The 113,612-nt window shown below is 64.6% G+C and carries 110 protein-coding genes (2 of these 110 only partly in view); 63 read left to right on the top strand and 47 right to left on the bottom strand.

Annotated elements, in window-relative coordinates; translation table 11 throughout:
- From OWC48_RS25290 to OWC48_RS25275, 4 genes are all read left to right on the top strand, one after another.
- On the top strand, positions 1-254 hold the end of the coding sequence (locus tag OWC48_RS25290) for a L,D-transpeptidase (RefSeq protein ID WP_282522386.1). 1,348 nt of this gene lie to the left of the window's left edge; the window shows 254 of its 1,602 coding nt (coding positions 1,349-1,602); the start codon falls outside the window, past its left edge; its stop codon occupies positions 252-254.
- A 110-nt stretch (positions 255-364) separates the two neighbouring features.
- On the top strand, positions 365-931 hold the full coding sequence (locus OWC48_RS25285) for a glutathione peroxidase (RefSeq protein WP_282522385.1): 567 nt from the start codon (positions 365-367) through the stop codon (positions 929-931).
- 165 nt (positions 932-1,096) lie between these two features.
- The gene (locus OWC48_RS25280; RefSeq protein WP_282522384.1) at positions 1,097-2,110 is read left to right on the top strand and encodes a polysaccharide deacetylase family protein; all 1,014 of its coding nucleotides are present in this window, start codon (positions 1,097-1,099) and stop codon (positions 2,108-2,110) included.
- Between the two features lie 3 nt (positions 2,111-2,113).
- Positions 2,114-2,665: a dihydrofolate reductase gene (locus tag OWC48_RS25275; RefSeq protein ID WP_282522383.1), complete on the top strand. Its 552-nt coding sequence runs from the start codon at positions 2,114-2,116 to the stop codon at positions 2,663-2,665.
- Between the two features lie 25 nt (positions 2,666-2,690).
- Here OWC48_RS25275 and OWC48_RS25270 read toward each other — a convergent pair whose 3' ends face one another.
- Complete coding sequence (locus OWC48_RS25270) at positions 2,691-3,143, bottom strand: DoxX family protein (RefSeq protein ID WP_282522382.1); 453 nt, start codon at positions 3,141-3,143, stop codon at positions 2,691-2,693.
- A 303-nt stretch (positions 3,144-3,446) separates the two neighbouring features.
- A complete protein-coding gene (locus OWC48_RS25265; RefSeq protein WP_282522381.1) occupies positions 3,447-5,756 on the bottom strand; it encodes an NADP-dependent malic enzyme in 2,310 nt (769 codons plus the stop codon).
- A 247-nt stretch (positions 5,757-6,003) separates the two neighbouring features.
- Here OWC48_RS25265 and OWC48_RS25260 point away from each other — a divergent pair, with 247 nt between their 5' ends.
- Positions 6,004-7,977: a hypothetical protein gene (locus tag OWC48_RS25260; protein WP_282522380.1), complete on the top strand. Its 1,974-nt coding sequence runs from the start codon at positions 6,004-6,006 to the stop codon at positions 7,975-7,977.
- Positions 7,978-8,087: 110 nt separating this feature from the next.
- Here OWC48_RS25260 and aspS read toward each other — a convergent pair whose 3' ends face one another.
- Positions 8,088-9,860 (bottom strand): aspartate--tRNA ligase, encoded by a 1,773-nt coding sequence (aspS, locus tag OWC48_RS25255; RefSeq protein WP_282522379.1) that lies wholly within the window; start codon positions 9,858-9,860, stop codon positions 8,088-8,090.
- 196 nt (positions 9,861-10,056) lie between these two features.
- On the opposite strand from aspS, the gene OWC48_RS25250 reads away from it, so the two are divergent.
- Complete coding sequence (locus tag OWC48_RS25250) at positions 10,057-11,535, top strand: YdiU family protein (protein WP_282522378.1); 1,479 nt, start codon at positions 10,057-10,059, stop codon at positions 11,533-11,535.
- A 194-nt stretch (positions 11,536-11,729) separates the two neighbouring features.
- Here OWC48_RS25250 and OWC48_RS25245 read toward each other — a convergent pair whose 3' ends face one another.
- Entirely contained in the window at positions 11,730-12,722 is a 993-nt protein-coding gene (locus OWC48_RS25245) for a class I SAM-dependent methyltransferase (protein WP_282522377.1), read from the bottom strand.
- Positions 12,723-12,755: 33 nt separating this feature from the next.
- Complete coding sequence (locus OWC48_RS25240) at positions 12,756-13,766, bottom strand: M23 family metallopeptidase (protein WP_282522376.1); 1,011 nt, start codon at positions 13,764-13,766, stop codon at positions 12,756-12,758.
- A 260-nt stretch (positions 13,767-14,026) separates the two neighbouring features.
- On the opposite strand from OWC48_RS25240, the gene OWC48_RS25235 reads away from it, so the two are divergent.
- Genes OWC48_RS25235 through OWC48_RS25220 form a run of 4 tightly spaced genes read left to right on the top strand, consistent with a single transcriptional unit; the run spans position 14,027 to position 18,039 of the window.
- Complete coding sequence (locus OWC48_RS25235; protein ID WP_282522375.1) at positions 14,027-14,878, top strand: phosphodiesterase; 852 nt, start codon at positions 14,027-14,029, stop codon at positions 14,876-14,878.
- Between the two features lies 1 nt (position 14,879).
- Positions 14,880-15,830: a carbohydrate ABC transporter permease gene (locus OWC48_RS25230; protein WP_282522374.1), complete on the top strand. Its 951-nt coding sequence runs from the start codon at positions 14,880-14,882 to the stop codon at positions 15,828-15,830.
- Entirely contained in the window at positions 15,827-16,696 is an 870-nt protein-coding gene (locus OWC48_RS25225; RefSeq protein WP_282522373.1) for a carbohydrate ABC transporter permease, read from the top strand. The genes OWC48_RS25230 and OWC48_RS25225 overlap by 4 nt, the downstream gene beginning before the upstream one ends.
- 11 nt (positions 16,697-16,707) lie before the next feature.
- The gene (locus OWC48_RS25220; RefSeq protein WP_282522372.1) at positions 16,708-18,039 is read left to right on the top strand and encodes an ABC transporter substrate-binding protein; all 1,332 of its coding nucleotides are present in this window, start codon (positions 16,708-16,710) and stop codon (positions 18,037-18,039) included.
- Positions 18,040-18,117: 78 nt separating this feature from the next.
- On the opposite strand, the gene OWC48_RS25215 is transcribed toward OWC48_RS25220, so the two are convergent.
- From OWC48_RS25215 to OWC48_RS25200, 4 genes are all read right to left on the bottom strand, one after another.
- Entirely contained in the window at positions 18,118-18,939 is an 822-nt protein-coding gene (locus OWC48_RS25215) for an ABC transporter permease (RefSeq protein WP_282522371.1), read from the bottom strand.
- Between the two features lie 8 nt (positions 18,940-18,947).
- The gene (locus OWC48_RS25210) at positions 18,948-19,832 is read right to left on the bottom strand and encodes a carbohydrate ABC transporter permease (protein WP_282522370.1); all 885 of its coding nucleotides are present in this window, start codon (positions 19,830-19,832) and stop codon (positions 18,948-18,950) included.
- A gap of 11 nt (positions 19,833-19,843) precedes the next feature.
- The gene (locus OWC48_RS25205; protein ID WP_282522369.1) at positions 19,844-20,908 is read right to left on the bottom strand and encodes an ABC transporter ATP-binding protein; all 1,065 of its coding nucleotides are present in this window, start codon (positions 20,906-20,908) and stop codon (positions 19,844-19,846) included.
- 66 nt (positions 20,909-20,974) lie between these two features.
- On the bottom strand, positions 20,975-22,114 hold the full coding sequence (locus tag OWC48_RS25200; RefSeq protein WP_282522368.1) for an ABC transporter substrate-binding protein: 1,140 nt from the start codon (positions 22,112-22,114) through the stop codon (positions 20,975-20,977).
- Positions 22,115-22,308: 194 nt separating this feature from the next.
- On the opposite strand from OWC48_RS25200, the gene OWC48_RS25195 reads away from it, so the two are divergent.
- Positions 22,309-23,043, top strand: coding sequence for a FadR/GntR family transcriptional regulator (locus OWC48_RS25195; RefSeq protein WP_282522367.1), 735 nt, complete (start codon positions 22,309-22,311; stop codon positions 23,041-23,043).
- A 32-nt stretch (positions 23,044-23,075) separates the two neighbouring features.
- Here the strand turns inward: OWC48_RS25195 and OWC48_RS25190 are convergent, their stop codons facing one another.
- The gene (locus OWC48_RS25190) at positions 23,076-24,065 is read right to left on the bottom strand and encodes a zinc-dependent alcohol dehydrogenase family protein (protein ID WP_282522366.1); all 990 of its coding nucleotides are present in this window, start codon (positions 24,063-24,065) and stop codon (positions 23,076-23,078) included.
- A gap of 104 nt (positions 24,066-24,169) precedes the next feature.
- On the opposite strand from OWC48_RS25190, the gene OWC48_RS25185 reads away from it, so the two are divergent.
- The gene (locus OWC48_RS25185; RefSeq protein WP_282522365.1) at positions 24,170-25,069 is read left to right on the top strand and encodes a LysR family transcriptional regulator; all 900 of its coding nucleotides are present in this window, start codon (positions 24,170-24,172) and stop codon (positions 25,067-25,069) included.
- Positions 25,070-25,421: 352 nt separating this feature from the next.
- Positions 25,422-26,570: a ribonuclease D gene (gene rnd / locus OWC48_RS25180; protein ID WP_282522364.1), complete on the top strand. Its 1,149-nt coding sequence runs from the start codon at positions 25,422-25,424 to the stop codon at positions 26,568-26,570.
- A 165-nt stretch (positions 26,571-26,735) separates the two neighbouring features.
- Here the strand turns inward: rnd and OWC48_RS25175 are convergent, their stop codons facing one another.
- Both OWC48_RS25175 and OWC48_RS25170 read right to left on the bottom strand, forming a co-directional pair.
- A complete protein-coding gene (locus tag OWC48_RS25175; RefSeq protein ID WP_282522363.1) occupies positions 26,736-28,118 on the bottom strand; it encodes an aspartate aminotransferase family protein in 1,383 nt (460 codons plus the stop codon).
- Between the two features lie 195 nt (positions 28,119-28,313).
- On the bottom strand, positions 28,314-29,645 hold the full coding sequence (locus OWC48_RS25170) for an MFS transporter (protein WP_282522362.1): 1,332 nt from the start codon (positions 29,643-29,645) through the stop codon (positions 28,314-28,316).
- Between the two features lie 155 nt (positions 29,646-29,800).
- Between OWC48_RS25170 and OWC48_RS25165 the strand changes: the two genes are divergently transcribed.
- Both OWC48_RS25165 and OWC48_RS25160 read left to right on the top strand, forming a co-directional pair.
- Positions 29,801-30,544: an IclR family transcriptional regulator gene (locus OWC48_RS25165; protein ID WP_282522361.1), complete on the top strand. Its 744-nt coding sequence runs from the start codon at positions 29,801-29,803 to the stop codon at positions 30,542-30,544.
- Positions 30,545-30,642: 98 nt separating this feature from the next.
- On the top strand, positions 30,643-32,235 hold the full coding sequence (locus OWC48_RS25160) for an FAD-dependent monooxygenase (RefSeq protein WP_282522360.1): 1,593 nt from the start codon (positions 30,643-30,645) through the stop codon (positions 32,233-32,235).
- Between the two features lie 30 nt (positions 32,236-32,265).
- On the opposite strand, the gene OWC48_RS25155 is transcribed toward OWC48_RS25160, so the two are convergent.
- The 4 genes from OWC48_RS25155 to OWC48_RS25140 are packed head-to-tail and all read right to left on the bottom strand — an operon-like array spanning position 32,266 to position 34,284.
- The gene (locus OWC48_RS25155) at positions 32,266-32,436 is read right to left on the bottom strand and encodes a hypothetical protein (protein ID WP_282522359.1); all 171 of its coding nucleotides are present in this window, start codon (positions 32,434-32,436) and stop codon (positions 32,266-32,268) included.
- A 34-nt stretch (positions 32,437-32,470) separates the two neighbouring features.
- Complete coding sequence (locus OWC48_RS25150; RefSeq protein WP_282522358.1) at positions 32,471-33,034, bottom strand: isochorismatase family protein; 564 nt, start codon at positions 33,032-33,034, stop codon at positions 32,471-32,473.
- A gap of 25 nt (positions 33,035-33,059) precedes the next feature.
- The gene (locus OWC48_RS25145; protein ID WP_014495756.1) at positions 33,060-33,680 is read right to left on the bottom strand and encodes a GNAT family N-acetyltransferase; all 621 of its coding nucleotides are present in this window, start codon (positions 33,678-33,680) and stop codon (positions 33,060-33,062) included.
- Positions 33,667-34,284 (bottom strand): hypothetical protein, encoded by a 618-nt coding sequence (locus OWC48_RS25140; protein ID WP_282522357.1) that lies wholly within the window; start codon positions 34,282-34,284, stop codon positions 33,667-33,669. Before OWC48_RS25140 ends, OWC48_RS25145 begins: the two co-directional genes overlap by 14 nt.
- 71 nt (positions 34,285-34,355) lie before the next feature.
- On the opposite strand from OWC48_RS25140, the gene OWC48_RS25135 reads away from it, so the two are divergent.
- Complete coding sequence (locus OWC48_RS25135) at positions 34,356-35,396, top strand: LysR family transcriptional regulator (RefSeq protein WP_282522356.1); 1,041 nt, start codon at positions 34,356-34,358, stop codon at positions 35,394-35,396.
- A gap of 19 nt (positions 35,397-35,415) precedes the next feature.
- Here the strand turns inward: OWC48_RS25135 and OWC48_RS25130 are convergent, their stop codons facing one another.
- Positions 35,416-36,570, bottom strand: a complete 1,155-nt coding sequence (locus OWC48_RS25130) for an autotransporter outer membrane beta-barrel domain-containing protein (RefSeq protein WP_282522355.1) — start codon at positions 36,568-36,570, stop codon at positions 35,416-35,418.
- Between the two features lie 373 nt (positions 36,571-36,943).
- Here OWC48_RS25130 and OWC48_RS25125 point away from each other — a divergent pair, with 373 nt between their 5' ends.
- Positions 36,944-37,150, top strand: a complete 207-nt coding sequence (locus OWC48_RS25125; protein WP_007591938.1) for a cold-shock protein — start codon at positions 36,944-36,946, stop codon at positions 37,148-37,150.
- Between the two features lie 94 nt (positions 37,151-37,244).
- Here the strand turns inward: OWC48_RS25125 and purN are convergent, their stop codons facing one another.
- Together purN and purM are read right to left on the bottom strand one after the other, a co-directional pair.
- Positions 37,245-37,898 (bottom strand): phosphoribosylglycinamide formyltransferase, encoded by a 654-nt coding sequence (gene purN, locus OWC48_RS25120; RefSeq protein WP_282522425.1) that lies wholly within the window; start codon positions 37,896-37,898, stop codon positions 37,245-37,247.
- A 14-nt stretch (positions 37,899-37,912) separates the two neighbouring features.
- On the bottom strand, positions 37,913-38,986 hold the full coding sequence (purM, locus tag OWC48_RS25115; RefSeq protein WP_282522354.1) for a phosphoribosylformylglycinamidine cyclo-ligase: 1,074 nt from the start codon (positions 38,984-38,986) through the stop codon (positions 37,913-37,915).
- A 154-nt stretch (positions 38,987-39,140) separates the two neighbouring features.
- Here purM and OWC48_RS25110 point away from each other — a divergent pair, with 154 nt between their 5' ends.
- From OWC48_RS25110 to ppx, 4 genes are all read left to right on the top strand, one after another.
- Positions 39,141-39,683: a CDP-alcohol phosphatidyltransferase family protein gene (locus tag OWC48_RS25110; protein WP_282522353.1), complete on the top strand. Its 543-nt coding sequence runs from the start codon at positions 39,141-39,143 to the stop codon at positions 39,681-39,683.
- Between the two features lie 93 nt (positions 39,684-39,776).
- Positions 39,777-40,454: a DnaA ATPase domain-containing protein gene (locus tag OWC48_RS25105; RefSeq protein WP_282522352.1), complete on the top strand. Its 678-nt coding sequence runs from the start codon at positions 39,777-39,779 to the stop codon at positions 40,452-40,454.
- Between the two features lie 144 nt (positions 40,455-40,598).
- Positions 40,599-42,791, top strand: coding sequence for an RNA degradosome polyphosphate kinase (locus OWC48_RS25100; protein ID WP_282522424.1), 2,193 nt, complete (start codon positions 40,599-40,601; stop codon positions 42,789-42,791).
- Positions 42,792-42,806: 15 nt separating this feature from the next.
- Positions 42,807-44,309 carry an exopolyphosphatase gene (ppx, locus tag OWC48_RS25095; protein WP_282522351.1) on the top strand — a complete coding sequence of 501 codons (1,503 nt, stop codon included), beginning with the start codon at positions 42,807-42,809 and terminating at the stop codon, positions 44,307-44,309.
- Positions 44,310-44,415: 106 nt separating this feature from the next.
- Here the strand turns inward: ppx and OWC48_RS25090 are convergent, their stop codons facing one another.
- The 4 genes from OWC48_RS25090 to ndk form a co-directional block, all read right to left on the bottom strand.
- Positions 44,416-45,561, bottom strand: a complete 1,146-nt coding sequence (locus tag OWC48_RS25090; protein WP_282522350.1) for a PepSY domain-containing protein — start codon at positions 45,559-45,561, stop codon at positions 44,416-44,418.
- Positions 45,562-45,585: 24 nt separating this feature from the next.
- A complete protein-coding gene (locus tag OWC48_RS25085) occupies positions 45,586-47,631 on the bottom strand; it encodes a TonB-dependent siderophore receptor (RefSeq protein ID WP_282522349.1) in 2,046 nt (681 codons plus the stop codon).
- Positions 47,632-48,265: 634 nt separating this feature from the next.
- On the bottom strand, positions 48,266-49,126 hold the full coding sequence (locus OWC48_RS25080; protein WP_282522348.1) for a TerC family protein: 861 nt from the start codon (positions 49,124-49,126) through the stop codon (positions 48,266-48,268).
- Positions 49,127-49,167: 41 nt separating this feature from the next.
- Complete coding sequence (ndk, locus tag OWC48_RS25075; protein WP_027535388.1) at positions 49,168-49,590, bottom strand: nucleoside-diphosphate kinase; 423 nt, start codon at positions 49,588-49,590, stop codon at positions 49,168-49,170.
- 518 nt (positions 49,591-50,108) lie between these two features.
- Here ndk and OWC48_RS25070 point away from each other — a divergent pair.
- From OWC48_RS25070 to OWC48_RS25050, 5 genes are all read left to right on the top strand, one after another.
- Positions 50,109-50,750: a DUF5343 domain-containing protein gene (locus OWC48_RS25070; protein WP_282522347.1), complete on the top strand. Its 642-nt coding sequence runs from the start codon at positions 50,109-50,111 to the stop codon at positions 50,748-50,750.
- Between the two features lies 1 nt (position 50,751).
- On the top strand, positions 50,752-51,270 hold the full coding sequence (locus tag OWC48_RS25065) for a DUF4145 domain-containing protein (protein WP_282522346.1): 519 nt from the start codon (positions 50,752-50,754) through the stop codon (positions 51,268-51,270).
- A gap of 252 nt (positions 51,271-51,522) precedes the next feature.
- Entirely contained in the window at positions 51,523-51,777 is a 255-nt protein-coding gene (locus OWC48_RS25060) for a sulfur globule protein precursor (RefSeq protein WP_282522345.1), read from the top strand.
- Positions 51,778-51,992: 215 nt separating this feature from the next.
- The gene (locus OWC48_RS25055) at positions 51,993-52,166 is read left to right on the top strand and encodes a hypothetical protein (RefSeq protein ID WP_282522344.1); all 174 of its coding nucleotides are present in this window, start codon (positions 51,993-51,995) and stop codon (positions 52,164-52,166) included.
- A 57-nt stretch (positions 52,167-52,223) separates the two neighbouring features.
- On the top strand, positions 52,224-54,086 hold the full coding sequence (locus tag OWC48_RS25050) for an ABC-F family ATP-binding cassette domain-containing protein (protein ID WP_282522343.1): 1,863 nt from the start codon (positions 52,224-52,226) through the stop codon (positions 54,084-54,086).
- Positions 54,087-54,192: 106 nt separating this feature from the next.
- Here the strand turns inward: OWC48_RS25050 and OWC48_RS25045 are convergent, their stop codons facing one another.
- The 3 genes from OWC48_RS25045 to OWC48_RS25035 are packed head-to-tail and all read right to left on the bottom strand — an operon-like array spanning position 54,193 to position 60,637.
- On the bottom strand, positions 54,193-55,641 hold the full coding sequence (locus tag OWC48_RS25045; RefSeq protein ID WP_282522342.1) for an HlyD family type I secretion periplasmic adaptor subunit: 1,449 nt from the start codon (positions 55,639-55,641) through the stop codon (positions 54,193-54,195).
- On the bottom strand, positions 55,628-57,760 hold the full coding sequence (locus OWC48_RS25040; protein ID WP_282522341.1) for a type I secretion system permease/ATPase: 2,133 nt from the start codon (positions 57,758-57,760) through the stop codon (positions 55,628-55,630). The genes OWC48_RS25045 and OWC48_RS25040 overlap by 14 nt, the downstream gene beginning before the upstream one ends.
- Positions 57,761-57,787: 27 nt before the next feature.
- Positions 57,788-60,637, bottom strand: coding sequence for a calcium-binding protein (locus tag OWC48_RS25035; RefSeq protein ID WP_282522340.1), 2,850 nt, complete (start codon positions 60,635-60,637; stop codon positions 57,788-57,790).
- A 433-nt stretch (positions 60,638-61,070) separates the two neighbouring features.
- On the opposite strand from OWC48_RS25035, the gene OWC48_RS25030 reads away from it, so the two are divergent.
- Positions 61,071-61,586, top strand: a complete 516-nt coding sequence (locus OWC48_RS25030) for a GNAT family N-acetyltransferase (protein WP_282522339.1) — start codon at positions 61,071-61,073, stop codon at positions 61,584-61,586.
- A gap of 262 nt (positions 61,587-61,848) precedes the next feature.
- Here the strand turns inward: OWC48_RS25030 and OWC48_RS25025 are convergent, their stop codons facing one another.
- From OWC48_RS25025 to OWC48_RS25015, 3 genes are all read right to left on the bottom strand, one after another.
- Positions 61,849-62,337 carry a hypothetical protein gene (locus OWC48_RS25025; RefSeq protein ID WP_282522338.1) on the bottom strand — a complete coding sequence of 163 codons (489 nt, stop codon included), beginning with the start codon at positions 62,335-62,337 and terminating at the stop codon, positions 61,849-61,851.
- 166 nt (positions 62,338-62,503) lie between these two features.
- Positions 62,504-62,956 (bottom strand): DNA polymerase III subunit chi, encoded by a 453-nt coding sequence (locus OWC48_RS25020; protein WP_282522337.1) that lies wholly within the window; start codon positions 62,954-62,956, stop codon positions 62,504-62,506.
- 6 nt (positions 62,957-62,962) lie between these two features.
- Entirely contained in the window at positions 62,963-64,462 is a 1,500-nt protein-coding gene (locus OWC48_RS25015; protein WP_282522336.1) for a leucyl aminopeptidase, read from the bottom strand.
- Between the two features lie 341 nt (positions 64,463-64,803).
- Here OWC48_RS25015 and lptF point away from each other — a divergent pair, with 341 nt between their 5' ends.
- The 17 genes from lptF to OWC48_RS24930 all read left to right on the top strand — a co-directional run bounded on the left by lptF (position 64,804) and on the right by OWC48_RS24930 (position 79,759).
- Complete coding sequence (lptF, locus tag OWC48_RS25010) at positions 64,804-65,973, top strand: LPS export ABC transporter permease LptF (protein ID WP_282522335.1); 1,170 nt, start codon at positions 64,804-64,806, stop codon at positions 65,971-65,973.
- Positions 65,970-67,067: an LPS export ABC transporter permease LptG gene (gene lptG, locus OWC48_RS25005; protein WP_282522334.1), complete on the top strand. Its 1,098-nt coding sequence runs from the start codon at positions 65,970-65,972 to the stop codon at positions 67,065-67,067. Before lptF ends, lptG begins: the two co-directional genes overlap by 4 nt.
- The gene (locus tag OWC48_RS25000) at positions 67,067-69,553 is read left to right on the top strand and encodes an LPS-assembly protein LptD (protein WP_282522333.1); all 2,487 of its coding nucleotides are present in this window, start codon (positions 67,067-67,069) and stop codon (positions 69,551-69,553) included. Before lptG ends, OWC48_RS25000 begins: the two co-directional genes overlap by 1 nt.
- Before the next feature lie 68 nt (positions 69,554-69,621).
- Positions 69,622-70,557, top strand: a complete 936-nt coding sequence (locus OWC48_RS24995) for a SurA N-terminal domain-containing protein (protein WP_282522332.1) — start codon at positions 69,622-69,624, stop codon at positions 70,555-70,557.
- A complete protein-coding gene (gene pdxA, locus OWC48_RS24990) occupies positions 70,557-71,591 on the top strand; it encodes a 4-hydroxythreonine-4-phosphate dehydrogenase PdxA (protein WP_282522331.1) in 1,035 nt (344 codons plus the stop codon). Before OWC48_RS24995 ends, pdxA begins: the two co-directional genes overlap by 1 nt.
- Positions 71,591-72,448 (top strand): 16S rRNA (adenine(1518)-N(6)/adenine(1519)-N(6))-dimethyltransferase RsmA, encoded by an 858-nt coding sequence (rsmA, locus tag OWC48_RS24985; protein ID WP_282522330.1) that lies wholly within the window; start codon positions 71,591-71,593, stop codon positions 72,446-72,448. Before pdxA ends, rsmA begins: the two co-directional genes overlap by 1 nt.
- A gap of 22 nt (positions 72,449-72,470) precedes the next feature.
- Positions 72,471-73,529: an alcohol dehydrogenase gene (locus OWC48_RS24980; RefSeq protein ID WP_282522329.1), complete on the top strand. Its 1,059-nt coding sequence runs from the start codon at positions 72,471-72,473 to the stop codon at positions 73,527-73,529.
- Positions 73,530-73,689: 160 nt separating this feature from the next.
- On the top strand, positions 73,690-73,857 hold the full coding sequence (locus OWC48_RS24975; protein ID WP_282522328.1) for a Flp family type IVb pilin: 168 nt from the start codon (positions 73,690-73,692) through the stop codon (positions 73,855-73,857).
- 74 nt (positions 73,858-73,931) lie between these two features.
- Positions 73,932-74,165 carry a hypothetical protein gene (locus tag OWC48_RS24970; RefSeq protein ID WP_282522327.1) on the top strand — a complete coding sequence of 78 codons (234 nt, stop codon included), beginning with the start codon at positions 73,932-73,934 and terminating at the stop codon, positions 74,163-74,165.
- A gap of 242 nt (positions 74,166-74,407) precedes the next feature.
- Positions 74,408-75,118, top strand: coding sequence for a Crp/Fnr family transcriptional regulator (locus tag OWC48_RS24965; protein ID WP_282522326.1), 711 nt, complete (start codon positions 74,408-74,410; stop codon positions 75,116-75,118).
- 48 nt (positions 75,119-75,166) lie between these two features.
- The gene (locus OWC48_RS24960) at positions 75,167-75,382 is read left to right on the top strand and encodes a DUF6894 family protein (protein ID WP_282522423.1); all 216 of its coding nucleotides are present in this window, start codon (positions 75,167-75,169) and stop codon (positions 75,380-75,382) included.
- Positions 75,383-75,488: 106 nt separating this feature from the next.
- On the top strand, positions 75,489-75,680 hold the full coding sequence (locus OWC48_RS24955; protein ID WP_282522325.1) for a hypothetical protein: 192 nt from the start codon (positions 75,489-75,491) through the stop codon (positions 75,678-75,680).
- A gap of 36 nt (positions 75,681-75,716) precedes the next feature.
- Positions 75,717-75,893, top strand: a complete 177-nt coding sequence (locus OWC48_RS24950; RefSeq protein ID WP_282522324.1) for a hypothetical protein — start codon at positions 75,717-75,719, stop codon at positions 75,891-75,893.
- A 61-nt stretch (positions 75,894-75,954) separates the two neighbouring features.
- Positions 75,955-76,176 carry a hypothetical protein gene (locus OWC48_RS24945; protein ID WP_282522323.1) on the top strand — a complete coding sequence of 74 codons (222 nt, stop codon included), beginning with the start codon at positions 75,955-75,957 and terminating at the stop codon, positions 76,174-76,176.
- A 266-nt stretch (positions 76,177-76,442) separates the two neighbouring features.
- Positions 76,443-77,786: a caspase family protein gene (locus tag OWC48_RS24940; RefSeq protein ID WP_282522322.1), complete on the top strand. Its 1,344-nt coding sequence runs from the start codon at positions 76,443-76,445 to the stop codon at positions 77,784-77,786.
- A gap of 28 nt (positions 77,787-77,814) precedes the next feature.
- Complete coding sequence (locus OWC48_RS24935) at positions 77,815-78,327, top strand: hypothetical protein (protein WP_282522321.1); 513 nt, start codon at positions 77,815-77,817, stop codon at positions 78,325-78,327.
- Between the two features lie 151 nt (positions 78,328-78,478).
- Positions 78,479-79,759: a hypothetical protein gene (locus OWC48_RS24930; RefSeq protein WP_282522320.1), complete on the top strand. Its 1,281-nt coding sequence runs from the start codon at positions 78,479-78,481 to the stop codon at positions 79,757-79,759.
- Here OWC48_RS24930 and gmk read toward each other — a convergent pair.
- From gmk to OWC48_RS24885, 9 genes are all read right to left on the bottom strand, one after another.
- Positions 79,692-80,351, bottom strand: coding sequence for a guanylate kinase (gene gmk / locus OWC48_RS24925; protein ID WP_028147733.1), 660 nt, complete (start codon positions 80,349-80,351; stop codon positions 79,692-79,694). The two genes, OWC48_RS24930 and gmk, sit on opposite strands and share 68 nt — an antisense overlap.
- A gap of 3 nt (positions 80,352-80,354) precedes the next feature.
- Entirely contained in the window at positions 80,355-81,242 is an 888-nt protein-coding gene (locus tag OWC48_RS24920; RefSeq protein ID WP_282522422.1) for a YicC/YloC family endoribonuclease, read from the bottom strand.
- A 116-nt stretch (positions 81,243-81,358) separates the two neighbouring features.
- Positions 81,359-82,636 carry an endolytic transglycosylase MltG gene (gene mltG / locus OWC48_RS24915; protein WP_282522319.1) on the bottom strand — a complete coding sequence of 426 codons (1,278 nt, stop codon included), beginning with the start codon at positions 82,634-82,636 and terminating at the stop codon, positions 81,359-81,361.
- A gap of 125 nt (positions 82,637-82,761) precedes the next feature.
- Complete coding sequence (gene fabF / locus OWC48_RS24910) at positions 82,762-84,027, bottom strand: beta-ketoacyl-ACP synthase II (protein ID WP_282522318.1); 1,266 nt, start codon at positions 84,025-84,027, stop codon at positions 82,762-82,764.
- Positions 84,028-84,135: 108 nt separating this feature from the next.
- Positions 84,136-84,375 carry an acyl carrier protein gene (locus tag OWC48_RS24905; RefSeq protein ID WP_008130699.1) on the bottom strand — a complete coding sequence of 80 codons (240 nt, stop codon included), beginning with the start codon at positions 84,373-84,375 and terminating at the stop codon, positions 84,136-84,138.
- Between the two features lie 307 nt (positions 84,376-84,682).
- Positions 84,683-85,420, bottom strand: coding sequence for a 3-oxoacyl-[acyl-carrier-protein] reductase (gene fabG, locus OWC48_RS24900; RefSeq protein WP_028147729.1), 738 nt, complete (start codon positions 85,418-85,420; stop codon positions 84,683-84,685).
- 13 nt (positions 85,421-85,433) lie between these two features.
- A complete protein-coding gene (gene fabD, locus OWC48_RS24895) occupies positions 85,434-86,393 on the bottom strand; it encodes an ACP S-malonyltransferase (RefSeq protein WP_282522317.1) in 960 nt (319 codons plus the stop codon).
- A 172-nt stretch (positions 86,394-86,565) separates the two neighbouring features.
- Positions 86,566-87,591, bottom strand: coding sequence for a fatty acid desaturase family protein (locus tag OWC48_RS24890; protein WP_282522316.1), 1,026 nt, complete (start codon positions 87,589-87,591; stop codon positions 86,566-86,568).
- Positions 87,592-87,594: 3 nt separating this feature from the next.
- Positions 87,595-88,299: a TetR/AcrR family transcriptional regulator C-terminal domain-containing protein gene (locus OWC48_RS24885; protein WP_282522315.1), complete on the bottom strand. Its 705-nt coding sequence runs from the start codon at positions 88,297-88,299 to the stop codon at positions 87,595-87,597.
- 347 nt (positions 88,300-88,646) lie between these two features.
- Here OWC48_RS24885 and rpsF point away from each other — a divergent pair, with 347 nt between their 5' ends.
- The 4 genes from rpsF (at position 88,647) to rplI (ending at position 91,155) form a co-directional block, all read left to right on the top strand.
- The gene (gene rpsF / locus OWC48_RS24880; RefSeq protein WP_014495806.1) at positions 88,647-89,153 is read left to right on the top strand and encodes a 30S ribosomal protein S6; all 507 of its coding nucleotides are present in this window, start codon (positions 88,647-88,649) and stop codon (positions 89,151-89,153) included.
- Between the two features lie 5 nt (positions 89,154-89,158).
- A complete protein-coding gene (gene rpsR, locus OWC48_RS24875) occupies positions 89,159-89,398 on the top strand; it encodes a 30S ribosomal protein S18 (protein WP_007592020.1) in 240 nt (79 codons plus the stop codon).
- Between the two features lie 128 nt (positions 89,399-89,526).
- Positions 89,527-90,504, top strand: a complete 978-nt coding sequence (locus OWC48_RS24870) for a hypothetical protein (protein WP_282522314.1) — start codon at positions 89,527-89,529, stop codon at positions 90,502-90,504.
- Positions 90,505-90,552: 48 nt separating this feature from the next.
- Positions 90,553-91,155 (top strand): 50S ribosomal protein L9, encoded by a 603-nt coding sequence (rplI, locus tag OWC48_RS24865; protein WP_282522313.1) that lies wholly within the window; start codon positions 90,553-90,555, stop codon positions 91,153-91,155.
- A gap of 36 nt (positions 91,156-91,191) precedes the next feature.
- Here rplI and OWC48_RS24860 read toward each other — a convergent pair whose 3' ends face one another.
- From OWC48_RS24860 to OWC48_RS24850, 3 genes are all read right to left on the bottom strand, one after another.
- Positions 91,192-91,659 (bottom strand): PaaI family thioesterase, encoded by a 468-nt coding sequence (locus OWC48_RS24860; RefSeq protein ID WP_282522312.1) that lies wholly within the window; start codon positions 91,657-91,659, stop codon positions 91,192-91,194.
- An 11-nt stretch (positions 91,660-91,670) separates the two neighbouring features.
- Positions 91,671-92,267, bottom strand: a complete 597-nt coding sequence (locus OWC48_RS24855; protein WP_028157568.1) for a TetR/AcrR family transcriptional regulator — start codon at positions 92,265-92,267, stop codon at positions 91,671-91,673.
- Positions 92,268-92,374: 107 nt separating this feature from the next.
- The gene (locus tag OWC48_RS24850) at positions 92,375-93,364 is read right to left on the bottom strand and encodes a hypothetical protein (RefSeq protein ID WP_282522311.1); all 990 of its coding nucleotides are present in this window, start codon (positions 93,362-93,364) and stop codon (positions 92,375-92,377) included.
- 1,052 nt (positions 93,365-94,416) lie between these two features.
- Here OWC48_RS24850 and OWC48_RS24845 point away from each other — a divergent pair.
- Both OWC48_RS24845 and alr read left to right on the top strand, forming a co-directional pair.
- Positions 94,417-95,928 carry a replicative DNA helicase gene (locus OWC48_RS24845; protein WP_282522310.1) on the top strand — a complete coding sequence of 504 codons (1,512 nt, stop codon included), beginning with the start codon at positions 94,417-94,419 and terminating at the stop codon, positions 95,926-95,928.
- Positions 95,929-95,974: 46 nt separating this feature from the next.
- A complete protein-coding gene (gene alr, locus OWC48_RS24840; RefSeq protein WP_282522421.1) occupies positions 95,975-97,252 on the top strand; it encodes an alanine racemase in 1,278 nt (425 codons plus the stop codon).
- A gap of 12 nt (positions 97,253-97,264) precedes the next feature.
- On the opposite strand, the gene OWC48_RS24835 is transcribed toward alr, so the two are convergent.
- A complete protein-coding gene (locus OWC48_RS24835) occupies positions 97,265-97,483 on the bottom strand; it encodes a cysteine rich repeat-containing protein (protein ID WP_014495816.1) in 219 nt (72 codons plus the stop codon).
- Between the two features lie 40 nt (positions 97,484-97,523).
- Here OWC48_RS24835 and OWC48_RS24830 point away from each other — a divergent pair, with 40 nt between their 5' ends.
- The gene (locus OWC48_RS24830) at positions 97,524-98,294 is read left to right on the top strand and encodes an exodeoxyribonuclease III (RefSeq protein ID WP_282522309.1); all 771 of its coding nucleotides are present in this window, start codon (positions 97,524-97,526) and stop codon (positions 98,292-98,294) included.
- A 121-nt stretch (positions 98,295-98,415) separates the two neighbouring features.
- On the opposite strand, the gene OWC48_RS24825 is transcribed toward OWC48_RS24830, so the two are convergent.
- The 3 genes from OWC48_RS24825 to OWC48_RS24815 form a co-directional block, all read right to left on the bottom strand.
- The gene (locus tag OWC48_RS24825; protein WP_282522308.1) at positions 98,416-99,228 is read right to left on the bottom strand and encodes a DUF4886 domain-containing protein; all 813 of its coding nucleotides are present in this window, start codon (positions 99,226-99,228) and stop codon (positions 98,416-98,418) included.
- Positions 99,229-99,329: 101 nt separating this feature from the next.
- Positions 99,330-99,698: a GFA family protein gene (locus OWC48_RS24820; RefSeq protein WP_248883013.1), complete on the bottom strand. Its 369-nt coding sequence runs from the start codon at positions 99,696-99,698 to the stop codon at positions 99,330-99,332.
- Positions 99,699-99,775: 77 nt separating this feature from the next.
- The gene (locus OWC48_RS24815; RefSeq protein ID WP_282522307.1) at positions 99,776-100,093 is read right to left on the bottom strand and encodes a hypothetical protein; all 318 of its coding nucleotides are present in this window, start codon (positions 100,091-100,093) and stop codon (positions 99,776-99,778) included.
- Between the two features lie 180 nt (positions 100,094-100,273).
- On the opposite strand from OWC48_RS24815, the gene OWC48_RS24810 reads away from it, so the two are divergent.
- The 8 genes from OWC48_RS24810 (at position 100,274) to OWC48_RS24775 (ending at position 106,255) form a co-directional block, all read left to right on the top strand.
- Positions 100,274-101,014 (top strand): FadR/GntR family transcriptional regulator, encoded by a 741-nt coding sequence (locus OWC48_RS24810; protein WP_282522306.1) that lies wholly within the window; start codon positions 100,274-100,276, stop codon positions 101,012-101,014.
- A 52-nt stretch (positions 101,015-101,066) separates the two neighbouring features.
- Positions 101,067-101,966, top strand: a complete 900-nt coding sequence (locus OWC48_RS24805; protein ID WP_282522305.1) for an NAD(P)-dependent oxidoreductase — start codon at positions 101,067-101,069, stop codon at positions 101,964-101,966.
- 10 nt (positions 101,967-101,976) lie between these two features.
- The gene (locus OWC48_RS24800; RefSeq protein WP_282522304.1) at positions 101,977-102,660 is read left to right on the top strand and encodes an amino acid ABC transporter permease; all 684 of its coding nucleotides are present in this window, start codon (positions 101,977-101,979) and stop codon (positions 102,658-102,660) included.
- A 7-nt stretch (positions 102,661-102,667) separates the two neighbouring features.
- A complete protein-coding gene (locus OWC48_RS24795; RefSeq protein WP_282522303.1) occupies positions 102,668-103,336 on the top strand; it encodes an amino acid ABC transporter permease in 669 nt (222 codons plus the stop codon).
- A gap of 1 nt (position 103,337) precedes the next feature.
- Positions 103,338-104,096, top strand: coding sequence for an amino acid ABC transporter ATP-binding protein (locus OWC48_RS24790; RefSeq protein WP_282522420.1), 759 nt, complete (start codon positions 103,338-103,340; stop codon positions 104,094-104,096).
- 19 nt (positions 104,097-104,115) lie between these two features.
- Positions 104,116-104,910, top strand: coding sequence for a transporter substrate-binding domain-containing protein (locus OWC48_RS24785; protein WP_063983715.1), 795 nt, complete (start codon positions 104,116-104,118; stop codon positions 104,908-104,910).
- A gap of 68 nt (positions 104,911-104,978) precedes the next feature.
- Positions 104,979-105,425, top strand: coding sequence for a ribose 5-phosphate isomerase B (rpiB, locus tag OWC48_RS24780; RefSeq protein WP_071914697.1), 447 nt, complete (start codon positions 104,979-104,981; stop codon positions 105,423-105,425).
- Positions 105,426-105,529: 104 nt separating this feature from the next.
- Entirely contained in the window at positions 105,530-106,255 is a 726-nt protein-coding gene (locus OWC48_RS24775) for a sulfite exporter TauE/SafE family protein (protein ID WP_282522302.1), read from the top strand.
- A 6-nt stretch (positions 106,256-106,261) separates the two neighbouring features.
- Here the strand turns inward: OWC48_RS24775 and OWC48_RS24770 are convergent, their stop codons facing one another.
- Both OWC48_RS24770 and OWC48_RS24765 read right to left on the bottom strand, forming a co-directional pair.
- Entirely contained in the window at positions 106,262-108,340 is a 2,079-nt protein-coding gene (locus OWC48_RS24770; RefSeq protein WP_282522301.1) for a bifunctional diguanylate cyclase/phosphodiesterase, read from the bottom strand.
- The gene (locus OWC48_RS24765; protein WP_282522300.1) at positions 108,340-109,497 is read right to left on the bottom strand and encodes an ABC transporter substrate-binding protein; all 1,158 of its coding nucleotides are present in this window, start codon (positions 109,495-109,497) and stop codon (positions 108,340-108,342) included. Before OWC48_RS24765 ends, OWC48_RS24770 begins: the two co-directional genes overlap by 1 nt.
- A 202-nt stretch (positions 109,498-109,699) precedes the next feature.
- On the opposite strand from OWC48_RS24765, the gene radA reads away from it, so the two are divergent.
- The 4 genes from radA to OWC48_RS24745 form a co-directional block, all read left to right on the top strand.
- On the top strand, positions 109,700-111,148 hold the full coding sequence (gene radA, locus OWC48_RS24760; protein ID WP_282522299.1) for a DNA repair protein RadA: 1,449 nt from the start codon (positions 109,700-109,702) through the stop codon (positions 111,146-111,148).
- A gap of 165 nt (positions 111,149-111,313) precedes the next feature.
- A complete protein-coding gene (locus tag OWC48_RS24755; RefSeq protein WP_011086837.1) occupies positions 111,314-111,943 on the top strand; it encodes a CvpA family protein in 630 nt (209 codons plus the stop codon).
- Between the two features lie 28 nt (positions 111,944-111,971).
- A complete protein-coding gene (gene purF, locus OWC48_RS24750) occupies positions 111,972-113,477 on the top strand; it encodes an amidophosphoribosyltransferase (RefSeq protein ID WP_014495832.1) in 1,506 nt (501 codons plus the stop codon).
- 15 nt (positions 113,478-113,492) lie between these two features.
- On the top strand, positions 113,493-113,612 hold the 5' portion of the coding sequence (locus OWC48_RS24745) for a hypothetical protein (protein WP_282522298.1). 24 nt of this gene lie beyond the right edge of the window; the window shows 120 of its 144 coding nt (coding positions 1-120); it begins with the start codon at positions 113,493-113,495; its stop codon lies off the right edge, out of view.

The raw sequence follows: 113,612 nt of genomic DNA, 5'->3' as shown, positions 1-113,612 counted from the left end.
AAGATGACAGCCGCGTGACACTCCGCCAGCGCGGCGCCGCCGTGATCCCCGTCGCCGCCAAGCCCGTTACAGCCAAGCCCGTGGTCATGCCGGACACCCCGGCCGAGGCACTCGACCGTATCTCGATCCCGGCGGACACCATGGCGAAGATTAACGAGATGCTGACATCGGGCGGCTCGATCATCGTCTCCGACCAGGGCATCAACCAGGGCGAGACCGGCGAAGGCACTGACTTCATCGTCCGCCTGTACTAGAGCGCTTTCGAGCGAAGTGGCGCCTTGCCGCGTCCGATAACGCGGTGTTGACCAGGCGCGTCGCGCCGACGCAGTAAAGTGCGTCCCGGATCACGTCGGGGGACGTTGCCATGCTGAACCGCAGGACCATGCTCGCCGCGCTTGTCGCGACGACCGCCTCTGCTGGACGCAGCCGCGCCGATGGCGGCATGAGCCGGATTTCGGCCTATGCCTTCTCCTTCCCTGCATTATCCGGCGACGACATCCGCCTTGCCGCGTTCACGGGCAAGCCACTGCTGGTGGTCAACACCGCGTCGCTCTGCGGCTACACTCCGCAATATGCCGGCCTGCAGGAGATCTGGAGCGAGTTTCGCGAGCGCGGGCTCACCGTGATCGGCGTGCCCTCCAACGATTTCGGCGGCCAGGAGCCCGGCGGCACCAGCGAGATCACGGAGACCGCGCACCACCAATACGGCGTTACCTTCCCGATCGCGGCCAAGGCCGTGGTGGTCGGCGCCAAGGCGCATCCGTTCTACAAATGGGCGGCCGAGGCGCGCCCCCGCGACGTTCCGCGCTGGAACTTCCACAAATACTTGATCGGGCGCGACGGCTACATTGCCGAGGTGTTTCCGTCTGCGGTCGATCCGACGGACACGCGGGTCAAGACGGCAATTGCGAAGGCGCTGGCCGACAGCTGACACCCGCAGCCCGCATCCGGTTGGGCACAATTGTGGCGGGGTGCCAAACAGCCGTTGCAATGACGAGGGCCCACCATCTAGGCTAGGACTATCAAGGGGCAGGATGGTTTTGCCAGAGGCGAAAAGCTGCGGCGGAACAACGGGATCAATCTCGAGGACAACACCATGCGTGTGGCGGCAGGACTGATTTTGGCAAGCGCGATGTCGGTTGCGATGGCGGGCGCAGCGTGGTCGCAGACCCCGGCCGCAAAGCCCGCAGCCGCCACCCAAGCGGCACCGGCTGCAGCCCCCGCCGCAGCACCGGCGCCCGCTCCCGCGGCGGCAGCCGCTGCGCCGACGCAAGCGGCTTTCCCGCCCCCGCCGAAACAGGCGCCCCAGCCCGCTCGCGCGGCCTGCAACACGCCCGGCGCGCTCGGGGTCGCCCGCACCGTCGAGATCGACACCACGGGTGGTCCGGGCTTCGGCTTCGAGCATTTCAAGGAGCTCGACTTCCTGCGCGACAAGGAGGTCGTGCTGACCTTCGACGACGGCCCCTGGCCAAAGAACACGCCCGCGGTGTTGAAGGCGCTCGCCGACGAATGCACCACCGGCATCTTCTTCTCGATCGGCAAGCACGCGACCTATGAGCCGGAGATCCTGAAGCAGGTCTATGCGGCCGGCCACACCGTCGGCGCCCACACCTGGTCGCACGCCAACCTCAACAACAAGAAGCTCACGGAAGCGCAGCGCAAGGAAGAGATCGAGAAGGGATTCTCGGCGGTGAAATGGGCGCTCGGCGGCATCTCGCCCTCGCCGTTCTTCCGCTTCCCGGCGCTCCAGCATCCGCCGGAGATGGTCACCTATCTCGGCAACCGCAACGTCGCGATCTTCTCCTGCGATATCGATTCCTTCGACTTCAAGGCCTCGAAGCCCGAGAAGGTGATCGAGACCGTCATGAAGAAGCTCGACGCCAAAGGCAAGGGCATCATCCTGATGCACGATTTCCAGAAGCACACGGCGGAAGCCCTGCCCGAGCTGCTCAAGCGCCTGAAGGCCGGCGGCTACAAGGTGGTGGCGATGCGCGCCAAATTCCCGGCCTCGACGCTGCCCGAATACGACCAGGAGCTGCTCAAGGACGTCAAGCTGCCGACGGTGAGCAACCGGCCCGTCAACAGCGTCGTGACGACCGTTTCAGAATAGACATTGTCTTTCCGGTTCGAAGGCTACGTCATCGTCTCAGCGGACGGCATGCTTGCCGACGCGAGTCATGTCATGCCTGACAGCCTGAAGTTCGAAGGCGACAAGCTGTTCTTCGAGCAGGCGCTCGATCGGGCCGCGCTGATCGTGCACGGCCGGCGCTCGCACGAGCAGCAGCCGAACTCGCCCAAGCGCAAGCGCCTGATCCTGACCCGCAAGATCAAGGCGCTCACCGTCGATCCCGAAATGCCGAACGCGACGCTGTGGAATCCGGATCACGCGAGCGTCGAAGAGGCCTGCGCCTTCGCCGACGTCGCCTCCGGCACCGTTGCGATCATCGGCGGCCCGGTCGTGTTCGACATGTTCATGGAACGCTATGACACCTTCTGGCTCTCGGAAGCCCCGCACCTGCGGCTGCCCGGCGGCGAAGGCTGCTTTGTCGGCGTGCCGGAGCGGACGCCGCATGAGGTGCTGGCGTCACACGGGATGAAACCGGGCGCGCCATACATGCTCGACGCAGCGCATGACGTCACGGTTACGCCGTGGCGTAGAACGTAGGGCGGGCTGGGATCAGCGCGAAGCCCTACACGTCCCCGTAGGCCGTCTCGGCCGAGCGCGTAGCGCGGCCATAGCCCATGATCATGAACAGCGCGCCGATGATCGAGAGATTCTTCAGCGCGTCGACCACCATCTTGGCGTTGTCGGGCGCGGCCTGATTCCAGAAATCGGAGAACAGGACGGTCGAGACCGCGATGTAGACGATCATGAGCAATGCGAAAAAGCGCGCGCCGAAATTCAATGCGATCATCAGGCCTGCAATGATCTCGAGCCCGCCGACCGCGATTGCCAGAAGCTGCGGCGTAGTCATGGCGGTCGCCGTCTCGATCTGCTTGGCATAGGGCTCGATCATGTCAGGCACCACCACCTTGGTGGCGATGAAATCGGCCGTCGCCTGGATGGCAAAGAGCTTGGTCGCGCCCGTGTAGATGAACAGCACGGCGAACAGGATTCGCCCGAAAGTCACGAACGCTGGCATGGTCGGCCTCTTGGCTCAGGCTTTTTGAAATCGGCGTCTTGACGAGGGTACCGGGCGATTATGAAGAGTCGTGCGCCGGTTTACAAACGGGGAAATGGCGAACTGCGAGCAATTCAAAGTTGGCGACGCGGGCGGTGCAGTGGCGCTCCCTGGCGAAATCGAACCGGCCGGAACGAATTCGACCACCAGTCTCTCGGCGTCATGGCCGGGCTCGACCCGGCCATCCACGATTTGCTCCGCGGTATGAAGATCGTGGATGCGCGGGACAAGCCCGGGCATGACGAGTTCGCGGAACGTCGATCCCTACGTAAACAACGTCGGCTGCTGCCGCGAAGCGCGCTCCTGCGCTTCCACGACCGCAACTGCCGTCATGTTGAGGATGCCGCGCGCCGTCACCGACGGCGTGAGGATATGCGCCGGGCGCGCCGGGCCGATCAGGATCGGGCCGACGGGGAGCGCATCCGCCAGCGACTTGATCATCTGATAGGCGACGTTGGCGGTGTCGAGGCTCGGCATGATCATGATGTTGGCCTCGCCCTCGAGCTTGGAGTGCGGCAGCACCATCTTTCGCGCAGCGGCGGAGAGCGCGGTGTCGCCCTGCATCTCACCGTCGGCCTCGATCTCCGGATGCTTCTCCTTCAACAGCTGGGTCGCCCGGCGCATCTTGCGCGAGGACTCGGTATCGTAGCTGCCGAAATCCGAGTGCGAGACGAAGGCGATCTTCGGCTTGATGTTGAAGCGCTGGACGTGGACCGCCGCCAGCGAGGCAATCTCGGCGAGCTCCTCGGCGCTCGGATTGGGCCGAACTTGCGTATCGGCGATGAAGAAGGCGCCCTTGCTGGTGATCAGCAGCGCCAGTGCCGCATAGTCGATGATCCCCGCGGAGAAGCCGATGATCTCGCGGACATGGCGCAAATGGTGCATGTAGCGGCCTTCGACGCCGCAAAGCATGGCATCCGCCTCGCCGCGCGTGACCGCGAGCGCAGCGATCACCGTGTTGTTGGTGCGCACCACCGTGCGCGCCGCATCCGGCGTCACGCCGCGGCGGCCGGCGACCTCGACATAGGACTGCACATAAGAACGATAGCGCGGATCGTCCTCGGGATTGACGAGGTCGAAATCCTTGCCTGCCTTGATCGACAAGCCGAAGCGCTTGATGCGCGCCTCGACGACCGACGGACGCCCGACCAGGATCGGCGTCGCCAGCTTCTCCTCCAGCACCACTTGCGTGGCGCGCAGCACGCGCTCGTCCTCGCCTTCGGCGTAGATCACGCGCACCGGCTGGGTCTTGGCCTTGGCGAACATCGGCTTCATGACGAGGCCGGAGCGGAAGGCAAAGCGCTCGAGCAGCGCGGTGTATTCGTCGAAGTTGGTGATGGGGCGCGTTGCGACGCCCGACTCCATCGCCGCCTTGGCGACGGCGGGCGCGATGCGCAGAATCAACCTGGGATCAAAGGGGCTCGGGATCAGCGAGCCCGGGCCGAAGCCCTGCGTTTCGCCGGTGTCAAAGCCTTGCGCGACCGCATCCGACGGCGCCTCGCGCGCGAGCTGGGCGATGGCCTCGACGGCGGCGTGCTTCATCTCCTCGTTGATGGCGCTGGCGCCGACGTCGAGCGCGCCGCGGAAGATGAAGGGGAAGCAGAGGACGTTGTTGACCTGGTTCGGATAGTCGGAGCGGCCGGTGCAGATCATGGCGTCGGGGCGCACCTTCCGCGCCTCCTCCGGCATGATCTCCGGAGTCGGATTGGCGAGCGCCATGATCAGGGGCTTGTCGCCCATCGCCTTGGCCATCTCCGGCTTGAGCACGCCGGGTGCCGACAGCCCGATGAAGATGTCGGCGCCGCCGATGACGTCGCCCAGCGTGCGCTTGTCGGTCTTCTGGGCGTAGACTGCCTTCCAGCGGTCCATCGTGGTGTTGCGGCCTTCATGCACGAGGCCGTCGATGTCGCAGACCCAGATGTTCTTGCGCTGCGCGCCCATCGACACCAGCAGGTTCAGCGTCGCGATCGCGGCGGCCCCTGCCCCCGACGCCACGATCTTGACGTCGGACAGCTTCTTGCCGTTCAGCCTGAGACCATTGGTGATGGCGGCGGCGACGATGATCGCGGTGCCGTGCTGGTCGTCATGGAAGACCGGGATCTTCATGCGCTCCTTCAGCTGCGCCTCGATCTCGAAGCATTCCGGTCCGCGGATGTCCTCGAGATTGATGCCGCCGAAGGTCGGCTCGAGCGCCGCCACGGTCTCGACCACGCGCTCAATGGTGTCGGCGGCGATCTCGATGTCGAACACGTCGATACCGGCGAACTTCTTGAACAGGACGGCCTTGCCTTCCATCACCGGCTTGGAGGCCAGCGGGCCGATATTGCCGAGGCCGAGCACCGCGGTGCCGTTCGAGACCACCGCGACCAGATTGGCGCGGGTGGTGAGCGTTGCGGCCTCCGCCGGGTTCTTGGCGATCTCGGTACAGGCGGCGGCAACGCCCGGAGAATAGGCAAGCGCGAGGTCGCGCTGGTTGGCGAGCGGCTTGCTCGCCTGGATCTCGAGCTTTCCGGGGCGCGGCAGACGGTGATAGGCCAGCGCCGCCTGGTGGAGATCATCAGAATAGGATGACATGCGGTCTCTTGCCTCGCGTTACCGGCCTCAAAATGCCTCATCCGGAGCCGCCGTCCAAGCCGACGGTTATTTCCGGGTCGTGGAAACGGGATGAAGCACGGCGGGCGCCCCGGTGGCAACATCCGATTGCGGCCCCATCAACAGGGCGCATGGTCAAATATCTGATAGCGCTAGCTTTCCCTGGACCGCGCGGCATTTCCCGAATATGGCAGGTTGCGCAGTGCAAAACGAGCAACTGGAGCTGGGAATGAAGCGAGTCCTGATCGGCCTGATCGTGGCAGCCATGCTTGCCGCGGGCGGATGGTTCGGCTTCAACCTCTACGCCCAGCACCGCGCCATTGCCGAAGTCGAGGCGGCGTTCGAGCGGATGCGCGCCGATGGCGGCAAGGCGAGCCACGGCAAGGTCGTATTCGACCTGATGAGCAGGACGCTGACCATCGAGGACATCGCGGTCACGCCCGGCAGCCAACCGCAAGCGCAGGTCAGGATCGCCGGCATCAAGGGGACCGGCGTTCGCCAGATCGACGACAGCAGGTTTACGGCCGACAGCATCGACATCACCGGCATTGACGTCGCGTTGGACCAGGTCGGTCAGGCCAAGGTGAAGGCGTCCTACAAGATCCCGCAACTGAGGATGCGCGACTATGCCGGCCCCCTTCACACCGGGACGGCGCCGGCGAACGGCTCCCTGATCGAACTCTACCGCTACGTGCTCGGTCAATACGCGAGCGTCACGGCAACCTCGCTCACGGCGCCGACGCTGACGATGAGCTTCGATTCCGGCAGCGGTCCCGGCGGCAGCGGCGAGATCACCTATTCCGGCTTGGCGATCCAGAATCTGAAACGCGGCAAGATCGACGCGATGAAGGCGGACCGCGCCGCCATCTCGGTCGATGTGAAGCAGCCAGGCAAGCCGGACAAGCTGACCGGCGAGCTGTCGAACGTCATCGTCAACGATTTCGATGCGACCGCGATCATCGCCGCGCTCGATCCAAAGACCAGCAGTGACGAGACCTATCATCGCGTCTACCGGCAAGTCTCGGCCGGCCCCTATGCGCTCAAATCTGCCCAGGGGATGCGTGTCGATATCGACGGCTTCGTGATGGAGGACATCGACGTGCAGCCGTCGAAATTCCGGCTGGCCGAGCTGTTTGACGCGCTGCCGCAGGATCAATCGGCTGTTCCGACGCCGGCACAGTCGCGCGAGATGCTGGAGAAGATCGCCGGAGTCTATGAGGGTCTTCGCATCGGCAGGGCCGAGGTCAGCAAGATTGCGATCGGCACACAGCAAGGGACCGGCAAGGTCAGCGCGATCCGATACCGCGCGGGCGAGTTCGCGATCGAGGGCGTCGATACGCCGGCCCCGCAGGGGCAGTTCAAGATGGAGCGCTTCGCGCTGAAGTCGTTCAGCGCGGCGAACCTGATGCGCTGGGCCGCGGGCCTCAGCAATCCCGGGCGGGCGCCCTCGCCCGATCAGATGCTGGGCCTGTTCCGGGTGCTCGAAGGTGCCGAGATCAAGGGCGTGGTCTCTCCCTTCAAGAACACGCGGCAGCTCGTCACCATCGATACGATCAGCCTGAATTGGGGCCAGCTGGTCGGATCGATCCCGAGCAAGGCCAATCTGGTCGTGAAGATGGTCACGCCGACCGATCCCTCCAATCCGGCGCAGCGGCCGCTGATCATGGCGGGCGTGGACAAGCTCGCGATCGACCTCGATCTCGGCGCCGCCTGGACGGAGTCCTCGGGCGCCTTCGCGCTTGCACCAGCCACGATCGATCTCGGCAACCTCGCCAAGGCACAGGCCCGCTTCGCGCTCGCCAATGTGCCGCGCGGCCTGTTCACCACGACCGACCCGATGGAGGCTATGAGTGAGATGGCGCAGGTCGAGACCGGCACGCTCGAACTCTCCCTGCGTGACAGCGGCGTCGTCGATCTCGTCGTGGCGCAGTTCTCGCGCATGCAGAATGTCAGCCGCGACGCCGCCCGCAGGGCCATCGCCGAGATGATCCGGGCGCAGGGCGAGAAGGTCACCGCCGCCAATCTCGATGCCAGAGCAGCGGTCGATGCACTCGCCGGCTTCGTCGAGACCTCAGGTCAAACGCTCACCATCAAGCTCACACCGCTCGGCAAGGTGCCGGTGCTTCAGCTCATGGACGCGCTGAACAGCGAGCCGATCGTCGCGCTGGCGCAGTTCAGGATCGAGGCGTCGACGGGGCTTTGAGGGGCGATCCCTGCCCACCACCTCACAGCACGCGTTAAAGCCAGACGGTGGGCACGGCGCTACGCGCCTTTGCCCACCTAGCGGGATTGCGTTGCTTCCAAGGCACGGGCCTATTTCTGCGGCAGGTTCACCCGCACATGCAGCTCGCGGAGCTGCTTGGTGCTGGGTTCGGACGGTGCACCCATCAGCAGATCCATGGCCTGCTGATTCATCGGGAACAGCGAGATCTCGCGCAGATTGTTGGTGCCGCACAGAAGCATCACGATGCGGTCGACGCCCGCGGCCATGCCGCCATGCGGCGGCGCGCCGTACTGGAAGGCGCGGTACATGCCGCCGAAGCGGTCGACCACTTCCTGCTCGCCGTAACCTGCGATCTCGAACGCCTTCACCATCGCTTCCGGCACGTGGTTGCGGATGCCGCCGGAGGCGATCTCGTAGCCGTTGCAGGTGATGTCGTACTGGAACGCCTTGATGGTCAGCGGGTCCTGGCCCTTCAGCGCGTCGAGACCGCCCTGCGGCATCGAGAACGGGTTGTGCGAGAAGTCGACCTTCTTGTCGTCCTCGTTGTACTCGTACATCGGGAAGTCGACGATCCAGGCGAGCTCGAACCGCTCCTTGTCGGTGAGGTTCAGCTCCTCGCCGACCTTGTTGCGGGCGAGACCTGAGAATTTCCAGAACTTGTCGGGGTCGCCGGCCACGAAGAAGGCGGCATCGCCTTCCTTGGTACCGATCTGCGCGCGGATCGCAGCGGTGCGCTCCGGCCCGATGTTGTTTGCGAGCGGACCCGCACCTTCGCCGCCCTCGCGCCACATGATGTAGCCGAGACCGGGTTGGCCTTCGCCCTGCGCCCACGAATTCATGCGGTCGCAGAAGGCGCGGCTGCCGCCGCCCGGCGCCGGGATCGCCCAGACCTGGCTCTTGGGGTCTTCGAGCATGCGTGCGAAGACCTTGAAGCCCGAGCCGCGGAAATGCTCGGAGACATCCTGCATCTCGATGGGGTTGCGCAAATCGGGCTTGTCGCTGCCGTATTTGCGCAGCGCTTCGGCGAACGGGATGCGGCGCCAGTTCTTGTTCACCGGCTTGCCCTTGGCGAACTCCTCGAACACGCCGGTGATGACCGGCTCCATCGCCGCGAACACGTCCTCTTGCGTGACAAAGCTCATCTCGACGTCGAGCTGGTAGAACTCGCCCGGCAGACGGTCGGCGCGCGGGTCCTCGTCGCGGAAGCAGGGCGCGATCTGGAAGTAGCGGTCGAAGCCCGACATCATCAGCAGCTGCTTGTATTGCTGTGGCGCCTGCGGCAGCGCGTAGAACTTGCCGGGATGGATGCGCGAGGGCACCAGGAAGTCGCGCGCGCCTTCCGGCGAGGACGCGGTCAGGATCGGGGTGTTGAACTCGAAGAAGCCCTGCCCCTCCATGCGCCGACGCATCGACTTGATGATCTCGACGCGCGTCATGATGTTCTGGTGCAGTTTTTCGCGACGCAGGTCGAGGAAGCGATACTTCAGGCGGATGTCTTCAGGATATTCCTGGTCGCCGAACACCGGCAGCGGCAGGTCGCCGGCCGGTCCCAGCACCTCGATCTCGCTGACATAGATCTCGATCTTGCCGGTCGGCAGATCGTCATTGTCGGTCCCCTCGGGGCGGCGGCGGACCTTGCCGTCCATCTTGACCACGAATTCCGAGCGGAGCTTTTCGGCCAGCGCGAACGCCGGCGAGTCCGGATCGACCACGCACTGGGTCAGGCCGTAATGGTCGCGCAGGTCGATGAACAGCACGCCGCCGTGGTCGCGAACGCGATGGACCCAGCCCGAGAGGCGGATCGTCTCGCCGATGTTGCTCTCGCGGAGATCGCCGCATTTATGTGACCGGTAGCGATGCATGGTCGTCCCAAATTCGATGTCGGAGGAAGCGAATCGGACGGCCTGAAACGACCGGTCCGAAGTTGCGGCAGGGTTTACCCGACGAGACCGGGGGCGGCAACCAAGGGAACGGCCTGTTTTGGGCCAGAAGCGCCCATTTTTGGCCAATCTGGGCCCGAGCCTTTGCCATCAGACGTTCGAGGCCTATCTTGAGGCCATGACAGTTCATTTCCCCTTCCAAAACTCCTATTCGGCACTGCCGGACAGCTTCTTTGCCCGGGTCGCGCCGACCCCTGTGGCCGCCCCCCGGCTGATCAAGCTGAACCGGCCCTTGGCGGTCCAGCTCGGGCTCGATCCTGATATGCTGGAGACCCCTGAGGGTGCCGAAATCCTGGCCGGCAAGACGGTTCCACCAGGCGCCGATCCCATCGCCATGGCCTATGCCGGCCACCAGTTCGGGCAATTCGTGCCCCAGCTCGGCGACGGCCGCGCGATCCTGCTCGGCGAGGTCATCGACAGGGACGGCGTCCGCCGCGACATCCAGCTCAAGGGCTCGGGCCCGACCCCGTTCTCCCGCCGCGGCGACGGCCGCGCCGCGCTCGGACCGGTGCTGCGCGAATACATCGTCAGCGAAGCCATGTTCGCGCTGGGCATCCCGACCACGCGCTCGCTCGCCGCGGTCGTCACCGGTGAGCACGTCATCCGCGAGACCGCGCTGCCCGGCGCCGTGCTGACGCGCGTCGCCGCGAGCCACATCCGCGTCGGCACCTTCCAGTTCTTCGCCGTCCGCCGCGACACCGGCGCGATCCGCCGGCTCGCCGACCACGTCATCGCCCGCCACTATCCAGATCTGCTCCATGCAGAGCGCCCCTATCACGCGCTGCTCGCCGGCGTCGTCGCGCGCCAGGCAGATCTCGTCGCGCGCTGGCTGCTGGTCGGCTTCATCCACGGCGTGATGAACACCGACAACAGCTCGATCTCCGGCGAGACCATCGATTACGGGCCCTGCGCCTTCATGGACGCCTACAACCCCGCGCAGGTCTTCTCGTCGATCGACGAGATGGGTCGCTACGCCTATGCCAACCAGCCGCGCATCGCGCTGTGGAATCTGACCCGGCTCGCCGAATGCCTGCTGCCGCTGTTCTCCGACGACCAGGAGAAGGCAGTCGCCGAAGCCCAGGACATTCTCGGCGCCTTCGCCGAGACGTTCAGCACGGCCTATCAGGCGGGCCTGCGCAAGAAGGTCGGCCTGCTCACGGCGCGTGACGGCGACGAGACGCTGATCCAGGACCTGTTAGATGCCATGGCCAAGAACCAGGCCGACTTCACCCTCACCTTCCGCAAGCTCGGTGACGCCGCGGCCAACGAGGCCGGTATCTCCGACGTCCGCGCACAGTTCATGGATCCCTCAGCCTTCGACGACTGGGCCAAACGCTGGCGCGAGCGCACGGCGCTGGAGCCGCAGACCGCCGCCGAGCGGCAAGCCGCGATGCATGCCGTCAACCCGATCTTCATCCCGCGCAACCACCGCGTCGAGGCCGTGATCCAGGCCGCGGTCAATAACGACGACTACGCGCCGTTCGAGGAATTGGTGAAGGTGCTGGCCAAGCCGTTCGAGGAGCAGCCGGACTACGCGGCCTACGCCGATCCGCCGCTGCCGGACCAGCGGGTGTTGCAGACGTTCTGCGGGACGTGAACCTGATCCGGAGTGCGGCGCCGTGACGCAAGTCAGCATAGCGATGCCGTGTCCTGGCTATGCTGTTGATGACGTCCTCACCACCCCGAACACCAACATTGGCAACACCCGCTCCGGATTCACGTGGAACGTTGCAACGATCAATCCTCGGGCGGATCGAACGTCAGCAGCGACATCCTTCTTCAAAAGGAACTTCAATTCCTGATCGCAAACACGTTGTGACCGAAGATCGACAGGCCAAGCGTTTCGGAAAATGCGCGCGGGAAGAAGCGATAATCCTTTAGGCTGAGTGGGAAGAACCGGAAGCGTTGCGGTTGCGGCAGGTTGGCTGCTGTGAAAATGAAATCGATATCCCGCGCCGAGAAGTAATTGATGTGATCGGGCGGGATCCACAGATGCCGTTTTCGAAACTGCGGGAAGACCGCCCGCACGTCATGCACATTTGGGGTGATGACGATCATGAGGCCGCCGGGCCGCAATGACCTCGCCGCCACTTCAATCATCTGTCGCGGCTCGGCGACGTGCTCGATGACGTTGTCAATCACGATCGCATCGGCCATATCGCCGCCGCGGAAAATTTCTTGAACTATCGGTACGCCGGCACGGATACCAAAGTCGGAAAGCCCGCGTGCCGGCTCGTAGCCCTGATAGACGACGGGATCGTCGCGCAACAGGTAACCGACCTCGCCACGCCCGCAGCCGATCTCGAGTACCCGTTGACCGGACTTGAGGTGCGCGAGGATGAGCCGCCTGATCTGGTGATGTCGTGGCCGGAACGCCCAGTCGATCTTCTCGATCTCGACGTGGTTGGCTGTGTCCGCCGGCGGATCGGCAACGAAGACATGCCCGCAGCCGCCGCACTGGACGATAGAGAAGTCATCACCCTTGCGGCTGATCGTCAGTTTTGGATGAAATTCAGTGTTGCCGCAAAGGGCACAGCAATCTCTAGGCGAGCGTTCCATTTTCTTGGCTCCAGGGGCAGCTCTATACCCCCTGCAACCCATCCGCGTAAAGACCCGATGCTGCACTGCAACTGGCCAGAGCGAGAGCAGCACGAGGGAGCCAAACACGACGCCGAACTGGAGCGGCGGGACGATCGCAATCACCGCGGCATGAATAACAATCAGCGGGACCAGGAAGCGAAACACATGGTCGAAGCGGCCGACGCGTCCCCTGAATGACAACAAGAAACGTAAGATTTCTACGACAGCCGCCTCGCCCTACTTCGTCGCCTTGCGCACCCCGCCGAACGACGCCGCGTCGAACTTTTGCGGATCGACGGGATCGTAGCGTGACCACTCCATGTCGGGCACGTTGGCGTAGCGCTCGGTCCAGGCCTTGTCCGTCGTCGTTGTGCCAGGCGCGACGGGGCGGATCTCGAAATGCAGCACCTTGTTCGGGCCGATCTCGCCGATTGCGTCCTTTGCCTTGACGCTTGCGCCCACCGCAAGCGCCTCTCCCTTCGGCCCGACAATGCGACCGAGCTGAACGTAGCGCGTGTAGACGACGCCGCCGTTGGGATAGGTGTGCTTGAGCACGACGTAGCGGCCGCAACCGCCGATCACGGGCAGGTCGGCCGGCGCCTGCTCGCTGGCCTCGATTTTGACGACAACGCCGTCCGCCATCGCCGCCACCGGGCCGCCTGCCTTGTCCATGGTGAAGTCGACGCCGGGATGCTCGTCCTGGGTCCAGCATCCACAGGAGGTCATCGTCTTGTCTGCAGGCTTGTCGGCGCGCGGAAAGCTGCGCGGGGTCAGGAATTCATTGACCAGCAGTCCCGGCCCCTCCGGCGACGTGAAGGCATGGATCGTATAGAGCGACAGCTTATCCCCGACCGCCACCTCGTTCGGGAGAAAACCGTACACCACATCCTGGATGAAGACCTTGAGCTCGCGCCCCTTGGCGGAGCGGACCATGATGCAGTTGGTCGCCTGCAAGCCGTCGGCGTCGGTCTTGGGCATGCCGCTCATGATCAGCGATCGTTTGAGCGCACCGCTTGTGCACGGCTCCCCGTGGGAGGCCAGCGTGACGTCGAGCTTCAGCGGCGACATCGGGTAGACGTCGAGGCCGCTGGCCGGTCGCCGCCGTGCCAGGAATTCGTCGAGATCGGTCTCCTTGTAGCGGGCGAAATTGAATTCGGCGCGGGCCGCTTCGGGGATCGCACAGAGAACGACTGGCAGCAGAAAGGCAGCAAGCAAACCCAGCTTGTGGAGAACACGCGGCGGCAACATTCGGAGGTCTCGTGATGCAAATTCGGTGAGCGGCATGAGCAAACCATGACCGCATCTTCGCGGCAAGGTAGATCGTATCTTGCACCTCAATCGTGAGAGGTCATTCGGCTCCAGGGTACGCTCGCCCGGTCGTCCCAAGCATGTCCACACCTTCCACGCGCCGCGGGAACCGCTGTCATCAAACTGAAACACTCGCGTTCTAACGGCCTGTCAGGGACGTCCTGCCGGAGGCGCCCATCCTCCAACAGTTCTGACGCGCCATGCCCTTCAAGTTCATCCACATCACCGACACGCATCTCGCGAACCCCGGACTGAAGCTCTATGGCCTCGATCCGCGCGCCCGGCTGGATGCGGCGGTTGCCGACATCAACAAGCACCAGTCCGATGCCGCCTTCGCCGTCGTGACCGGCGACCTCACCCATTGGGGCGAACCTGAATCCTACGCCAATTTCGCCGAGGCGATGGCCGCGCTAAAGATCCCTTACATCGCCATGGTCGGCAATCACGACAAGCGCGTGGCCTGCCTCGACGGCCTGAAGGCCGCCCCGCGCGATCCGAACGGCTTCGTCCAGGGCACGCGCACCACCGAGCACGGCCTGTTCGTGTTCCTGGACACGCTGGACGAGACCAGCCACGCCGGCGAGATGTGCGCCAAGCGCCTCGGCTGGCTCGCGAGCACGCTGGCGGCCGCGCCCGCCGACATGCCGTTCGTCGTCTTCATGCATCATCCGCCCTTCCCGGTCGGCGTCCACGCGATGGACGAGATCGCACTGGCCCAGAGCGGCGAATTCGCCGAAGTGATCGCGCCCTACCGTGCACGCATCCGTCACCTCTTCTTCGGCCACGTGCATCGGCCGATCTTCGGCAGCTACGGCAAGATCCCGTTCTCGACGCTCCGCGGCACCAACCACCAGGTCTGGTTCGAGCTTGACGCTTCCGCCACCGACCATCTCGCCAGCCATGAGCCGCCCGCCTATGGCGTGGTGCTGATCGACGGCGAGAACCTGGTCGTGCACAGCCACGACTTCCTCGACACCAGTCTGCGCTTTCCATTCGCCGCACCGACGGGAATGAACGACCGCGACTATGCGCTCAATTTCCCGGCGCGATGAGATGGGCCTCGCTGAACCCGCGGCTCTCCCGGTCGCGACTTCGGCGGCACCGCGTTTGCACGTCCTGAAGCGGTTTCTTGGCCGCTTCAAAGCCTCGCTGCCCGCCTATCTGCTGCTGTTGCCCTCGCTGGTCTTCCTCGCGCTGTTCACTTATGGCGCGATGGGCCGCGTGCTCATCGACGCGCTCTACCAGCGCGCCACCCCGAAGGCACCGGTCCGCTTCGTCGGCCTCGACAATATAGCCGCGGTGCTTGCCGATCCCGCCTTCACCGGCGCGGTCGTCAACAATCTCGTCTACGCCATCGGCACGGCGATCCCGAGCATTGGACTTGCACTGCTGTTCGCGCTGGCGCTGTCGCGCACCAATGCGGTGAGCAGCGCGCTGCGCGCCGCATTGTTCCTGCCGGTGCTGATCCCAATGGTCGCGGCCTCCGCGCTATTCCTGTTCATCTTCCTGCCCAATGTCGGCCTGCTCGACTACTACATCGGACGCCTGCTTCCGGTGGTGCCGAACTGGCTCGGCGACCCCGACATCGCGCTCACTGCGATCATGGTGATCACCATCTGGAAGAACGCCGGCTACTACATGCTTTTCTTCCTCGCCGGCCTCCAGGCCGTGCCCGAGGATGTCATGGAAGCCGCGCATCTCGACGGTGCCGGCCCGTTCATGCGGCTGCGCTACATCATCCTGCCGGAGCTCAAGCCCACCTTCCTGTTCGTCATCGTCATCGCCACGCTCAACGCGGTCACGCAGGTCGACCACGTCTTCGTCATGACCAAGGGCGGGCCGTCCAATTCGACCAATCTCGTGCTGTTCTACATCTACCAGCAGGCGGTTGAGCATTACGACATCGGCAAGGCCTCGGCGGCGACGCTGCTGACGCTTGCGGCGCTGATGGGCCTCACCGCGCTCTCCTTCCGGACGATGGCCAATCGTGAGGGCGGAGCATGACGTTGATCGACTGGCTGCTTAGGGACGCCCCGCTCGCCACGCGCCGTGAGATCACGCCAAAGCTCGGCTTTCTGCTGACCGTGCTGCTCGCGATCGTCTGGCTGATCCCGTTCCTGTGGATGGGCGTGGCGACGCTGCGCCCGGCGTCCGACGGCATCAACACGATGGCCGAGCTGATGCCGAGCCTCAAGCCCACGCTCGACAATATCAGGGATGCCTGGGAGATCGGCGATTTTCCGCGTTACACCCTCAACACCACGATCATCTGCACCGGCATCCTGCTGGTGCAGTTCGTCACGATCACGCTGGCCGGCTTTGCCTTTGCGCGGCTCGAATTCGCCGGCAAGACGCTGATCTTCTATTTGTTCCTGATGCAGCTGATGCTGGTGCCGGTGCTGCTGATCGTGCCGAATTTGAGCCTGGTGGCGCAACTCGGGCTCTACGACACGCTCACCGGCGTGATGATGCCGTTCTTCGCCTCGGCCTTCGGCACCTTCCTGATGCGGCAGGCTTTTGAAGCCATTCCGACCGAGCTGGAAGACGCCGCCCTGATCGACGGCGCCAGCCTTCTCCAGCGCATCCGCCACATCTACGTGCCGCTGTCGATGCCGAGCTTCTCGGCCTTCGCCATTATCTCCGTCACCAGCCACTGGAACGACTTCCTGTGGCCGCTGATGGTGATCAATTCGCCGGACAAGCGGCCGCTCACGGTCGGCCTGTCCGTCTTCACCGCGACCGCCGAAGGCACGCAGGCCTGGGGCACGATTGCCGCCGGCACGCTGATGGTGATCGCGCCGCTACTCATCACCTTCCTGATCTTCCAGAAACGCTTCATCAGCTCTTTCGTCACCTCAGGCATCAAATAGGAGATTTTTCGATGCTGTTTACCCGCAGGCTCATGCTTGGCCTTGCCATGGCAGGCTCTATGGCCGGCGCCCTCGCCGTCCCGGCGATGGCCGAAGGTCCGACCGAGATCGACCTGTTCTTCCCCGTCCCCGTCGACGGCAAGCTCGCACGCGACATGGGCACCTTGATCAAGGAGTTCAACGAGACTCATCCCGCCATCAAGGCGACTGCGGTCTACACCGGCTCCTATGACGACACGCTGATCAAGACGCGCGCCTCGATCAAGGCCGGCAAGCCGCCGGCTGCCGTGATCATGTCCGCGAACTTCCTGCTCGACATGCAGATCGAGAACGAGCTCACCAATCTCGACGGCCTGATCGCCGCCGACGGCACCACCAAGGACCAGTTCCTCGGCCAGTTCTTCCCCGCGTTGCAAGGCAACGCGGTGATCAACCGCTCGGTCTACGGCGTGCCCTTCCACAATTCGACGCCGCTGCTCTACATCAACGCCGACAAGGCCAAGGAAGCCGGCCTTGACCCGAACAAGCCGCCGCAGACCTGGGCCGAACTCACCGACTGGGCCAAGAAGCTCACCAAGCGCGAAGGCGACAAGGTCACCCAATGGGGCATCGCGATCCCCTGCGCCTATGACTATTGCGGCTGGATGATAGAAACGCTCACCATGACCAATGGCGGGCGCTACTACAATGAGGAGTTCGGCGGCGAGGTCTATTACGACACGCCCTCGATGCTGGGCGCGCTGACCTGGTGGAACGACCTCGTCTACAAGCACAAGGTTCATGCGCCCGGCGCCACGCCCGGCCCGGCCGTCAGCACCTCCTTCATCTCCGGCAATGCCGCTATGATGATGCTGTCCACGGGCTCGCTGACCTATGTGCGCGACAACGCCAAGTTCAACTACAAGGTCGCGTTCATCCCGCGCAACGTCCGCAACGCCGTGCCGATCGGCGGCGCCTCCCTGATCGTTCCGGCCGGCGTCGAGGCCGACAAGCAGAAGGCCGCCTGGACGCTCATCAAGTGGATGACCTCGCCCGAGAAGAGCGCATGGTGGAGCCGCGCCACCGGCTATTTCGCGCCCAACATGGCCGCCTACAAGACGCCTGACATGGTCGAATTCCTGAACAAGAACCCGGACGCCAAGACCGCCGTCGAGCAGCTCGACGTCGCAAAACCCTGGTTCGCGACCTACAAGACCGTCCCGGTCCGCAAGACGCTCGAGGACGAGGTCATGCTGGTTCTCAACGGCAAGAAGCAGCCGAAGGAGGCCTTGGTCGCTGCCCAGAAGGCCGCCGACGAGACGCTGAAGCCGTACAATGCAGAGACCTCGCTGAAGCTGCCGTAAGGCCGACGATCAACCAAACAACAACCTCGGCGCTCCACTGTGTGGGGCGCCGAAATCATTTCAGGGGTCGTGATTGTGTCAGTTGCGCCTGCCGTCGAGCCTGAACACCATCTGCGTCGGACGCACGAACCGCAATGCGACCAGCAGCACGGCCATGACGGTGCACATGTAGATGACAGCCATCGCATCGATCGAATAGACCGGCCGCACACCGCCGGCAAAGACGTTGTAATAGAGCGCCACGACCAGGGTCTGCGATCCCCCGCCCGCAAGCAGAAACGCCAGCTCGAAGTTCGAGATCGTATTCACGAGAACCAGCAGGCCCGCTGTCAAAATGCCGGGCAGCATCAGCGGCAACAGGATGCGGCGGAATATCTGCAGCCGGCTCGCGCCGAGCATCTGGGCCGACCATTCAAGGTTCAAGCTGATCTGCTCGAAGAACGGCAACAGGACGAAGACCGCAAGAGGAACCATGGGGACGAGCACGGCGAGAATGACGCCAATGACCGTCCCGCCGACACCAAACCCATAAAGCGTCGTCGCAAGCGGAATGCCGTAGGTCATCTGCGGGATCAGTAGCGGCAGGAAGTAGAGCAGCAGCAGGACCGGCTTGGCGTTGAAATTCCGCCGCGCCAGCACGTAGGCCGCCGGAAATCCGATCGCGAGCGCGATGAAGACCACGGCCAGCGCGATGAACAGCGTGATGAAGAGAACATGGGAGAGCTCGAACTCCCGCCAGGCGTAGGTAAACCAATCCGTCGTGAACGCCGGCGGCAACGGCTTGCCGAACCAGCGTTTGGCGAACGAGCTCACCACGACATGCGTCACGATTCCGAGCAGGTTGAGGATGAACCCCAGCAGGAACAGGTAGATCGCCAGCTTCCACATCCGTCCGCGCATTGGTCCCCTCAGCGTTTGCCGACGCCCATGGTCGTGGCAATGGTCATACGGCGGCGCACCAGCACGATGACCACCAGCGCCGCGAGCTGGCAGAGCCCCATGATGACCGCGATCGCGGACGCGTAGGACATGTCATATTGCTCGAAGGCCTGCTGGTAGGCCGCGATCGAGATTGTCCGCGTCGAACCGGCCGGCTGGCCAACCATCACCGCGGATGGAAACACGGCAAAGCTCATAACGAAGACCAGGGCAAACGCGATGATCAGGCCCGGTGCGATCAACGGGAACATGACGCGCCGGAAGATGGTCCAGGGCCCGGCGCCCAGCATGCGGGCGGAGCTCTCCAGGCTCGGGTCGATGCCGGAGATGTAACCGAGCAACATCAGGAAGCAGAACGGAAAGTTCTGCATGAACAGCGAGAAGGTGACGCCTATGGAATTATGCGTCAGCTCGAGCGGGTTCTCGATCAACCCGGCGGCGAGCAGCAGTTGGTTGAGCCAGCCATTGTGGCCGTAGAAGCCGAGGATCCCTTCCGACAGGAAGACGACACCGAGCGAGATCGGAAGCACGAGAATGGTCGTGATGGTACGCTCGAACCAGATGCCACGCCGCATGCCGTATGCGAGGAACAGCGCAGCCAACACGACCGCGACCGTCGTCGGCAACGCCAACATGAAGGTCGTCTTGATCGTGTTGTACTGGTAGGCGTCGTTGAAGAACGCGACATAGTTCGAGAATATTCCGGCGTCGCGCTTCTTCGGCTGCAAGCTGATGTAGATTCCGTAGAGGAACGGGTAGACGAACATCGCGAGCACGTAGAGCAGCGACGGCGCAAGACAGAGGATCGCGACGAGGTCCAGTTCGCTGCGGGAATCAGAGCGGATGCGAGCCACGACCTGTCCCCTCACTCGCGACGCAGCAGGACGAATTTGTCCGCCGGCAAGGTCAGATCCAGCATCTCGCCCAATACGAGCTTCTCGTGCGAGCGGACCCAGAGCCTTGCGCCGCCATCGAGCGCGATCTCGGCCTCCTGCTCGCGTCCGAGATATTCGACCAGCTCGACCTTGCCGCGCAGCACATTGACGCCATCACCGGACTTGCCGAGACGCACATCTTCCGGCCGGATCGCCAGAACGGCGTGCTCGCCCGGGCGGAAACTATCCCTGGCCCTGGCCTGCAAGATTTGCCCCTTGAAACCGGCTTCGATCATACCGCCCGCTTCCTTGCCGAGCGTCACATCGAGGAAATTTCGAAAGCCCATGAAATCCGCCACGAAGACGTTCTTGGGACGGTCGTGGATTTCCTGCGGCGTCCCGACTTGCATGAGCACACCTTCGCGCAGCACGACGATGCGGTCGGAGAGCGAGAGAGCTTCGGCCTGGTCGTGGGTGACGTAGATGGAGGTCAGGCCGAGCTGTGCGTGCAGCTGCTTGATCTCGGCGCGCATCTCGACGCGGAGCTTTGCATCGAGGTTGGACAACGGCTCGTCGAACAGCATCAACCGAGGATGCAGCACAAGAGCGCGCGCGATGGCGACACGCTGCTGCTGTCCGCCCGAGAGCTGACCGGGATAGCGGTCTTCATAACCGGCAAGACGCACCAGACCGAGCATGTCCCGCACGCGCTGCTCGATTTCCGCGGACGGTCGCTTCTGGAGAGAGAGGCCGAAGGCGACGTTGCCGAACACAGTCAGATGCGGAAACAGCGCGTAGTTCTGGAACACCATGCCGAACCCGCGCTTTTCGGGCGAGACATCGTCAATCCGTCGTCCGTTGAGATGGATCTCGCCGTCGCTCGGCGGCACCAGCCCCGCGATGATGCCGAGCGCCGTGGACTTTCCGCACCCGCTCGGCCCCAGGAAGGTGACGAACTCGCGGCCGCCGATCTCCAGCGGAAAGTGGTCGAGCACCACCTTGCCGCCATAACGCTTGGTGATCGACATCTGCAGTTTATCGATAGAGTCGGCCATTCCCCGCCCCGCATACGCGCGCGAGGGCCGCACCTGCGCGCCCTCGCGTCTTGGTCCCGGTTATTGTTATTTCTTGACCTGATCGGCGCCGACCTCACGGTCCCACCGTTCCATCGCGTAGCTCAGCTCGGTCACGCCCAGCGGAGGCGATACTTTCCATTTGGTCCCGATCTGATCATATTCAGGACGCCAGAACTCCTTCACCTCGTCCTGGATATCCTTGGGTGCCGATGCCAGGGCTGCGGCCTTCACGACCGGCCCGATGAAGGCCTTCCAGGTGAGCGCCTGCTGCTCCGGCTTCCACATGAACTTCATGAGGTCGACGATGACATCGACCTGTTCCTGCGGCACGCCCTTCGGGATGCACCAATAGTGACCGTCCACCACGAACGTGGTGTTCTCCAAGATTGCGATCTTCGAGTCCGGCGGGATCACGCTCTGCGCGCGCGGCTTCATGTCCCATTCCATGATCCCGGCGATCATCCAGCGCTGCCCCTGGGCGAACTCCTTCAACGTGATCGCGGTACCGGTCGGATAATATTCGACGGACTTGCCGAGCTCTTTCAGGAAATCCCAGCTCTTGTCCCAGCCCTTTTCGGGGTCGAGCGGCTTGGAGTCCCCAAGAATGAAGGCAAAGCCCTGGAGGATCGCGCGGCCCGGCCCGCTGTTCGCCGGGCGCGCATACATGAATTTGCCCGGGTTCGCCTTCACCCAAGTCAGCAATTCCTGCGCGGTCTTCGGCGGGCTCGGCACCTTCGCCGGATTGTAGATCAGCACCGGTCCACCGGCATTGCCGACTGACGGAATGAGGACGCCCTTGCCCTCGTCGTAAAGCGCCTTGCCCGCATCGGTGAGGCCGTCGCGCGGAAAGGTCTTCTGATAATCGGGGATGGCGATGAGCTGGCCGTTCTGGGCCAGCAGCGCGCCGCCATCCTGCCCGGTCAGCACCAGATTGATATCGAGGCGTCGGGCGTCCTGCTGCGCCTTGATCTTGGCCGGAAGCTCCGGCGCCGGCGCGCGCTGGATCTTGATCTCGCTGACCTTGTCCGGATTCGCCTTCTTGTAGTTCTCGATGATGGCCTGCACCGAGGCCAGGTCACCGCCGGTATCGATGATCGAAAGACTGATCGGAGCGGCCAGGGCTCCGCTGCAGAGACACGCCCCCACCAGGGCCGCGACCATTGGGGTTGCTGACCTCGTTTTCATTCTCGCCTCCCAAGCGCTTTATTTTTTTGCGCAACTTGTTATTTATTTGTAAGGCAAGCATCGACGAAATCTTCGCTGGTTGTCAAGCGGTCTGTTCTTTGGCTGTTTCGAACTGCCGGCCGAGCGCCTTGTGCACGGGCTGAAATGTCAAAAACTTGTTTGGAAGCCGAACGCAGAACCGGGCGGAGCGGGATTTGAAAAAGCCTGCGATGAAATCCGTGGAGTTGCCGCTCTCCTCCTCGACGGGACGATTGAGCGACCGGATCTACGATCATGTGCTCGGTCAGATCGCGATCGGCATCCTTCCCGTGAACTGCCGGCTACCGCCCGAGAATGGCCTCGCCGAACTCCTCGGCGTTTCACGGCCCGTCGTTCGCGAGGCGCTGACGCGATTGCGCGATGACGGCCTGATCGCATCACGCCAGGGTGCGGGCTGGTTCGTGACGCGGCGCCCGGCCGCCAATGCCTTCGACTTCGCGCCTGTCAGTAGCATCCCCGACATCCAGCGCTGCTTCGTGTTCCGGATGGCCGTCGAGGGCGATGCCGCGGGCCTCGCCGCACGCAACCGGGACAGGCAAAGCCTGCGCCGCATTCAGCAGGTCCTGACCAGGCTGGATACGATGGTCGCCCAAGGGCGCGAGGGCGGCCTTGGTGTCGAGGAAGATCTTCTCTTCCACCGCACGATTGCGGAGGCGAGCGGCAACCGGTTCTTTGTCGAGACGCTGACCTCGTTGAGGGAGCAGATCGCCATTGGCGTCAATCTCAACCGCAACCTGTCGCTCATTCAGCCGCGCGGTCGCATTCTCAGAGGGCAGCAGGAGCATCGCCGCGTGTTCGAGGCCATCGAGGCACAAGACGAGGACGGCGCCCGCCGCGCCATGCGCACGCATGTCGAAAATGCCCGCAAGAGAATCTTCGAGGGGGGCTGATCGCCGCGACGTAAGCCACGCGCCGCGCGCGGTTAGATCGTCACCACGATCTTGCCGAACTGATTGTTCGACTCCAGGAAGCGATGCGCCTCGACGATCTCCTCGAACGGGAACGTTCTGGCGATCACCGGCTTCAAGCTGCCGTCTGACAACCCGTCGAGGATGAATGCCTTTGCTTTCGCAAGGCGCACGGGATCGCGGATGATCTCGTGCACGAGGTAGCCGCGCAGGACCAGGCACTTGGTCAACACGTTGAAGAGCGGGAACGGCGTCGGCGCGGGGCTTAGCCCGCCATACTCGATCAGGATTCCGCCCGGCGCCATCGCCGCAGTCAGCGGCTCGAATGCGGGACCGCCGACGGCGTCAAACACCACGCGGACGCCGTTAAAGCCGGCGATCTCCGCGAGCCGCGCTTCGATGTCTTCCTCGTCCGAGACGATCACGTGGGCGGCGCCGGCCTCGCGCAAGGCGCGCTGCTTGGTCGAGGTCCGCGTCAGGGCGACCGGGACCGCGCCGATCCGGTTCGCGATCTGGATGGCCGCGAGCCCGACACTGCTCGATGCCGCCGTGACGGCGACGACATCCCCTCGCCCAAGTCCGGCGATGTCGACCAGCGCGCCGTAGGCCGTCAGATACTGCATCCACACCGCAGCCGGCGCCTCGAAGCCAAGCTCGGGCGGATGCTTCACGACGAGCTCGGCCGGAAACGTCGCGAGCTCGGCATAGGCCGGCCATCGCACCATCGACAGCGGCGGCACGATGCTGAGCGCATCTCCCGGTGCAAAACCGGCCACGCCTTCGCCGATGGCCTCGACGATACCCGCCGCCTCCAGGCCAAGGCCGGACGGAAATGTCGCGGTCTCGATATAGGTGCCCGTCCGCAGCAGCGCCTCCGCACGGTTGAGGCCGAGCGCCCTGACCCGGATCTGAACCTCGCCCTTTGCCGGCGGCGGAACGTCGACGGTCTCGATACAAAGCACTTCGGGACCGCCATGCCGGTGAAAGCGAACGACGCGCGCCATGGAATACACTCCAAAACAGTTGAACTGAATGGAGCTATGCCGATCCCGCCGCAGTGGATAAATGACCCAAACACGCGAACAGTCGAAACCAGGAGTTTTCAATCATGGACCGCCTGGCCAGCATGGCCGTATTCGTCCGGGCCGTCGATCTCGGCTCGTTCGCGGCTGCGGCCGACGCCCTGGAGATGTCGGGGCCGATGGTCGGCAAGCATGTGCGCTTCCTCGAAGAGCGCCTCGGAGTCCGCCTCCTCAACCGCACCACGCGGCGCCAGAGCCTGACCGAGGCTGGCCATGCCTATTACGAGCGCTGCCGCACGGTACTCAGCGAGGCCGAGGCTGCCGACGCCGTCGTGGCCAACGAGCTTTCCGAGCCGCGCGGCAGGCTGCGCGTGACCATGCCTGCCCTGCTGGGCCGGCACTGCATCGCGCCCTTGCTGATGACGCTCGCGCGAAAATATCCGCATCTCGAGCTCGACCTCTCCTTCGGCGATCCCATAGCTGACATCATCGAGGCCGGCTACGATCTCGCGATCCGGACCGGCGATCTCGACGACCAGTCCGGTCTGATCACGCGGCGCATCGCAAGCCAGCGTATGGTGGTGTGCGGCGCGCGGTCCTATTTGCGCGCCAACGGCAAACCGAAATCGCTCGACGATCTCGCCGCGCATAAGGCGATCATCTATCGCCGCTCTGGACGCGTCCGGCCGTGGCTGTTTCCACAAGCCGACCAGCCGCCGCGCGAGATCATGCCTTCGGGCCGGCTGAGGCTCGACGATATGGAGGCGATCGCGGACGCCGCCGCGCAAGGCATGGGTCTCGCCTGGCTGCCTTATTGGCTGGTCCGCGAGCGTCTCGACAGCGGCGCGCTGGTCGGCCTCTTCGAAGGCCAGCCCGAATTCCTCTACGAATGCCACGCGCTGTGGCCCCGTTCGCCCCGGATTCCGCCCAAAGTCCGTGCCGCCGTGGACGCGCTCGCTGCCGCCTTGCCGAAGCTCATGGGGTGATGGTCGAGCCCGCCCCGTTAACCCCCCGTCCACCATCCGGCTTGCCGTGCGGCCGGTAACCACGAGCATTAACAGACCGTCAACGTACCCCCGACAAATCTATCAATGTTTCTGGAGATTTCGCCGTGGATCTGTTGGTTTTCGAGTTCCTGGGGCTGGCGCTGGTCGCCATGTGCGTGGTCGTGGTGGCGCTGCCCTGCGCGCGCAAATCCTCGCACCGGATCCGTTACGAATAGGAATTTCGTCGGAAACAGGCGATTCCGGCCCGATGCAAGGCTCGAATTCGCTTAGAGCCCCTTGACATCACAGCGCTTTCGGCAGAACGGCTGATACCAAGTGTCATGGGCCGTTCATGGATTTAATTACCACCACCGCTGACCTCGCGGCTGCCTGCAGCCGGCTGGCCAAGCACCCTGTTATTACAGTCGATACCGAGTTCCTGCGCGAAACCACCTACTACCCGCTGCTGTGCGTGGTGCAGATGGCCAGCCCCGAGGAAGCGATCGTCATCGACACCCTAGCCGAGGGGATCGACCTCAAGCCGTTCTTCGACCTGATGGGCAACGAGGGCGTGCTGAAGGTATTCCACGCCGCCCGCCAGGACATCGAGATCATCTGGCACCAGGCCAACATCATCCCGCACCCGGTGTTCGACACCCAGGTCGCGGCCATGGTGCTCGGCTATGGCGACAGCATCGCCTATGACGCGTTGGTCGAGAAGGTCACGGGCCACCGCCCGGACAAGACCCACCGCTTCACCGACTGGTCGCGCCGGCCGCTGACAAAAGAGCAGATGCACTACGCGGTGTCCGACGTCACGCACCTGCGCGACGTGTTCGCCGCGCTCGACGCCGACCTCAAGAAGCGGCGCCGCAGCGAATGGGTCTCCATCGAGATGGAGGTTTTGACCTCGCCCCGCACTTACGACTTCCACCCCGAGCGCGCCTGGGAACGGCTGAAGACGCGGGTCCGCAAGCCCAAGGACCTCGCGGTCCTGATGGAGGTCGCGGCCTGGCGCGAGCAGGAAGCGCAGAGCCGCGACGTGCCGCGCGGCCGTGTGCTGCGCGATGAAGCCATCAGCGACATCGCGACCCACGCGCCGAACACGCTGGAGAAGCTCGCCCATCTGCGCTCGGTGCCGAAGGGGTTCGAGAAATCCAAATGGGGCGCGGACATCGTCGCCGCGGTCGAGCGCGGGCTGGCGCGGGATTTTGCGACGCTGCCGAAGCTGGAGAAGCCGCGCAACAACAACAATGGCGCCGCCATCGTCGAGCTGTTGAAGGTCCTGCTGCGCATGACCGCGGAGCGCCACGCGGTCGCCAGCAAGGTGATCGCCACCGTCGACGATCTCGAAGAGATCGCAGCCGACGATGAGGCCGACGTCCCCGCCTTGCGCGGCTGGCGCCGCGAGCTGTTCGGCGATGCCGCGCTGAAACTGAAGCGCGGCGAGCTGGCGCTGGCGATCGAGAAGGGTCGCGTGATCGGGGTTCAGCGGGCGTAGACGGCCAGCGAGATCATCCCGACCGCCGACGGAGCCAAACCCTCATCCTGAGGAGCGCTGAACGCGCGTCTCGAAGGATGAAGGCCCGGCCCTCGGCCCCGCCCTTCGAGACGCGCGCAAAGAGCGCGCTCCTCAGGGTGAGGGTCAGCTAACTCCGATGCCGCTCTACGCCGGCGTCAGCTTCGCCACTTCCGGCTTCATGTCGTTCAACACACCGGCAATGGCCGCGATCAGCTCGTCGATCTGAGCCTTGGTGACGATCAGCGGCGGGCAGATGGCGATGGCATCCAGCATGTTGCGCGAGATCACGCCGCGCTCCTGGAGCATGCGGCTGGCGATGCCGCCGACGGCGCCGGGCGTGCTGGCGGCGGTCTTGCGTCCCTTGTCGAGCACGAGTTCGATCGCCGCGATCATGCCGACCCCGCGGACCTCACCGACCAGCGGATCGCTGGTGAGCTCGCGCAGCTTGCCCTGCATGTAGCCGCCGAGCTCGGCGGCGTGCGCGACCAGGCCGCGCTCCTCGATGATCTTGAGGTTCTCCAGCGCAATGGCCGAGCCGACGGGATGGCCGCCTGCGGTGAAACCGTGACCGAGCACGCCGATCTTGTTGCTCTCGTCCGCGATCGGCTCGAACATGCGGTCGTTCAGGATGATCGCCGACAGCGGGAAATAGCTCGAAGTGATCTGCTTGGAGACCACCATCACGTCCGGCTTGATGCCGTAGGTCTCGCAGCCGAACATCTTGCCGGTACGGCCGAAGCCGCAGATGACCTCATCTGCGACCAGCAGGATGTCGTACTTCTTCAGGACTGCCTGGATCTTCTCCCAATAGGTCGCCGGCGGCACGACGACGCCGCCCGCGCCCATCACCGGCTCGCCGAAGAAGGCCGCGATCGTATCCGGGCCCTCCTTCTGGATCAGCGCGTCGAGCTCCTCGGCCCGGCGCGTCGCGAACGCCTCCTCGCTCTCACCGGGCGCGCCGTCCTTGTAGAAATGCGGCGAGCCCGTGTGCAGGATGTTGGGTAGCGGCAGGTCGAACGAGCGGTGGTTGTTCGGCAGGCCGGTGAGGCTTGCCGAGGCAATGGTGACGCCGTGATAGGCGCGCATCCGGCTGATGATCTTCTTGCGCTGCGGCTGGCCAAGCGAATTGGAACGATAGGCGATCAGCTTGAGGACGGTGTCGTTCGCCTCCGAGCCGGAATTGGTGAAGAACACCTTGCTCATCGTGACAGGCGCGAGCGCCACCAGCTTCTCGGCGAGGTCGATCGAAGGCCCGTGCGATTTGGCGGAGAACGTATGGTAGAACGGCAGCGCCTGCATCTGCTTGTGCGCCGCCTCGACCAGCCGCTTCTCGTTGAAGCCGAGCCCGACGCTCCACAGGCCGGCCATGGCCTCGAAATAGCGCTTGCCCGACGCATCGAACACGTAAGGGCCCTCGCCGCGCTCGATCACCAGCGGACCGGCCTGCTGATGCGCGCGCGCGTTGGTATAGGAATGGAGCTGGTAGGCCACATCCCGGGCCTCTTGCGAATTGGGCAGCATGGACATTGCGGGATTCCTCAACGGTGCGTCATTGGAGGTCATGACGCAGACCTGTCCAAACGACGAGCTTGTCCAAAGAAAACGTCGACATCTTGGCTATTGCGGCAGGCCGCAACTTGCAACGTCATTTCGCTGGCAACAAGCGCACACGAGCGTTGCAGGAAAGCAGCGCTGGCACTTCGGCAGGGTATATCGCCTCGGCTAGCCTCGCCGTGCCAGCACGAAGGCCGCCGCCGCGGCGATCAATGCCGGGACGGCCGCAGCGCCAAACAGCGGCTGCGGTCCCATGTCGCGGGCCAGCATCATGCCGCCGATCAGAGGCCCCACGATCGAGCCGATGCGGCCGATGCCCAGCGCCCAGCCCACGCCGGTCGATCTGATCGCCGTCGGATAGAAGGTCGCCGTCAGCGCGTTCGAGGCGATCTGTCCCCCGACGATGCAAAATCCCGACGCGAAGATCGCGATCGTGACCAGGACGATCGAATGGCTGGCCATGCCGACGGCGGCCACTGCGACCGCCGCCGCGAGATAGGTCAGCGACAAAGCGCGAAACGAGAAGCGGTCGATGAACTGGCCGAGCGTGAACGTGCCGACCACGCCGCCGACCTGGAGCATCGCACCAATCGCGGCCGCGCCCGAAACCGACACGCCGAGATCGTTCAGCACGGTAGGCAGCCAGTTCGACAGCAAATACAGGTCGAGCAGGCTCATGAAGAACACCACCCAGAGCAGAACCGTCACCGATGCGCGGCCCTCTGCAAACAAATGCGCGACGCGCAATCCCGACAATTTGGGCTCCTGGACCACGAATTTGGCATTGCCGGCGAAGGATACCCCCGGGGCTACCTTTTGCAGGAGGTTCGCCACCTCGCTGTCGCGGCCGCCCATCATCGCCAGGAACCGGATCGACTCCGGCAACGCCTTGAAGAGGAAAGGCAGAAGCAGCAGCGGCACGAGGCCGCCGACGAGGAACACCGAGCGCCAGCCGAAAGCCGGGATCATGGCGGCCGCCAGCAGCCCGCCCAGGGCCGCACCGATCGAAAAGCCCGCGAACATGATCATGACCATGGTGGCGCGGCGGCGATGCGGGCTGAACTCGGAGGTCAGCGCAATCGCATTGGGCATTGCACCGCCGAGACCAAGACCGGTCAGAACGCGCAACGCGATCAGCCAGGTCGTATCCACCGCGAACACGGTGAGCAGCGTCCCGATGCCGAACACCAGCGTGCTTGCGAGGATGATGCGGCGGCGACCGATCCTGTCGGCCATCGGACCGAAGATCAGGGCGCCGATCATGAGACCCAGAAGCCCCGCGCTGAACACCGGACCGAGGCTGCCGCGTGCCAGCTTCCATTCCTGCGCGACAGCAGGCGCGACATAACCGATAGCCTGGGTGTCGAAGCCGTCGATGAACAGCACCGCGGCGCAGACGAGCAGGACCCGGATCTGGAAGGCGCCGACCGGCTGACGATCGACATAGGCGGGAACGTCGACCGTGCCTGACACCATCTGATCCGTAGCTGTGACGGCCATGCCCAACCCCTCCCCGGCAGCTCATGCACTATTTTTCTTCTTAAAATCTCTTATAGTGAGATTGATATGAAGGCAAGCCACTCGGATTTTGCCGTTTTGCGGTCGGCGTGAATGCGGGTAACAGGACAAATACACGAAGCGGGATCGAATCTCACTTGGTCAAAGCAAACAGTCAGGATCGGGTTCTTGCCGTGCTCGATCTCTTCACCGAGGCACGGCCGCAATGGTCGCCCGAAGAGCTCATGAAGGAGCTCGGCTACACGAGGCCGACGCTGTATCGCTATCTGAAGAGCTTGAAGGACAGCGGCTTCGTGATGCCGACGCGCGGCGGCCGGTTCGCGCTTGGCCCGCGCGTGGTGGAGATGGACTATCTCAGCCGCCGTTCCGATCCGCTGATCGCAGCAGCCACCCCGCATCTGGAGCGGCTGTCGGCCGCGCACCCCTGTACGGCCCTGGTCGTACGCTGGTATGGCGAAAAGATGCTGTGCGTGGCTTCAATCGCCTCCGTCGTGAATCCCGTGAGCAGCTATCCGCGCGGCCGACCGATGGCGATGGGACGCGGCGCAATCGCGCGCTCGATCATGGCCTTTCTGCCCAAGCAACGCGTGATGCCACTGGTGACGCGCTATGCCGCCGATCTGCGCAGCGTCGGCGTCGGCGACACGTCCGACGAAATCCTGGCAGCGCTGAAACGCGTGCGGCGCGCCGGCGTCGCCGTTGCCTTTGGCGAAGTGACACCGGGCGCGATCGGGATCGCCGCGCCGATCCTCGATGCGGGCTACCCGATCGCAAGCCTCTGCATCACGATCGCCGGACCACATGCCAAGGGCGAGTTGATCGATCGCATCAGCGCGGAGGTCCGCGAAGCGGCCCGGCAGATCTCCGAGACTACAACATAATAATCTCATTATTTGAGATTCCACTTGACGAAATCCGTGCGGCATCTCATGAGGACGAGCGATCGCGCGTCGCGCGATGACAATCGTGGGGAAGCGTTGTGAGGCAGGCTTCAGCGGATGGCGATGCGCCCGTCGTGATCGTCGGCGGCGGACCGGTCGGGATGGGTCTGGCGATCGGCCTTGGCCAGCGCGGCATCAAGACCATCGTCGTGGAACGCCACGAACAGCCGCAGCCGATCCCCAAGGGACAGAACCTCACGCAGCGGACGATGGAGCATTTCCATTTCTGGGGCGCGGAGGCAGCGCTGCGCGCGGCCCGCACCATTCCTCCCGACTACGGCATCGGCGGAATGACCAGCTACGGGACGCTGCTCAGCGGCTACAATTACAATTGGCTGCAGCGCGAGCTCGTCCGCCCCTTCTATTTCACCGACAACGAACGCCTGCCCCAATACGCGACCGAAGCCGTGCTGCGGCAGCGTGCGGCACAGCTTCCCTCGGTTGATTTGCGATACGGCTGGACCTGCCGGGACGTCCGGCCTGACGGCGAAGGCGTGAGACTCGACATCGAAAATCGCGACGGAATGATACAGGGCCTTCGCGCCGACTACGTGATCGGCTGCGATGGCAGCCGATCGATCGTGCGCGAACGCGCCGGCATCACCCAGACCCGCTCCGACCACGATCGGCTGATGGTGCTGCTGGTGTTTCGCTCCGTTGAATTGCATCGACTGCTCGAGGCCTTTCCAGGCAAGTCGTTCTACAGCGTGTTGCATCCCGACCTCGAGGGCTATTGGAAGTTCTTTGGCCGGGTCGATCTCGGCAGCACCTGGTTCTTCCATGCCCCCGTTCCCGCAGACACCACCGCCGACAATTTCGATTTCCGACGCTTGCTGCACGATGCCGCCGGCGCACAATTCGACATCGAGTTCGAGCACATCGGATTCTGGGATCTTCGCTTCACGCTCGCGGACAGCTACCGCGCAGGCCGCGTCTTCGTCGCCGGAGATGCCGCGCACAGCCATCCGCCCTACGGCGGCTATGGCATCAATACCGGCTTCGAAGACGCCGTAAATCTGGCGTGGAAGCTCGCCGCGACGCTGCAAGGCTGGGCGCCCGCCGGTCTGCTCGACAGCTACGATGCCGAGCGGCGTCCGGTGTTTGCGTCCACCGCGCGCGATTTCATCGAGACGCCGATCTTCCGCGACCGCGATTTTCTCCGCCGCCACGATCCGGCGCGCGATCGGGCGGATTTCGAGGCTGCCTGGCACGAGCGGCACTCCGGCGCGCGCGCCGAGGTCAACGCCTTCGAGCCGAACTACGAAGGGTCACCAATCGTCCTTGGTCCGGCTGGCGCTGTCTGCAGCGCGATCGGCTCGCACGCCTATCCGGCGCGCGCAGGTCATCATCTCACGCCGCAACCTCTGTCATCAGGCAAAAATGTGTTCGAGGAATTGGGCGACGGCTTCACCTTGATCGATCTGACGGACGGCGGCGCCGCTACAGCTCTCGAGCGAACCGCCGCGCGGCTTGGCATCCCGCTGACGGTGATCAGGGACACCGCATCAGGCGGCCGCGAGAAATACGAGGCGCGGCTGATCCTGGTGCGGCCCGATCAATTCGTTGCCTACGCGGGCGACAACGCTGATGGCGCATCCGATATCCTGATGCGCGCCATCGGCCGATCCTGAGAGAAACGTTTTCGCCGCAGGCCCGAAACCCTACGCCGCGCCGTCGTCATCCTCTTCGTCGGCAGTGCGAGCGGCTTCCCTCACCTCCACCAGCGCCATCGAGAGCAGATAAACGGTCGTGGGCAAGCCGACGCGGCGCGCCGTCTCCACGGCACGCGACAAATCGCTCGCCAGCTCCTTGAGCTCGTCCCCCCGTGACAATGTCCCACCCCATCCATCCGCCGACCACGGTCGCCTAGACCGCGATGGCGCCGCTGGTTCTGATCAGTTCGGCGCTGGCATGGACTGTAGCAAAATTCCCGATCACATTCACCACCGACTGTTTGTAGGCGGCGGCATCGCCCGTGCCCGGCTGCCGGCAAGCCACGGCGTCTCCGACCACCTGGTAGCGATGGCTGCGGTGAAACCCGTCAACAGCGGTGGCCAGGATGGTTTCGTCCAGGGAAAAGCCGACCAGAATGCAGCGCACATTGCGGATATTGGACATATAATCCACGAACCGCGCGGAGCTGTAGGCCGACGGCAGCGGGTGCTCGAATGTCATTTCACCCGGCCGCGGCTTCGCCTCCGCGATCCAATCGGTCAGCCTGGATGCCGGATTGAACCACGCCGCCTGGGCGATGCGCTTCAGATGCATCACCGGCCAGAGATTGGTGCGCCACAACGTCAAGAGCTCTAGGCAGCGCACAGTGGCGGCTTCGCCATCGAGAATGACATGGCGACGCCCGGGGGTCAGATATTCGACCTGGAGATCCGTACAGACCAGGATCGGCGGATCATCGGTAATGGAAGCCAGCATTTTCTTGCGCGGAGCTGCACCGGTTTCAGTGGTCGGCGAGTGCGAGGTCCCGTAGCGGCGAGGTCACCGCCCGTCCCGCCGATGCGTCGAGCACGCCGGGCCGATCCCAATCGCCCTCGGGACGGATGATCACATAGGGATCGCTGTCCAGCGTGATGGCGTCCGGCCCCGGCTCGATCTCCAGCAGCATTTCCGTGTAGGAGAAATCCGAGAAGGTGATCTTGCGGTTGTGACCGAGCGGCTTGGCGCCGAAATGAGCCCAGAAATCGACCAACCGGTCCTGCGCCTGGCCGTAGATCTTGCGAAAGCCCTTGCGCTTCACATAGTCGACGCTCGCCTGCACCAGCTTGAACGAGACGCGCGAGCGCCGATATTGATGACGCACCGCAAGCCGCTCCACCTTGGCGAAATCCCCGAAGAAGCGTACCCGCAGGCAACCCGCAGGCTCGTTGCCGACGTAGCCGATGAAGTGGGCTGCGACCATGTCGTTGCCGTCGAACTCCTCGTCGAATGGACAGTCCTGCTCGGCGAGATAGACCGCCGAGCGAATGGCGGTGACCAGCATGAGGTCGTTGGGATCGCGCGCGAGGCGAATGGTGATGGCGCGGGAGTCGGGCTTGGCGAGGGGAATCCTAGTGCCGTGCATCTGCAAAACTCCTTGTTTGGATGATCGCGCCCGGCATCCGCATCGGCTGGCGATGCCAGGGTCGCTCGTAACACCAGAGATCGGGCTGGAAGCTCGGGACGGGGTCAAATCCCGTTGCCTTCATGATGTCGCGTCCGGCCACGGTTGACGGCTGCGCATAGCAATCAGCGCCGCGAAACCTTACCTGACGTAGATGAGCTGCGGCCTTGCCAAGACCAGCGATACCTCGGCCCGTCGCCGCTATCGCCCAGATGTAGATCGCGGCAACGTCTTCCTTCGCGGAAGCGAGATAGCGCGTTTCGGGTGCGGTCAGGCAGATCTCGTCGAGCAGCAGCGCATCGTGCCCGCGGTCGTTGAGGAACAAGAAGGCCATGCCGCCGACCAGATTGCCCTTGCGGCTGAACGTCAGGATGCTCTGAGGATCGAACGTGAAATATCGCGCAAGCTCCGCCGTTCCGATCTCCACACCCGGCACCAGCCGATGCGCCATTTCGGAAAGTGCAGCAATTTCGGAAGATTGCGCACATCGGACATCGACGTCCGGACTGAGCGGCAAGGCATCGAAATCATGCCTTGCGGCAAAGGAGCCCCTTTCCATACTCATGTCACCCCTCTATCGTTCGAGGATTTAGTGCCCCGCTATGACGACGAGCTTAGCGGTTGGGGATCTGGCGTATGCAGCAGTTATTGCACCGGGGTGCTGCTTTGATGCAGCACCGTGAAGAAGCCCTGGACGCGTCCTGGGACGATTTGAAACTCTTTTTAGCGTGCGCAAAATATAAAAGTTTCCGCAACGCCGCCGAAGAACTCGGCCTCACCTCCACCACGCTGATGCGCAGGATCGACCGGCTCGAAGAAAGCATCGACTGCAAGCTGTTCCTGCGCGACCAGAGCGGACTGACGCTGAGCGATGAAGGCGCAGCGATGATCGCCGACGTCGCGCATATGGAGCGTCATGCCTTCAACGTCTTCCGGCGCGCCTCGCGATCGTCGAACGACACGTCAGGCACCGTGCGCGTCGCGGTGACGGAAGGCCCCGGCAATTTCTGGATCCTGCCGCGGTTGATCGATTTTCAGAAGACCTATCGCAAGATCACCGTCGATCTGCGCTGCGCGATGGAGCAGGCCGACGTCGCCCGGCTTGAATCCGACATCGCGATCCAGCTCGAGCCGCCGACCAATCCCGACCTGATCGTCGCCAAGCTCGGCCGCCTGCACATCTATCCCTTCGTCTCCAGGGAATACGAGAACCTCTACGGTGTGCCGGCGTCCCTCGCCGAGTTGAAGAACCATCGCATCATCAAGCAGAGCGCGCCGCAGGTCGACGACGGCGCCTACGCGCGCGTGCTTGGACTGAAGTCGCTCGAGGGCATCGTCGGGATCAAGACCAACTCCTCGGTCGGCGTGCTCTATGCGGTGGAGCGCGGCGCCGGCATCGGCTTCCTGCCGACCGTGTCGATCGCGCTCGGCGCACCGCTCGTTGCCGTCGATCTGGGCGTCAGCCACCACGCCGATCTCTGGCTCACCTATCACAAGGAATTCCGCGACTCCGAGCGCCACAAGATCGTGGTCGACTGGCTGAAGAAGATCTTCGACGCCAAGACCCATCCCTGCTTCCGCGACGAGTTCATCCATCCGAGTGCGCTGGTGCCGATGATGACGGCCGCGCGCGAGGGTTTTGGGCTAACGGGTTATGTCGCGGCAACGCCGACTTAGACGCAGCGCGCGCTTCGCCTCACCATCTGTATTCGAAGCCGACCGTGCCCTGGTGCGACGTCAATTCGTTGCGGAACTTGCCGTCATAGTTGATGTAGAGCCGCGCGACGCTGGTGAGACTGAGCGAGGCCGAGGCGCCGGCATCCATGCCGTAACGGCTCTCCCCGATGCCGGGAACGACGATGTTCTGGGTTCCCAGACTGACCTGCACCGATCCCAGGTTCTGGTAGAAATTGTCGACGAACTTGCCGTAGGCCGACAGATCCAGGATCTTCTGGTCGTAGATGAAGTAGCGCCCGATCTCCGCGCCGATCATCACGCGCGCGCGTGAGAGTGCCGTGGAGCCGACGTTCAATGGATCGAGCCCTCCGGCCTCCTGGAACGCAGCGCTGGTGGCGCGGACATATTCGAGCGCGCCCTTGGGCACGATGCGCATCTGGTCCTTGGTCCAGTAGTAGCTGATCTCGGTCAGGCCGCCGTCGATCGCGGCACGATAACCCGCGGTCGCAAGACCAAAGCCTGTGTCCCTGCTGGAACGGACCTTGCCGAAACCGTGCACTACCGCGAACGCCCAGGTCCACGGTCCCTTGTCGACCGAGCCGTTGAAACCGATTTGCGTCAGGTCGAGCGTCGCCGACTGGAGCGCCAGCGGCACGTCGATGTCGGTATGGCTCTGGTCGACGGAGAAGCCGAGATTGACGCCCGGCGCGACCTGCGCGCCGAAACCGGCGACGCCGCCAAACGTCTTGCGCTTGTCGCCGACGAAATCGCCCTGCGCATCGGTCCGGACCGAGATGCCGTAGCCTTCGAACCAGGTGCGGTAGCGCGGATCCTCCGTGGTCGCCGAGGCGCCGCCCCCACCGGGATTGGTGCGCGATGCACGGTTGACGCCGCCGGAGGCCTGGTTGCCGAGCCGCTCCAGGAAATTGGAGCCAAGATTGAGCGCACTGTTGCCGGCCGACTGGTCGTAATTGGTCGCGGTCGGCATGGGGGTCGGTGACGCCGTGGGTGTCGGGGTCGGGGTCGGCGTGGGCGTCGGAGTCTGCGCGAAGGCCGATGTCGCCGACATCATCACGACGAGCACAAGCGCCATGGCGAGCGCAGCCGCGATCCGGCGGACACGGCTCAGCCCGACTGTCTGCCGTGTCCCGGAGAGCTGCAGGGCGCAGCGCATGACGACTAATCCCGAAGCAAAGTGGCGGAGCGCAAAAATGCAACACGAAGGGCGCGCGCTTGCGGCGATTTGTGCCGAACTGCCACGCAGGGTCAACCGGTTGGCGCGCTACAGCGGAGGCTATTGCCTCGATTGTGGTTCCCTTGCCACAGGTCGCAAATTGCAGAGAGCGAGATTCGCCGCGATCTTGAAATCCGCGCGCGGCTTGCTAACGGGCGATTTTCATGTTGCAATATCGGACACAATCGGAATTGGCCGCTCGGCTGTGCGTTTCGCGACATTGAGACTCGAACAGACTACCGGAAGCCCGTTTGTGGCGTGGCACGCGAAACTGCGGCCGCGTCTTTTTTGTATCTAGTGGAGGAGATGAGCGATGCCGCAAAAGGGCACCGTCAAATGGTTCAACCCGACCAAGGGCTATGGGTTCATCAAGCCGAACGGCAGCGATAAGGACGTGTTCGTCCATATCTCGGCCGTCGAGCGTGCCGGACTCTCGACCCTCAATGAGAACCAGGTGGTTGAATACGACCTCGTGGAGAACCGCGGCAAAGCATCCGCGGAGAACCTCAAGGTCTCCTGATTTCTCTCAAAGCTTCGCGCGAGAGATCGTGACGATGCCCCCGGCTCTGCCGGGGGATTTTGTTTGCGAAGCCGAAACACGGTGCGATGGCGCTTCAGCGCACCACCGGCGCAACTAGAAAATTCTCGGACGGTCCGCTGCCGTCCGTCTTGCACACATCGCCCTCGATCCGGACCTTACCGGTCGCGAGCAGCCGCAGCGCCTCGGGATAGATGCGGTGCTCCACCTCGAGAATGCGCTCCGACAGCGTAGCGCCCGTGTCATGGTCGCTGACGGGCACCGCGCCCTGCATCACGATCGGGCCGGCATCCGTCTCGGGGATCACGAAATGCACTGTCGCGCCAGACAGTTTGACGCCGGCGCGCAAAGCCTGACCATGCGGATCCAAACCAGGGAACGACGGCAACAGCGAGGGATGGATGTTGAGCATCCGTCCGTACCAGGACTTGGTGAACTCGGCCGTGAACAGGCGCATGAACCCGCCGAGACATATCAGCTCGATGCCGTGCTCATCGAGCGCGGCCTGCAGCAGCTTTTCGAAGCCGGCGCGGTCCTTGCCAAACGGCTTGCTCTCGATCACCAGCGTGTTCACGCCGCTCGCCTTGGCGCGTTCGAGCCCCGGAGCGGAGGCCTTGTTCGAGATGACGAGCGAGATTTCCGCCGGAAACTCCGCTGCAGCAGCGGCCCTGATCAGCGCGGACATGTTGGAGCCGCGGCCGGAAATCAGGATGGCGACGCGCCGCTTCATCACAGCGCCAGTCATCACAGCGCCAGGTCGAGGTGGCCGTTGTAGACGACGCGGTGCTCGCCCTCGGCCGGGATCACGGTACCGAGTTGCGCCACCGTTTCACCGGCATCGCTGAAGACCTGCACGACCTCTTCGACCTTGTCGGGCTCGACGATCGCGATCATGCCGATGCCGCAGTTGAAAGTGCGCAGCATTTCGAGCTCGGCGATGCCGGCTTGGGCAGCCAGCCATTTGAACACCGGCAACACCGGCAGGCGCGCCAGGTCGATGCCGACGCCGAGATGATTTGGCAGCACGCGCGGGATGTTGTCGGTGAAACCGCCGCCGGTGATGTGGGCGAGCCCCTTCACCGCGCCGGTCTCACGGATCGCGCGCAGGCAGGATTTGACGTAGAGCCGCGTCGGCGTCAGCAGCGCGCCGCCGAGGGTCATCACGGGAGAAAAAGGCGCCGGCGCCTCGAAGCTGAGGCCGGACTGCTCGACGATCTTGCGCACCAGGGAGAAGCCGTTGGAATGCACGCCCGACGAGGCAAGGCCGATCACGGCATCGCCCGCGGCGATGTCCTTGCGCGGCAACAAGGTACCGCGCTCGGCGGCACCGACGGCAAAGCCGCCGAGGTCGTAGTCGCCGTCCTTGTAGAGGCCGGGCATCTCCGCGGTCTCGCCCCCGATCAGGGCGCAGCCGGATTCGCGGCAGCCTTCGGCGACACCGGCGACGATCGAGGCGGTCGCCTCCGGGTCGAGCTTGCCGCAGGCGAAATAGTCGAGGAAGAACAACGGCTCGGCGCCCTGCACCACGAGGTCGTTGACGCTCATGGCGACGAGGTCGATGCCGATGCCGCCATGCAGGCCGGTCTCGATCGCGATCTTGACCTTGGTGCCGACGCCGTCGGTCGCGGCGACCAGGACGGGGTCCTTGAAACCGGCCGCCTTGAGGTCGAACAGGCCACCGAAGCCGCCGATCTCGGCGTCGGCGCCGGGCCGCGCGGTGGCGCGCACCATCGGCTTGATCAGATCGACCAAGCGGTTGCCCGCGTCGATATCGACGCCTGAATCGGCGTAAGTGAGGCCGTTTTTGCGGTCGGTCATGCCCGATTTCCAGTGGGTTTGCGGCTGGTTACGTCGAATTCCGGGGACACGCAATGGCAAGCGTGGCGCCCCGCCCTATACTATGTAGATATCAACCGGTTCAGCCTCCACCGGGGCCGGATTCGAGGTCAGACCGGGTGCCGGGAAGCGCCGCGTGAGTATTCCGAATATCATTACCCTGGGCCGCATCATGCTGGTCCCGATCATCGTCTGGGCCATCGTGTCGAGCCAAATGGAGGTGGCGTTCGCCGTCTTCCTGATCGCCGGCATCAGTGACGCGGTCGACGGCTTTCTGGCCAAGCGCTTCAACATGACGAGCGAGCTCGGCGCCTTGCTCGACCCGCTCGCCGACAAGGCCCTGCTGGTCTCGATTTACCTGTCGCTCGGCATCTGGGGCGACATCCCGCGCTGGATCGTGATCCTGGTGGTGTCGCGCGACATCATGATCGTCGCCGCCGTGATCGTGTCCTGGCTGTTCGACAAGCCGGTCGAGATGAAGCCGTCGAAGGTGTCGAAGCTCAACACTGCCGCCCAGGTGGCCTATGCAGCGCTGGTGCTGGCCTCCCTCGCCTTCGGCTTCAAGCCGTCGCCCTATGATATGATCCTGATGGGCCTCGTCACGGTCTTCACGCTCTCGTCCGTGTCGCTCTATCTCGTCGAGTGGCTACGGCACATGAGTACGATCGAGGCCAAATGAGCCGGGATACGGCCCCGCAAAAGGCCAACTCCCGCTCGATGAAGTCGAATCTCTTCAAACTAAGCCGGCGTGCCGGCACGGAGCACAGCAAGCGTGGCAGGCCGCGTTCATCCCCGACAATTGGCGTTCTCGCTTCCGCACGCGGAGAGCCTCAGCCGGGATAATTTCCTCGAAGGCCCCGCCAACGAAGCCGGTCTTGCCCTCATCGATGCCTGGCCTGAATGGCCGAACCGGATCATGTGGCTGGCCGGCCCGGAAGGAAGCGGCAAGAGCCATCTCGCCGCGATCTGGGCGGAGGCTTCCGGCGCCCGCTCGACCACAGCCAGTGGGCTGACCGCCGAAAACGTCCCTGGCGCGCTCGCCACCGGCGCGCTGGTGGTCGAGGATCTCAGGGCAAAAGAGTTCGACGAGCGGGCCCTGTTTCATCTGATGAACCTCGCCCGCGAGGATGGGGCCTACCTGCTCTTCACCGGCCGCGAGGTACCGGCGTCGCTCGAGATCGAGCTGCGCGACCTGCGCTCGCGGCTGCGCGCGGTGCCTGTGATCTCGCTGCTGCTGCCCGACGACCAGCTCTTCCGCGGCCTGATCGTCAAGTTCTGTGCCGACCGCCAGCTCGCCGTGGATGAGAGCGTGGTCAGCTATCTCGCCACCCGCCTGGAGCGGTCTTCGGCGGCCGCGCGGGAGGCCGTGGAGCTGCTCGACAGCGAGGCCCTGCGCCTCGGTCGCCCCGTCACGCGGGCCCTGGCCGCCGAGCTGCTTCGGGACGCCTGACCCCTCCACCGAGGCTCCAAGGCCGCTTGACGCGGCGCAGCGGCGGAACATCAATGTCATCGAAACGTCATCGGACTAACACATGCTCCCGCCGGTTTTGCGCATAAGTCGCAAATTGGGGCGAACTGGATGGATCGACTTCTGATGGACTCTGCGCAAGCTGTTGAAATTAAAGAGAAAGCCCCGGAGACCGAGGGCCTGCCGGCGATTGCCTCGAGCCCCGAGCGCTTCATCAATCGCGAACTCTCCTGGCTGCACTTCAATCGCCGCGTTCTGGAGGAAGCAGTCAATCCCAGCCACCCCATGCTGGAGCGGGTGCGATTCCTGTCGATTTCAGCGAATAACCTCGACGAATTCTTCATGGTCCGCGTCGCCGGCATCAAGGCCCAGATCCGCGAGGGCATCGCCGAGCGCAGCCCTGACGGCCTGACGCCGTCCGAGCAGCTCGCGCTGATCAACCGCACCGTCTCGCAGCTTGCCTCTGACCAGCAGGCGATCTGGCGCGACCTGCGCGGCACGCTGGCCGACGTCGGCATCGTGCTGGTCGACGGCAAGGACGTCACCAAGGCGGAACGGTCCTGGATCGAGGACTACTTCCTCAACAACGTGTTTCCGCTGCTGACCCCGCTCGCAATCGACCCGGCTCACCCCTTCCCGTTCATTCCGAGCCTCGGCTTCACCATCGCGCTCCAGCTGACGCGCGCCGCCGACGGCAAGCAGATGAACGCGCTGATTCGTATGCCCGGCAAGATCGACCGCTTCATCCGGTTGCCGGCCGAGGGCAAGGTCGTGCGGCTGATCTCGCTCGAGCAGGCGACCGGGCTGTTCATCAACCGCCTGTTCCCCGGCTACAATCTCCACGGCCAGGGCGCCTTCCGCATCATCCGCGACTCGGAGCTCGAAATCGAGGAAGAGGCCGAAGACCTCGTCCGCCTGTTCGAGACCGCACTGAAGCGCCGCCGCCGCGGGTCGGTGATCCGGCTCGAGATCGACGGCAAGATGCCGGAGGAGCTGCGCAACTTCGTGCAGCACGCGCTGTCGGCCGCCGACGACGAGGTGTTCCTGGTCGACGGTGTGCTCGCCATGAACGAGCTCTCGCAGCTCACCCGCCTCGACCGGCCCGATCTCGAATTCACCCCGTACGTGCCGCGCCATCCCGAGCGCGTGCGCGAGCACGGCGGCGACATCTTTGCCGCGATCCGGCAGAAGGACCTCGTGGTCCACCATCCCTACGAATCATTCGACGTGGTGGTGCAGTTCCTCCAGCAGGCCACGCGCGACCCCGACGTCGTCGCGATCAAGCAGACGCTCTACCGCACCTCCAACAACTCGCCGATCGTACGCGCGCTTGCGGAAGCCGCCGAAGCCGGCAAGTCCGTCACCGCGCTGATCGAGCTGAAGGCGCGCTTCGACGAGGAGGCCAACATCCGCTGGGCCCGCGACCTCGAACGCGCCGGCGTGCAGGTCGTCTACGGCTTCCTCGAACTGAAGACGCACGCGAAGCTCTCGATGGTGGTGCGCCGCGAGGGCGGCGGCCTCACCACTTACGTCCACACCGGCACTGGCAATTATCACCCCGTCACCGCACGCATCTACACCGACCTCTCGTACTTCACCTCGGATCCGACCATCGGCCGCGACGCTGCGCGCGTGTTCAACTTCATCACCGGTTATGCCGCGCCGAGCGATCTGGAAAAGATGGCGGTGTCGCCGCTGACGTTGCGCAAGCGCATCATCGAACACATCCAGGGCGAGACCGCGCATGCGCGGCATGGCCGACCCGGCGCGGTCTGGATGAAGATGAATGCGCTGGTCGACCCCGACATCATCGACGCGCTCTACGAGGCCTCGCAAGCCGGCGTCCAGGTCGAGCTCGTCGTGCGCGGCATATGCTGCCTCAGGCCCGGCATTCCAGGCCTGTCGGAGAACATCCGCGTCAAGTCGATCATCGGGCGCTTCCTGGAACACGGCCGAATCTACTGCTTCGGCATGGGCCAGGGCCTGCCGAGCGCTAAAGCGGCTGTGTATATCTCCTCGGCCGACATGATGCCGCGCAACCTCGACCGCCGCGTCGAGGTGCTGTGTCCGCTGCAAAATCCCACGGTGCATCAGCAGGTTCTCGAACAGATCATGGTCGCGAATCTGAAGGACAATGAGCAGAGCTGGCAATTGTTGCCGGATGGGTCGTCGACGCGTATGAAGACCGCGAAGGGCGAGGAGCCTTTCAACGTCCACAACTACTTCATGACAAATCCGAGTCTATCTGGCCGTGGAAAGTCGCTCAAGGAATCCTCGCCGCGCCGTCTCACGCGCCGTAATGAACGTCATCAATCTTGATCCGGGATCGAGGACGTGAAGCGGCCGCGTAAGCGCGGCTCGAGCGTCGCGGTCATCGATATCGGTTCCAACTCGGTCCGTCTCGTCGTCTACGAGGGACTGACGCGGAGCCTCATTCCGATCTTCAACGAGAAGACGCTGTGCGGCCTCGGGCGCGAGGTGCAGAGCACGGGCCTGCTTGCGCCCGATGCCGTCGACAAGGCGCTGACCTCGCTGAAGCGGTTCCGGGCCCTGTGCCGCGTCATGCAGGTCGGTCGCGTGTTTGCGATTGCGACCGCAGCCTGCCGCGACGCCTCCAACGGCCCCGACTTCATCGCGAAAGCCGAGCGCATCTGCGCCGTGAAGATCGAGATCCTGTCGGGCCCGCGCGAGGCGCGGCTGTCGGCGCTCGGCGTGATCTCCGGCATCCATCATCCCGACGGCATCGTCGGCGATCTCGGCGGCGGCTCGCTCGAGCTGATCGACGTGCGCAAGAACAGCGTGCGGAGCGGCGTGACACTGCCGCTCGGCGGCCTCGCGCTGCAGGACCTCGCGCACAAATCGCTCAAGCGCGCCGACCGTATCGTGCGCGAGGAGCTCGACGAGGTGCCGCAGCTCACCGCCGGCCGCGGCCGCACCTTCTACGCCGTCGGCGGCACCTGGCGCGCGCTCGCACGCATCCACATCATCCAGAGCGGCTATCCGCTCCAGGTGATGCACGGCTACTCCATTTCCGCAGCTGAAGCGCTCGACTTTTCGCGACGTCTCCGCCGGCTTGCGGCCGCCGACATGCTGGCCGACATCGAGATCGTCGCCGATGCCAGGCGCCCGCTCCTCACCTATGCGGCGCTGGTGCTCGAGCACATCATCCGCGTGGCGAAACCCAAGTCCATCGTGTTCTCGACCTTCGGCGTGCGCGAGGGCCTCTTGCACGAGAAGCTGTCGGAATCCGAGCGCAACAAGGACGGGCTGATCTGCGCCGCGGAAGAGCTCAATCAGCTGCTGTCGCGTTCGGCAAAGCACGCCCGCGAGCTGATCGCCTGGACCGACCGCCTCGCGCGCGTGGTGAAGCTGCGCGAGACCGAGGAGGACCGCCGCTTGCGCCACACCGCGTGCCTGCTCTCCGACATCGGCTGGCGCGTGCATCCCGACCATCGCGGCGAGCAGACGCTGAGCCTGGTCGTCAACGGCAATTTCGGCGCAATCACCCACACCGAGCGCGCCTTCGTCGGCCTGTCCGTGTTCTACCGCTATGCAGGCCTGAGCGAGGAGAACCAGCCGCCGGTGACCATGCAGGAGCTGCTGACACCGGCCCAGCTCGAACGCGCCCGTCTGCTGGGCGCGGCGTTCCGCGTCGCCCATCTGATCTCGGCGGCACGCCCGGGCGTGCTGCCGGCCACGCATTTCCGCAGCCATGGCCGCAATCTGATGCTGGTGTTCGAGCACCGGCTCGTCGACCTCGTCGCCGACCGCGTCGGCAGTCGCTTCCGCGCCCTCGCCCGCCTGATCGGCCGCTCCGGCTCGATCGTGCGGCGCTAGAGCATGATCCGGAAAAGTGCGCAGCGGTTTTCCGAAAAGATCATGCTCAAACAACAACCTAAAGCGCGATAACGATTCATTCCAATCTCATCGCGCTTTAGACCAGCTAGCCGGTCCTGATCCTCCCCGGACGTTTCTTGAGCCACATGATCCCGCCGCTGATGAACAGGGCGAGAGGTGCGAAGCCGGCTGCGAACACCAACAGGCGTCCGATCAGTCCGAACGCCGCACCGTTATGGATCCAGAGCTGTTCGGCCATATAGCGATCCCCCATCGACATCGCGGATGAAGTGCGATCGTGCACCACCGCGCCACTCCATGGATCGAGCCAGATCGCCCCCCGGGCACGTACCGCGGGATCAGCACCCGCGGCCCGGAACTGCACCCGCCACGTGTTGCGCGTTTCGGTCGGCGGGCTCAGCATGGCAACCGCCAGGCCCGGCTTAACCGCTTGCGCGTTCCGCATGATCGCATCGGGTGATAGCGGCGGTGTCCCCGTGGGGGGCGGCGCTTCGATCCGCGGCGACGGATCGGCCGTCGGTTGCGACACAAGGCCAACGATGGGACGCACCACGTCGGGAAAAATGATCCCGACGCCGGTCATCGAGATCGCCGTGAGCGCGAGCAGCGCCCAAAAGCCGGCCGTGCCGTGGACGTCGAAAACAAATCGAAGTAGCGAAACATCCCGGCGGACCGACACCGATCGCCAGAATCGACCCGGCCTCGGCCACCACAGGATGAGGCCTGACATGGCCAAGCCGAGCAGCATGAACCCGGCAACGCCGACCAGCTCTCTGCCCCACCACTCATAGAGCAGCAGCGTGTAGTGCAGACGATAAACCTTGAGGGAGAACGCGTTGATGTAGTCACGCCGCCCGAGCACCTTCCCGTTCGAAGGATCGACCATGGTCGTCCAACGATTCGGGTAATGGCCTGCCGCAGTTTCGTGCGCATGTATCACGACCCAGACCGGCCAGGTCCGATCTGGCGCCAGGATCGTGGCAATCGGCGCGGGATCCGCTGTCGCGGCGGCGCGCATCACCTCGCTCAGCGTAATCTTTCGTTCGCGACCGGCGGGAGTGTAAAGCGCCGGGTTCAGGGCGGCATCGATTTCCCGATAGAAGACGATGAAGCTACCCGTGAGGCCGATCAGCACCACGACGATGCCGCCGAGCAATCCGAGCCATCGATGAGCCCACAGAAGCCCGCGCCGTGCGCGTCCGGTGAGATTCGGGGCCGGCAACATCGCCATTGCGCGCGTCAAAGCCGACCCGCCTCAGAAATCCGTCGACATCGACAACAGCAGGGTTCGCGATGCACCCTGCGACAATGCGGAGAAGCTCGCCACGCCAGCCCAGTAATTGGTATCAAACACGTTCTGAACCAGGGCTCGCAGCGTCACCGGCCGGTTGTTGATCCGCGTGTTGTAGCGGGCACCCAGGTCGAGCCTCGTCCAGGCCGGAACGACCTGCGTGTTCGCTGCATCCAGATATTGGTGTCCCGTATAGATGGTGTTTGCGACCAGCGTCAGTCCGGGTGCGAACGGGGTGTCCCATTCGGCGGACAGGTTTGCCTGCACCTGAGGCACACCGATCGGCGTCTTGCCGAGATTGGTTGGCGTGCTTGTCTTTGTCAGCTCCGCATCGATCAACGTCACGCCGCCAAGGACTCGTAGGCCGGGCTGCACCTCTCCGAACAGGGTGAACTCCAGGCCGCGATTGCGCTGTTCGGCGTCGGCGCGGAAGACCTTGTCGACACCCAACTGTCCCGACGGCTTGGTGATTTGGAACACGCTGATCGTGGTGGCCAGCATTCCGAAGTCGACCTTGACGCCTGCCTCGTGCTGCTTGCTGAAGTAAGGCGCAAGAACTTCCCCCTGATTGCTCGCGGTCGTCGGTGCGATATCGCCTTTGCTGAGCCCTTCGATGTAGTTGGTGTACAACGAAACGTTGCTCCAGGGCTTGACGACGAGGCCGACCATCGGCGTGAGCGCCGTCTGGTCATAGGAGGACGTGACCGCTCCCGTGGTGGTGTTGAAGTTGTTGGACTTGACGCCCTGCTGGCGCACGCCGACGGTCAGCTGAAGACGTTCCTGAAAAACCGACAAAGTGTCAGCCAGCGCCAGGCCGCTCAATTCGGTATCCGAAAGCTTCGGAACAGCCGCGGGCGCAGCAACGAACTGCTCAGGACGGGCGATCGGCGCATAGATGTTGGACAGAACCGGCATCCCGGACACGGAGCCCCGTGAGGTCTGATCCGTGTAGTAGCTGCCCTGGAAACTCACTGCGTGACTGATCGCGCCGGTTTCAAACCGGGCGCGCACACCGGCGTCGGCGACATTCCTGTCGATATCGAATTTGAAGCGTCCCGGTGTCGACGTGGTGTTGCCGGCCGCGTTCAGGATCGTCGGCGTGCCGAACAAGCGATCGACCTGGGTCCTGCCGCCACCGCCGTCGGCGAACACCGTCACGGACTCCGTCACATCGTATTCGGCGCGCGCCAGCAGCGAGTTGTCATGAACCTTGGCCCATTCCCAGGCCTGCGTGACATTGCGCCTCCCGACCGGCGCGGTCGGGACAGCTACGCCCGTTGCGACCAGAAACGGTCTCGTGGGCGCGTCGAACTTTTCTTCCTGATCGATGAAGTCGAGCGAAGCTCTGAATTTCTCACCGCGATAATCGAACGCCGCGGCGCCGACATGCGCCTCCCGGTTCTGGTTGTCCAGCGGCGTGTCGCCATTGTGATAGCTGCCATTGACGCGGATTCCGAATTCGCGGTTCTCGCCGAACCGTCGGCTGACGTCGAGATGCGTGCCGAGCTGGGTGTTCGTCGCATAGTCGGTCGTAACCCGTGTGAGATCGACATCAGAGGCACGCTTCGGGACGATATTGATGGTGCCTCCGACGCTGCTGTTCGGGGCCATCCCGTAAAGCAGCGCGGTCGGGCCCTTGATGATCTCGATCCGTTCGACGTAGTCGGTGAAGACACGGTAGTTCGGTGCAACGCCATAGACACCGTTGAAGGCAATTTCTCCGACATTCCCCTCGCCGATCGGAAAGCCGCGGATGAAGAAGGAGTCGAGAATGCCGCCGGTCTGACCGGTGAACCGGACCGAAGGGTCGTTGCTGACGACGTCGGCTATCGTGCTGGCCTGCTGATCTTCGATCTTCTTCGCCGTGTAACTGGTGATATTGAACGGCGTGTCCATGAAATCCTTGTTGCCCAGCAAGCCGATCTGGCCGCCGCGGGCGACCTGCCCACCTGAGTAGGAGGGCGGGAGTGCGCCCGGCCTCGCGGCAGCGGGGTTCGCTTCCGCCTGCATCCTGGCCCGCTCATTCGCGGGCGCGCTTTGACGGCCCGCCCTTCGACTTGGATTCAAACGCGGGCGTGCACGCTGCTTCGGCACGTCGGCAGTGACGGTCACCGCCGGCAGGGCTGTCGCCGTCTCCGGTGCTGCACTTTGCGCGCTGGTGCGGTGAAGGAAGCCGTCGCCGAACAAGGCGATGGAGACCAGAGAGGCCGCGAAAGCCGTCGGTCTGGAGAACTTCGGATGTGATTTGACGGTAGCGGCAAGAATAGCAACAGGACGGCAGGTGGCTCTCGAAGACATCTCTCAACAGCTTCCGGTTTGACAGGAATAAATACCGGAGCGACCTGCCGCGGCAGAAGCCGCCGAGTCAATAAAAACGCCTTTATTTTCAGTAGTTTATAATAAGTCAAAGTCTAAATCGCGCTGAGGTTGAGAGCGCTGTGGGTCACTCCACGAAGTGCCGGACCGCACCGTGCGTGACCACCTGACGCGCCCGCCCGCCATGGGGCGGCAGTGCTCGCCGACGTGCGGAGCTATGATGACCGGTTCAGTGGGGACGGCGGGCGTCGCAACCTGTCGAAATGATCACGCGCAAAACCTCTCCCCGCCGGGAAGAGGCAAGCAAAACCAGATCATGCCGTAGAGATTACTCCGCCGAGGCCTTGGCGTGGCGCTCGGAGGATTCCAGCGCGGCCGCGCTCAGGCTGCGCCGGCGCCAGATGGAGCCGACGACCAGCACGACGACGACGCCGAGAGCTGCGCAGAGATATTCGCCGCCTCCGCCGCCATGGGTGAATTGCGGCGGAATGCGAAGTGCGCCGAGCATGCTGTCCAGCGAGGCACCGAGCGGGCCGTCGAACAGCGTGTGCAGCTTCGGTGCGATGCCGGGATCGGTCGCGATCACCTCGCCCGAGATCCAGCCGAGCAGCGCAGCACCCGCCCAGACCAGGACCGGCAGCTTTGCCAGCAGCGCCATGATCAGGGCCGCACCGGCAACGATCAGCGGCACGCTGATGGCGAGACCGAGGATCAGCAGCGGCACGCTGCCATTGGCGGCGGCGGCTACCGCAATGACGTTGTCGAGGCTCATGACGATGTCGGCGACGACGACGATCTGCACCGCCTGCCACAGATGCGAGGCGGACTCGACGCCCTCCTCGTCCTCGTTCTCCGGCACCAGGAGCTTCGCCGCGATCACGATCAGCGCGAGACCGCCGACGAGCTTAAGGTAAGGCAGCTCCATCAGGCTCGCAACGATGCCGGTGAAGATGATCCGCAGCAGCACGGCTGCGCCGGCGCCGAAGATCATGCCCCACAGCCGGTGCCGCGGCTTGAGGCCGCGGCAGGCGAGCGCAATCACCAGCGCGTTGTCGCCGGAGAGCAGGATGTTGATCCAGATGATCTTGCCGACCGCAATCCAGAAGGTCGGTTCGGCCATCTCGTTGCGAAACTGGGTGAAGAATGCCCCGATCGTAGCGGGATCGAAGATCTGCCAGAGCCAGTTCACAATACGTCCTTTCGCCCCGTCGACATTAACCTATCGGCTGATCAGCCGACGATCTCGTTGCCCGAGAAGAACTGCGCGATTTCGATCGCAGCGGTCTCCGGCGCATCCGAGCCGTGAGCGGAATTCTCGCCGATCGACTTTGCGTAGAGCTTGCGGATGGTGCCATCGGCGGCCTTGGACGGATCGGTCGCACCCATCGCGTCGCGGTACTTGGCAATGGCGCCCTCGGCTTCCAGCACCTGGACCACCACGGGGCCCGAGGTCATGAACTCGACGAGTTCGCCGAAGAAGGGGCGCGCCTTGTGGACGGCATAGAAGGTCTCGGCCTGTTCCTTGGTCATGCGGATGCGCTTCTGCGCGACGATGCGCAGGCCCGCCTTCTCGATCACGGCGTTGACCGCACCGGTCAGGTTACGCGCGGTCGCATCGGGCTTGATGATCGAGAAAGTGCGTTCGATGGCCATAATCTTGTCCTTGAGAAGAAAGCGGTGGTTTCCGAGTTGCCGGGCTTATATCGGCGCCATCGCCGGACGGCAAGCGACCGCAAGAACGGCCTCACAGGCGCTTCGCCGCAGGGCCCGCCCCGGGATTCCAGCATGGATTACAACAATTTCATGCAACAGAACCCAATCCTTAACCCAACGTATTATGCCGCCTATTGATCCCCTTATGAACCTTGGGGTCTGGCGTCAGTCCAGCCGCGTGCAGGGTAAGCAGAGCACGAGTGCCGATGCGCTGGAACCTACCCTCCGAGGGCTGGCTCGAGATACATGATGTCTGGCTGAGCTGATCGGGCAGCCCCGCGTGCCCAAAGCCAAGAGTAGGTGCCAATGCGCCAGAGACGGAACCCCGCCTAACTGCCTTCAGCCGTAGACCGACCGGACTGCGACTGCTGTTAATAATAGCGAAAAAACCCGCGCATTCCCTTGCAACTCACTGCAAGTTGCATTTTTCTTGCCGGGAACTTTGGGGAGTAGCGACGTTGCCTACCTATCCGTACACACTCGTCACCGGAAAGCTAAAAACTCTTCTTGGAAAGGTCCGATCATCCGGTATTCCACCCAAACTCTCAGCGGCACATCTTAAGACGCTAGGCTTCACATCCAGCAATGATGCCGGGATGATTGGCGTCCTCAAGTTCATCGGACTTACGGATGGGGCCGGCATCCCGACGCCACTTTGGAGTGAGTATCGGGGGCAGAACCACCGAGAAGTACTGGGAAAAGCGATCCGACAGGGTTACGCGGATCTTTTCGCGATCTATCCAGACGCAAATGCGCGAACGGTGACCGATCTAGCCCACGTCTTCAGTACAAGCTCGACGGCCGGCGAGAAGGTAGTGAACCAAACGGTGCAGACCTTTAAAGCTCTTGTTGAGGAAGCAGATTTTTCACGTCAGAGCGGTTTCGACGCCACGGTAGGTGCTCTGACGACAGGCCCGCTTCATGCCGCACCAGCAGCGGCGTCACCTGCCGCTGCGCACGGTTCGCCCAGCGCGAAACATCCCGCCGTGCATATTGACATTCAAATTCACATTTCGCCGGAGTCTTCGGCCGAGCAAATCGACAAGATGTTTGAGAGCATGGCCAAGCATTTGTACGGCGCGAACAACCCGGCGGGCTGAGTTGTCTAATTTTCTCCTGAACGCGCTGGCAGCCTCAAAGGCAATTCGGGACGATGTTGATCGAGAAATCGGGCCGCCCGAGGAAGGCGCGCAGGCTCAATCGCATCTAATTCTAATGACATCTCTAACAAGAGATACTCGAACGTACATCTCTCTGATCGCAAACCAAATCAACGGAAGCTTCGATAAAGGCTGGTACGATGCTTGCGCCGTCATGATCAGACGTTTGGTCGAAACGCTTCTGATCGAGACGTTTGAGAAGCATGGGGCGTCCGCAGAAATCAAAGGGCCAACGGGAGACTACGTGTTTCTCAAAGACCTGATCAACGCCACCCTTTCGACTGGCTCGTGGAGCCCGAGCAGAAATCTCAAAGCGGCGCTTCCGAGGCTCAAGGACATCGGAGACAAATCCGCTCACAATCGATTTTTCGTGGCTAAGCGCGGCGACATACAGCCGCTACTCGGCGACATCCGGGTCGTGGTGCAAGAGCTTCTCTATCAGAGCGGCTTAAAAACTTAATTCTGAGCGCCGGCAGTGCCGTCACGAAACGTTCGCCCAAAAAATGATTGCGAGACAACGGCTTAGGCTGAATTAAGTTTTCGCCCGTTTCACCCAGATGAACCCAATCTGAAACCCCCGTCAGGGTTCGGTTCAGCTTCGCCGGCGTAAGGTCGGGCCTATCGAAACCGAAAGCCCGATCATGAGGCGGACCGTTTCGGCGGCCTTTCATCGACGCGATAGCCCCGCGCCGGCAGTCTTTAGGAGATCACCATGTTGAGGAAAATTTCGCTTGCCGCTGTCGCCGCGGTTGCGCTGGGTGCCGCGCTGGCGCCGACCTCCGCCTCCGCTCACTGGCACGGCGGCTGGGGCTGGCACGGCGGCGGCGGTGGCTGGCATCACGGCTGGGGTGGACCGCGCTTCTATGCCGGCGGCCCCGTCTCCTACGGTTATGGCGGCTGCTACGTGCGCCGGCTGGTCCCGACCCCCTGGGGACCCCGCTGGCGGCTGATCAACCGCTGCTACTGAGCCCGACAGCACCTTTCTGAGGTACCTAAGCCCCCCAGGTACCTTCCAAGCGAAGCCCCGGCGTTCCCCTGCGCTGGGGCTTTGTATTTGGGCGGATGTTGCCCGGCCTCATGCAATTTTTACCAGAGTGCCGGGCAATCTCCGCGCGTGGCGAAACCATTTGGGGGCCAAGGACTTGGTACCGTGTCATCAATTTGAGAACACGGAACTCCACAATGGCTGGCCTTCTTGCCAATGACAGCGAACAGATCGACCGGCGCACCAGCCGCTCGATTTGCGATGCCGTGGGCGAACGGCTCCAGCAGAGCCTGCGCCCCGACCCGCGGCTCCCGACGCATCTCGAACAGCTCCTCGACGAGTTGAAGCAGCGCGATCGCGATTCGCACTGACGTGAGGCTCACGCAAAAACGGGTTGCGTTCGACGCGCCTTGCGGTGACAAGGCCGCATGCTTGCTATCACCGACCTCTCCATCCGCCTTGCCGGACGCCTTCTGATTGACCAGAGTTCCGTGCAGATCACGCCCGGCGCGCGCGTCGGCATGGTCGGGCGCAACGGCACCGGCAAGTCGACCCTGTTCAAAGTGATCCGCGGCGAGCTTTCGGCCGAGCACGGCACGGTCACCCTGCCGCCACGCTGGCGCGTCGGCAGCCTCGCGCAGGAAGCCCCGAACGGCCCCGAAAGCCTGATCTCCGTCGTGCTCAAGGCCGACCTCGAACGCGACGCGCTGCTGCACGAAGCGGAGAGCGCGACCGACCCGCACCGGATCGCCGAGATCCAGACCCGGCTGGTCGACATCGACGCCCATTCGGCGCCGAGCCGTGCGGCTGCGATCCTCTCCGGCCTCGGCTTCTCCGCCACCGACCAGCTTCGCCCCTGCGCCGAATTCTCCGGCGGCTGGCGCATGCGCGTCGCACTCGCAGCCACGCTGTTCGCCGCCCCTGACCTCCTGCTGCTCGACGAGCCCACCAACTATCTCGACCTCGAAGGCACGCTGTGGCTCGAGGATCACCTTGCGCATTATCCGCGCACGGTGATCGTGATCAGCCATGACCGCGACCTTCTGGAAAGCTCGGTCGACCAGATCCTGCATCTGGAGCGCGGCAAGCTCACGCTCTACAAGGGCACCTATTCCTCCTTCGAGGAGCAGCGCGCCGCGCGCGAGCTGCTCGATGCCAAGGCGGTCAAGCGCCAGGAGGCCGAACGCGCGCGCCTGCAGGCCTTCGTCGACCGCTTCAAGGCCAAGGCCTCGAAAGCGCGCCAGGCGCAGTCCCGCGTGAAAATGCTGGAGCGGCTGAAGCCGATCACGGCGCTGGTCACCGCGGACGTGCGCGAGATCAGCTTTCCCGCCCCTGAAAAAATCCTGTCGCCGCCGATCATCGCCGTCGACAACGCCGCGGTCGGCTACGATCCGGCAGCCCCGGTGCTGGGCCGCGTTACGCTGCGCATCGACAATGACGACCGCATCGCGCTGTTGGGTGCCAACGGCAACGGCAAATCGACACTTGTAAAACTGCTCGCCGGACGGCTGGCGCCGTTCTCGGGCAGGGTGACGCGCGCGGACAAGCTGTCGATCGCCTATTTCGCGCAGCACCAGCTCGACGAGCTCAACGAGGACGGCTCTGCCTACGACCACGTCCGCAAGCTGATGGGTGATGCGCCCGAAGCCAAGGTACGCGCCCGCGCCGGCGCGATCGGCTTTTCCGGCAAGGCGGCCGACACCAAGGTCGCCAAACTGTCCGGTGGCGAGAAAGCGCGGCTGCTGCTGGGCCTTGCGACCTTCTTCGGCCCGAACATGATCATCCTGGACGAGCCGACCAACCATCTCGACATCGACAGCCGCGCAGCACTTGCGGAAGCGATCAACGAATTCCCCGGCGCGGTCATCATGGTCTCGCACGATCGCTATCTGATCGAGGCCTGCGCCGACCGGCTCTGGATCGTCGCCGACCGCACCGTCACCAATTACGACGGCGACCTCGACGAGTACCGCCGCCTGGTGCTGTCGGCGCGCAACGGCGAGCCCGCCCCGCGCGAGCGTAGCGCCGCGAGCGAGAAGCCGCAGCGCCCAAGATCGGACAATCGCGGCTCGCTGAAGAAGCGCATCGCGGAAGCCGAGAGCGAGATCGCCCGCGTCAGCGAGATCATCACCAAGATCGACACCGCGCTCGCCCTGCCCGACATTTTTACGCGCGATCCCAAGCAGGCCGCGCAACTGTCGAAGGCGCGCGCCAACGCCGCCGACGCGCTGGCGCGTGCGGAGGAACAGTGGCTGGAGGCGAGCACGCAGTTCGACGAGGCGGCGGGCTAGACTCAAAATCTGAAAAACAACCCCATGCACAGTAGCGGGGCGGTTGCGGCCGGAGCGTCGGCGAGACCACTCAAGCCGTTGAAACGCCTGGCTTAATCGGCAAACATCAGCGTTCCCGCATGATCTCGTGCCGGTAGCGCTGCAATGGCGATAACAGGTAGCTCAAAATGGTGCGCGAGCCGGTCCTGATCTCCACCGTCACGGCCATGCCCGGCGACAGGGTGACGAGGCGATCGTCCACCTGCATTTGCGTGCGATCGAGCGAGATGCGTGCGCTGTAGCTCAGCTCCTGCCCGTTGGGCTCGCTGCTGTCGCGCTGCGTCCCGAGCGCGCGGTCGTTTCCCGGCGAACGGTCGCGGATAATGGCGTCCTGCGAGACGCTCAGCACCCGTCCCTCCAGCAGGCCGTAGCGGGTGAAGTTGAAGGTGTCGATCTTGACGGCGGCGCCCTGCCCGGCCTCGACGAAACCGATGTCGCGGTTGGAGATCATCGCCTCGACCTCGAGCCGCGTATCTGACGGCACGATCACCAGCAGCGATTGCGCGGGCGTGACCACGCCACCGACGGTGTGGACCGCAAGCTGCTGCACGACGCCGTCGACTGGCGACGTCAACCGCTGCAGCCGGGTCCGCTGCTGCGCCTTGATCAGATCGCGCGCGACGCCGTTGGCTTTCTGCACGCTCTTGGCGAGTTCGTCGGACAGGCTCTTGCGATACTCCGCCACGGCCTGGGTGCGGGTCTCCCGGATCGCGGCGACGGCCGCCTCGGCCTCCTTCAGATGGCTGCTCTGGACACGAAGCTCCTCCTGCTGCTCGATCAGAAGCTGAAGTGTCTCGTAGTATGTCAGTTTCGAGCCGATTTCCTTCTCCATCAGAATCTTGCGGATCTCGACGCGCTGCTGGGTGACCGGGAGCAACGCATCCAGCTTGTGGATCGTCGCCGCGATGGTCTGGTGCTCGGCCTCCTTCTGCGCCTCCTGGCGCGACAGCGCAGCCAATTTGGCGCGATGCTCGCCGACCTGACTTACGAGAAGCTGCCGCTGCGTCGCGACCAGTGCGGGGTCGGCGTCTCCTGGCACGACGAGATCGGCGAAGGCGCCTTCGCCGCTTGCGAGCGCAGCGCGGAGGCGCGCAACATTCAACCGTTCGGCCATGAGATCGTCCTGCAGGCGATCGCGCTCTGCGGCGTTCACGGTCGGATCGAGTTCGATCAGTACGTCGCCCGATTTGACCGCCTGCCCGTCCTGCACGTGGATGGCGCGCACCACCCCGGTCTCGAACGGCTGGACCACCTTGCTTCGCCCGCTCGACACCACCTTCCCGGTTGCGGACGCCACGATGTCGATCGTGCCCCATGCCGACCACGCGAGTGCCGCACAGACAAGCAGCATCAGGGCCATCGCGATGGCCCGGCCGATCGGTGACGGCGGTGCCTCGGCAATCTCCAGCGCCGCGGGCAGGAAGGCGATCTCTTCCGTGCGCCGCCCCTTCGCGTTCCGGAAGGGAACGACGGTCTGCTCCGGCCGCGGGGCCGGCACCGCGCTAGCCGACCTCATAGATTCCTCCCTGGAGACGATGCAGGGCCGCGTATCGGCCGCCGGTCTTGATCAACGCGTCATGCGTGCCGTCCTCGACCAGACGGCCGCGCTCCAGCGTGAAGATGCGATCGGCACCGCGAACGGTGGACAGACGATGCGCGATGATCAGGACGGTGCGGCCCCTGGCGATCTCCTTCATGTTCTCATGGATGATCCGCTCGCTTTCATAATCGAGCGCGCTGGTCGCTTCATCGAAGATCAGGATGCGGGGATTGGTCACCAATGCGCGGGCGATCGCGATGCGCTGGCGCTGCCCGCCCGAGAGCGTCGAGCCGCGCTCGCCGACGACAGTGTCGTAGCCTTCGGGAAGCTCCAGAATGAAATCATGCGCGCCCGCGAGTTTTGCCGCGTCCATGATGCGATCCATCGGCAGGGTCGGATCGGCCAGCGCGATGTTGTCGCGCACCGAGCGGTTGAACAGCATGTTGTCCTGGAGCACCACGCCGATCTGGCGGCGGAGCCAGGCCGGATCGGTCATTACCAGATCCATTCCGTCGATCAGCACGCGGCCGCCTTGAGGAACGTAGAGCCGCTGCACCAGCTTGGCGAACGTGCTCTTGCCCGAGCCCGAGGAGCCGACGATGCCGACGGTTTGCCCGGCCGGAACATCGAACGAGACGTCGTGCAGGATTTCCGGCCCATCGAGCCGGTAGCGGAACGACACGTGCTCGAACCGAATATTGCCCCGGATCGGCGGCAGCCCGGCGCGTGCGGCCGAATAAGCCGGCTCTGCGGCGCTGTTGAGGATGTCGCCAAGCCGCGCGATCGAGAGCCGCGCCTGATGAAAATCCTGCCAGACCTGCGCCAGCCGCAGCACCGGGGCCGAAACGCGCCCCGCAAAAATGTTGAAGGCCACGAGCTCGCCGACGGTCAATGCGTCGCCGATCACGAGGCGCGCACCGACATAGAGAATGGCGGCGGTCACGACCTTGCTGACGAACTGCACGAGCTGGCTTGCGGTGTTGCCGAGGCTGGTGACGCCGAAACTCGCCGAGACATAGCCGGCGAGCTGCTCTTCCCAGCGGCGCTGCATCTGCGGCTCGACCGCCATCGCCTTCAGCGTCTCGATGCCGCTGACGCTTTCGACCAGGAAGGCCTGGTTCTCGGCGCCGCGGCGGAATTTCTCGTCCAGCCTGCGGCGAAACAGCGGCGTCGCCACCGCCGAGATCGCGATGTAGAACGGGAACGATGCCAGCACGATGCAGCTCATCAGCGGCGAATAGGCGAACATCACCGCTAGGAATACTGACGTGAAGAACAGGTCGATGAGAAGCGTCAGCGACGATGAGGTGATGAAGTTGCGGATGTTCTCGAGCTCGCGAACCCGCGCCACGGAATCGCCGACGCGCCGCGCCTGAAACCAGGCCATCGGCAATGCCAGAAGGTGATGGAACAACCGCGCCCCAAGCTCGACGTCGATGCGGTTGGTGGTGTGCGCAAACAGATAATTGCGCAGGATACCCAGCACCGTGTCGAACAGGGAGACGACGACCAGGCCGATGACGAGCACGTCGAGCGTGGACAGCGAACGGTGCACCAGCACCTTGTCGATGACGACCTGGAAGAACAGCGGCGAGACCAGCGCGAAGAGCTGGAGGAAGAACGAGGCGGCGAGCACCTCGCCGAACAGCCGCCGGTATTTGCCGATCGCAGCGATGAACCAGGTGATATCGAAGTGACGCCCGAGGTCTGATAGCCCGGCGCGCCGGGCCATCAGGATCAGTCCGCCGTCCCAGATCGCGCACAGCTCGTCGCGCTCCATCAGCACCGGGCGCTGAGCCTGCGGCGATTGCACCAGCACCCTGTCGGCGGAGGCTTTTGCGATGACCATGAAGCTGCCGTCGCGCAGCATCGCGATCGCGGGCAGCGGGCTGCCCGACAGACGACTCCACTGCGTTCGATAGGTTCGTGCCTTGAGGCCGAGAGATTTGGCGCAGCGGATGATGTCCGCTGCGCCAAAGACAGCCGTTCCGGTCCGGTGCCTGAGCTGGTCGCGGTCGGCCGCAACACCCTGCAAATGCAGCAGGGTGAGCAGCGCGTCCAACCCCGTATCGGTCGAGACCGCGTTCATGATCATGGGCGTTCTCCGGGCCGGAGCCTCGCGTCAGGCGTGTTGCGGCGGTGCGAGGGTCTGGCTCTGCGCCGCGTGCGGGTCGGGCAACGGCATCTCGCCGTGACCGTCACCTGCCGGGATAAGGTTCGCCGCCATGGCCTGGTTGAGCAGCATCGCGGCCGCCATCGCCCCGCCCCCGTTGATGACGACGTTGTTGCCGGGGCCACCGTCGAGGACGTCCTGTCCGCCGCCGCCGATCAGCACGTCATCACCCGCGCCGCCCGCGAGCGTGTCGTTGCCTGGGCTGCCGATGAGGACGTCATCGCCATTGCCGCCATTGGCGACGAGCTGGATGCCGCCGTGCAGACCGGAGGCCGTGATGACGTCGTCGCCATCGAGCCCGTTGATCACGATCCTGTCGCCCGCGCCGGCATCGGTGATGTTGATGTCCTGGCCAAGCCCCGACACCGTGATGATGCCGTCGTGCTCGGTCACCGTGATGACGTCGCTGCCGCTGGTTCCGTTGACCGTCACCGTATCCGCGGCGCCGTCATTGGCGCCGAGGTCGAGGTTGACCTGATTCACGCCGGTCCCGGAGAGGTCGCCGATCGTGATGTTGTCGGCACCACCGAGGGCGTTGAAGTTGATATGCTCGACGCCGTTCAGGTCCATCGCGATGGCAGCAACATCGCGGGTGAACAGCACCCGGCCGCCATTGGCCGAGATGTTGATGTTCTCGTTGATGTTGGCGCCATTGAACAGCAGCGTATCGGTGCCCTTGCCGCCTTCGACAATGTCGCTGCCGTCGCCGGGATTCCAGACGAAGGTATCGTCGCCGGCGCCGAGATTGGCAACGTCGTTGCCACGGCCGCCGTTCACAATGTCATTGCCGGCACTGCCGGTGATGGTGTCGTTGCCGTCGCCGCCGTTGATGTTGAGGCTGAACGGCTGCCCCGCCTTGATGGACGAGGCATTGATGACGTCGTTACCGCCTCCGCCGTTGACGGTCAGGACATCACCGGCATCGGCGTGAGCGATGGTCACCTGCGCCGCAAGGCCGTTGACGACGATCGATCCGCCAGAGGTCGTGACCGAGATGTTGTCATCGCCTGCGGTGCCGTTCACGGTCACACGATCTGCCGCACCGTCACCACTCTGGCTGCCGGGGCCGGCACTGAGGTCGATCGCCACCTGCGTGACGCCGGTGCCGGAGAGATCGTTGACGGTGATGTTGTCGGCGCCGCCGGCGGCAGCGATCTGCACATGCTCGACGCCGTTGAGATCCATCGTGATGGCGCCGACGTCGCGGGTGAGAAGCGCGCGACCGCCATTCGCCGAGATCGACATGTTCTCGGCGACGTTGGAGCCGTTGAACACCAGCGTATCCGTTCCCGCGCCACCTTCGACGGTGTCGCTACCATCGCCGGGATTCCACGTGAAGATGTCGTCGCCTGCGCCGAGGAGAGCGACGTCGTTGCCGCGGCCACCGATGACCTTGTCGTTTCCGTCACCGCCGATCAGGGTGTCGGCGCCCTGACTGCCGGTGATGGTATCGTTGCCTGCGCCGCCATCGATGGTCAGCCCAATCGCCGCAGCAAGTAGCGATGCATCGATCACGTCGTTGCCGCCGAGCGCCTGGATCACCAGCCGGTCGTTGGCAGCCTCTGCATTCGCGATCGTCACGACTTCAGGCAGGCCCGTCACCGTCACGGTCGTCCCGTCGGACGTGACCTCGATGTGCTGGCCAGCGTTGGTACCGTTGACGGTCACCGTGTCTGCCGCACCGTCGCCTTGCGTGCCGCCGGGAACGGCTCCGAGATCGACCAGCACCTGCTTGACGCCGGTGCCGGTGAGATCGCCGACGGTGATGTTGTCGGCGCCGCCGCGTGCATCGAATTCGATCTGCTCGATGCTGTTGAGGTCCATCGTGATGTTGGCGACGTCGCGGGTGAAGCGCACCCGGCCGCCATTGGCCGAGATGTCGATGGTCTCGTTGATGTTGGCGCCGTTGAACAGCAGCTTGTTGTTGCCCGATCCGCCTTCGACCGTGTCGCTGCCGTCGCCGGGATTCCAGATGAAGGTGTCGTCGCCCGTTCCTAGTTGCGCGACGTCGTTGCCGCGTCCGCCATTGACGATGTCGTCGCCGCTGCCGCCGATCAGGAGATCGTTGCCGTCGCCGCCGGTGATCCTGTCGTTGCCGGCGCCGCCGTCGAGCGTCAGCGAGATCAGGCTGGCGAGTCCATTGCTTGCGGTGATGACGTCGTCGCCGCCGCCGGCGTGCAGCACCAGATTCTCCGTCGTGCCGATGTCGAGCGAAAATGGCGCGGCGCCCGTCCCGTCGAATCGCACGCGCGTGCCGTCCGCCGTGATCGTGAACGTCTCCGGGTCATTGCTTCCGTTCACCTGCGCAGTGTCGTTGCCGTCACCGCCCTCGAACAGGTTGGTGCCGCCCCCCGGATTCCAGATCATGAGGTCGTTGCCGGCTTCGCCGAACAACTGGTTGTCGCCGCTGCCGCCGTCCAGCGTGTCGTTCCCCGCGCCGCCGAACAGCAGATCGTTGCCGCCGCCACCCTTGATCGTATCGTCGCCGGCCTGCCCAAACAGCAAATCGGCACCTGATCCGCCCGTGATCCTGTCATTGCCGTCGCCGCCGAAAATGTGCACCGCGGGCATCGGGCCGTTGGATTCGTTGACGGTGATCGTGTCGTCGCCGCCCAGACCGAAGACGTCGATCTCGTTGGTGTTGGCCACAGTGGGATCGCCACCGATCGTCTTCACCTGCCCGTTATTGATGAGTATGCGGCCCGACTTGTCGCGTGTGATCACGACGCCGTTATTGGCGCTGTCGCCGAAAATGGTGAGCTGGCCCGTAACCGGGGAGAAAACAGAGGTAGTAGACATCCAAATATTCCTTCGATCGATCCAGTCCCTCCCCTCGATGCGTAGCAGTGGTGCGGATGTCTTTCTTGAAGCGCTGCTTTAGACGCGCGTGATTATTCTGGAGATTTCCTCCAGTTTTCCTCCGGGCTGGTTTCGACAGCGGATGCAAATGCTCTCACATCACGAATTGCCGATCACGTATAACGGCAGCGTGACTTTCGAAGGCGCGCGCGAATGCCGCCAACACATTGATGCGCGCGGAGAAGCTATAGCTCGAAGTGAGGACGCGTTAGTTTGATGAGATGGCGAATTGAGATCGTTGCTCTCATGCCCGAACGCGGCGCAGCACGATCCTGATGCGCTGCTGGCAGCGACTTGCCAATTGCTAAACGGCCGCAATCCATCTATTTTAAGTTGCTATTTATACAGCGCCCACTGATCGTAGGGGCTGCCAGTGGCCATCACCGTTCGACCGATGACTCTGCAGGAAACTGCACTGATCATCGAGTATTTCCACGCAGCGACGCCAGAGCACTTGGAAATGCTCGGGGTCGACCCAACACGACTACCACCGGCAATACAATGGCAGCGACTTTATGAGCAAATGTTCGACCGGCCTGTCGAGCAAAGAAACAGCTTTTTAGTAAGCTGGCTCTCCGACGATAGGTTCTTGGGGTTCTCGACCGCTGACAAGATCCGGATTGGCCAGCACGCAAGTATGCATTTGCACATCACGGATCCCTCGCTGCGTAAGCAGGGGATTGGCGTAGAGTGTGTCCGAAAGACCGTCGAACTCTACTTCCAGGTTCTCGAGTTGAAGCAACTCTTCTGTGAACCCAATGCGTTCAATGTGGCTCCGAACCGCACGCTCCAAAAGGCGGGTTTCACGTACGTTAAGACGCATATGACCGTTCCGGGCCCTCTTAACTTCCACCAAGCGGTAAACCGTTGGATGATCGATAGAGGTTGATGGATCGCCGTCGCGACGAATTTATGAGTACGCAAACCTGGATCGTTGCTCTCGTGCCCGGACGTAGCGCAGCACGATAGTGGTGCGCTACTGAGCCGGGGGCCCATGACCGAGAGAGACTGGATCGAGAGAGACCAGGTCTCGGCTCGGCGCAGCAGCGCATAATGCGTGGAAGACGCGCGTGAACGCGCTGATGGCGCGTCGAAGACGCGCGTGAACGCGCTGGTGGCGCTGCAGCGCGTCCGGGGCACGAGAGTTCGCCTTACGCCGACTTCTTCTTCGGCTTCGGCTTGGTCGCCTTCGGCATGACAGGCGCTTCCGGCGTGCCCTCGATCGAGGACAGGCGGCCGGACGTGAAGGTGTAGATGCCCGCGCGCGGACCGGTGCTCCAGGTGACCACGGCAACGCGCCGGCCGGCGGCATCACTGGAGAGATTGACGGTCGAGGGCGCGCCGATGCCGCGCACCACGTCGCATTCGGTGTGACCGAGCGCGACCGTGCCGCCCATGGGCGCCGGCGCCGTCGTCGAAGCATTGGCGTCAGCCGGCCCGGGGGGCGGCGTCATGCCGGGACAGGCGCCGTCGGCGCTGACCAGATCCCCGGCCGTCACGGGCTTGTCGGGGGTCAACGGCGGCGATTCGATTGAGATGCTCTTGATGAACAGGCGGCTCGGCGTGTTGAACCACTGGGCATCCTTGGACAACAGATCGGTCCCCGAGCAGCCCGCGAGCAGCGGTGCTACGGCAGCCAACGCAACTATGAGCGAGCTGGGAAGCTTTTGATGTCGCACGATAAACTAAATTCCCCGCATGAAGGACCGGCCCTAAGCGATTGTCCCAACATCACTTTGCGGCACGAAGGTGACAAAAGCCAGCATCGCCCGAAAAGTGCAAATTATCATTAATTGGAAACGATCGCTAATTCCGGCGCTGCCAACGGCCCCGTTCGTCGGCCTGCCAATAGGTGACATCAAATCCCCGCGCCTTGCAATCCGTCCAGGCGCTCCGGGCAAACGCCAGCGCGTCCGGATCGTCGCCGTTGAACAGCAGCACCATGCGCTCATAGCCCTGCGCGTCCTGCGGCAGCGCGGCGTTGTCGACCAGGAAGCGGACATTGGCGCCGTTGGGATTGTCCTCCTCGATCGCCAGCACGATCGGCTGATCGGCGGCATCGTTCACGCGCCATGTCGCGTGCGGCAGGAAGGAATCGTCGCGATAGGTCCATAAATGCGCGTCGAGCGCGTCGGCGCGCTCCGGCGAGGTCGACTGCACCACGACGCGCCAGCCGCGCTCGAGCGATTTCTCGAGAAGCGGCGGCAACACGCTCTCCACCGTCATGTTTTGCAGATGGTAGAAAAGCACTTCGGTCATCTCAGATCATTTGCGCTCGTAGTGGTCGGCGACCAGACGGTCGAGCAAACGGACACCATAGCCGCTTCCCCAACTCTGGTTGATGTCGGTCTTCGGCGCGCCCATCGCGGTGCCGGCGATGTCGAGATGCGCCCAGGGAGTGCCGTCGACGAAGCGCTGCAGGAACTGCGCCGCGGTGATCGAGCCGCCATGGCGGCCGCCGGTGTTCTTCATGTCGGCGAACTGGGAATCGATCAGCTTGTCGTATTCGGGGCCGAGCGGCATGCGCCAGACCTTCTCCCCGCTCTCGATGCCGGCCGCGAGCAGACGGTCGGCGAGCTCGTCATTGTTGGAGAACATGCCGGCATGCTCGGTGCCGAGCGCGACCATGATCGCGCCGGTCAGCGTCGCCAGATCCACCATGAATTTCGGCTTGGTCTTTTTCGCCACGTACCAGAGCACGTCGGCCAGCACGAGGCGGCCTTCGGCGTCGGTGTTGATGATCTCGATGGTCTGGCCGGACATCGAGGTGACGATGTCGCCCGGCCGCTGCGCATTGCCGTCGGGCATGTTCTCGACGAGGCCGATGGCGCCGACCACGTTGGCCTTGGCCTTGCGCGCGGCGAGCGCGTGCATCAGGCCGACGACGCAGGCGGCCCCGCCCATGTCACCCTTCATGTCCTCCATGCTGCCGGCCGGCTTGATCGAAATGCCGCCGGTGTCGAAGCAGACGCCCTTGCCGACGAAGGCGACCGGCGCCTCGCCCTTCTTGCCACCGTCCCAGCGCATGATCACGGTGCGGCTCGGCCGCGTCGAGCCCTGGCCGACACCGAGCAGCGCGCCCATGCCGAGCTTGTCCATCGCCTTGACATCGAGCACCTCGACCTTGACGCCGAGCTTGCGGAGCAGGGCCGCGCGGCGCGCGAACTCCTCGGGGAAAAGCACGTTCGGCGGCTCGTTGACGAGGTCGCGCGCGATGATCACGCCGTCGACGACATGGCCGGCCGAGGCAAACGCCTTCTTCGCCGCGATGGCATCGCCGACCGCAAGCGAGACGTCGGCGCGCAAGCCGCCCTCCTCGCCGTCTTTCTTTTTCGTCTTGTAGCGATCGAACTTGTAGGCGCGCAGCCGCAGGCCCGAGGCGATCGCAACCGCCTGCTCGCTGGTCATCGCGCCATTGGGCAGTTCCGCGACGATGGTCATGGCAGCGGCCGCGGCCGAAAGCTTGCTCGCCGCCACGCCGCCGAATTTGAGGAAGTCGTTCGCCTTCAGGCTCGCCGCCTTGCCGGCGCCGATCACAACGAGGCGGGTGGCCTTCACCCCCTCCGGTGCCAGGATGTCCAGCGCGGCGCCGCTTTTGCCTTTGAACCCGGCGGCGGAGGCCGCCCGCTTGACCAGCTCAGTGGCGCCGCCGAGCGCCTTGGCCGTCGCCGGGCCGAGCTTCAAAGTGTCGTCGCAGAACACGACCAGGATGCCACGGGCGGCAGCAGACAACGGAACAAAGCCGACCTTGATGGCATCGGACATGGGTAACTCCTTCAAAACATCGGGCTTTTCGCCGCTCGACGGACCCGGCCTCGGGCCGGAGCTGAACGACGATTCACTGGACTTTCCCCACTATGGGCCACCGGCCCGGTGGCTGCCAAGCACCCCCGTGGCCGCCGGGCCACAACGAGGGAAATATTAACCATATATTGACGGTGCCACGGGGCAGCCATTTTGTTGATGGATCAAAGGGATGGTAGTGAGAGAGTAAGCCGGTGGTAGAGGTGGTTGGCCGACCTTGGGGATCCCCTGATCGGGGATTGGTTGGGCAGCCGGACTTCCGGCCTGCATTGGGGCGCTGGTGGGGATTCGTGCGGTAGCGCATGGGGTCAATCGATAGGTATATCTTCCGCACGACGCTAGCGTCGTTTGCGCTGGTCCTGGTCAGCCTCACCGGCGTGATCTGGATTACGCAGGCGTTGCGCGGCATCGACCTGATGACGAGCCAGGGTCAGACCATCCTGACCTTCCTCGGCATCACCAGCCTCGTCGTGCCGGCGCTGGTCCTGATCATCTCGCCGATCGCGCTGATGATCGCGATCTCGCACACGCTGAACAAGCTCGCGACCGATTCCGAGATCATCGTGATGAATGCCGCCGGCTTCTCGCCGTTCCGGCTGTTCTATCCGTTCTTCTACGCCACCTGTGTCGTGGCGCTGCTCGTCGCCTTCATCGCGGCCTACCTGGCCCCCGACGGCATGCGGCGGATCAAGCAGTGGGACGCCGAGATCACCGCCGACGTGCTCACCAACATCCTCCAGCCCGGCCGCTTCGCCCAGCTCGACAAGAACCTCACGATCCGGATCCGCGAACGCCAGCCCGGCGGCATCCTCGCCGGGATATTCATCGACGATCGCCGCGATCCCAACGAGCGCGTCTCGATCGTCGCCGAGCATGGCGAGGTCGTGAAGAACGACAACGGCTCGTTCCTGGTGCTCAAGGACGGCAATCTCCAGCGCTTCGAGGCCGGCAAGCGCGATCCCGCGTTGGTGGCGTTCGGCCGCTACGGCTTCGACATGTCGAAGTTCTCGGGCCAGGGTCACGACGTCACCCTCGGCATCCGCGAGCGCTATCTCTGGGAGCTGTTCTCCCCGTCCGAGGACGATCCGGTCTACAAGCAGATTCCCGGCCAGTTCCGCTCGGCTCTGCACGACAGCCTGCTGGCGCCGATCTATCCCTTCGCCTTTGCCGTTTTGACCTTCGCCTTCCTCGGCGCGCCGCGCACCACGCGCCAGAGCCGCAACTTCTCGATCGGCGGCTCCGTGATCGCCGTGTTCGGCCTGCGCATGGCGGGATTCGCCTGCTCGGTGATGGCGGTGAAGTCGCCGGGCCCGGTGCTGTTCCAATACGCGATGGTTTTGGGCGCCATCGGCGTCGGGCTGTGGATGATCATCGGCGGCATCGTGGTCGAGCCGCCGCCCCGCCTCATCGAGGCCATCAACAGGTCGAACGCGCGTATCGCGCGGCTGTTCGGACGGCCGGCCGCCGCATGAGCATGCTCACCAACACCCTCGGGCGCTATTTCGCCGGACGCTTCGTGGTCGCGGCGCTCGGCGTGTTCGCGAGCATCTTCCTGCTGCTGGTGCTGGTCGACTACATCGAGATGGTGCGCAAGACCTCAGGGCTCGCATCCGCCTCCGCGATCATGGTGGCCGAGACTTCGCTGTTCCGGGTCCCGCAATTGCTCGAGAAGCTGACGCCGTTCTGCATGCTGATCGGCGCCATGACCTGCTATCTCGCCCTCTCCCGCCGGCTCGAGCTCGTGGTCGCGCGCGCCGCCGGCATCTCCGCATGGCAATTCATCTCGCCGGCCCTCGGCAGCGCACTCCTGATCGGGGTGATCGCCACCGTCGCCTACAATCCGATGTCGGCGAACCTGCGCGAGCTGTCCAAGCGCATGGAAGCCGAGCTGTTCGGCTCGGCCCCCGGCGGCGGCATCCAGGACGCCTCCGGCTTCTGGCTCAACCAGGTCACCAATGACGGCCAGGTCATCATCAACGCGGCGCGCAGCGAGCAGCAGGGCGTACGGCTGACCGGCCTGACCCTGTTCCGATTCGATACGGACTGGCATTTCAAGGAACGGATCGAGGCGCGCGAGGCGGCGCTGGAATCCGGTCACTGGCAGTTCAAATCGGTGCGCCGCTTCTCGCTGGATTCGCCGCCGATCGACCAGGCGACGTTGGAGATTCCGACGACGCTGACCGAAGCCCAGATCCGCAACAGCTTTTCCACACCCGAGACTGTGTCTTTTTGGCAACTACCGAGCTACATCCGCTCCTCCGAGAGCTCGGGGTTCGCGACAGCCGGCTATCGACTCCAGTATCACAAGCTCCTGGCACAGCCGTTTTTGCTGGCCGCTATGGTGATGCTGGCGGCTTCGGTGTCGTTGCGCTTCTTCCGGATGGGCGGCGTGCAGAAGATGGTTTTGAGTGGCGTGGGCGCAGGCTTTCTGCTCTACGTTCTGTCGAAAGTGACTGAAGACTTGAGCAAGGCTGAGTTGATGCATCCGATCGCTGCGGCGTGGTTGCCCGCGGTGGTGGGCGGCCTCACCGGCTTTTTGGCCTTGTTGTATCAGGAGGACGGTTAGTGACTGCCGTCCATCGAGGGCTCGTGTCTCGCTTGACGCGGCGTACTGTGGTGCGCGCGAACGGATTCGGCTTGTCCATTCGCAGGCTCCTGCTGGCTGTCGCCGCCGTGGCGTCGCTCGGCGGGCTGATGGATGTTGCCGCCGTGACGCCGGCCTCCGCTCAGAGCTTCACCTACAATCCGCTGCCGCCGCGTCCGAAGCCGCCGAGGGTCGCCAACGACAACCAGATGCTGGTTCAGGCGACCGAGGTCGACTACGACTACAACAATTCGCGCGTCTCCGCGGTCGGTAACGTCCAGCTGTTCTACAACGGCACCAGCGTCGAGGCCGACAAGGTCATCTACGACCAGAAGACCAAGCGGCTGCATGCCGAAGGCAACGTCCGCATGACGGATGCCGACGGCAAGATCACCTATGCCGAGATCCTGGATCTCTCCGACGACTACCGCGACGGTTTCGTCGATTCGCTGCGCGTGGACACCGCCGACCAGACCCGCATGGCCGCGAGCCGCGCCGACCGCTCCAGCGGCAACTACACGGTGTTCGAGAACGGCGTCTACACGGCCTGCGCGCCGTGTAAGGACGATCCGAAGAAGCCGCCGCTGTGGCAGGTCAAGGGTGCCCGCATCATCCACGACCAGCAGGAGAAGATGCTGTATTTCGAGACGGCACAGCTCGAATTCTTCGGCGTGCCGATCGCCTACATGCCCTATTTCTCGACGCCCGACCCGACCGTGAAGCGCAAGACCGGTTTCCTGATGCCGGGCTTCACGTCGAACACGCCGTTCGGCTACGGCGTCGAAGTTCCGTTCTACTGGGCGATCGCACCCGATATGGACATGACCTTCAGCCCGCGCATCACCTCAAAGCAGGGCGTGCTGTTCCAGGCCGAGTACCGCCAGCGCCTGATGGACGGCGCCTACCAGATCCGCGTCTACGGCATCGACCAGCTCGACCCCGGCGCACTCGCCGGCCAGCCCGGCGACCGCCAGTTCCGCGGCGCCGTCGACACCAAGGGTCAGTTCGCGCTGAACGACAAGTGGGTCTGGGGCTGGGACGGCGTCGTCATGTCCGACTACTACTTCTTCTCGGACTACCGCTTGTCGCAATACCGCGATCCGCTGGGCTCGTTCCTGTATCTGCCGACCGACGCATTGTCGCAGCTCTATCTGACCGGCGTCGGCAATCGCAGCTTCTTCGATGCGCGCACGATGTACTGGCTGAGCTATTCGGGTAACCAGAGCCAGGTGCCGATCGTCTATCCCGTGATCGACTATTCGAACGTGCTCAACTATCCGGTGTTCGGCGGCGAGTTCAGCTACAAGACCAACTTCACGAACCTGTCGCGTGACACCGCGGTGTTCGATCCGATCACCACGCTCGCCAATACCGCCAGCCTGTGCACGACGACGTCGGCCGATCCGCTCGCGCGCACGCCGTCGCAGTGCCTGCTGCGCGGCGTCCCCGGCACCTACACCCGCCTCACGGCGGAAGCGCAGTGGCGCAAGTCCTTCACCGACCCGTTCGGCGAGATCTGGACGCCGTTCGCCATCCTCCGCGCCGACGCGGTCAACGCCTCGATCTCCAACCAGCCGGGCGTGTCGAACTACCTGCCGGTCGGCGACACTCAGGCGTTCCGCCTGATGCCGACGGTCGGCCTCGAATACCGCTATCCCTTCATCAACGTTCAGCCCTGGGGCTCGACCACCATCGAGCCGATCGCGCAGATCATCATCCGGCCGAACGAGACCTACGCCGGCAGGTTCCCGAACGAGGACGCCCAGAGCATGGTGTTCGACACCTCGAACCTGTTCAGCGTCGACAAGTTCTCCGGTTACGACCGCGTCGAGGGCGGCGGCCGCGCCAATGTCGGCGTGCAGTCCACCACGCAGTTCGACAAGGGCGGCGCCGTCAAAGTGCTGTTCGGCCAGTCCTACCAGCTGTTCGGCCTGAACTCCTACACGGTCCAGGACACCATCAACACCGGCCTTGATTCCGGCCTCGACAAGCCGCGCTCGGATTACGTGGCGAGCGCCAGCTACTCACCCAACAGCACCTACACGTTCAGCGTCCGCTCCCGCATGGACGAGCAGACCTGGAACGTGCAGCGCTTCGAGGCGGAAGGCCGCGCCAACTTCAATCGCTGGTCGGTCAGCATGATGTACGGCAATTACGCCGAGCAGCCGGAGCTCGGCTATCTGACGCGGCGCGAGGGCATCCTGACCTCGGGCTCGATCAAGGTCGCGGCCAATTGGGTGGTGACCGGCTCGGCGCGCTGGGACCTCGAGGCCAACAAGCTCAACCAGTATGTGCTCGGAGCGGGCTATGTCGACGATTGCTTCGTGCTCGGCGTGAACTATGTAACTTCGTATAGTTACTCTGCGGGCACGGCGCCGCCCGTGCTGAACCACGCGTTCATGTTCCAGATCGGCCTGCGCACGCTGGCGACCTCGACCGGGTCCAGCTCGTCCGCCGGCTACCAATGAACCGTCTGAAATGACGGCCGGGCTCTCCCGAGAGCGAGCTCATCCCGGCTGACATGCGAGCGATAATCATGACGACCCAATTGCCTGTTTTTCGCCTCCTCCTCGCCATCGGTGCCGGGTTGATCCTCACCGGCCTGCCCGCGCCGTCGCGCGCGCAGAACATCGTCGTGATGGTCAACGGCGACCCGATCACCGATTTCGACATCGAGCAGCGCTCCAAGCTCGACCAGCTGACCACGCAGAAGACCCCGAGCCGCCAGGACGTCATCAACGAGCTGATCGACGACAAGGTGAAGCTCAAGGAAGGCAAGAAATACGGCGTCGACCCCGGCATCTCCGACATCAACCAGTCCTACGAGGGCATGGCGCAGCGCATGCGAATCACGCCGGATCAGCTCACCAAGTCGCTCGAGGTCAAGGGCGTCCGCCCCGAGACGCTGAAGGGCCGCATGAAGGCCGAGATGGTCTGGACCAGCCTCGTACGCGGACGCTTCAAGGAGAAGCTGATGGTCGGCGAGCGCGACGTCGCGCAGGCCGTGCAGGCCCAGACCGGCGACAAGCTCCAGATCGAGGGCACCGAGTACAAGATGCAGCCGATCGTGCTGATCGTGCCGCGCGGCTCGTCCCCGGCGTTCCTGGAGACGCGGCAGAAGGAAGCCGAGAGCTATCGCTCGCGTGTCGGAAGCTGCGAGGAAGCCAATTCGCTGTTCCGCTCGACGCCGAACGCCACCATCCGCGACACCGTCACCAAGACCACCGCGGAACTGCCCGAGGCGCTTCGCAAGGTGCTCGACGACACCCAGATCGGCCACCTGACCGCGCCGGAGGTCACCAAGGCGGGCATCGAGATGGTCGTGCTGTGCTCGCGCAAGCCGACCATGATCGACACGCCGAAAAAGCGCGAGGTCCGCGAGAAGATGTATTCGGAGAAATACGAGAAGACCCAGAAGGCCTATCTCGATGATCTCCGGAAAGCGGCGATGATCGAATATCGCAACCGCTGATGGCCAACTTCGCCTTAGAACCTTCCATCAAGCCTTCGAAGCCCCTCGCCCTGACCCTGGGAGAGCCCGCCGGCATCGGCCCCGACATCACGATCGCAGCCTGGCTCAGACGCCGCGAACTGAACCTGCCCGCCTTCTATCTGCTCGGCGACGAGGCCTTCGTCGCCCGCCGCGCCAAGGCCCTCGGCGCCGATATCCGGATTGCCTCGGTAAGCGCCGGCGAGGCTGCAGCCGCCTTCACCGAGGCCCTGCCCGTGGTCGCAACGGGTGAGAGTGCGACAGCCGAGCCCGGCAAGCCCGATGACGCGAGCGCACCGGCCGCGCTCACCTCGATCCGGCAGGCGGTCACCGATGTCCGTGAAGGCCGCGCCAGCGCCGTCGTCACCAACCCGATCGCCAAGAGCGTGCTCTACCGCTCAGGCTTCCGCCATCCCGGGCACACCGAATACCTCGCCGAGCTTGCCGCAGAGAACGGCCGCGTGCCGCAGCCGGTGATGATGCTGTGGTCGCCGCGGCTCGCCGTGGTGCCCGTGACCATCCACGTCTCCTTGCGCGATGCGCTGGCCCAGCTCACCAGCGAGCTCATTGTCTCGACCGTGCGCATCGTCACGACCGAGCTGAAATCCCGCTTCGGCATCGAAAGGCCGCGCATCGCGATCTCCGGCCTCAACCCGCATGCCGGAGAGGACGGCTCGATCGGCCACGAGGAGCAGACCGTGATTGCGCCAGCGCTCAGGGTTCTGCGCAAGGACGGCATCGAGGCGAAGGGACCGCTCCCTGCCGACACCATGTTCCACGAGGCGGCGCGCGCGACCTATGACTGCGCGGTCTGCATGTATCACGACCAGGCGCTGATCCCGATCAAGACGGTCGCCTTCGACGACGCGGTCAATGTCACGCTCGGCCTGCCCTTCATCCGCACCTCGCCCGATCACGGCACCGCCTTCGACATCGCCGGCACGGCCAAGGCCAATCCGGCAAGCCTGATCGCTGCGCTCAAGCTCGCAAGCCGCATGGCGGCTGCGCAAAGCTGATGGGCGCGATCGACGACCTCCCGCCGCTTCGCGAGGTCATTCGCCAGCACGCACTGTCGGCACGCAAATCGCTGGGGCAGAACTTCCTGCTCGACCTCAATCTCACCGCGCGCATCGCGCGTGCCGCCGCGCCGCTCGAGGACTCCACCATCGTCGAGATCGGTCCCGGCCCGGGCGGGTTGACGCGCGCGTTGCTCGCGCTCGGCGCCAAACGCGTCATCGCCATCGAGCATGACGAGCGCGCGATCCCTGCGTTAGAGGACATTTCCACGCACTATCCCGGCCGGCTCGAGATCGTGCATGGCGATGCCATGACCTTCGACCCGCGTCCGCTGCTCAATGGCGAAAGAGCAAAGATCGTCGCGAACCTGCCCTACAACATCGCGACCCAGCTCCTGATCGGCTGGCTCACGACCGACCCCTGGCCGCCCTGGTACGACATGATGGTCCTGATGTTCCAGCGCGAGGTCGGCGAGCGCATCGTCGCGCGCGAGGACGAGGAGGCCTATGGTCGCCTCGGCGTGCTCGCCAACTGGCGCTGCGAGACAAAAATCCTGTTCGACATTTCGCCGTCGGCCTTCGTGCCGCCGCCGAAGGTCACCTCCTCCGTCGTGCGGCTGGTGCCGCGCGCAGAGCCCCTGCCTTGTGATCGCAAGCTGCTCGAACAGGTTGCAGCCGCCGCTTTCGGGCAGCGCCGAAAAATGCTGCGGCAAAGCCTGAAATCGCTTCAAGCGGATCCCGCTCGCCTTGCCGCGGCCGCAGGTGTCGATGCGACGCGGCGTGCCGAGACCATTCCAATATCAGGCTTTGTTGCCATGGCGCGTGAATTGGCGGATATACGAAAGCAAGCTGGATAACAGGAATTTCGGAGGAAGGAATATGGCGTTGATGCGTCGGCAGTCCCTGGTCAAGTTCGATGCGCCCTTGTGCGAGACCATCGTCGACACGCCGAAGCCGCAAGGCCGCGAGGTGCTGGTGCGCATCGAGCGCTGCGGCCTCTGCCATTCCGACCTGCACATCCAGGACGGCTATGCCGATCTCGGCGGCGGCAAGAAGCTCGACACCACGCGCGGCATGACGCTGCCGTTCACGCTCGGCCACGAGATCGCGGGCGTGGTCGACGAAGTCGGCCCTGACGTGCCGGCCGGCCTGGTCGGAGCGAAGAAGGCGGTCTTCCCGTGGATCGGCTGCGGCCAGTGCCGCGACTGCGCCAATGGCGACGAGAATCTTTGTGCGAAACAGCGCTTCCTCGGCGTCTCCATGGACGGCGGCTTCGCCACCCACGTGTTGGTGCCCGACGCAAAGTACCTGCTCGACTACGATCCCCTGCCCGTCAACCAGGCCGCCACGCTGATGTGCTCCGGCGTGACTGCCTATGGCGCGCTCAAGCGCCTGGTCGACCGTCCGCGCCAGCGCAATCTGCTGCTGATCGGGCTGGGCGGCGTCGGCATGATGGGCCTGTCATTTGCGCAGGCGATGTTCAAGCAGCCGATCACGGTCGCCGATCTCTCGCCGGCAGCGCGCGACACCGCGCTGAAGAACGGCGCAGCCGGCGCCTACGATCCGTCCGAGCCCGACGTGATCAAGCGCATCCTGAAAGAGACCGAGGGCGGCTTCGACGAGATCGTCGACTTCGCCGGCAACGAGAAATCGATGGCGTTTGCGGTGGCCGTCGCCGCACGCGGCGGCAAGATCGTGGTGTCCGGCCTGATGGGCGGCCAGTTCACGCTGCCGATGGTGCAATGGGTCTACAAGCGCATGACCATCGAAGGCTTCATGGTCGGCACGCTCACCGAGGCCCAGGAGCTGATGGCGCTTGCCCGCGCCGGCAAGATCAAGCCGACGCCGATGCGCGAGGAGCCGATGGGCGACGTCCAGAAATGGATCGACGAACTGCGCGCCGGCAAGGTCGTCGGCCGCATCGTGCTGAAGAACTGACGCGCGGGAAAATCCAGACAGGCTTGGCGGCGGGGCGAAGTCTCGCCGCCGCGTTTTCCTCCGCCGAATTAACCCGAAATTGACGCAAGCCCCGGTTCCAAATAGGGAAACCGGCACGCAGCGAATTAAAGTCCTCGCCAGCTTTGTCGTTGGAATTCTGGTGGGGCCATGCAGACCATCCGCCTTCCTGGCCGATGAAACCGGCGCTACTGCGATCGAGTACGGCCTGATCGCAGCCGGCATCGCGCTCGCGATCATCGCCGTGATCAACAATCTCGGCTCGTCGTTGAAGTTGAAATTCGGCTCGATCAGCACCTCGCTGAAATAGCGCGAACCCTGCCCGCTCACTGGAAGCACGTCGCTGCGCGCGGAACGGCTGCGGCCACACCGCGTTGGCAGCGCATGTCCATTCGTTGCACCGTCGAAAGCGCATTCTTCATCGCCTGGAGCTTCCTGGAGCAGAGCGGCGAGCTCGGACCTCCGGACGAGACCGCGAACACCATCCTGGATGCCATCGAAGCGCAGGTCAGGAAAGGTGAGCGCCGGCAGTTGGTGCTCGCCAACAAGGCGATCGATGCTTACCGCAAGCAGGTGGCCCAAAGCCGCCCGGCCGAACGCCAGATCCGTCTCCGATAAGGGCCTGCGGCACCTCACACGCGCTGGCTCATTTGGAAATTCCGTAGTTCTCCGGATGAGAACAAAGTTCGCAGCGTGTCCTGCGGGCAACGCTGGACGGCGCGACGCCTCGCTGCTGCGAACTTTTCGGTTTCCCGCAAACACTTGTGTTCACTTTGGAACTGTCGGTTCCTGCGCGGAAACGTAGGGTTTTTCCCAGAGACGCCGATTCCCAGCCCAACGAAGAGCCAGAGACAAGAAGCGTGACCGGCCGGCCCAGGAACGATCTGCTGCGAACGCTCAGCGCCCAGGATTTCGAGCTGCTCGCTCCGCATCTGCAATCGGTCGAGGTCGCCGCGAACCACGTTCTGCATCACGCTGGTGACGGCATCTCCGTCGTCCACTTCCCCTGCGGCCCTGCGTTCGTATCGTTCGCGGTGCCGGTTGAGGATGACCGCGAGGTCGAAAGTCTCCTGGTGGGCAGCGAGGGCGGGGTCGGCCTTTCCGCAGGCCGCAGTCCGTCGCTGGCCTTTTCCCGCGTCGTCGTGAAGGTCGGCGGCACGCTGGTTCGCCTGCCGCTGCGCGCGCTCGAGCAGGCGCAGCAGCGATCGCCCAGCCTGCACGAGAGTTTTTCGCGCTACGCAGCCTGCCAGTTCGCACAGCTGCTCCAGACCGCGGCCTGCAACGCGGCGCATTCGATCGAGCAACGCGCGGCGAAATGGATCATCGCGGCCCGGGAGCATATCGGCAGCGACGAAATCCGCCTCACCCATGAGCAGCTCGCCGGCATGCTCGGCGTCTCCCGCAGCTATGCCAGCCGCGTCATCCAGACGTTCAAGGCCAGGCGCATCCTCGCGACCCGCCGCGGTGCCATCCTGATTCTCGATGCGCCGGCGCTCGAGACGAGCGCCTGCACCTGCAACGGCGCGGTGAAGAAGCACTTTCGCGAAGTGCTGGGACGCGCGGCGGGCTAGAACGATCCGCGCAGCCGGAACATATTCGCGTGATCCGCATTGCCCGACATGCCGCGGTACTTCTTTCATTTCGAGGGCCAGCAACCTCATACCGACACGACCGGTGAAACGCTCCTCGACGACGATGCCGCCTGGCGCGAAGCGGTCCGTCTCTCCCGCGACGTCGAGCATGCGCTGCGCCCCGGCGACAGCTGGACGCTCAGCGTGTTTGACGGAAGCGAGCCTGTTTTCGTGCTTGCAATGGTGACACGTCGGTTTCGCTGACAGCCCTTCCCGTCGCCGCCGCACCGATCACATCAGACCACCAGTTGGAACGTCGCGAATGTCCCGTGCGTTGGCATCTCGTGAGGCAACGACGGAGTCAAAGCCCATGACGAAGCCGCTGACGAAAACGGTCAAGCCTGTTCCCGAGGAGAACCAGAGCCACAAGGGTCCCGGCAGCGCGCCGTCAGTTCCGCTCGACACCACGAAGGGCCATCGCGACGACGAGAAGCAGAACATTCGCGAGCAGGCCGAGCACGGCAACATCACCCAGAACACCACGAACAGGCGCATGGGATAGTCAAAACCAGGGGGATCGAAGAGAGGAGACACGAACTTGGTCAATCTCGGCAAATGGTACGATCCGATATCCGAGCGCTGGATCGCACCACGTCAATCACGCCTGAAGGACATCTCCTCTCCTGCAAACGAGAACCACGTCCTTGAGCTGCAGCGGGCCATCGAAGTCAAGCGCATCTGGCGCGCACTCGTCGATTGCTGCGCCCGCGCCTGATGGTCTTGCGCACACGCCGCGGCGGAGGAACCCGCCGCGGGCCGCGCCGTTGTAACCGTGCATGAACGATCCCGCATCACCAGCAAGGCCCGTCGCAACCGCGATACGCTATTTGTCGACCATCGTCGGCTGCGCCTGCCTACTGCTGGCCGCAATCTGCATCGCCATCGCCTGCCAGGTCTTCATCCAGACCGGCGTGTTCGCGCAGTCCTACGCGATGGTGGGCCTCATCAGCACTGCGCTGGGGTGTCTGGCGCTGATGCTGACGCGGTCGTGGAAGTAGGCGTTCGCGCCCTCGCCCCCGTCACACCTGCGCGTGTCAAAACACCGATCCATCCCTCGTCATTCCAGCATGCGCGCGTGGTCCGCAGGGTGGTAGAGCCCTTTCGAAACCCATCACTTGGTCAACGCCGCTCTTGTCCCGGCCATGACGGCCTTTAACAGTCCTAGGCGACTGCCCTGCACAGAATGTCGCACCGCTTTTCGCCGGGGCGCCGGGCTGGTAGATTGGCGTCATTGCCTTGAAGAGTTTTCGCTTTGGGGGTTTTCATGCGCGCGAGGATTTTCAATCGCGTCGTGGGGCTGGCGGCGCTGGCCGCGGCCCTGCTTGTCGCGGCTGCGCCGGCCTCGGCCGAGAAGCGCATTGCGCTCGTTGTCGGCAACTCCGCGTACAAGAACATCACGCCGCTCGACAATCCGTCCAAGGACGCGAGCCTGATGGCGGAGACGCTTGGCGCGCTCGGCTTCACGCTGGTCGGCGGGCGCGCCCAGCTCGATCTCGACAAGGCCGCGATGGACATCGCGGTGCAGAGCTTTGGCCGGCAGGTCCAGGGCGCCGACGTCGCGTTGTTCTATTATGCCGGCCACGGCGTGCAGGTCGCCGGCTCCAACTATCTCGTGCCCGTCGGCGCCAATCCGACGCGCGAGGCCGATGTCGACTTCCAGATGACCGACGTCAACCTCGTGCTGCGGCAGATGCAGGGATCGGGCACGCGCCTCAACCTCGTGATCCTCGACGCCTGCCGCAACAACCCGTTTGGCTCACGCGGCCTGCGATCCTCCGACGGCGGCCTTGCGCAGATGCGCGCGCCGGAGGGCACGCTGATCTCCTACGCTACGCAGCCCGGCAACGTCGCGCAGGATGGCAGCGACGGCCACAGCCCCTACACCAAGGCGCTGGCGGCGACGGTTAGGACCGCGGGCCTCGACGTGTTCCAGACCTTCAACCAGGTCGGCCTCGCCGTGAAGCGCGCCACATCAGGCGCGCAGCAGCCCTGGGTGTCGTCCTCGCCGATCGACGGCACCTTCTATTTCGTGCCGCCGACGCAAAGCCCGCCGCCGCAGGTCGCGGCGATGCAGCCCGATCCGCTGCCGGCGGATCGGCTACGCGCCGATCCCGATCGCGTGCCGCTGCGCGATGCCGCGCTGCTGAGCGAATTGAGCGAGCGGCTTTACGAGCTCAATTTCGATCCTGACACGCCCGATGGACTGACCCGCGCGATCACGAAGCTCCAGCAGCGGATCTCGATGGCGCCGACGGGCGAAGCAACCGAAGGCCTGCTGCTGCGGATGCGCAAGATGGAGGATCTGAAGCCGTGGGGCTCGATCGTGTACGGGCCCGACAGCAGTAAATGGGGCATATCGTGGAACCACGCCTCGCGGCGCGCCGCGGTGGCGGATGCGCGCGGCAATTGCGCCGGCGCCAAATGTCCGATCGAGCTCTCCTTCTATGGCAACCGCTGCGGCGCGTTCGCGATTTCCGACAAATCCTGGTCGCTGGTCCAGCGCGACAGCATCCAGCACGCCAGGGATGCCGCGCTTGACGAATGCGGCAAGGCTGGCAAAGCTTGCCGCATTATCGGATCCGTCTGCGCCGACGGCTCCGGCCGCTGATACCTTTTTCATTTCGGATAGTTTCCTCATGCCCAATGCCGTCGTCCGCACGATCACCCTTGCGTCCCTCCTCAACCTCGCCCTCGCCTCGTCGTCCGCCCTCGCGCAATCCGGCAGCGCCGGCGGCTCGATCGGCAATGACGAGAAATCGCTGTCCGGCTCGCGCCAGGATCCTTCTTCAGGCCGCTCGGCCGAGCCGGCCGCGCCCTCACGCCGGAGCAAGCCGGCGACCGAGGAACGCTCGTCGCCTCGGCGAAGCGGAGGTGGCGGTGGAGGTGGCGGCGGCGGTTTCGACGGCGCCTGGGCGGTCGTCAGCGTTGGTTGCGGCGGCAGCACGAGCGGCGCAGTCGTCGTGAGCTCGGGCAAGATCATCGGCGAAGGCGTTCGCGGAACCGTCAGCCAGGGGGGCTCGGTCAGCACGTTCGGCCAGGGCCAGGGCGTGACCTTTACCAGCACGGGCCGGCTCTCGGGCCGCAGTGGTTCCGGAACGTGGCGCCGCTCCGACGGCTGCGGCGGAACCTGGAGTTCGGCGAAGCAATAGCCCTCGAAAACGCCTGAATTCGCGGCGGAACGAACGCCGCGCGGGCCCGATTCAAGCCACATCCTCTCCGGATTTGCGGCTCATTGCCACCCAAGTCTTTGATGACAAAGGGAAGGTAAAGAGTTGCGTTATGCGTAATCGGGAGACCAGGATGGGCAACCGCACCGCGAAGTTCATATCTGCGCTTGTCGGCAGCATCATCGCCGGCGCGCCACTGGCCGCCGTGTCGCAGAATGCGCCGGAGGCAACGAGCACGGCAAATGCCGCCGGCGACTGCCTCGCCTCGCCAAAGGGCGTCGCGCCGCAGGGGCAGCATTGGTACTATCGCCTGGAGCGCGGGACCAAGCGGCAATGCTGGTATCTGCGCGCCGAAGGCGGCAAGGATAGCGTCAAGGACAGCGCCAAGGCCGTGCAGACCGCGCAGGCTGCGCCCGATGCACCGACGGCAGATTCAGCTCCGCCGCAGCAGCACCCGGTGCAGGACGCACGCGCCGAATATCTGACGCCGCAGAGCAATGCCGCGCCGGCGACGCCGAATGCGCCCGCGCCAGCGAAACCAGCGCCGATGCAACAAGCTGCCACTCCCTCCGCCGACAGCAACGCGCAGCAGCCCGCGGTCGCCACGCGCTGGCCCGATGCCTCCGCCGCGGCCACGTCGCCCGCGCCGCAAGCTGCGCCCGCTCCTGTCGCCTCGCCCGCACCGCCGAGCGCAAAGCCGTCAAAATCCCCCGCCCCGGTCGCGCTTGCCGCGGCAGATGCAACCACCGATAAAGCGACCGGCTCGCTCCAGACGCTACTGCTCGTGATCGGCGGCGCGCTGGCGCTCGCCGGCCTCCTCGCCAGCATCGTCTATCGCTTCGCGGGCAGACGACGCATCCGCGTCCAGGCCGCTGACCATCGCCGCGTCAACTGGGACAATCGGGAGCCGCACGACGACGGCCGCGCGCCCTGGCTCGAGGCGATGCCGACTGCCGCGTCGCGCGCGCAGCAACCGCGCCCGGTGGATTTCGATGCCGTCCGTCCCCAGGCGGCCGCGCGTCCCCAAGCTGCCCAGCGCGAAGCCGCGCAGCCCAAGGCTGCGCAGATCAAGGCCGCGCAGCTCCAGGCGATCGATCGCTTGATCGATGTCGTCGATCAGCGAGCGCCCCAAGCCCGCCACGAGGTCGCAGAGCTCGACGAGGCCGACATGTTCAAAGGAGAGTTCGAGATCGAGGCATCGGGCCCCCGGCTCACGGCCAACGACATCAATGACAAAGTGCCGGCCGATCGCGCCGACGATCTGCAGATCGAGGACGCCGTCGACGTCGACGTGATCACGGCGATGCTGGAACGGCTGGCGCAGGAAGGACCGCGCCTCTCGAAGCCTAACCTTGAAGCTGGCCTTGCAAACCTCGTACGAAACCAACGAGGCCAGTCCGCCGCTCGCGCTTGAGGCGCTCGGCCTTCAGTATCGACTGCACCTCGGCAAACGCCTCGTCGACCGCGTGGTTGATGACGATGTAGTCGTACTCGGCCCAGTGGCTCATCTCGTGGCTGGCGCGGCTCATGCGCTTGCGGATCACCTCGTCGGAATCCTGCGCGCGCGAATGCAGCCGCTTCTCGAGATCGGCGGCCGAGGGCGGTAAAATGAACACGCTGACGACGTCCGCGCGTGCCTTCTCGCGGAGTTGCTGGGTGCCCTGCCAGTCGATGTCGAACAGCACGTCCTGCCCGGCCGACAGCGCCGCTTCGACCGGCGCACGCGGCGTGCCGTAGCTGTTGTCGAACACGGTCGCCCATTCCAGCAGCTCGTCGCCCTTCACCATCGCGTCGAACCTGGCCTTGTCGACGAACAGATAGTCGCGGCCGTCGACCTCGCCGGGCCGCATCGCCCGCGTGGTCGCGGAGACCGACATCCGCAGGCCGGTCATGCGCTCGATCAGCAGACGCGACAGCGTCGTCTTGCCCGCACCCGACGGCGAGGACAGCACGAACATCAATCCACGCCGCTCGACACCGTCAGTTCCGTGACCGCCCGTCGTCATCGATCACTCCAGATTCTGGACCTGCTCGCGGAATTGCTCGACCACATTCTTCATGGCCAGGCCCGTATTGGTCAGCTCGATGTCGTTCGACTTCGAGCAGCAGGTGTTGACCTCGCGGTGAAACTCCTGCGCCAGGAAGTCGAGCTTGCGGCCGATCGGGCCGCCCTTGCCGATCAGCTCGCGCGCCTGCGCGATGTGGGAGGCGATGCGGTCGAGCTCCTCGCGGATGTCGGCTCTGGTGGCGATCAGGATCGCCTCCTGCATCAGGCGGTCGGAATCGAAACGGTCGGAGGTGTCGAGCAGGGTTGCGATCTGCTCGGCGAGCCTCGCCTTGATTGCCTCGGGCTTGCGGCCCGGCGCGGCTTCCGCCTTCCTCGCCAGCAACTCGACCTCGTCGACCCGCTGGGTCAGGATCTGCCCGAGCGACGTGCCCTCGCGCTTGCGCATCTCGACGAGATCGGCGAGCGCCTTGTCGAAGGCCTCCGCGGCGGCGGCACGCGCGGCCTTGTCCTCCTCCTCGTCACCCTCGGGCTCGGCGACCTCGACGACGCCCTTGATGGCGAGCAGGCCGTCGACGCTCGGCGCGACCGCATCGACCTTGCCGGCGATCATCGTAGCCGCCTTCAGGACGGCATTGAGCACGTCCTCGTTGACGCGGACCGAGGCTGCGGCGTTGGCGCGCTTGACGTTGAGATTGGCGTAGACCGTGCCGCGCGACAGAAGCTCACCGGCGCGTTTCTTGGCGTGGGCCTCGAGCTCGTCGAACCCCTGCGGCAACCGCACCCGGAGGTCAAAGCCCTTGGCGTTGACCGACTTCAATTCCCATTCGAACGTATACGGCCCGCTAGCGCCGTGGCTTCGGGCAAAGCCGGTCATGGACGACAGCGCCATCAGGTCAATTTCTCCGGACACACAGGATTCGCGAGGCCCATCAGGCCACGCGAATCTTAAGACTATTTTGCAGGAAAGTGGAATCCACAAAGTCCCGCAGGCAGGTCTGCGCGAACCTAGCGCTGGACCACCGGCGGCGACGGCTGCACGGCCCCCTGACGGGCGGGCGCGGGACCAGCGGGGCGAGCGGCTGGCGGCTTTTTCTGCTGATTGGGCCGCGCCGGCGTGGTCGCGGTCGGCGGATCCGCGGCCGCGCCGGGCGCGGCGGCCGCCGGCGGCTGCGCATCCTCGGCCGGCTCGACCGTGTCGTTCTGGATCTGCTTCTCCATCGCGCGGAGTTTCGCGACGTTCTTCTGGTGCGCGTCGTAGGTCTCAGTGAAGGCATGCCCGCCGGTGCCGTCGGCGACGAAATAGAGGTCGCGGGTGCGGGCCGGGTTGGCGGTGGCTTCCAGCGAGGCGCGGCCGGGGTTGGAGATCGGGCCGGGCGGCAGTCCCTCGATCACATAGGTGTTGTAGGGCGAAGGCTGCGTGATCTCGCTGCGCTTGATCGGACGGCCGAGCGTACCCTTGCCGCCGACAAGGCCGTAGATGATGGTCGGATCGGACTGCAGCTTGATTTTCTGCTTGAGCCGGTTGGCGAAGACGGCAGCGACACGGCTGCGCTCGTCCGGCTTGCCGGTCTCCTTCTCGACGATCGAGGCCAGCGTCACCAGTTGCTCCGGAGATTTCACAGGAGTGTCCTGGCTGCGGCGCTCCCAGATCTCGGCCAGCACGCGCTTGTGCGCCTGCTGCATGCGCTGGATCACCTGATCACGCGGGGTCCCGCGCGGGAACTTGTAGGTCTCCGGCAGCAGCGTGCCTTCGCGCGGCAGCTCACGGACGCTGCCGGTGAAGATGTCGTTGTCGGACAGCCGCGCCACGATCTGCTCAGAGGTCAGGCCTTCCGGGATCGTGACGGAATGCTGCACCACCTTGCCCTCGACGATGGTGGCGATGACGTCGCGCAAGGAGGCGTTCTTCTGGAACGAATATTCACCCGGCTTCAGGTCCGAGCTCGCCTTCAGCGCGGCGACGCTGGCGATGAACACCCAGGGATTGACGTCGGTCACGCCTTCCCGGTTCAGCGTCTCGGCGATGTCGCGCTTGCCGGCCCGCTGCGGGATGTTGACGATCTTGTCTTCCTTCAGCGGCCCCGCCGCCTCGAGCACCTGCCGGCCGTAATAGTAGACGCCGCCGGCGCCCAGCATGGCGATCAGCAGAAGGGTGATGATGGCGTTGCCGACGATCACGAAGGGATTGCGCGCCCGGTCCGATCGCCTCGGCGGCGGCGGGACCTGCTCGGGCTCCAGCGCTGCCCGCGGACTCCGGGGCGAAATGGGCGGCCTTTCACTCATCGAAGCAACCTGAATCCTGCCGGTTCAATCGCGGCCAGGCAATCGCTTGCCGAGCCAATGCACGCGCCCACGGGGTATGACTATCGCCGAATACGGCAAAACGGTGGATTCGTTTCAAACGTAAACTAATGCACCAGGCGGCGGAAGATCACCGACGCGTTGGTACCGCCAAAACCGAAAGAATTCGACAACGCGACGTTGACCTCGCGCTTCTTCGCAATGTGCGGCACGAGATCGATCGCAGTCTCGACCGACGGATTGTCCAGATTGATGGTCGGCGGCACGACATTATCGCGAATCGCGAGAATGGCGAAGATCGCCTCGATCGCGCCGGCGGCACCGAGGAGATGGCCGGTCGAGGATTTGGTCGAGGACATCGCGACCTTGGAAGCGGCGTTGCCGAGCAGCCGCTCGACCGCACCGAGCTCGATCTCGTCGCCGAGCGGCGTCGAGGTGCCGTGGGCGTTGATGTAGTCGAGATCGGATGCCGTGAGTCCGGCGCGCTTGAGCGCTGCCGACATGCTGCGGAAGCCGCCATCGCCATCCGGCGACGGCGAGGTGATGTGATAGGCATCGCCCGAAAGACCGTAGCCGATCACCTCGGCGTAGATCCTGGCGCCGCGGCGCTGAGCGTGCTCGAGTTCTTCCAGGACGAGGACGCCGGCACCCTCGCCCATCACGAAGCCGTCGCGATCCTTGTCGTAGGGACGCGATGCCTTCTCGGGCGTTTCGTTGAAGCCGGTCGAGAGCGCGCGCGCGGCGTTGAAGCCGGCAATGCCGATACGGCTGATCGGCGACTCGGCGCCACCGGCAACCATGACGTCGGCATCGCCCAGCGCAATCAGGCGGGCGGCGTCGCCCACCGCATGTGCGCCGGTCGAGCAGGCCGTGACCACCGAATGGTTCGGCCCCTTCAGGCCGTGCGCGATCGAGACGTAGCCGGAGGCAAGATTGATGAGGCGGCCCGGAATGAAGAACGGCGACACCCGGCGCGGTCCGCGCTCCTTCAGGAGGATCGCGGTTTCGGCAATGCCGGTAAGGCCGCCGATGCCGGAACCGATCATGGTGCCGGTCGCACACTTGTCCTCTTCGGTCTCGGGATGCCAGTTGGCATCATCGAGCGCCTGGCCGGCTGCGGCCATGCCGAAGATGATGAAGTCGTCGACCTTGCGCTGGTCCTTCGGCTCCATCCAGGTATCGGGATTGAACGTATCGTTCGTACCGTCGCCGCGCACGACGGTGCAGGCGTATTTGGTCTGGAGATCGGAGACATCGAAGCTCTCGATCCTGCGTGCGCCGCTTTCGCCGTTGAGGATGCGTTTCCAGGTCGGTTCGACGCCGCAGCCGAGCGGCGACACCATGCCGAGACCAGTGACGACAACCCGCCTCATGTCCGAAAACTCCGCATCGAAAGATTCACGGCCAATAACAAGAAACCGGCTGACCGCTGGTCAGCGGCCCGTCCGGTTTCAATGTTGTCCCCGCGAAAATGAAGAGCCTTAGCTCTTCGCGTTCTTCTCGAGAAACTTCGTGGCGTCGCCGACGGTGAGAATCGTCTCCGCGGCGTCGTCCGGAATCTCGCAACCGAATTCTTCTTCGAACGCCATCACCAGTTCGACGGTGTCCAGACTGTCGGCGCCGAGGTCGTCGATGAAGCTCGCAGCGTCGACAACCTTCTCGGGTTCAACACCAAGGTGTTCGACCACGATCTTCTTAACCCGCTCGCCAATGTCACTCATTGCATAACCTCGTGTTGTTCCCTGTAGACCCGACCCCCCGGGACGATACGAGCCGTCGTGGTCGTTGACTGCCTTCGCTTACGAACTTTGATTGGCCCCATCTTAACCGATGCAGGCCCGGCGAGACGGCCAAGGCTCCGCATCGCCAATATACAGGGTTTCAAAAACCTGCAATGGCGTTCTTTGCCCATCCGTTGAGCGTCCGGTTATCATACTTCAACTGCCTTGACTACAAGCCTCATTTCGCACCGGAAACGGCCGTTTGCCGCATTCCGCACCGTCCTTGTGGGCAGTGCGGAAGGAGACGTCAGATCATGGCCATGCCGCCGTTGACGTGGATGGTTTGTCCCGTGACGTAGGCCGCTTCGTTCGAACTCAGGTAGACGGCGGCGGCTGCGATGTCCTCCGGCGTCCCCAGGCGGGCGGCCGGAACCTTGGCCAGAATCGTCTCGCGCTGCTTGTCGTTGAGCGCATCGGTCATCGGCGTCTTGATGAAGCCCGGCGCGATGCAGTTCGCGGTCACGCCGCGCTTGGCGTATTCGGCACCGAGCGTCTTGATCATGCCGATCAGGCCGGCCTTCGATGCCGTGTAGTTGCCCTGCCCGGGATTGCCGGTGACGCCGACGATCGACGTGATGGCAATGATACGGCCGAAGCGCTTGCGCATCATCAGCTTGGTCGCGGCGCGCGCCAGGCGGAAGGTCGAGGTCAGATTGATGTTGATGACCTCCTCCCAGTCCTCGTCACGGAGCTGGACGAAGAGATTGTCCCGGGTGATGCCGGCATTGGCGACGAGAATGTCGACCTGCCCCATCGCGGCTTCCGCGGCGGGCACCAGCGCCTCGACCTCGTCGGCCTTGGAGAGATTGCATGGCAGCACGTGGGTACGCTCGCCGAGCTTGCCGGCAAGCTCATCCAGCACTTCCTTGCGCGTTCCGGAAATCGCAACGGTAGCACCCTGCGCGTGCAGCGCCTGCGCGATCGCGCCGCCGATGCCGCCGGTCGCGCCGGTGACGAGCGCCTTTTTGCCAGTCAGGTCGAACATTGAAAAAACTCCTTCAGGCCTGCTTCGCAGCGGCCAATGCATCCTTGGCAGCGGCAACGTCGTTCGGCCCGCTGACCGACACGCCGACAGCGCCGTCCGCAATGCGCTTGACGAGACCAGACAGCACCTTGCCAGCGCCGATCTCGAAGAAGCGGTTGACACCCTGCCCTGCCATATAGGCAACCGACTCGCGCCAGCGCACCGTGCCGGTGACTTGCTCGACCAGGCGGCGACGGATCTCGTCGGGATCGCTGATGGCGCTCGCCAGCACGTTCGACACCAGCGGCGCCGCCGGCGCCTTGATCGTGACCTTCGCCAGCGCCTCCGCCATGGCGTCGGCGGCGGGCTGCATCAGCTTGCAATGGAACGGTGCGGACACCGGCAGCAGCATTGCGCGCTTGGCGCCCTTGGTCTTGGCGATCTCGACGGCGCGATCGACCGCAGCCTTGTCGCCGGAGACGACCACTTGCCCGCCGCCATTGTCGTTGGCGGCCTGGCAGACCTGGCCCTGTGCCGCCTCGCCTGCGACCTCCATGGCGGCCTCGTAGTCGAGACCAAGGAGAGCGGCCATCGCGCCGGCGCCGACCGGCACGGCTTTTTGCATTGCGAGACCGCGGGTGCGAAGCAACCGCGCAGTATCCGAGATCGTCAGGCTGCCGGCCGCAGCCAGCGCCGAATATTCACCGAGCGAATGGCCGGCGACGAAGGCCGCGTCCCGTCCCACGGAAAACCCGGCTTCGGCCTCCAGCACGCGCAGGGTGGCGACAGATACCGCCATCAGCGCCGGCTGGGCGTTCTGTGTCAGCTGGAGCGTTTCTGCCGGACCATCCCAGATGATCGCCGTCAGCTTCTCCCCAAGCGCGGCATCGACCTCGTCGAATACGGCGCGCGCCACCGGAAAGGCGTCGGCCAGGGCCTTGCCCATGCCAACCGCCTGGGACCCCTGCCCCGGAAATGTGAATGCTGCCGTCATCGGCGCTCCCTGCTTGTCGGGCGTGATCCCTGCGAGAACCGGCAGCCGATGACGCACGGCCTTAGGCCATGGTTCCGGATCATGCTCCAAAGGGGGCCGTAGACACTGTCCGGGGCTGGAATGTCAAGCCAAGATAGGAACTTCGCCCGGGATTTAACGGGGAACGCTGGCTCTAGAATCCACCATTGGTCTGATTGGCGTCGACCGCGGCCCCTGCCTGCGCGCGGCGCGCGCTGTTCACGAGCTGCCCCGGCCGGTCATCCCAGTCCGGTTTCGCGGTCGCCAGCCGCAGCACCGCGGTGTAGCCCGGCTGCACCTCCATGCGGCCGGCGTGCCGGCTCGCACTCAGCAACCGATGCACCTTCGGCAGATTGTAGCAGGGCACATAGAATAAGAGATGATGCTCGAGGTGATAGTTCACGTAGTACGGCGCGATGAACAGCCGCTCGAAAAAATTCGCATGCGTGGTGCGGGTGTTGCGCAAGGGATCGCTGCTGTCGGGCACGACGGCGTGTTCGGCGATGTTGCGGATCCGGGTGATGACCATCATCCAGGTCAACAGCGGCACCAGCCATAGCAGCGGATAGGCCCACCACACGCCGGCTGCCGCGAGCGCTGCGAACATCGCGGCATTGGCGAGGCATTGCGGGCCGAGTTTCTCCCAGAAATGCGCAGCGCGCTGCCGCAACGTCCAGTCCTTCGGCCCGAGCGCATTGAGCAGTTGCGCCTTGCGCTGCTGGTAGCCGGTCTGCCCGGTGATGTCGCGAATGAACTTGCGGCGATAGCTCAGCTTGGTGATCGGAAACGGCGCCGACAGCACGAGATCGGGATCGTCTTCCTGCTGGGTGCGCGCGTGATGCTGAAGGTGGTAGCGCCGATAGCTGCGCGTCTCCGCGAAGAGAGGATAGGCGCAGAACCATTGGCTCAGGGCCAGATTGGTCTTCTCGTCGGCGGACAGGCAGCCATGCGCGCCGTCATGCATCAGGATCGCGAGCCCGAGCTGGCGCGAACCGATGATGGCAACGGCGAGAAGGTAGGTGATCGGGTTGGGCCACCACGCCACCAAAGCGATCGCCGCGACAATGAGCGCCCAGGCGTGGACGATCAGCGCGACGCCTTTCCAGGTCACGCGCTGTCGTACGTCGGCGAGTTGGTCGTCGGTCAGGAAATCGCGGGCACGCATGCGAAGTGCGGTCATGGCCTAACCCTCCTCATTCGAACTGCCAGATGCGTCGCGCTCGTCGACCAGACGGAGCCGCGCCGTGTCGCTGGCTGATTTCGCCTGCTCGCCGAGCACACGCAGCATCTCGGCGCATAATTCATCCGGCGACCGGCCCATGGCGTACCCCTCGAGAATGACGCCGATGGCGACGGCCCAGAACCGCCGCGAGCTTTCGTCGGGCGCACGCAGGGAGCGCCAGCCGTGCCGTGCGACCTGGCTCGCATAGGCGCGTGCGCCTTCACCGTGCAGGCGCTCGATGGTGCGCTCGACCAGCGGCGCTAGATCCTGGCGCCGCCGGGTCAGCGTCAGCGCCTCGGCGAAGAAGGCGACCGAATCGCTCGCCGTCACGGTCTCGGCCAGCGCACGGGTGTAGTCCCGCGGCGTGCGCGCTTTCAGCGCCGCCTGCTCCGTCGCCCGCGCCAGATACAGCAGCTCGCGGCAGGCGCATTCGACGAACAGCGCCTCCTTGGTGCGGAAGTAATAGGTGATCTGGCTCGGGAACGCGTCCGCGGCGGCGGCGATGTCGGTGATTGCGGTGCCGGACAGTCCCCGCTCCCTGAACAGCGGGCTGGCCGCATCCAGCAGCAGCGACCTCATCTTGCGGCCGGCCGAACGTGTGGCCCGTGCCGCATGCTTGGGGTCGCCAGCCGCCTCGAACGGCTCATGGACCGACTTTTCCGCCATTGGGGTCCTCCGCGTCGATTTCTTTGTATGCTATACAAACAAATAAATCAAGCTGGTATGGTCCGGGCAGACCCGGTCCCGCTGCCCGCACCGGAACCATCCGGAGCCGAAAACACGGCCCTCCAACCTTGCAAAGCCGGCCAAAATCCGTATAAGCGCGCCATCCGCAGACCCCGGCCGGGAGCTGAACGGACGGTCTCAGCAAATCATTCGTGATTTTGGTGTGGCAGGGCCAGTCGGCCCGTCGTCCCGTGTTTCCGCCTTCTGAGCTTAATCCCAGAGTCCTTTCCGAAGGCCTCTTAAGGGCTTGACGCCGGGCGATGCGCCAACATGAGGAAAGGACCATTATGGCTCTCTATGAGCATGTTTTTCTCGCGCGCCAGGACGCGAGCACGCAGCAGGTCGAAGAGCTGACTGCGCAGATGACCGGCATCGTCGAAGGTCTCGGCGGCAAGGTCACCAAGACCGAGAATTGGGGCGTTCGCTCCCTCACCTACCGCATGAACAAGAACCGCAAGGCGCACTTCGTGCTGCTCAACATCGACGCGCCGTCCGCGGCGATCGCCGAGATCGAGCGCCAGGAGCGCATCAGCGAAGACGTGATCCGCTATCTCAGCGTCCGCGTCGAGGAGCTCGAGGAAGGCCCGTCGGCGATGATGCGCAAGGCCGACCGTGACCGCGAGCGTGACGACCGTGGCGGCGGCTTCCGTGGCGATCGCGAAGGCGGTGGTTTCCGTGGCGACCGCGAGGGTGGTTTCCGTGGCGGCGATCGCGACGGTGGTGGCTTCCGCGGTGACCGCGGTCCGCGCCGTCCGCGCGACGAAGCTGAAACGACAACGCCGGATGCGGAGTAAGATCAATGGCTGAAGCTGGTGCACGCCGTCCGTTTTTCCGTCGTCGCAAGAGCTGCCCGTTCACGGGCGCAAATGCTCCGAAGATCGACTACAAGGACTCCAAGCTCTTGATGCGCTACGTCTCCGAGCGCGGCAAGATCGTGCCGAGCCGCATCACCGCGGTGTCGGCCAAGAAGCAGCGTGAGCTCGCCCGCGCCATCAAGCGCGCGCGCTTCCTGGGCCTGCTGCCCTACGTCATTCGCTAAGACGAATTCGGCCGGCGGCGACATCGCCGCCGGCCGCGCTTTTTTGGTTTCATAAGGCTTCCGGGTCGTCCGGTCGCCGATGGTTGGGGCGAGATGCCTCTAACCGCTCGAAGGGAGCGGGACAGCTGATGATGACTCTTGGACTGATAGCCCTGGTCGCCGGCGCTGCGTCGGCCCTGATGTTCGCCTCGATCGTGTCGGGCGCGCTGATCTCGCTCGTCCTGTTCTATCTCGCACCGCTGCCGCTGATGGTCGCCTCGATCGGCTGGGGACCGCTTTGCGCGAGCCTCGGCGGCATCGCAGCCGCGATCGGCCTCGGGGCCCTGTTCGGCCTGCCCTACTGCATCGCCTTTGCCGTCACCGTCGCGCTGCCCGCGTGGTGGCTCGGCCATCTCGTCCTGCTCAGCCGGCGGGTTTCTCCCGTCGCGCCGGAAGCCGCCACCGAGCCGCCGGCCGAGCCCGAGCTCGAATGGTATCCGGTCGGCCGCATCCTGCTGTGGATCGCGGGCTTCGCCGCGCTGACCACGATCGCCGCCCTGCTCACGCTCGGCACTGATGCCGAGACCATCACCGGCACGCTGCGGCGCGGCTTGATGCGCCTGCTCCGCACCGCCGACCCGCAGACATCAGGCGAAGCCGGTCAGTTCGTCGACGCACTGGTGCTCATCGCTCCGGCTGCCGCCACCGTCGTCGCGATGATGACGCTCACCCTCAATCTCTGGCTCAGCGCCAGGATAACGGCGACATCGGGCCGCCTGCTGCGTCCGTGGCCGGACATGATGACGGCCGAGCTGCCACCGATGACGCTGGTGGCGCTCTGCATCGCGCTCGCGTTCTGCTTCACCAGCGGGTTGCTCGCGATGGTCGCGCAGATCACGACGGCGGCCCTGATGATGGGCTATGCGCTGACCGGTTTTGCCGTACTGCATACGCTGACGCTGGCGCTGAAAAGCCGCACCTTCTGGCTCGGCTCGACCTATGCCGTCGTCGTGGTGTTCGGCTGGCCCGTCATCGCGATGGTGATCCTCGGCCTCGCGGACGCCGTGTTCGGCTTCCGCGAGCGCTTCCTGCGCAGCCGCCAGCCACCGCCGCTGCCGACCTCTTGAGTTCAACCCCAAAACCCAACTCACTCAACACTTCGAAGGAGAAAGAATATGGAAGTCATTTTGCTGGAACGCGTGAGCAAGCTCGGCCAGATGGGCGAAGTCGTGAAGGTTCGCGACGGCTATGCCCGCAATTTCCTGCTCAAGCGCGGCAAGGCGCTGCGCGCCACCGCCGACAACCGCGCCAAGTACGACGGCATGAAGGCCGACCTCGAGGCCCGCAACCTTGCATCGAAGGGCGAGGCGTCCAAGATCGCCGAGAAGATCGAGGGCAAGAACATCATCGTGATCCGTCAGGCCTCGGAAGCCGGCCAGTTGTTCGGCTCGGTCACCGTGCGTGACGTCGTCGTGGCGTTCGAAGCTGACGGTGTTTCGCTGGACCGCCCGCAGGTGCAGCTCGACGCGCCGATCAAGACCATCGGCAAGCACACCATCACGGTCGCGGTTCACCCCGAGGTCGAGGTCGAGGTCAGCGTCACGGTTGCGCGCAGCCAGGACGAAGCCGAGCGCATCAACCGCGGCGAGGACATCTCGACCCGCAACGAGGACCGCGATGCGGCCGCCGAAGCGATCGCCGCCGCCGGCGAGTTCTTCGATCCGGAAGCCCAGCAGGACGACGAACCGGCGCCGGCTGCGGAAGAGACCGAGAAGTAAGACCCGCGTTCGCGCAGGTTGCGACGCCCGGCCGCCTCAGGCGGCCGGGCTTTTCGTTTTGGCGCCGACGTCCTCGCTCAGCATCGCGATCGAGGCGAGCGCAGTTGCCGTGTGCTTCTCGACGCCGTCGCTGACGCAGAAAACGTCGGCTGCGACCACCGAAACCTGGCGGCCCGGCTTGATCACCCTGGCCCGGCAGATCAGCTTCTCGCCGACCGCCGGCGACAACAGATTGAGCTTGTATTCCGCCGTCAACGCCGGCTGACCGCGCGAGGTCGCCGCTGCGATGGTCGTGGCGTTGTCGACCAGGAAGGCGGTGACGCCGCCATGGAAGAAGCCGTGCTGCTGGAGCAGCTCGGGCCGGCGCGCGACCGCAATCGTGCAGGTGCCGCGCGACAATTCCGAGAGCTCGGCGCCCACCAGGCTCATAAAACCCTGCCGGCCGACATTGGCGTGGATGCGCTCGGCTACGGCTGCGAATTCGGGATCTGCTTCGGCTCGCATGCGGCTTCTCCTTATTGCTTGTGGATGCGATCGGGTGGCCGCAGCGCACGGTTGGCACAGGCGACAAGCGTGTCGGCTTCGCTGCGCGGATCGGCGCGGTCACGTCCCGAGAGAAAGGCGCGGCAGAAGATCTGGGCAGGGCCGATGAGCTGGCTGACGAACATCACCGGCGTCATCGGCAAAAGCTCGCCGCCGGCAACCAACGGTGCGCGCCAGCGCTCGATGCCTTCGGCAAGGCGCGCATTCTGCGCGCGCTGGGCGTCGCGGACGTCCTCGCCCCATTCGCTGCGCGAGATCTCGAAGAGATAGCGGGCCTCGCGCCGGCTCGACACCACCCAGTCGAGATGGGCCCGGATCAGCCGATCGATGCCCTGCCCGGCACTGGGCATCGGATCGAGCGCGGCCAGCACTGCGGCGTGATAGTGCCTGAGCACCTCAAGGAACAGCGCACCCGCCAGTTCCTTCTTCGATCCGAAGACATGAAAGAAGCTGCCGTTGGAGGCGCGTGCCCGGGCCCGGATCGCTGCCACCGTCGCAGCTTCGAAGCCGACGCGGTCGAACACGAAAAGCCCGGCCGCCAACAGGTCGTCACGCACGCTCGTCGTCATCGACGCCTCCTGGAGCATTACTCTAGAGTAACACTCTAATTGCGGTCAAGACGATGCGAAGGCCGCGATGCGTGCGGCCTTCGCGATCGACGGAAAATCTGGCTCGCTTAACGCGAAATCGGCGGTGTGGGCGGACCGGACGAGTCGGCGGCCCCCGCCGCGGGCGGGGCCGCAGCGGTCGCGGGCGGTGCAGGCTCCTGCGACTTGGTTGCCGGCTCGGAGCTCACGGAGTTCGCGGCAGGCTTGGGGGCAGCCTCCTCCACCGGCTTGGACTCGGCGGGCTTCGCGGCGGCAGACGGCGCAGCCGGCGTGACCTGCGGCACCGGATCGGGCCGCAGCGCCGGCGTATCGCTGCCGCGCGGCTCGACCTTGGCACTATCAGGCCTGGCCTCAGCCGGCTTCTCTGCCGGCTTGGTCTCGGGCTTCGCCTCGTCACGGCCGGGCTCGACCTTGGCCGTGTCAGGCTTGGCCGTGTCGGGCTTGGTCTCGGCCTTCGGCTCGCTCTTCTTATCTTCAGTGGCCGGCGCGGCGGCGTCGACCTTCGGTGCTTCCTCGGTCCCGGGCTTGCCGCGACGCTTGGCTTTGCGTCCCTCGGGCGCTGCCTGGCCCTCGGGCCTCGCACCTTCCTTCGATCCCTCCTCGGGTTGCCGCGCCGCGCGCTTCTGACGGGCGCCCTCGGGCGCGGGAGCGGCGGCCTCGCCGTCCGGCTTGGCGGCGTCCTGGGAGCGCTGCCGGCGCCCCTGATGGTCCGGCGCGGTATTGGCTTCCTTCTCCTTGGCGCCGTCCTTTTTGTCCTTGCCGTCCTTGGCCTGGAAGCGGGTGTCGGTGGCACCGTTGGAGACGAGATAAGACGCGAGCACGCCGGCCATGTCGGAGCTGGTGGTGTAGTGCTGACGCAGGAAACCCGGCAGCGAGCCCGGCGCCACCGTCTTCAGCAGGCCGCGCGGGCTCTTGTGGCAGGCACTGCAGGTCTGCGCGAAAAGCTGGGATGGGGCCTTGCCGGCCTCGAGGTTCGTCGCCTGCGCAAGGACGGTATCGGTCGCGCCGAAGCCGATCAGAAGCAATACCGTCGCGAGGCTGAGCGCTCGGCTCGACATTCCCATCATCTCCATTGAATTTACGCGAATGCAGCCGGCATAGGGCGCGGCGGCGGGTCACCTTTTAGCGGATTGAGCCGCGAATGGAAGCAGCCTCCACACGCAAGGATGTGATTAACGCTTTTGGAATATCGGCTGGATCACAGCGCAATAGCGCTGCAGCTCGTTCGAATGCCGGTGGCCTCGTGAGACGACGCGCCACCTGTCGGAAGCGGCACATCGTCGCAAAGTCACGACGCCGCAGACACCCGTCATCGTGCGCAAGAGGCGCCGAACCCGGGCCCGACGCTGGTGGTGAATGAATCCTAGTGACGAAGGGTCGATATCTGGGAGGACCGGGACGAGGCCGTCAACGCCAGTTGCGCCCGCAGGTTCGCGAGGGTCTCGGGCGAGACAGGCTCGCGCCGCACTTCGGGCCGCTCGGCGTGCTGCATGGCCGCGACCAGCCCGGACAGCCAAAGCCGGCTGCCCGCCTCGCTTCGCCAATTCTGGTGCTGCCGTTCTGGCCGCATCGCTCGCCTCGTTCCCTGGTGGCGGGAGATAACCCCGCGACCGCCTGCCTGTTCCGGGTCGTACCCCGAAAGAATCCGGGGAGATGTGATCTGTTTCACATAAGTCTTGTCGGGGTCGGCTTAGACCGTCGCCATGAGCAAGCGGACCCAAACCTCATTCGACGTGCAGGACGACCTCCGCACCGATTACGCCCTGATCGCCACCGGCGTCGGAGCGGCCCTGGTTGCGCTGGTCTACCTCCTGCTGGTCTGAATCCGAGCCCAAAGCTCCCGGCGTGCGTCATTTCGCGCGCTTCTCGATACGTCTGCGCGCCAATCCATTTGGTTCATGTCACCCGGATTTTTCCGTGGCACGGTCACGGCCGCTTCCGGGACGGGCGAGTTCCGCAAAAACCGTCAAGCGCGGCGCGTGCTGCGGCTGCTAATCATCCACCATTTTAACTGAGCGGTTGATAGCGGCCAGCTTTTGCTTCCGCTTTGGCTCGAGGCGGCGCTTTATCCCGGCCCCGCATCCGCCCAGAAAATTGCTAACCCTCGACCATGGCCCTGACTGATTCGAACGTCCTCAAACTCGCGCCCGAACCCGGAACTCCCGCGTATCGGAGCGCGCCGCATAATATCGAGGCGGAACAGAGCCTTCTCGGCGCGATCCTGGTCAACAACGACGCCTTCTACCGCGTCTCCGACTTCCTCGAGCCGAAGCATTATTTCGAGCCGCTGCATCAGACCATCTACGAGACGGCCGGCAGCCTGATCCGGATGGGCAAGATCGCCACGCCCGTGACGCTGAAGACGTTCCTCCCCGCCGACACCGATGTCGGCGGCATGACCATCGGGCAATATCTGGCGCGGCTCGCGGCGGAAGCGACCACCATCATCAACGCCCAGGACTACGGCCGCACCATCTACGATCTTGCGCTGCGACGCGACCTGATCGGCATCGGCGAGGACATGGTCAATGTCGCCTATGACGCGCCGGTTGACTTCGCGCCGCGGGCGCAGATCGAGGACGCCGAGCGCCGCCTGTACGAGCTCGCCGAATCCGGCCGTTATGACGGCGGCTTCCAGAAATTCTCGCAGGCGTTGGCGGTCGCGGTCGATCTCGCGGCCAAAGCGTTCCAGCGCGATGGAAAGCTGTCCGGCATCTCGACCGGCATGCGCGACCTCGACACCAAGATGGGCGGCCTCCAGCACTCCGACCTGATCATCGTGGCCGGACGCCCCGGCATGGGCAAGACCTCGCTGGCGACCAACATCGCCTACAACGTCGCCAAGGCCTATGTCGCCGAGGTCCAGGCTGACGGCACCATGAAGGCCGCCAATGGCGGCGTGATCGGCTTCTTCTCCTGCGAAATGTCGGCCGACCAGCTCGCCACGCGTATCGTGGCCGAGCGCACCGGCATTTCCTCCTCCCACATCCGCCGCGGCGGCATCTCGGAAGCCGATTTCGACAAGATCCGGGAGGTCTCGATCGAGCTGCAGTCGCTGCCGTTCTATGTCGACGCGACCGGCGGCCTTTCGATCGCACAGCTGATGGCGCGCGCGCGCCGGCTGAAGCGCCAGAAGGGCCTCGATCTGCTCGTGATCGACTACATCCAGCTGCTCTCCGGCTCAGGCAAGCGCGCCAGCGACAGCCGCGTGCAGGAAATCACGGAGATCACGACCAGCCTGAAGGCGCTCGCCAAGGAGCTCAATGTTCCGGTCATCGCGCTGTCCCAGCTCTCACGCCAGGTCGAATCCCGCGAGGACAAGCGGCCGCAGCTCTCCGACTTGCGTGAATCCGGATCAATCGAGCAAGACGCCGACGTCGTGCTGTTCGTTTACCGCGAGGAATATTACCTCGCGATGAAGGAGCCGCGCCCCGGCACGCCCGAGCACGAGAAATGGCGCCTGGACATGGACCTTGCGTACGGCAAGGCCGAAGTCATCATCGGCAAGCAGCGCCACGGCCCGACAGGCACTGTCGATTTGGCGTTCGAAGCCTCGGTCACGCGGTTCGGCGACCTCGCGCCTGACAGTCAGCTGCCGGCTCGCAGCAGCAACGACTACTGAATTCCTTGAACCGGACCAGCCTCTTGCGTAAAACGACGCCATGACAATGGCGTCCGACCCGAAAATGATCCCGCAAGCTGGCCTCCTCTCCGCGGAGGCCAATCAGGCTGCCGCGCTCGCAGCCTATGGCGGCGTGCTCACCGTCGATCTCGACGCCATCATCGCCAACTGGCGCAAGCTCGAGAAGACGGCGGTGCCGGCCGAGTGCTCGGCCGTGATCAAGGCCGATGCCTATGGCTGCGGCGCCGCACAGGTCTCGCGGGCCCTTAGCAAGGCCGGTTGCAAGACCTTCTTCGTCGCCACCATCGAGGAAGCGCGCACTGCGCGCGAAGCCGTGCCGGAGGCCGCGATCTACGTGCTCGGCGGCTATTTCCAGAACACCGGCGAGCACTACGCCAGGATCAATTGCCGTCCGGTGATCGGCGATCTCAACGAGCTCGCCGAATGGGACGTGTTCTGCCGCCGCACCGGCTGGACCGGGGGCGCCGCGATCCACATCGATACCGGCATGAACCGGCTCGGGCTGACGCTTGCGGAGGCGCAGGCCATCATCCCCCGCATCAACGCCGGCGATCACGGCATCGCGCTGGTGATGAGCCATCTGGTCTCGGCCGAGCAGCTCAACAGTCCCGTGAATGCAAAACAGCTGGCGACCTTCCGCGGTATCGCCAGCGAATTTTCCGGCGTGCCCGCTGCGCTCGCCAATTCCTCCGGAATCTTCCTCGGCGCGCCCTTCCAGTTCGACCTGGTTCGGCCGGGCGCAGCGCTCTACGGCGTCAACCCGACGCCTGAGGCCGACAACCCGATGCAGTCCGTGGTCGACCTCAAGGCGCGCATCGTGCAGACCCGCAATGTCGAGCGCGGCGAGACCGTCGGTTATGGCGGCACCTGGACTGCGCGGCGGCCGACAAAGCTCGCGATCATCGCGGTCGGCTATGCCGACGGCTATTTTCGCGCCGCCAGCTCCAATGACGGCACCCGCGGCGCCGAGGTCGTTGTCGCCGGCAAGCGCTGCCCGGTCGCGGGCCGCGTGTCGATGGACCTGATCGCGATCGACATCACCGACCTGGCCCCGAATGCGGCGCGGCGCGGCCACATGGTGACGCTGCTCGGCGAGGGCATCACCGTCGACGAGCTCGCGCATCATTTCGGCACGATCGGCTACGAGGTGCTGACCAGCCTCGGCCACCGCTACGCCCGCGTCTACAAGGGCGGCAATGAGGTGGAGCCGCTGGTCAAGCCGGAGCCCGCGCCGACGGCCGAGCAGCCGCCCTCGCCCCCGCCGATCGAGCAGCCCGCGAGCCCGCCGCCGTTGCCGAGCTGAGCAACTCGCCGCTTACTTCTTCCGACTGTCCAGCGCCGCCTTGCACGTCGCGCTAAGCTGATCGCGCTTGGCGTTGAGGCAGGCGATGATCTTGCCGCCACCGGGCGCGATGCCGGCGCAGAATTTGTCATAGTCCGCCTTGCACGCGCCGCGCGGATCGGACGATTGTGCCGAAGCCGCTCCGGAGATCGCGACAACGACGACGAAAGCAGCAAAGCTCAACTTGGACATTGTATCTCCGGTGACGGAAGGCAGGAGCTATTAGCTCTACATGAAGATCGCGACATTCAACATCAACAACATCAACCGCCGCCTGCCCAATTTGCTGGCATGGATGCGCGCGGCCAAGCCCGATGTCGTCGCGCTTCAGGAATTGAAGGCAAGTGATGGCGAATTTCCGGCGGCGGCCATCGAAAAGGCCGGCTACGGCGCGGTGTGGTGTGGACAGAAGACGTGGAACGGCGTCGCCATCCTCGCCCGCAATGCCGAGCCCATTCTCACCCGCGATCGCTTGCCGGGAAAGCCTGATGATCGCGAAGCCCGCTACATCGAGGCCGCCGTGCGCGGAATCATCGTCACCAGCATTTACCTGCCGAACGGCAATCCGCAGCCGGGGCCGAAATTCGACTTCAAGCTCGAGTGGTTCGCACGCCTCAAGCGCCACGCCAAGACCTTCATCAAGCAGGATCTGCCCGTGGTGCTCGCCGGCGACTACAACGTCGCGCCTGATGAGATCGACATCTATCCGACGCGCTCATGGGACAAGGATGCGCTGATCCAGCCGAAGAGCCGCGCGGCGTTCGCGTCGCTGGTCGAACAGGGTTGGTGTGATGCGATCCGCGAACTGAATCCGGAGAAACGCATCTACACGTTCTGGGACTACAAGCGAAACCGCTGGCCGCGCGATGCGGGCCTGCGGCTCGATCATCTCCTGCTCAGCCCTGCCCTGGTCTCGCGGCTGGCCAAGGCGGGTGTCGACAAGAATGTGCGTGGCGAGGATGGGGCGAGCGATCACGCGCCAGCGTGGGTGGTGCTGAAATAGCGATGATCCCGTAGTGCCGTAGGGTGGGCAAAGCGAAGCGTGCCCACCAAATTTGCTTATGCAGACAGATGGTGGGCACGGCGCAAGCGCGCCTTTGCCCACCCTACGAAATCACCCGAGTTCAACGCCCGTAATATTCCTGTACCGTATCCCACGCTGCCTTTTGCAGCAGCTGCGTCGTCTCGGGGTCGAGCCCCATCGTGTAGGAATTACCGACCGGCGAACGCCCGGTCAGCGCGGCGAGTGTTACGCAGGTTGCCAGATACGTGCCCGCCGGACTCGGGTGCCGCTTGTCCGGCGCATACAGATTGAGTTCCGGCTGGAGCTTGCGGACGCGCGCGAAGGCGAGGCCTGCGGGGATCACGAGCGCATCATTGGCATTGCCGGCGAGCGTATAGGCCTCGGCCAACGCTTCCGTCATCTCCGGCTTGTCGGCATAGGCCCAGGACATGAAAAACACCGGCCGCATGCCGTGGGCACGGACGATCTCGCTATCCTTCTTGACGAAGGTCGTGAACGCGTCCTTCAATTGCGGATGGATCGGGCACTGGCTGCAATCCATCATCACGACGGCATCGAACTGCCTGCCCGGCTTGTTGAAGACGACGTTGTTCTGCTCGTCGAAGGAATAGGCGCCGATGCCGCCCGGCCGCAGCAGATTGTCCATGTCGTGCCAGTCGAGGCCGGAGCCGCCGATCGTGGCCATGGTGTTGCGGTACGCCGCCTTGTTCTCGGCATCCGCAGCCCGCTCCATGAAGGAGAGGTGTCCGGGCATGCCGTTGTTGTAGTAGAAGAAGCTGTTGCCGACGAACAGCGCGGCCTTGGGGAAGTCAGGTCCTGATGTCGTGACCTTCGGTTTGGTCTGCGCCTGCGCGTCGAAGCCAGCTGCAACGACCAGACACATTACGAGCATCACTCGCGCAAAAAGACGCATCGTGGCTTCCTCCCCTTTTTCTCCGGGGCCGGACCAGATCAGCTTTTTAAAATGGCCTCAACGTCACAGACGCGCAGCGGACATGCGTTAGCCCTGCATGCTCACCACAAATTCCTGCCGTCGATCATGTTCACCGGCACGGCCTCGAGATCGAAATCGTCGAACAGGCGCGCGTTCACGGCAACCTTGGGATTGTCGAAATCGGGCTTGCCGGTCGACCAGTCAGGCGACTCCGAATAGGTGCCGCAGCCGCAGCTCGCGCAGAAATGATGTTTGACCGTGCGGCTGCCCCAGAGATAGGTCGCGACATTTTCCGGCGGCGACAGCAGGCGAAATTGCGCCGGCGTGTAATAGGCCCACAACGCGCCCCGCTTGGCGCAGAGTGAGCAGGTGCAGCGCGTTACGCTCGCCGGCACCTCCGTCACCTCGAACACCGTCTCACCGCAATGACAGCTTGCCTCGATCGGCATGGACCCGCTCCCCGTTTTGTCAGGAGATGGTCGTAGCCTGCCCCTGCTGCCAACATGCTGTCAGCAGCGCAACTCCGTCATGGAGCCTCAGTCGCGGACAGCCGCCTGGCGTTCGCGGCGACGTGCTCGCGATAGCGCTGGACGATGGCGGCTGGTGTTGCTCCGGCGAGCAGGTTCGCTGCCGCCTCGAAAGCCGCTGCGATCTTCTCGCTCACCATCAGCATGGCCTCCTGCCCGGCGGCCGCATCGCCGTGGCTGAGCTTCTCGCAGCGCAGCCGCACCACCTCGCTCGCTTCGACCGCGAGCATTGTGCTCGCAAACCAGGGAAAGCCGTTGTCAGATCCGCTGAGCGCCGCATGACGGTCGAGGGCGGAGAAAGAATGATGATCGGGCATCGCGGACCTCAAATTCTTTGAGTGAACGCTCGGATCAATACGCCTCAAATTTGAAGGATCCGGCCGGGGAACCGATCGGATTGGCCGCGCCTGCGACACCCGCGATTAACCAAGGCTCTTGACGCCGGCGCTCTGGTTAGCCTACTGGTCTGACCAAGATCAGACCAAAAAGAGACCGGGATGGAACTGAAGCGGGCCGCCGAAGGCGAAAAAGGGTTCGAGAAGGTGTTCGCCTTCCTGCGCGAACGCCTTCTTGCGGGCTCGCTCAAGCCCGGCGACCGCCTGATTTCCGAGCGCGAGCTGGCAACCCTCCTCGGCGTCAGCCGGCCGATCGTCCGCGAGGCACTGCGCGCCCTCACCGTGCTCGGCATCGTCGAGATCCGCGACCGCATCGGCACCGTGGTGACGCAGCCGGACGTCTCGGTGCTGAACGACTTCTTCACCTTCGCGCTCGCCCAGCAGGCGGACATGCTCGATGACGTCATGCAGGCGCGCGTCGCGATCGAGTGTCAGGCGATCCGCCTCGCCTGCGAGCGCGCCAACATTGCCGATTTCGAACGCCTGCAGCGTGCGCTCGCGAAGATCGGAGAGACGATCGACGAGGCGGATGCCGGCGGCATGGCCGACTTCGAATTCCATCGCGCCATCGTCGTGGCCTCGCATTCAGAAACACTGATGGTCTTGCACGGCTCGCTGGCGGGACTGCTGACGCATTCGCATCGCAGCCGCCGCGAGCTGGTGCAGGCCTTCCCGTCGATGAAGACGTACCTGATCGACGACCACCGGCGCATCTTCGACGCGATCATCGCGCGCGACCCCGAGCGAGCGGATGCGACGCTGCGCAAGCATTTTGCCATCGGCGACGAATATCGCAGGCGCGCCGTCGTCGGGGACATCGACAGGACCAGCGCCTCAGGCTGATCGCGGCAGCCAACAAGCAAGAAACCAATCAACCAAGAAACGGACGACTGACATGGGACGGAACGACAAGGGCAATGTCGGCTTCATCGGCATCGGCACGATGGGCCGCGAGATGGTGCGCAACCTCCTGGTGGCCGGGCATGCGGTTCGCGTCTTCGATCTCAACGAAGCCGCCTTGGCCGACAGCGTCAAGGAAGGCGCGGCCGGCGCCAACAGCCCCGCCGACGCCGCGCAAGGCGCTGAGATCGTCATCACCATGCTGCCCGATACGCCCCACGTCGAGGCGACCGTTTACGGCGAGCACGGTCTCCTGAAGTCTCCCCCGCCCGGCCAGCTGATCGTCGACATGAGCACGATCTCGCCGGTCGCCGTCCGCCGCATCCATGCCGACCTGCAAAAGGTCGGCGTCAGCTTCATCGACGCGCCGGTCTCTGGCGGGCCCGTGGGCGCCAAGAACGCTGCGCTCTCGATCATGGCCGGCGGCGATGCGGCGGCCTTCGCGCAGGCCGAGCCGTTCTTCCGCGCAATGGGCACGACCATCACGCATGTCGGCGCGGCCGGTGCGGGGCAAACCGTCAAGCTCTGCAATCAGCTGATCTGCGGTATCAACATCCAGGCGATCTGCGAGGCGCTCGCGCTCGGGCGCGCGTCTGGCATCGATCTCAATCTGCTGCGTCGCGTTCTGCTCGGTGGCTCCGCCGCCTCCTGGATGCTCGACAAGCTCGGCCCCGCAATGATCGCGGGCGACGTCTCCGCCGGCTTCCGGATCGATCTCCAGCTCAAGGACCTCCGCCTGGTGCAGGAGCACGCACAGGCGCTGAGCGTGCCGTTGCCCGGAACCGCGCTCGTCACCAGCCAGTACGTGGACGCACGCGCGCATGGCGAAGGCAGCAACGGTAACCAGGCGCTGTTCCGCGTCTATGACCGCATGACCAACCAGGTGACGGGCTGAAGCCGATACGATGAGCCTCCAACTCGACTTTCCCGCGGTGCTGGAGCGTTGGCCGAATTTTCTGGCCGGCGCGGCGCTGACGCTGGAGTTGGCGGCCTTCGCGACGGTGCTCGGCGCCCTGTTCGGCACGCTCGCAGCCGTCGGCCGCGGGGCACGGAGCCCGCTGATCGCGGGCGCCTGCAAAGTCTATGTCGAGACCATCCGCAACACGCCTCTGCTGGTCCAGATCTTTCTGGTCTATTTCGGCCTCGCCAGCCTGGGGCTGAAATTCTCCGCCTTCACGGTGGCCGTGGCCGCGCTGACGATCAATGTCGGCGCCTACACCGCCGAGATCATGCGCGCCGGCTTCGAAGCGATCCCGCGCGGACAGATCGAGGCCGCCGAAGGGCTGGCGCTGTCGCGACTGCAAATCTACTGGCACATCATCCTGCTGCCGGCGATCGAGAAGGTCTATCCGGCGCTGACCAGCCAGTTCGTGCTGTTGATGCTGGCCTCCTCGGTCTGCTCGCAGATCTCGGCGGAGGAACTCACCGCCGTCGCCAACTACATCCAGTCGGACACCTATCGCGCGTTCGAGACTTACATCATCGTCGCCGTGCTCTACGTCATCCTGTCGCTGGTGATGCGCGCGGGCTTCTGGGGCCTCGGCCTCGTGCTGTTTCCGCGCCGGCGCCGGCTCGGCACACCGTTGTGAGATGACCATGGGCGGACATCTCAACATCAATCATCTGATGTTCCTCGGTCAGGGCGCGCTGTGGACGATTGGCCTGTCCGTGATCGCGCTGATCGGCGGCGGCATCGTCGGCTTTGTGATCGCGCTGGCGCGCATCTCGCCACTCAAATCGGTGCGGATCGCCAGCGGCGTCTATGTCCAGCTGATCCAGGGAACTCCGCTCCTCGTCATCCTGTTCCTCGGCTATTTCGGCCTCGCGGCGATCGGCCTCAAGGTCTCGGCGTTAGCTGCCGCCGGCGCTTCGCTCACACTCTATGTCTCGGCCTATCTCGGCGAGATCTGGCGCGGCTGCATCCAGTCGGTGCCGAAGCCGCAATGGGAGGCCGCCGAAGGCCTCGCGCTGAGCCGCACCCAGCGCATGATGAAGGTGATCCTGCCGCAGGCGATCCGCATCGCGACGCCGCCGACCGTCGGCTTCATGGTGCAGATCATCAAGAACACCTCGCTGGCCTCCGTGGTCGGCTTCGTGGAGCTGATGCGGTCGGGCCAGATCGTCAACAACTCGCTGTTCGAGCCGTTCGCCATCTACGCGATCATCGCCGTCGTCTATTTCGCCATGTGCTATCCCCTGTCCCTGTTCAGCCAGAAGCTGGAACGGCGGATGGGGCGTGGCAGGTCCAACCTCGCACCAGCCTGACATGCAGCAAAACCCCTCCTCCTCCGAACCGATCGTGTCGCTTCGCGACGTGCAGAAGAGCTTTGGCCCGCTCCGGGTGCTCGATGGCGTCTCCTTTGCCGTCGAGCGCGGCGAGGTGCTGGCGCTGATCGGCCGCTCCGGCTCCGGCAAGAGCACGGCGCTGCGCTGCATCGACCGCTTCGAGAAGGTCGACGGCGGCGAGATCGTGGTGTGCGGGCATCGCGTCGATCGTCCCGATGTCGATCTGCGCGCGCTGCGCCAGGACGTCGGCATCGTGTTCCAGAGCTACAATCTGTTTCCTCACCTCACGATCGAACAGAACATCACGCTCGCCCCCTGCGCCGTGAAGGGCATGGCCACCTCGCAAGCCAGGGACCTCGCCCGAAAAGTGCTCGCGCAGGTCGGGTTAGAGGAGAAGCTGCACGCCTATCCCGAGCAGCTCTCCGGCGGACAGCAGCAGCGCGCGGCCATCGCCCGCTCGCTCGCGATGCAGCCGAAAGTGATGCTGTTCGACGAGGTCACCTCCGCGCTCGACCCCGAGCTTACCGCCGAGGTGCTGAAGGTGATCGAGCAACTCGCGGCGGACGGCATGACCATGGTGATGGTCACCCACGAGATGGGCTTTGCCAAAGGCATCGCCGACCGGATCGTCTTCATGCATCGCGGCAAGGTCCACGAGACCGGCCCCGCCTCGATCCTGACGTCGCCGGCGACGCCCGAACTCACGCAATTCGTGGGCACTGGAAACTTAAAATCATAACAGGAGAGGAGAACCAAGGATGACAAACAAGACACTGCTGGGGACCGCCACCGCGCTGTTCGGCCTCGTCATGATATCAGCCACGCCGGCGTCGGCCGACCTGCTCGACGACATCACGCAGGCCAAGAAGATCCGCATTTCGACGGACGTCGCCATTCCGCCCTCGGGCATGATGGACAGCAGCATGAAGCCGACCGGCTCCGACGTCGAAGTGGCGCAACTGCTCGCCAAGGATTGGGGGCTCGAGCTCGAATTCATCCAGACCACCGGCGCGACCCGCATCCCTAACGTCCTGACCGGCAAGGCCGACATCATCATCTCGACCCTGTCGGTGACGCCCGATCGTGCCAAGGTCATCGACTTCACCAAGCGCTATGCGACGCTGCAATCCGATGTCGGCTGCCTGAAATCCTCGACCGTCAAGGACTGGCCCGACCTGAAGGACAAGCCGATCGGCGTCTCCCGCGGCACCACGCAGGACACCACCCTGTCCAACATGAAGGACAAGGATCTCAAGATCTCGCGCTACGACGACGACGCCACGATGGTGACGGCGGCCGTCTCCGGCCAGGTCGACTGCGTCGCCTCGTCGGCGACGATCATCAACCAGATCGGGGTGAAGAACCCGTCGCGTGTGTTCGAGTCCCGGATTCCGCTGGCGACCTTCGACCTCGCGATCGGCCTGAAGAAGGGTGAGCAGCGCCTGATGGACAAGCTCAACGCCTGGATCACCGAGAACGTCAAGAACGGCAAGCTCAACGCGATCTACAAGAAATTCCACGGGGTCGAGCTGCCGCCCGACATGCGCAGCTGAAACCAGGGAAAATCGTGACAGCCGCGAAGCGGCTGTCACGGCCAATGTAAAATCAAGAAGGACATCACATGCGTCTCGTCATCGGATCCGACCACGCCGGCTGGCCGCTCAAGCAGACCGTTATCGATCACATCCGCAGCCTCGGCCACGACATCGTCGACGTCGGCTCCCATGACGACAAGCCGGTGGACTTCCCCGACATCGCGCGGGCCGTGGCTCAGAAGGTGACGTCGGGCGAAGCCGCACGCGGCATCATGGTGTGCGGCACCGGCGTCGGCGCCTCGATCGCGGCCAATAAGATGAAGGGCATCCGCGCCGCGGTCTGCCACGACGTTCATTCCGCCCATCAGAGCGTCGAGCATGACGACGTCAACGTCATGTGCATCGGCGCGCAGATCGTCGGCGCCTGGCTCGCCGTGGATCTGGTCTCGTCCTATCTCTCCGCCGAGTTCTCGACGGACGAGGACTTTCGCCGCCGCGTCGAGAAGCTGCGCGTCATGGATGAGCAAGGCTGACGGCCTGCCCGGACCGCACGCGCTGAGCGATCGGTTCCCTCGCCCGGAATGGATCGCCCGCATCGCCGGCCACGGCTAAACTCTCCCGATTCGTGGAGAGCACCTTGGCCTTTCTCTTCGTCCTCATCGTCGGCCTGATCGCCGGCACCGTCTCAGGCATCGTCGGCACGGGGTCGTCGATCATGCTGATGCCGGTGCTGGTTTATGCCTATGGGCCGAAGGAAGCGGTGCCGATCATGGCGGTCGCCTCCGTCATGGCGAATTTCTCCCGGATCCTGGCCTGGTGGCGCGAGGTCGACTGGCGGGCCTGCGCGGCCTATTCGGTGACGGGCATTCCGGCCGCCGTGCTGGGCGCACGCACGCTGCTCGCGCTCCCCTCGCACGCCGTCGATCTCGCCATCGGCATCTTCCTGATCACGATGGTGCCGGTGCGGCACTGGCTGGCGCGGCACGACCTCAAGGCCAATCTTTGGCACCTCGCGATCGGCGGCGCGGTCATCGGCTATCTCACCGGCATCGTGGTCTCGACCGGCCCGCTCAGCGTGCCGCTGTTCCTGTTCTACGGCCTGTCGAAGGGCGCCTTCCTCGCCACCGAGGCGGCTTCCTCACTCGGCCTCTACTTCGCGAAGTCCGTGACCTTCGAACGTTTCGGCGCGCTGACGCAGGACGTCTTCATCAAGGGGCTGGTTGCGGGCTCCTCGCTGATGTCGGGCGCCTTCATCGCAAAACGCTTCGTGCTGCATCTCAAGCCGGAGATGTTCCGCCTGGTGATGGACGCGATCATGATCGCGGCCGGGCTCTCCATGCTCTGGAACGCAACGCAGCCCTAATCGCGCTCAGGCGGCGAATTCGGGCGCGATCGAGGGGCTGTCGGCGAGCACGCGGCTCGTCTCAGTGGGCACCGCCTGCTTTTCGAGCCATTGCAGTACGGCGTCGAGCGGCTGTGGCCGATGGTAGTGATACCCTTGCCCGAGCATCACGCCCATCTCGCGCATGGCGTCGGCCTGCTCGGGCCGCTCGATGCCTTCCGCGACGAGCGTCAGCCCCAGCGTGCCGGCGAGCGAGGCGATGACGCCGACGATCGCCTTGTCTTCCGCGCTGTCAGGGATCTCGCTGATGAAGGCCTTGTCGATCTTGACCTTGTCGAGCGGGAACCGCCTGAGATGTGCGAGCGAGCTGTAGCCCGTGCCGAAATCGTCGAGCGCAATCGTTGCGCCCAGGCGCCGCAGGCGGTGCAGCGTCTCGGAGGCGCTGGCGATGTTGTTGATCAGCGAGCCCTCGGTGATCTCGAGCTCCAGCGATGAGGCCGCAACGCTGAAACGCGCACAGGTCGCGCGCAGCTCGGCAGCGAGCGAATGGTCGGCGAGCTCGGACGGCGGCAGATTGATCGCGATCCGGATCTGCGACCTGCCGGCGGACGCCAGTCGCTGCAGCGCGCGACAGGCATCGGTCAGCACGTAGCGCGTCAGCCGCGCATTGTTGCCGCTGCGCTCGATCAGCGGCAGGAATTCGCCGGGACCGATCAAGCCAAGCTCGGGATGGCGCCAGCGGATCAGCGCCTCGAGGCCGACAACGGCCTGGCTCTCGAGGTCGACCTGGCTTTGATACCAGACCTCGAACTGCCCCTCGGCGAAGCCTGTGGGAATGGCGAGCTCGAGATCCCGGCGGCGGCGGTAGTCGCGCTGAAGCGCTTCGTCGAGCACGGCGACCGTGCCGGGCGCCTTGCTCTTGGCATGGTAGAGCGCGATGTCGGCGAGCGCCGGCAAATGCGACAGCTCGGGATCGCCGGCGCGGCGCACGGCAAGGCCGATGCTGGCGCGCGGCACGACCTGCTTGTCGTGCAGCCGGATCGGCTCGGAAATCGCATCTAACAGCTGGCGTGCGAATGCCTGAGCGGTCGCTTCATTGCTGACCTCGGGGCGGATGACGACGAATTCGTCGCCGCCGAGCCGGGCGACCCAATCCTGCGGTTCGACCGCATCGCCAAGGCGCTCGGAGATGTGCACCAGGAACTTGTCGCCGGCGTCGTGGCCGAAGGTGTCGTTGATGCCCTTGAAGTCGTCGAGATCGATGAAGCAGAAGGCGATCAGCGAGTCCGGCGAGCCGGCATCGCCGCTCAGGGTCACCAGATGCTCGGACAGCGAGCGACGGTTGGGCAGGCCCGTGAGCGGATCGTGCGCGGCCATGTGGCCGAGCCGATCGAGCGCCCCGGACGTCGTGTGCTGCATGGCGTTGAAGGCACGCGCGAGCTGGCCGAACTCGTTCGTCGATTTGATGTCGGCCGGATAGGCTCGCCCGTCCTGCTTGCTGCGCTGGATCGCCGACATGATTGCGGTGAGCGGCCTGCCGATGAAGATGTTGGCCGAGATCCGCATCGCGATCAGGGTGGCAAATGTTGCGAGCAGGCCGACCACCAGCAGCAACATCAGCCGGCCGCCCGTGTCCGCGTAGACCGTCGCATAGGAATAGGCGATCGCGATACGGCCGGCCTGCACGGCGATGTTGCCGTTGCTGTAGCGGATCGGACGCGAGACTTCCGATACCGCCTGGTCCGCCGGCCGCGCCACCACCCGCGCGATCGCGACGCCGGTGTCGTCATAAACGGCCGCCGCGGCAATGGTCTCGTCGTGCATGATCTCGTTGAGCACGCTCGTGACCTGATCGTAGCGCATCTTCCAGAGCGGCTCGGCGATCAGCTCGGCGCGGCTCTCGGCCGTGCGGGCAATGCGCGCGTCGAGCTGCCTGATCTGCGACCAGAAGCTCGATGCCTCGACGCCGGCGGAGGCGAGCAGCTGCACCACGAGCAGCACCGGCACGGTGGCCCAGAGCATCGCGCGGACCACCGAGCGCGAGCGCGACGGCGCCGCCGCCTGCTGCTTGCGATCCGGGTCGGTCATGTCGTCACCGTTTCGCATCAGTCGGCAGCGCCTTCCGGAAGCGTCAGCGAAGAGATGAGCGCATCGATGGAGAAATCGTACTGGCCGCAGCGCCCTGCCCTCGCCCTGAAGCGCGCGAAATCGATCCGATCGAAGGCGCGCGTCTTGATGAGGTCTCCGACCGCAGCGAGATTGTCGCGCGTGATCGCCGACGTCTTGGCCTCGACGCGGGGCGATGCGGCCGCGAAATCGCAGCCGTCGGCGTAGTCGCGCAGGAGGACGATCGACCAGCCGCCGAGCAGGAAATGTCCGCCATCGGTCATGAGCAGACGGCCCGCCTTGATCTCGCGCAGCGCGTCCTCCGACCAGTTGAGGCCAACCAGCTGGATGTTTCGGCCGGGCGTGAGGCCGGCAGCGACCACCGCGCGAAGCGCGCCAAGCGCCATCGGATCGTTTCCGGCCCAGATGCCGGCAGGCCGGATTTCCTTGCGCGCGGCCCAGCTCAGATAATTCCTGGTGACCTGCTCTGCCTCCGACTGGGTCCAGTTGGCGAACAGCATCCGGTCCACCACCACATCGGGCGCGGCCTCCACCGCGAGCTTGAGACCGGCGTTGCGGGCGATCGAGGCCGGCGTGATCTCGTCGCCACCGATGCCGAGAATGTGGATCTTGCCGTCCGGACTCTGCCATTTCTCGGCGCGCGCCGCGCTGATCAGGGCATTGGCCATCCTCGCGCCCGCGGTCTGGAGATCCGTCGTGATGTCACCGAGCCAGGTCTTGAGCTTTTGCCGGGGCGGTCCGAGGCGCGCGGCGTCGTCACCGATCAGCGGGTTCGAGAGCAGCAGCGTCTTGACCCCGGCGGCCTCGGCCGCCTCCAGGATGGGAACGGCGGCGGATTCCTCGTTCGACAGGATGAGGAAGTCCGGCTTGTCGGCGCGTGCCACCACGCCGAAGCCAAGCTCCTGCATGGTGCGGTAGTTCCGCTCGCTGGTCAGCACCTCGACATGCGCGTCGAGCTTGCGGCCCGCGGCCTGCATGGTCTGCGCGACCATGTCCCAGTAGACCTCGCCGGTCTTGCCGGGGTTGACGAAAACGATATTGAGACGCCCGGCGTCGGCCGCAACGGCGCCGCCAACCGGCATAAGAAAGCCGCAGGCCATGCCCACAGCGAGCATTATCCGCAAGACTACCGTCATTCGTTTCGCCATCCCGTATTGGTTTCGAACCTGGACCCGCGTCCGCTAACATTTGGCAAAGTCCGGAGCGGCGCGGCGGCGTAGAGCTAACAAAGGGTGTATCGGCTGCGCTGAATTGGGCTAATGGGGATGCTGGCGATCGCCGTCTCCACCCGTCATTCCGTGCTATCAGCAAACCTGAAACCCACGACTCGCTGTCCCCATGGCCAAGAACACGCTTTCCTTCGTCTGCCAGAACTGCGGCGCGGCCTATAACCGCTGGCAGGGCAAGTGCGAATCCTGCGGCGAGTGGAACACCCTTGCCGAGGAGGATACGTCCGGCAGCGTGCCGGTCTCGATCCGCTCCAAGCGCAAGGGACGGACGTTTGCGCTGGAGAGCCTGTCGGGGAAGACCCAGGACGCTCCTCGCCTGTCCTCGGGCATGACCGAGCTCGACCGCGTCACCGGTGGCGGCTTCGTCCGCGGCTCGGTGCTGCTGGTCGGCGGCGATCCCGGCATCGGCAAGTCGACGCTGCTGACGCAGGCCACCAGCATGATGGCGCGCGCCGGCCACCGCATCGTCTACATCTCCGGCGAAGAGGCGGTCGCCCAGGTGCGCCTGCGCGCCGAGCGCCTCGGGCTGTCGGACGCGCCGGTGCAGCTTGCGGCCGAGACCTCGGTCGAGGACATCGTCTCGACGCTGTCGGAAGGCGCGGTGCCGCGGCTGATCGTGATCGATTCGATCCAGACCATGTGGACTGACACGGTGGAATCCGCGCCCGGCACGGTCACCCAGGTGCGCGCCTCGGCGCAGGCGCTCATTCGTTTCGCCAAGAAGACCGGCGCGGCCATCATCCTGGTCGGCCATGTCACCAAGGACGGCCAGATCGCCGGCCCCCGCGTGGTCGAGCACATGGTCGATGCGGTGCTGTCCTTCGAGGGCGAAGGTTCGCAGCAATTCCGCATCCTGCGCGCCGTGAAGAACCGCTTCGGCCCGACCGACGAGATCGGCGTGTTCGAGATGACCGGCCTTGGCCTGCGCGAGGTCACCAATCCGTCCGAACTGTTCCTGTCCGAGCGCGATCTGGGCACGCCGGGCACCGCAGTCTTCGCGGGCATCGAGGGCACGAGGCCCGTTCTGGTCGAATTGCAGGCCTTGGTGGCCCCGACCTCGCTCGGCACCCCGCGCCGGGCCGTGGTCGGCTGGGATCAGAGCAGGCTCTCCATGGTGCTGGCGGTGCTGGAGGCCCATTGCGGGGTCAAGCTGTCCGGCCACGACGTCTATCTGAACGTCGCGGGCGGCCTGCGCATCCACGAGCCGGCGGCCGATATGGCCGCCGCGGCCGCACTGGTTTCATCCCTGGTTAATGCGCAGTTACCCACCGATGCGGTCTATTTCGGCGAGATTTCGCTCTCCGGCGTCATCCGCCCGGTGGCGCAGACCCCGGCCCGGCTCAAGGAAGCGGTCAAGCTCGGCTTCAAGCGCGCCGTGCTGCCCGAATCGGCCCGGGGCGGCGATGCTGGCGGCGACGCCGGACTGTCCCTGAACGCGATCAACAGCCTGACGACGCTGGTGGCCGAGATCGCGGCCCGGGGCTCTCGCCGCGGCGAACAGAGCCCGCCGGCGGAGAAAAATGCCACACCGGCAAGATTCCGCCGTGGAGAGGGTTAGGTGGAGGTGACGTCCTCCGCCCCCGCCGCTATACAGCCGTCACAAAAGCAGCATGGGATTGCGTGGTTGCGGCCTTGCCGGGAACGCCGTCTGGCCCTCACTTAAGGCCACGGCCAAACACCGATTCGCTGAGCACCTTGAAGTACGAGCGGACCCGACCAGCCGATGCCAGTAACACTCCTCGACCTGATCCTGCTCGGTGTGATGCTGATCTCGGGCCTGCTCGCCATGGTCCGCGGCTTCATGCGTGAAATCCTGTCGATCGCGGCCTGGGGCGCTGCGGCGATCGTGACGCTGTACTCGTTCTCGAAGCTGCTGCCGACCGCAAAGACCTATTTCAACAACGACACGGTCGCGAGCGTCGTCGTGGTCGCCGGCGTGTTCGTGGGCACCCTGGTCGTGGTCTCCGTGATCACGGTCCGGATCTCCGACATGATCCTGGATTCGCGCATCGGCGCGCTGGACCGCACCCTGGGCTTCCTGTTTGGCCTCGCTCGCGGGCTTTTGATCGTCGTGGTCGCGTTCCTGTTCTTCACCTGGCTGGTGCCGGACAAGCAGCGTCCGGACTGGGTCACGGGGGCAAAATCCCGCGTGGTGCTCCAGGGAACCGGCGATTGGCTGATGGCCCTCTTGCCTGACGACCCCGAGAACACCATCTTGAAGAGATTCAAGAAAAACAAACCAGATGATGATCAAGCTGATTCCGAGCAGCAGCCTTCGGGCAGTGGCGACGGATACAGTAAACCTGCTCGTGACAGCCTCAAGAAGCTGATCGAGAAACCTGCGGCGCGTTGATTAGGCCCTAAAGAGAGGCGCGGACGAGATGCGACACCCTGACCAGGACGCCCAACGTGATCTCGGCCCGGCCGCGCTAGAGCTTCAGGACGACCTGGAGGGCGATACGCTCCGCGAGGAATGCGGCGTCTTCGGCATTTATGGCCACCCTGACGCCGCCGCCATCACCGCGCTCGGCCTCCACGCCCTCCAGCATCGCGGCCAGGAAGCCGCCGGCATCGTCTCCTACGACGGCAGCCGCTTTCACTCGGAACGCCGCCTCGGACTCGTCGGCGACACCTTCTCCCGCCGCGAGGTGATCGACCGCCTGCCCGGCAATATGGCCGTCGGCCATGTCCGCTACTCCACCACCGGCGCCACCATCCTGCGCAACGTGCAGCCGCTGTTCGCCGAGCTCAATGCCGGCGGCCTTGCGGTCGCCCACAACGGCAACCTCACCAACGGCCTGACGCTGCGCCGCGAGCTCGTGAAGAACGGCGCGATGATGCAGTCGACCACCGACACCGAGGTGATCCTGCATCTGGTCGCGCGCTCCAGGCGCAGCCGCTTCATCGAGCGCTACATCGACGCCCTGCGTGAGATCGAAGGCGCCTATGCGCTGGTTTCGCTGACCAACAAGAAACTGGTCGGCGCGCGCGATCCACGCGGCATCCGCCCGCTGGTGCTCGGCGAGCTCGACGGTTGCCCGATCCTGACCTCGGAGACCTGCGCGCTCGACATCATCGGCGCGCGCTTCATTCGCGACATCGAGCCCGGCGAAGTCATCGTGTTCGACGAGAACGGCCAGGACATCCACAAGCCGTTCCCGCCGATGGCGCCGCGCCCCTGCATCTTCGAATACATCTATTTCTCCCGTCCGGACTCCATCGTTCACGGCCGCTCGGTCTACGAAGTGCGCAAGGCCTTTGGTGCGCAGCTCGCGCGCGAGAGCCATGTGCCGATCGACGTCGTCGTGCCGGTGCCGGATTCCGGCGTGCCCGCCGCGGTCGGCTACAGCCAGCATTCCGGCGTGCCGTTCGAGCTCGGCATCATCCGCAACCACTATGTCGGCCGCACCTTCATCCAGCCGACGCAGGCGATCCGCGAGTCCGGCGTGCGCATGAAGCATTCGGCCAACCGCGCCGCGATCGAAGGCAAGCGCATCATCCTGATCGACGACTCGCTGGTGCGCGGCACCACCTCGAAGAAGATCGTGCGCATGATGCGCGATGCGGGCGCCAAGGAAGTGCATTTCCGCCTCGCCTCGCCGCCGATCCTCTATCCCGATTATTACGGCATCGACCTGCCGGATCGCGGCGGCCTTCTGGCGGCGACGCATTCGCTGGAGGAGATGCGCGAGATCATCGGCGCCGACTCGCTCGCCTTCCTGTCGATCGACGGCATGTACCGCGCCATGGGCGAGCCCGGCCGCGACCCCGCCAATCCGAAATTCTCGGATCATTGCTTCACCGGGGCGTATCCGACCCACCTCACCGACCAGACCCAGACCGAGCAGCAGCCGCGGCAGCTGTCGCTGCTGGCCGAGGCGAGCTGACGAAAGACCGCGACGATGCAACTGGCCATCGCCATTCTCTGCGGAGGGCTTTTGGTCGGCTTCATCGTCTTTGCATTCAGGCAGGGTACGAAGGTCACACCCGACGGCTCGGGAAACGGGACTAACAACGACAAT

This window comes from Bradyrhizobium sp. Arg816 (genome assembly GCF_029989365.1).
Lineage (GTDB): Bacteria > Pseudomonadota > Alphaproteobacteria > Rhizobiales > Xanthobacteraceae > Bradyrhizobium.
The sequence above is the reverse complement of the archived record's forward strand: the minus strand, read 5'-3'. Positions and strand labels throughout refer to the sequence as shown.

Excerpts from the sequence above, each read along its gene's own strand:
- OWC48_RS24815 (WP_282522307.1), bottom strand. The coding sequence starts at position 100,093 with ATGCCCGATCATCATTCTTTCTCCGCCCTCGACCGTCATGCGGCGCTC.
- OWC48_RS25140 (WP_282522357.1), bottom strand. The coding sequence starts at position 34,284 with ATGAGTATGGAAAGGGGCTCCTTTGCCGCAAGGCATGATTTCGATGCC.
- fabD (WP_282522317.1), bottom strand. The coding sequence starts at position 86,393 with ATGACGGCAGCATTCACATTTCCGGGGCAGGGGTCCCAGGCGGTTGGC.
- rpsF (WP_014495806.1), top strand. The coding sequence starts at position 88,647 with ATGGCTCTCTATGAGCATGTTTTTCTCGCGCGCCAGGACGCGAGCACG.
- OWC48_RS24785 (WP_063983715.1), top strand. The coding sequence starts at position 104,116 with ATGACAAACAAGACACTGCTGGGGACCGCCACCGCGCTGTTCGGCCTC.
- fabF (WP_282522318.1), bottom strand. The coding sequence starts at position 84,027 with ATGAGGCGGGTTGTCGTCACTGGTCTCGGCATGGTGTCGCCGCTCGGC.
- OWC48_RS25270 (WP_282522382.1), bottom strand. The coding sequence starts at position 3,143 with ATGCCAGCGTTCGTGACTTTCGGGCGAATCCTGTTCGCCGTGCTGTTC.
- OWC48_RS25145 (WP_014495756.1), bottom strand. The coding sequence starts at position 33,680 with ATGCACGGCACTAGGATTCCCCTCGCCAAGCCCGACTCCCGCGCCATC.
- OWC48_RS24995 (WP_282522332.1), top strand. The coding sequence starts at position 69,622 with ATGACGACCCAATTGCCTGTTTTTCGCCTCCTCCTCGCCATCGGTGCC.
- OWC48_RS25035 (WP_282522340.1), bottom strand. The coding sequence starts at position 60,637 with ATGTCTACTACCTCTGTTTTCTCCCCGGTTACGGGCCAGCTCACCATT.
- OWC48_RS24930 (WP_282522320.1), top strand. The coding sequence starts at position 78,479 with ATGGGCAACCGCACCGCGAAGTTCATATCTGCGCTTGTCGGCAGCATC.
- rsmA (WP_282522330.1), top strand. The coding sequence starts at position 71,591 with ATGGGCGCGATCGACGACCTCCCGCCGCTTCGCGAGGTCATTCGCCAG.
- lptG (WP_282522334.1), top strand. The coding sequence starts at position 65,970 with ATGAGCATGCTCACCAACACCCTCGGGCGCTATTTCGCCGGACGCTTC.
- purF (WP_014495832.1), top strand. The coding sequence starts at position 111,972 with ATGCGACACCCTGACCAGGACGCCCAACGTGATCTCGGCCCGGCCGCG.
- rpiB (WP_071914697.1), top strand. The coding sequence starts at position 104,979 with ATGCGTCTCGTCATCGGATCCGACCACGCCGGCTGGCCGCTCAAGCAG.
- OWC48_RS25225 (WP_282522373.1), top strand. The coding sequence starts at position 15,827 with ATGACGTTGATCGACTGGCTGCTTAGGGACGCCCCGCTCGCCACGCGC.
- OWC48_RS25240 (WP_282522376.1), bottom strand. The coding sequence starts at position 13,766 with ATGTTGCCGCCGCGTGTTCTCCACAAGCTGGGTTTGCTTGCTGCCTTT.
- OWC48_RS25265 (WP_282522381.1), bottom strand. The coding sequence starts at position 5,756 with ATGTCATCCTATTCTGATGATCTCCACCAGGCGGCGCTGGCCTATCAC.
- OWC48_RS25090 (WP_282522350.1), bottom strand. The coding sequence starts at position 45,561 with ATGGCGATGTTGCCGGCCCCGAATCTCACCGGACGCGCACGGCGCGGG.
- ndk (WP_027535388.1), bottom strand. The coding sequence starts at position 49,590 with ATGGCCATCGAACGCACTTTCTCGATCATCAAGCCCGATGCGACCGCG.
- alr (WP_282522421.1), top strand. The coding sequence starts at position 95,975 with ATGGCGTCCGACCCGAAAATGATCCCGCAAGCTGGCCTCCTCTCCGCG.
- OWC48_RS24800 (WP_282522304.1), top strand. The coding sequence starts at position 101,977 with ATGAGCCTCCAACTCGACTTTCCCGCGGTGCTGGAGCGTTGGCCGAAT.
- OWC48_RS24755 (WP_011086837.1), top strand. The coding sequence starts at position 111,314 with ATGCCAGTAACACTCCTCGACCTGATCCTGCTCGGTGTGATGCTGATC.
- OWC48_RS24830 (WP_282522309.1), top strand. The coding sequence starts at position 97,524 with ATGAAGATCGCGACATTCAACATCAACAACATCAACCGCCGCCTGCCC.
- OWC48_RS24940 (WP_282522322.1), top strand. The coding sequence starts at position 76,443 with ATGCGCGCGAGGATTTTCAATCGCGTCGTGGGGCTGGCGGCGCTGGCC.
- OWC48_RS24945 (WP_282522323.1), top strand. The coding sequence starts at position 75,955 with ATGAACGATCCCGCATCACCAGCAAGGCCCGTCGCAACCGCGATACGC.
- OWC48_RS25150 (WP_282522358.1), bottom strand. The coding sequence starts at position 33,034 with ATGCTGGCTTCCATTACCGATGATCCGCCGATCCTGGTCTGTACGGAT.
- OWC48_RS25215 (WP_282522371.1), bottom strand. The coding sequence starts at position 18,939 with ATGCGCGGACGGATGTGGAAGCTGGCGATCTACCTGTTCCTGCTGGGG.
- OWC48_RS25055 (WP_282522344.1), top strand. The coding sequence starts at position 51,993 with ATGGCTGGCCTTCTTGCCAATGACAGCGAACAGATCGACCGGCGCACC.
- OWC48_RS25185 (WP_282522365.1), top strand. The coding sequence starts at position 24,170 with ATGGACCGCCTGGCCAGCATGGCCGTATTCGTCCGGGCCGTCGATCTC.
- rnd (WP_282522364.1), top strand. The coding sequence starts at position 25,422 with ATGGATTTAATTACCACCACCGCTGACCTCGCGGCTGCCTGCAGCCGG.
- OWC48_RS25170 (WP_282522362.1), bottom strand. The coding sequence starts at position 29,645 with ATGGCCGTCACAGCTACGGATCAGATGGTGTCAGGCACGGTCGACGTT.
- OWC48_RS25125 (WP_007591938.1), top strand. The coding sequence starts at position 36,944 with ATGCCGCAAAAGGGCACCGTCAAATGGTTCAACCCGACCAAGGGCTAT.
- OWC48_RS24765 (WP_282522300.1), bottom strand. The coding sequence starts at position 109,497 with ATGACGGTAGTCTTGCGGATAATGCTCGCTGTGGGCATGGCCTGCGGC.
- OWC48_RS24825 (WP_282522308.1), bottom strand. The coding sequence starts at position 99,228 with ATGCGTCTTTTTGCGCGAGTGATGCTCGTAATGTGTCTGGTCGTTGCA.
- OWC48_RS24960 (WP_282522423.1), top strand. The coding sequence starts at position 75,167 with ATGCCGCGGTACTTCTTTCATTTCGAGGGCCAGCAACCTCATACCGAC.
- mltG (WP_282522319.1), bottom strand. The coding sequence starts at position 82,636 with ATGAGTGAAAGGCCGCCCATTTCGCCCCGGAGTCCGCGGGCAGCGCTG.
- OWC48_RS25235 (WP_282522375.1), top strand. The coding sequence starts at position 14,027 with ATGCCCTTCAAGTTCATCCACATCACCGACACGCATCTCGCGAACCCC.
- OWC48_RS24860 (WP_282522312.1), bottom strand. The coding sequence starts at position 91,659 with ATGCGAGCCGAAGCAGATCCCGAATTCGCAGCCGTAGCCGAGCGCATC.
- OWC48_RS25060 (WP_282522345.1), top strand. The coding sequence starts at position 51,523 with ATGTTGAGGAAAATTTCGCTTGCCGCTGTCGCCGCGGTTGCGCTGGGT.
- fabG (WP_028147729.1), bottom strand. The coding sequence starts at position 85,420 with ATGTTCGACCTGACTGGCAAAAAGGCGCTCGTCACCGGCGCGACCGGC.
- OWC48_RS25135 (WP_282522356.1), top strand. The coding sequence starts at position 34,356 with ATGCAGCAGTTATTGCACCGGGGTGCTGCTTTGATGCAGCACCGTGAA.
- OWC48_RS25230 (WP_282522374.1), top strand. The coding sequence starts at position 14,880 with ATGGGCCTCGCTGAACCCGCGGCTCTCCCGGTCGCGACTTCGGCGGCA.
- OWC48_RS24845 (WP_282522310.1), top strand. The coding sequence starts at position 94,417 with ATGGCCCTGACTGATTCGAACGTCCTCAAACTCGCGCCCGAACCCGGA.
- OWC48_RS25045 (WP_282522342.1), bottom strand. The coding sequence starts at position 55,641 with ATGAGGTCGGCTAGCGCGGTGCCGGCCCCGCGGCCGGAGCAGACCGTC.
- OWC48_RS24795 (WP_282522303.1), top strand. The coding sequence starts at position 102,668 with ATGGGCGGACATCTCAACATCAATCATCTGATGTTCCTCGGTCAGGGC.
- OWC48_RS24970 (WP_282522327.1), top strand. The coding sequence starts at position 73,932 with ATGTCCATTCGTTGCACCGTCGAAAGCGCATTCTTCATCGCCTGGAGC.
- OWC48_RS25220 (WP_282522372.1), top strand. The coding sequence starts at position 16,708 with ATGCTGTTTACCCGCAGGCTCATGCTTGGCCTTGCCATGGCAGGCTCT.
- OWC48_RS25050 (WP_282522343.1), top strand. The coding sequence starts at position 52,224 with ATGCTTGCTATCACCGACCTCTCCATCCGCCTTGCCGGACGCCTTCTG.
- OWC48_RS24905 (WP_008130699.1), bottom strand. The coding sequence starts at position 84,375 with ATGAGTGACATTGGCGAGCGGGTTAAGAAGATCGTGGTCGAACACCTT.
- OWC48_RS25020 (WP_282522337.1), bottom strand. The coding sequence starts at position 62,956 with ATGACCGAAGTGCTTTTCTACCATCTGCAAAACATGACGGTGGAGAGC.
- lptF (WP_282522335.1), top strand. The coding sequence starts at position 64,804 with ATGGGGTCAATCGATAGGTATATCTTCCGCACGACGCTAGCGTCGTTT.
- OWC48_RS24885 (WP_282522315.1), bottom strand. The coding sequence starts at position 88,299 with ATGGCGGAAAAGTCGGTCCATGAGCCGTTCGAGGCGGCTGGCGACCCC.
- OWC48_RS24980 (WP_282522329.1), top strand. The coding sequence starts at position 72,471 with ATGGCGTTGATGCGTCGGCAGTCCCTGGTCAAGTTCGATGCGCCCTTG.
- purM (WP_282522354.1), bottom strand. The coding sequence starts at position 38,986 with ATGACCGACCGCAAAAACGGCCTCACTTACGCCGATTCAGGCGTCGAT.
- OWC48_RS24850 (WP_282522311.1), bottom strand. The coding sequence starts at position 93,364 with ATGTCGAGCCGAGCGCTCAGCCTCGCGACGGTATTGCTTCTGATCGGC.
- purN (WP_282522425.1), bottom strand. The coding sequence starts at position 37,898 with ATGAAGCGGCGCGTCGCCATCCTGATTTCCGGCCGCGGCTCCAACATG.
- OWC48_RS25100 (WP_282522424.1), top strand. The coding sequence starts at position 40,599 with ATGGACTCTGCGCAAGCTGTTGAAATTAAAGAGAAAGCCCCGGAGACC.
- OWC48_RS25285 (WP_282522385.1), top strand. The coding sequence starts at position 365 with ATGCTGAACCGCAGGACCATGCTCGCCGCGCTTGTCGCGACGACCGCC.
- OWC48_RS25280 (WP_282522384.1), top strand. The coding sequence starts at position 1,097 with ATGCGTGTGGCGGCAGGACTGATTTTGGCAAGCGCGATGTCGGTTGCG.
- OWC48_RS25190 (WP_282522366.1), bottom strand. The coding sequence starts at position 24,065 with ATGGCGCGCGTCGTTCGCTTTCACCGGCATGGCGGTCCCGAAGTGCTT.
- OWC48_RS24870 (WP_282522314.1), top strand. The coding sequence starts at position 89,527 with ATGATGACTCTTGGACTGATAGCCCTGGTCGCCGGCGCTGCGTCGGCC.
- OWC48_RS25040 (WP_282522341.1), bottom strand. The coding sequence starts at position 57,760 with ATGATCATGAACGCGGTCTCGACCGATACGGGGTTGGACGCGCTGCTC.
- OWC48_RS25175 (WP_282522363.1), bottom strand. The coding sequence starts at position 28,118 with ATGTCCATGCTGCCCAATTCGCAAGAGGCCCGGGATGTGGCCTACCAG.
- rpsR (WP_007592020.1), top strand. The coding sequence starts at position 89,159 with ATGGCTGAAGCTGGTGCACGCCGTCCGTTTTTCCGTCGTCGCAAGAGC.
- OWC48_RS25130 (WP_282522355.1), bottom strand. The coding sequence starts at position 36,570 with ATGCGCTGCGCCCTGCAGCTCTCCGGGACACGGCAGACAGTCGGGCTG.
- aspS (WP_282522379.1), bottom strand. The coding sequence starts at position 9,860 with ATGCATCGCTACCGGTCACATAAATGCGGCGATCTCCGCGAGAGCAAC.
- OWC48_RS24820 (WP_248883013.1), bottom strand. The coding sequence starts at position 99,698 with ATGCCGATCGAGGCAAGCTGTCATTGCGGTGAGACGGTGTTCGAGGTG.
- OWC48_RS24805 (WP_282522305.1), top strand. The coding sequence starts at position 101,067 with ATGGGACGGAACGACAAGGGCAATGTCGGCTTCATCGGCATCGGCACG.
- OWC48_RS24770 (WP_282522301.1), bottom strand. The coding sequence starts at position 108,340 with ATGCGAAACGGTGACGACATGACCGACCCGGATCGCAAGCAGCAGGCG.
- OWC48_RS25260 (WP_282522380.1), top strand. The coding sequence starts at position 6,004 with ATGAAGCGAGTCCTGATCGGCCTGATCGTGGCAGCCATGCTTGCCGCG.
- OWC48_RS25015 (WP_282522336.1), bottom strand. The coding sequence starts at position 64,462 with ATGTCCGATGCCATCAAGGTCGGCTTTGTTCCGTTGTCTGCTGCCGCC.
- gmk (WP_028147733.1), bottom strand. The coding sequence starts at position 80,351 with ATGACGACGGGCGGTCACGGAACTGACGGTGTCGAGCGGCGTGGATTG.
- radA (WP_282522299.1), top strand. The coding sequence starts at position 109,700 with ATGGCCAAGAACACGCTTTCCTTCGTCTGCCAGAACTGCGGCGCGGCC.
- pdxA (WP_282522331.1), top strand. The coding sequence starts at position 70,557 with ATGGCCAACTTCGCCTTAGAACCTTCCATCAAGCCTTCGAAGCCCCTC.
- OWC48_RS24835 (WP_014495816.1), bottom strand. The coding sequence starts at position 97,483 with ATGTCCAAGTTGAGCTTTGCTGCTTTCGTCGTCGTTGTCGCGATCTCC.
- OWC48_RS25200 (WP_282522368.1), bottom strand. The coding sequence starts at position 22,114 with ATGAAAACGAGGTCAGCAACCCCAATGGTCGCGGCCCTGGTGGGGGCG.
- OWC48_RS25205 (WP_282522369.1), bottom strand. The coding sequence starts at position 20,908 with ATGGCCGACTCTATCGATAAACTGCAGATGTCGATCACCAAGCGTTAT.
- OWC48_RS24955 (WP_282522325.1), top strand. The coding sequence starts at position 75,489 with ATGACGAAGCCGCTGACGAAAACGGTCAAGCCTGTTCCCGAGGAGAAC.
- OWC48_RS24855 (WP_028157568.1), bottom strand. The coding sequence starts at position 92,267 with ATGACGACGAGCGTGCGTGACGACCTGTTGGCGGCCGGGCTTTTCGTG.
- OWC48_RS24920 (WP_282522422.1), bottom strand. The coding sequence starts at position 81,242 with ATGGCGCTGTCGTCCATGACCGGCTTTGCCCGAAGCCACGGCGCTAGC.
- OWC48_RS24935 (WP_282522321.1), top strand. The coding sequence starts at position 77,815 with ATGCCCAATGCCGTCGTCCGCACGATCACCCTTGCGTCCCTCCTCAAC.
- OWC48_RS25085 (WP_282522349.1), bottom strand. The coding sequence starts at position 47,631 with ATGCAGGCGGAAGCGAACCCCGCTGCCGCGAGGCCGGGCGCACTCCCG.
- OWC48_RS24810 (WP_282522306.1), top strand. The coding sequence starts at position 100,274 with ATGGAACTGAAGCGGGCCGCCGAAGGCGAAAAAGGGTTCGAGAAGGTG.
- rplI (WP_282522313.1), top strand. The coding sequence starts at position 90,553 with ATGGAAGTCATTTTGCTGGAACGCGTGAGCAAGCTCGGCCAGATGGGC.
- OWC48_RS24790 (WP_282522420.1), top strand. The coding sequence starts at position 103,338 with ATGCAGCAAAACCCCTCCTCCTCCGAACCGATCGTGTCGCTTCGCGAC.
- OWC48_RS25250 (WP_282522378.1), top strand. The coding sequence starts at position 10,057 with ATGACAGTTCATTTCCCCTTCCAAAACTCCTATTCGGCACTGCCGGAC.
- OWC48_RS24890 (WP_282522316.1), bottom strand. The coding sequence starts at position 87,591 with ATGACCGCACTTCGCATGCGTGCCCGCGATTTCCTGACCGACGACCAA.